Source organism: Streptomyces sp. YS415, from assembly GCF_023544665.1.
In the GTDB taxonomy this organism is placed as follows: domain Bacteria; phylum Actinomycetota; class Actinomycetes; order Streptomycetales; family Streptomycetaceae; genus Streptomyces.
Genome location: NZ_JAMJFL010000027.1, coordinates 1 through 106,846 on the forward strand (window position 1 = coordinate 1; position 106,846 = coordinate 106,846).

The following is a 106,846-nucleotide window of genomic DNA, read 5'->3' on the forward strand; positions in this document are numbered from 1 at the left end:
ATCTGGAAGAACATCCTGCCGACCGCGGTGGAGGTGTCGATGCCTGATCGAGGACAGCCAAGCCAACGCCCCGCTTGGAGCTCCCTGGACAGTTCGATCAGGTTTCCAGGGAGCGGCCGAGCCGGTCGAGTTTGGTGATCACGAGCCCTCGCGAGCGACCAACAGCGCCTTGCCAAGATCGGGTCGGCGGGCGAGCTTGCCGGAGGCCTTGCCAGTGAAGATCTTCTCGCAGCCGGCCGCGCGGAGCGCGTCTTCTTGGGCTTCGGGATGATGGTCGCGGGCCGATACACGGGCAACGCCGATTTTCATGATCGAAACGCATTGCGAAGGGGTCTTCGCTACATGGGCGCTTACGTGGGAAGCGTTACAGTCGCGACCTGCGGAAACGTCGTGTTGATCTTCGTGTATCACGAACGATCGTTTCCGTTGTGAGAACCAGCATGGGCGCTGAGCTTGTCCCGGAGAAAATCTTCGAGGAGCTGTCGATCTGAGCGTGTCCCGTTCGTTGTCATGGTGTACGGCGACCCGCCGCTCGAGGAAACCACAGGACCTGACAGGAGTCGGACCATGAAGTACATGCTGCTGATCAACGCTGGTGCGATCGACGAGGACGGCGGAGCCGCCGAGTGCACTTTCGAGGACTGGATGAGCTACGACAAGGAGGTGAAGGACGCCGGGATCTGGGTGTCCGGGGAGTCACTGGCGGATCTCGTCACCGCCACGACGGTGCGGGTCAGCCAGGACGGCAGGCGGACGGTCACCGACGGGCCGTTCGCCGAGACGCGCGAGGTCCTCGGCGGCTTCTATGTCATCGACGTACCAGACCTGGATGTCGCGCTCGACTGGGCCACCCGCTGTCCTGGCGCGCGCGGCAGCGGGTCGGTCGTGGTGCGTCCGATCGCCGAATTCGGGGCCTGACGTGAGGGACGAGGGAGCCTCAGGACTCGAGACGCCCATGGAGCCCCCCGGCCAGTGGCCCGGCCAGTCGGCGGTGGAGTCGGTGTTCCGCGAGGAACGCGGCCGGCTGCTGGCCTCCCTCGTCCGCCGTTTCGGCGATCTCGACCTGGCCGAGGAGGTCACCTCCGAGGCCGTGGAGGCGGCTCTGGTGCACTGGCCCGTGGAAGGCGTCCCGGCCAGGCCCGGCGCCTGGCTGCTGACCACGGCGCGGCGGAAGGCCGTCGACCGTCTGAGGCGGGACCAGGCATACGCCGCCCGTCTCGCCATCTTGCAGGCAGAGGCGGACCGCGCCGACCCCGCCCCGCCCGCGGACGCCGGCGGCGACTTGCCCGACGAACGGCTGCAGCTGTTCTTCACCTGCGCCCACCCCGCTCTCGCCGCGGAGGATCGCATGGCGCTGACCCTGCGCTGTCTGGCCGGTCTGACGACGCCCGAGGTCGCGCGGGCCCTGCTGGTCCCCACTGCGACGATGGCCCAGCGGATCGTTCGGGCGAAGAAGAAGATTCGCGAGGCGCGCATCCCGTTCCGCGTACCCGGCGCCGACGAGCTGCCGGAACGCCTGCCCGGGGTACTCCAGGTCATCTACTCGGTCTTCACCGAGGGCTACACGGCCAGCTCCGGCCCGCAGCTGCAACGGCTCGACCTCGCCGCGGAGGCCATCCGGATGGCGCGGATCCTGCACCGGCTGCTGCCCGCCGAGCGGGAGGTTGCCGGCCTGCTCGCGCTGATGCTGCTGATCCACGCGCGGCGCGACGCCCGGACCGGTCCGGACGGCGAGCTGGTGCTGCTCGATGACCAGGACCGCGGACGCTGGGACCGCCCGATGATCGAGGAGGGCCGTGGCTTGGTGGTCTACGCGCTGACGGGCGGGCCGCCCGGCCCGTACGGGGTGCAGGCCGCCATCGCTGCCCTGCACGACGAGGCCGCCGACCTCGCGACCACGGACTGGCCGCAGGTCGTAGCGCTCTATGACGTGCTGCTCGCGCTCACGCCGTCCCCCGTCGTCGAGCTGAACCGGGCGGTGGCGGTGGCGATGCGCGACGGCCCGGAGGCGGGCCTGGCGCTGCTCGACGAGCTGGTCGGCGAGCCGCGGCTGCGCGGTCACCACCCCTACCCGGCCGCCCGGGGAGACCTGCTGCACCGGCTCGGCCGATTGCCCGAGGCCGCGTCGGCCTACCGGGAAGCACTCGACCTGGCCGGCACCGAACCCGAACGGGCCCACCTGCGAAGCAAGCTGACCGAGATCGAACCGCCTGACCCAGCTGACCAGACCGGCACATGACGGCGGAACCCCAAACCCCCCTCCCACCCGAGGATCCTCATGCCGATTGTCAAGCTGCCAGGCAGTGGGAGGGACGGCCTCGTAGGGCCGTCCGTCGCGCAGGAACCCTTCACTTGGACCAAGACCGCCGACGAGATCCTCAAATCCCTCGCCGACTATCTCACCAAGGTCACTCCGCCAGCCATCAAAAACCAGCAAGAGACGTAAGCCCGCGATTGCCGGCGCACCACCCTAGCGTTTTGCCGAGTCAGCGAAGAACGACACCATGATCAGGTGTCGCCTCAGCACCGTGACCGGAAGAGAACTCGGCGAGCAGCAGGGCGATGTCGTCGGCTCGGTACAAGGAGCCTCGGGCGTTGTGCAGAAGCCGGTCGGCGAGTTGGTCCAACGAGGCCGCAGGGGCGTGGGCCAGGGATGCTCGCAGGCGGTCAATCCCCACGTTGATGTCGGCGCCGCGCTCCTCGACCAGTCCGTCGGTGTAGAGGGCGAGGACGGACCCTGGCGTCAGGTCGATCCGGGTTGCTGGATAGGCGCTTGTGTGGTCCACACCGAGGAGTGGGCCGACGTCCAGTTCCAGGGCGTTGGTCGTCGCGTTGGGACGGCGGAGCAGGGGCGGGGGGTGGCCGGCGGTGACGGCGTAGGCGTGATGGCCGGGGGGATCGAGGTGGATGTAACAGCAGCTGGCCAGCAGCCCGGGGTCGAGGTCGATGAGGGTCCGGTTGGCGCCCGCCATCACATCGCCAGGTGTATGGCCTACTGCGGCGAAGGCCCGTACGGCACTGCGCAGCTGGGCCATTGTGGCTGCGGCGGCGATGCTGTGCCCTTCCACGTCTCCGATGACGAGAGAGACCCCGCTACCGGTGGGGATTACGTCGTACCAGTCGCCGCCGATGTCCATTCCGCTGGTGCCGGGCAGATAGCGCGCGGCAGTGCGGATGCCCGGGACTACTGGCAGTCGGTGCGGCAGGAGCGCCTGCTGCAGGCCGCGCGCGAGGGCGAACTCCGAGTCGTAGAGCCGCGCTCGTTCCAGAGCCTGGGCGATCAGCCCGGCGAGTGCGGTGAGGACGCCGCGGTCCTTCTCCGTGAAGCGGCGGATGTCATCGAAGCCGAGGACACAGGTGCCGACAGGGTGGCTGGAGGCGATCAGTGGCAGGTACGCCCAAGAGCTCACTTCCCCCGTGGGGATGCCCGGGTAGCCCTGGGAGAGGTCCTGCTGCGACTCGATGAAGAGGGGAGCGCCGGAGGTCAGGGTCTCCGTACCGGGCAGGCAGGCATGCAGTGGTACGCCCTCCAGCCAGTCGAGGAAGTCTTCGTGGTGGCCGGTGTGGTAGAGCAGACGCATCGTTCCGTCGCGGACCACATAGATCGCCAGCTGCTGGCCTCCGAAGGCTGGGAGGAGCTGGTCGGAGATGACTTCGCAGACTTCGCGGGCGGTGACCGCCTCGGTCAGCGCGCTGCCCAGCTGCAGGACGTGGTGGATGACGCCCAGGCGCGCCGGTGTGGCAGCGGTTGCCGTCTCGGCCGAGGAGGCTGTTGGCGTTGAGGTGGGGGGCGGTTGCCCGGAGGCCACCACCCGGCCGGTTACTCCGTCCGCTTCCGGATGGAGGGAGAAGTCGAGCCACCGGTCGGGTGGCCGGCAGGCCAGGAAGTCGACCGGCGCCTGCGAGATCATCGCGGACCGGTGCCGGTGCTCGATATCGGGATCGGACAGCCACGGCAGCACGTCCCAGAGAACCTGACCCAGCACATCCTCGCCGCGCACGCCCAGCAGCTGCAGGGCGCTGTGGTTGGCGTAGGTCACCCGCCCGTCGGGGGCGAGGGAGAACACCCCGTCCCGCAGTCGTTCGACCGCGGCGACGGCCGCGCTGCCGGCCTGCGCGTCGACGACCGTGCCGACCAGGTGGGTGCGTGCCCGTACCTCGTTGGCCGGGGCGCGGCCCCACAACTCGACCGTGCGGTACCCCTCGCCGCCGTCCCCGCGATCCCGTACGCGCAGGCGCCGCGATGTGATCCGGCCCCCGGCGGCTGCCGCGCGGGCGGCCGCTCGAAGGGCGGCTCGGTCGCCGGGGTGCAAGCAGGAAGCCAGCGTTTCGGCTCGTCCGTCGAATACACGGGGGGCGAGACCGAAGATCGCGCAGAGCTCGTCGTCCACGGTGACGGTGCCGTTCACAAGATCCCAGTCGAACAGGCCGACCCTCACGGCCGGTGCAGAGGGAGCTGGGGTCTCGACGGGAATCGTCTGCGGGTCGCACTCAAGGGGATCGCCGGTACGGGCGCGGAGATCGGCGAGGGAGGCACCGAGCCGTTTGGCGATGGTCCGCACCCGGCGGCGCTGGGCCTTGGACAGCCCTTCGCTGCCGGGTGACGCTGCCCATACGATCGCCAGCGCCCCGAAGGTCTCCTCACCTGCGCCTACCGGCACGGAGCAAGAGCCAAAGGCATACGGCAGAGCTACCGCTAGCTGAGGAAACCGGCGCATCGTCTCGTCGGCGTCGGCCAGGTGGACCGTACGCCCAGATTTGTAGGCTGCGGCGACCGGGATGGGACTGCTCACCGGAATGAGGTACCAGCCACCGAGCAGAGAAGGTGGTATCCCGCAGGTCGCGGCGAGCACGATCGACCGACGGTCGCGGGAGCGGAGAAAGACACTCCCCGCGTACGCGCCGGTTCCTTCGACGGCTTCGACGACGGCTGCAGCGAGCAGATCCTCACGCTCCGCCATCCCGCCGACGAGTAGTTCGTGCACAGTTCCAGTGTGCGCAGGTCGGCCCACCGGCCCAAGGCGGCAACCCAGCGAGACGCATCGACCAGCCGTCCGGGGCGTTCAAGACCGTTCTGTGGTGAATGACCTGGACGCCCTGCTGACCGCACTGTACGTGGAGATCGACGACGAGATCGGATGCCCGATGGCTGGGCCACCACCGCGATTGACGGACTCCGAGCTCGTCTGCCTCGCCGTCGCCCAGGCCATGCCGGGCTTTGCCTCGGAGCCCAGATGACTGCGGTTCGTCCACTCCCGGCTGGGGTCCATGTTCCCGTACGTACGCCAGCAGCCGGGCTGAAACCAGTGGCTGCGGGCCGCCCCGCCACTGGTCAAGCGCGTGATACGACTCCTTGCGACGGACACCGGCTTCTGGTTCGACAACCACTGGATCATCGACTCCACTCCGGTGGAGTGCGGCCGCTCTCGGCCCACGGTGCAGCGCCCCGACCTGGCCGACTGGGCCGGATAGGGGTACTGGGCCAGCCACGCGGTTCTTCCGGGGACTGCGGCTGTACTTGGTGTGCACCCCGGCCGGCATGCCCGTCCTGTGGGCCCTGGCGAATCCGAAGCTGGACGAGCGCGAGGTGCTGATGGTCATGCTGGATCACGAGCCGGGCACGATCACTAAACGGCCCGGCCTGCAGCTCATCGCGGACAAGGCTTCACCTTCAAAGAGTTCGAGGCCGACGTGGCTTCACGCGGAGCGGACCTGCTGCGGCCGTCGTTCAAACGGGAGACACGCCGCAAGGGCGAGTCTCTGGTCAACTACTCGGCCCTGCGGCACTGTGCGCTCTCCGGCTACCTCAGGCCGGGCGAGCCTGGAGACGGTTCGCTCATAGCGTTCAGCCTGGTATCGCGGACCGACCTGCCGTCACTCCCCCGGTGACGCCTTCCGCGGTTCCGCCCGACCCGCCGCACCCCACGAGCACCTCTGCCCACCGGCTGGTCCCGCCGGAGTGCACTTGCACGCCGCACCGAACCGACAGCGTGGCGACGATGCCAAGACCTCGGCCGTGCTCGTCCGGGTCACAGGCAGCTGTCGGCACTTGTGCCGGAGGCGCAGGTCCGGTGTCGGTCACCTCGACGCGTACGACGCCGCGCTGGTCCACCGGGCCCCGCGTCAGCCTTAGCGTCGCCGGCGGCAGGGCGTGCACGATCGCATTGGTGAGCAGTTCCGAGACCACCAGGAGCACGTCTTCGAGGACGTCGCCCGTCAGCTTCCAGTCGGTGAGGACCGCGCGTACGTGCCGACGTAGCGATGAGACCGCCCCCGCGGCGTGCGGCACTGGAAGGATGTGTTCCACCTCCCCGCGAGGCGCGGTGCCGAGCTGCGCCATGGTCATGGGCCCTCCTCCTCAGGCAAGCGTCGTCCGGCCGGGAGCCGGGCGTCATGACACGCTAAGGAGGGGAATAGGGCCGGTCAACGAACAGGGGTCGGCATTACCGAACGCAGGTCTAAATCGGGGTGAACTCGGACTACTATCGCTTCATGACCGGCCCGGTCCAGTCCATAGAACGGGCAGCAGCGATCTTGCGTCTGCTCGCCGGCGGCTCCAAGCGGCTGGGTCTCGGTGAGGTGGCGTCGTCCCTCGGGCTGGCCAAGGGCACAGCCCACGGGATTCTGCGCACGCTGCAACACGTGGACTTCGTGGAGCAGGACCCGGCGACCGGTAAATACCAGCTCGGCGGGGCGCTGTTGCACCTCGGCACCAGTTACCTCGACGTCAACGAACTGCGTTCGCGCTCCCTCAACTGGGCCGACGCCCTGGCCGGCCGCAGCGGGGAGACCGTCCGCCTGGGCACGCCGCTGGAGGGCAGAGTGCTCGTCATCCACCACGTGTTCCGGCCGGACGACACCCTCCAGACCCTGGACGTGGGCGCGCTGCTGCCGCTGCACGCCTCCTCGCTCGGCAAGGTCCTGCTGGCCTTCGGCACCGCGCCCGTCGCCCCCCTGCTGGAGACCGAACTGGAGGCTTACACCCGGCACACCCTGGTCCACCGAGACGACCTCAACCGGGCGCTCGCCGAGATCCGGGACCTCGGCTGGGGCGCCGAGGTGCAGGAATTGACCATGGGCGAAGCCGGAATCGCCGCACCGATCCGGGGGCAGGGCGGTCTCGTGGTGGGCGCGATCGGCGTCTCTGGCCCCGTCGAGCGGATCTGCGACACCAAAGGCCGACCTCAACCGGCCCTGATCACCTTGCTACGGGAGGCGGCACGGGCGATCTCCAGAGATCTGGGCGCGGCCCGCTGGTAGGTCCCAGCGCCTGAGTGACCCATCGGAAAGCAGGCCCGATCATGGTTGAACGGTATGTGATGTCCATCGACCAGGGCACCACCTCCACACGATGCATGCTGTTCGACCACGGCGGACGGCTGGTGTCGGTCGCCCAGCGGGAGCATCAGCAGTACTTCCCCCGGCCCGGGTGGGTCGAGCACGACGCCGTCGAGATCTGGCGCAATCTCCAGCGCATCGTGCCCGAGGCACTGTCGAACGCCGGCCTGGACCCCGGACAGATCTCCGCCGTCGGCATCGCCAACCAGCGGGAGACGACCGTGCTGTGGGACCGGCGGACCGGCGTTCCGCTGGGCAGGGCGATCGTCTGGCAGGACACCCGCACCGCGCCGCTCGTGGAGGACCTGAGGATCCAGCCCGGGAACGAGTTCTTCCTCGAGCGCTGCTGCCTGCCTCCCTCGACCTACTTCTCCGCGCCCCGTATCCGCTGGCTGTTCGACCACGTCGCCGGGCTGGAGCAGCGCGCCCGGGACGGGGAGGTGCTGTTCGGCACGATGGAGAGCTGGCTGATCTGGAATCTCACCGGCGGTACGGACGGCGGACTGCACATCACCGACGCCACCAATGCCAGCCGTACGATGCTCATCGACATCCGCACGCTGACCTGGGATGACGTGTTGATGGAGTTCTTCGGGGTCCCGCGTGCGATGCTGCCGGAGATCCGCTCCTCGGCGGAGATCTACGGCGAGGCCCGCACTGTGCTGCCGGGCGTGCGCATCGCGGCGGCCCTGGGCGACCAGCAGGCGGCTCTGTTCGGACAGACCTGTTTCTCGCCCGGCGAGGCGAAATGCACGTACGGGACCGGCAGCTTCCTGATGATGAACACCGGTACCGACCTCGTACGGTCCCGGCACGGGCTGCTCACCACCGTCGCGTACAAGATTGCCAAGCAGCCCACGGTCTACGCCCTGGAGGGCCCGATCGCCGTCACCGGTTCGCTGGTCCAGTGGTTCCGTGACCGTCTGGGCCTGATCAGCAGCGCACCCGAGATCGAAACCCTGGCGCGCACCGTCGAGGACAACGGCGGCTGCTACATCGTCCCCGCCTTCTCCGGCCTGTTCGCACCCCACTGGCGCAGCGACGCCCGAGGCGTCATCGTCGGGCTCACCTCCTACATCACCAAGGGGCATTTGGCCCGAGCCGTCCTGGAGGCCACCGCCTGGCAGACACGAGAAGTCGTCGACGCCATGAACGCCGACTCCGCGCTCGCCCTGAACGAGCTCAAGGTGGACGGAGGCATGACGTCCGACCACTTGCTCATGCAGTTCCTCGCCGACGTGCTCGACGTGCCCGTGGTCCGGCCCCTCGTCGCCGAGACGGTGTCCCTGGGCGCGGCCTACGCCGCCGGCCTCGCCGTGGGCTACTGGCCGGATCTGGCCATCCTGCGCCGCAACTGGCACCGGGCCGCCCAGTGGCTGCCGGACATGGACCCCGAACGGCGGGAGTATGAGTACGACTGCTGGCAGCGAGCCGTCCAGCGGTCCCTAGGATGGATCCGACCGCCGAGACGCTCGTGACGTCTCCCCCTCCGCGGCTGGCCCCTGCTCATGCCCGGCCATGTGCCTCCTGCGAGCGTCGTGCCAGGGCGTCGATGACGATCGCCGCGAACAGCAACCCGCCCGTGGCCGAGCCGGATGGGCGAGAACGCAGGCGCGCTGGGCGCCGGCATCCTGGCCATCGAGCACGCCCTGTCCCCCGCGCAGGTCGACCGCCCTTGGCGGCGGACGCGACGGCGGTGTGAGCCCAACAGTGACGCTTCCCATGGGGCCAGTCGGCTCGCCAGCACCGCCCTGCCCGGCTCCCTCGATGAGGCCTGGGCACAAATCATCGCCGCCGCCGTCGGTGTCAGTAGACGATGGACACGATCTGGCAGGCGGCTTCGGCAATCTGGCGCTCCCCGCTGATGCGGGCCCGGGCGAGGGCGGTGCAGGGGTCAATGCCGCGGGTGCAAAGTCGCCAGGCGGTCTCTGGATCCAGCCGCACTGACGTGGCCGGCCGGCCGCTGGGTGCTTCGGCCAAGGACCAGCGGTCCGCGGTGGCGGTCACGGTCCAGGTGCCGACGGCTGGGGCATCGATGGCCACTTGGAGTTGTGTCCCGGCGGGTGCGGGTGTGTGACGCAGTGTGTGGGGCAAGGCCCGCATGAAGGTGTCCAGGACCGTGGACAGTGTGTTGGGCTCCAGGTCGGTGTCCCGGCCGGTGGCGTGGCGGATCTGCTGGCGGTGGGTCCAGTACTCGGTGAACTCCCGGGCGATATCGAGCCACTTGGGCGCCGGGTCGGCGCCTGCCCAGGACACGCCCAGGCCCATTGCGTCGAGGTCGTCACCCTCGAACTGGCGGGCAACCTGGGTCCCGGCCCGTTCCAGGGCCTCGATGAGCTCGGCGGCACTGTGATCGGCGTGGAGGCCGATCCATTCGCGGTTGACCCGGTGGATGAACGCTTCCAGCGTCTCCCCAGCCGCCCTGGCGCGCTGGTGGCTCTCTGCGCTCCAGCCGAGTCGGCCGTGGTAATCGCCGAGGATGTGGGCGGCAAGATCGTGCACGCTCCAGCCCGGAACCGCGGCCCTGCGCCACTCATTGCGCCGCAGACCGCCCAGCAGGTCAAGAAGCGACGCCAGTTCCGGCCCGAAGAGCGGGCGAGCATCGATCGGCTTGCCCAACCAGGAAAGGTCGGATTCGTCGTTGGGCTGGTGACTCATAGCCACAGCCTGTCAGCCAGGAGGTTCGGTCTTCCATCGAATACCCCCGCACCTCACGGAGGGCGTCATGTCGGTCTTCGCCCATCATTGGGCCAGCGCCAGCAGACAGCCGTCGACCAGGTCGGGCCGTTACTGGATCTGCTTGAGTCTTCGCACGCCGCAGCCCGGGTGATCTGGGCGAGGTCGGCTGGGGTGAGGTTTCCGAGGTCGCGTTTGACCAGCGACCGCATGCCCTCCTGGGGGTTCAGGTCGGATGTGGGGCGGGCAGCTGGGAGACGGTGGGCCAGGTGGCGTTCGCAGCGATGAACTCCCGCATAACGGCAGTGGGACGGAGGCGCACGTTGTCCCGGACGAGCACGATGGGCCCGCCGAGGTGAATGCGGGCGCAGGTCGCCACCAGCCGGAGCCCTTCGGCTGTCCCAGGCGGCCCCGGTACTCGCCTACCCGACGTCGAATCTGTCGCAGGCACAGATGAGGCACGCGCTCAAGACCCTGCCAGCGAAGCTCCCTAAGGCCGCCGAGCACCTCGACTTTCGCTGGCCGACGTGCTGGGAACACGCAGGCCGGCGAGAACCCGCTCCCTTGTCGAAAGCATCATCGAACACACCCGCGCCGTACTCTTGCGGGAACTGGACGACGACACCACCCATCCTCATCGAGGAATGGCGTGACCAGGCCTCCCGCGTCGCCTATCTGTTCCGCATACCGCATCTGGCCGGCGAAAGACGCCCGGCCGACCCTTCACCCAGGTCCTCCTGCCTTTGCCCGCCACACCGAAGCGGTGGTGACGCAATGTCAGGACAACGTTGCAGGGCGTTTGCTAACTGAATTTATTAATGAGTTAATGACCCCTCCGAACGGAGCGCCTGCGGAGCATCCTCCACAGCTGGCAACGGCATCGTTCCTGGCGCTGGTGGCGCCGGAGGGCGGCCGTACGCTATACCGTTAGTAATCGTTTACCGACACGGGGGACTGACATGCCGGCCACACGGCCCGGGGCCACGGCGAGCGACGGGAAGGCGCGACCTACAGCCAACGACGTCGCGAAGATCGCAGGCGTTTCACGGTCGGCGGTGTCCTTCGCGTTCAACAGCCCCGAGAAGCTCTCGACCGCGACCCGGGACCGCATCCTGGCGGCGGCCAAGGAGCTCGGCTACGCCCCGAACACTCTGGCCCGCATGCTCAAGGCCGGCCAGACCCAGTCCCTGGGGGTGCTGCTGCCCCAGAACCTCGCCCGGATCATGGAGAACCCGTACTACTCCCGATTCCTCACGGGCGTGGGACAGGTCTGCGACGAGCAGGGGTACACGCTGCTGCTCACTCCCCCGTTGCGGGACAGCATGCTCAAGGCGATTCCCTACGCGGCGGTCGACGGCTTCATCGTGTGCGGCCTGGAGCACGACCGGGGCGAGGTCGCCGAGCTGCGGCGGCGCGGTATCCCCTTCGTGCTCGTGGACAGCAGCCCTCATGAGGGCGTTTCCAGCGTGGACGTCGACGACGAGGGCGGCGCCTACGATGCCGTACGGCATGTCCTGGACCTCGACCACCGCCGGATCACGCTCCTGTCGATCGATCCGGGTCCCGAGCGGGCCGAGCGCGGTTACCGGGGGCCGCTCGAGCGCCGCATGGCCGGGGCGACCCGTGCCCTGGAGGAGGCCGGGTTGAGCCTGGCGGACATCGAGATCGTCGAGGTTCCCGCCACGCGCATGGACGGCTTCCGGGCCACCAAGGAGTTCATGGCGACCCGGCCCGCCACCGCGATCGTCGCGATGTCGGACATCCTCGCCTTCGGAGCGGTGGACGCTCTGCACGACCTGGGGCTGCAGGTCCCCAGGGATGTCTCCGTCACGGGCTACGACGACCTTCCGGACGCCTCCTGGATGAGGCCCCGTCTGACCACCGTGCGGCAGGCGATCACGACCAAGGGCCGCACCGCGGCAGATCTGCTGTGCTCGACGATCAGGGGAGAGGACCAGCATCCCCACCAGATGCTGGGCACGCACCTGATCGTGAGGGACTCAACGGCTCACGCTGCCTCCGGCACCTGACCGCCCCTTCCTCCCGCCCCGCCCCGTCCGCCCCGGCTGACGGGGCTCGTTGCTTTCCCGGTTTGCCCAGGCCAACGGCACTTTCGCTCATTCGCACCGGGCCGTGAGCGGCAGATAGCCGACGGACTTCCGCGTTACAAAAACGTTAACTAACTCCTGTTAATAACCTGCTAACGTCTGCGACACAAAGAGCTCGCGAAGGGCTCGCCCCAGCCGTAAGGAGCCGTGCTCCCCGCGGGCGGGGCGGCCCACCCGCGGCCCGGCCTCCCTGTGCGCCGATATGTGCGGGAGGTGCTTGATCGCCAGCTGCCGCCGGTTCCGTCCCGCTCCGGCGGCAGCGTCCGGGCCACCGTTCCGGTCAGACCTTTCCCCGAGGAGTTCCCCATGCGCCGTGGTCTTGCGGCAGCCGTCGTCGTAGCGGCTCTCACCATCTCTGCGACTGCCTGCTCCAGCGGCAGCTCCGACTCCGACAGCTCCGGCCCGGTGACGATCACCTGGTGGGACACCTCGGACGCCACCAACGAAGCCGGGACCTTCAAGGCACTGGTCAAGGACTTCGAGAAGGCCAACCCGGGCATCAAGGTCAAATACGTCAACGTGCCCTTCGGTGACGCCCAGACCAAGTTCCAGACCGCGGCGGGCAGCAAGGGCGCCCCCGACGTGCTGCGCGCCGACGTCGGCTGGACGCCCGGCTTCGCCCAGGCAGGTTTCCTCGCCCCGCTCGACGGCACGCCCGCGGCCGAAGAGAGCGCGAAGTTCAAGCCGAACCTGATCGAGCAGGCGAAGTACGACGGCAAGCTCTACGGCGTTCCGCAGGTCACCGACACGCTGGCCCTGATGTACAACAAGGCGCTGTTCGAGAAGGCGGGCATCACCGAGGCCCCGGCCACCTGGGACGAGCTCAAGGCGGACATGGCGAAGGTGGAGAAGAAGACCGGCGTCGACGGCTTTGCGTTCAACCCGCAGGCCTACTACGCCATGCCGTTCCTGTATGGCGAGGGCACCGACATGGTCGACGCGGAGAAGAAGCAGATCACCCTGAACTCGCCGGCCGCCGTCAAGGGCATCGACACCCTCAACTCCGTCCTCGCCGCCCCGGGCCTGCGCAAGCTCGACACCACCAGCAACGCCTACGCCAACATCATGGACGCGTTCAACAGCGGCAAGGTCGCTTCCATCATCCAGGGCCCCTGGGAGAACGCGAACGTCTTCAAGGGCTCCGCGTTCAAGGACCGCAACAACCTCGGCATCGCTGCCCTGCCCGCGGGCGGCGCCGGTCAGGGCGCGCCACTGGGCGGACACAACCTGGTCGCCTACGCCGGCTCGGACGCCGCCCACCAGGAGGCGTCGCAGAAGTTCATCGCCTTCATGACCTCCGCGGACGCTCAGCAGAAGGTCGCGCTCGCCAACGGCACCCTGCCCACCAGGGACGACGCCTACAGCGCAGAGGTGACCGCAAACCCCGGCATCGCCGGCTACGCGAAGCTGCTGGGTGCCGGGAAGCCGCGCCAGCCGCTGGCCGAGTACTCCTCGCTCTACACGCCGTTCGAGACTCAGCTGATCAAGATCGTCTCGAAGCAGGAGAGCACCGAGGCCGGCCTGGACAAGGCCGCCGCCGAGGCGAAGAAGCTCCTGCCGGAGTTCAGCACCCCGTAAGTCCCACCGAGGGCCGCCCTCTGCCGCACGGGGGGGCGGCCCGATCCGCTGACGCTCCCTTTCCTCCTTGTCCCCTGAGGTGCCGAGATGACCACCGTCGTCGAGGGCAAGCCTGCCCGCCAGAGCCACCGCGACCAGGGCTCCGGCCGCGGTCCGATGCGACGCATCAAGAACTCCTACCACCAGTACTGGTACGCCTGGGCCATGTGCGTGCCCGTCGTCCTGGTCCTGGGCGCTGTCGTCGCCTACCCCCTGATCCAGGGGATCTACCTGACGTTCACGGACGCCACCAGCCAGAACGTCGGACGCACCATCGGCGTCAACGAGATCCCGGATACCTTCTCCTGGGTCGGGCTGAAGAACTACACCGAAATCCTCACCGGCCCCAACAACCAGTTCTGGCCACACTTCACCTGGACCGTCGTGTGGACCATCGCCTGCGTGGTGCTCACCTACGGCATCGGGCTCGGCTTCGCCGTGGCCATCAACCGGGAGATCAAGGCCCGCGGCTTCTATCGGATGCTGCTCATCCTGCCCTGGGCCGTGCCGACCTTCGTGACGGTCTTCGCGTGGCGGCTGATCCTCGCCGACGACGGCGTCGCCAACCAACTCCTGCTCGGCATCGGCCTGGACGGACCGTCATGGCTGAGTGACCCGTTCGCGCAGAAGGTCGCCGCGATCGCGGTGAACATCTGGTGCGGAGTGCCGTTCATGATGGTCTCCATGCTCGGCGGGCTGCAGTCCATCCCCCGCGAACTCTACGAGGCCGCCGAGATGGACGGCGCCACCCCCTGGCAGCGCTTCGTCAACGTCACCCTGCCCGGTCTGCGCCCCGTCAGCAGCACCGTCATCCTGCTCGGCGTGATCTGGACCTTCAACCAGTTCAACGTGATCTTCCTGCTCTTCGGCGGCAACAGCGACAGCGTCCAGATCCTCGTGACCTACGCCTACCGGCTCTTCTTCGGCCAACAGCCCCAGGACTACGCCCGCTCCGCGACCGTCGGCATCCTGTGCCTGTCGCTCCTCGTGGTCTTCACGAGCGTCTACCGCCGCTGGCTCAAGCGCAACAACGAGGGGGTCCTCGCATGACCACCACGACCACCCCGCCGGCAGGGCGCCTCACGGCTGCGACCGATCCCCGCCGCCTGCGCAGCAGCCGGCGACGTCCTGCCTCCGTCTCCCTGCACGCTCTGCTTGCAGCGGGCTCCTTCATCGCCGTCTTCCCGGTCCTGTGGATCTGCTACATCTCCCTCGGCCCGGACAAGAACGACTACCAGCACCCCTCCCGCATCCTGGGCAGCGCGACGCTGGACAACTACACCCACGTCATCCGGAACACCGGCTTCGGCACCTGGATGTTCAACAGCCTCATCGTCGCCTTCGGCACCATGCTCATTGGTGTGCTCATCGCGGCCAGCGCCGCCTACGCCGTCTCCCGGATGAAGTTCCTCGGCCGCGGCTCGCTGATGTACACGTTCCTGCTCACGCAGATGTTCCCGGTCGCCGTCCTCATGGTCCCCCTGTACCGGATCATGGGCGGCCTCGGCCTGCTGGACACCTACGGCGGTCTGGTCCTCATCTACTGCTCGACCGCGGTGCCGTACTGCGCCTGGCTCCTGAAGGGCTACTTCGACACCATCCCCGTCGAGATCGACGAGGCCGGCCGCATCGACGGGCTCTCCCCCTTCGGCACCTTCTGGCGCCTGATCCTCCCCCTGGCCCGGCCCGGTCTCGCGGTCGCCGCCTTCTACACCTTCATCACCGCCTGGGGCGAGGTCGCCTTCGCCTCCAAGTTCATGCTCACCGAGGAGAGATACACCCTCGCGGTCGGCCTGCAGACCTACGTCAGCCAGTTCAACTCCCAGTGGAACTACCTGGCCGCCACCTCGGTACTCATCGCCGTACCCGCCGGCGTGGTGTTCTACGTCGCGCAGAAGCACCTCGTGGCCGGCCTGACGGCCGGCGGCACCAAGGGCTGAGCCCCGCCCCGGGCGCACCGCGCCCTTCGATGCACTCTGTTCACGCCGGCGTGCCGCTCCGCCGCGCCCTGACGTGAGGACTCGTCTTTATGACCCAGTTGCTCGCTGCCGCCCACCCGCCCGCCTCGTCGCGTCCCGCCACGGACTGGTGGCGGGAGGCGGTGATCTACCAGGTCTACCCACGCAGCTTCGCCGACGCCGACGGTGACGGCATGGGCGACCTGCCCGGGATCACCAGCCGCCTGCCCTACCTGCGCGACCTCGGCGTGGACGCCGTGTGGCTCTCGCCGTTCTACTCCTCGCCGCAGGCCGACGCCGGGTACGACGTCGCGGATTACCGGGTGGTCGACCCGATGTTCGGCACCCTGGACGACGCAGTCGTCCTCATCGGCGAAGCACACCGCCTGGGCCTCAGGATCCTCGTCGACCTGGTGCCCAACCACTGCTCCGACCAGCACGCCTGGTTCCAGCAGGCCCTGCGTGAAGGCCCCGGCTCCCGCATCCGCGAACGGTTCCACTTCCGCGACGGCAAGGGTGAGCACGGCGAACTGCCGCCCAACGACTGGGAGTCCGTCTTCGGCGGTCCGGCCTGGACGCGCTCGAAGAATCCCGACGGCACCCCGGGCCAGTGGTACCTGCATCTGTTCGCGCCCCAGCAGCCCGACTTCAACTGGGACCACCCGGCGGTCCGCGACGAGTTCCGCTCCATCCTGCGGTTCTGGCTCGACCTCGGGGTGGACGGCTTCCGCATCGACGTCGCGCACGGCCTGGTCAAGGCCGACGGACTGCCCGATCTCGGCGACCACGAGCGGATGCGGCTCCTGGGCAATGACGCCGGTCCCTGCTTCGACCAGGACGGCGTCCACGAGATCTACCGCGACTGGCACACCATCTTCGCGGAGTACGAAGGCGAGCGGATCGGCGTCGCCGAGGCATGGACCCCGACCCTGGAGCGGACCGCGAACTACGTCCGCCCCGACGAACTGCATCAGGCGTTCAACTTCCAGTACCTGGCCACCGCCTGGCAGGCGCAAGCGCTGCGTGACGTCATCGAGGACACCCTGCGCGCGATGCGGCCGGTCGGCGCACCGGCCACCTGGGTCCTGTCCAACCATGACGTCACCCGGCACGCCACCCGTTTCGCCAACCCGCCGGGCCTGGGCACCCAGATCCGCGAAGCCGGTGACCGCGAACTCGGCCTGCGCCGCGCACGGGCGGCGACCCTGCTCATGCTCGCCCTTCCCGGGTCGGCTTACATCTACCAGGGCGAGGAACTGGGCCTGCCCGACGTCACCGACCTGCCCGACGAGGTCCGCCAGGACCCCGCCTACTTCCGTGGGGCCGGCCAGGACGGCTTCCGCGACGGCTGCCGCGTCCCGCTCCCCTGGTCCGGAACCTGTGCCCCGTACGGCTTCAACGGCGTGGAAGACGGACCGAGTTGGCTTCCGCAGCCCGAGGCGTGGGCGGCCCTCAGCGTCCAGGCGCAGACCGGTGACCCCGACTCCACCCTGGAGATGTACCGCAGCGCGCTCGCCCTGCGGCGCAGCCACCCGGCGCTCGGCGGCGGCGACAACCTGCGCTGGCTCCCGAGCGCCGAGGGAGTCCTCAGCTTCGAGCGTACGAGCGATGAGGGCGCGGTGTTCCTCTGCAGCGTCAACGTCACCGGCGCCCCCATCACCCTCTCCACCCCCGGCCGGCTCCTCATGGCCAGTGACCGGGTCACGGCCGGTGACACCCACACCGTGCTGCCCGCGGACACCACCGCCTGGTGGACCACCGCCTGACCCGCCCCCGTCTTCTCCCGCCGATGGCCCCGCTCCCGCCTGCCCGCGGCGTCGTCGGCAGGCGTACCCGCACACCCCACCCCGCGACACAACGAGGTGTTCCATGACGTCACGTTCCACCTCCGTGCCCGGCCGAGGCCGGCTGACCACAAGGTCGGCGGCCCTGGCCCTCAGCCTCGTCGCCGGCACCGCCGTGATACCGGCCCTCGCCGCCGAGACCGACACCCCGCCCCCGCAGCCGGACACCGTCGCAGTCGCCTCCGACTTCGACACCCAGCTGGGCTGTGCCGGAGACTGGGCCCCCGACTGCGAGCAGGCCCAGATGCGGCTCCGCCCCGACGGCACCTGGGCACTGACGGCACGCCTGGCCGCCGGCACGTACAACTACAAGGCAGCCCTCGACCGTAGCTGGGCCGTCAACTACGGCCTGAACGCGACGCCGGGAGGCGCGAACATCCCGCTGACCGTGCCCGCCGGCGGCGCCGAGGTCACCTTCGTCTACGACCCGGTCACCCACTGGATCACCGACACCCTCAGCACCACGCTGGTCACCGCGCTCGGCAGCTTCCAGAGTGAACTCGGCTGTGCGACGGACGAGGCCGCCGACTGCCTGGCGTCCTGGCTGACCGACCCCGACGGCGACGGCATCGCCACCTTCACCACCACCGACCTCACGGCCGGCACCTACACCGCCCAGCCCGGCCTCGGCCTGCCCGCCCGACCCACGGGTGACAGGACCACGTTCACCGTGGCCGCCGACGGCGCGGAGACCACCTTCGCCTACAGCACCGCCTCCCAGACGCTGAGCGTCTATCCGGGCAGACCGAAGCCGAGCCTGGCACCCCGCTCCGGTTACTGGCTGGCCCCGGACCTCATCGCCTGGGACGCCGCGGACAGCCCCGCCGGCACCACGTACCAGCTGGCGAGCGCCCCCGACGGCGGCCTGGCAGCCGCGGGAAGCGGCATCACCGGCGGCACCACCATCCCCTTGCGGTACGACCCGGAGGGTCTGCCGAAGTCCATGAAGGCCAAGTACCCGCACCTGGCGAAGCTCGGCGCGCTGCGCCTCCCCGCCGCGTGGGCCGCCAAGGCACGCGATCTCGTCAAGGGCCAGAGCGCCGTCGCGGCCATCGGCCCCGACGGACAGCTCGCCGATGCCACCGGTCTGCAGACCGCCGGCGTCCTCGACGCCCTGTACGCGGCCGAAGCCGGCAAGGCCGCCCTCGGCCCCGTCTTCCGCGACAACCGCCCGACCCTGTCCCTGTGGGCGCCGACCGCCCAGTCCGTCAGCGTCGAGCTGTACGACTCCCCCGCCGCCACCAGGTCCCGGATCCTGCCGCTGACGCTCGACCGCACCACCGGCGTGTGGTCGGTGCGCGGCGAGCGGAGCTGGAAAGGCCTGTACTACCGCTACCAGGTCAAGGTGTGGTCGCCCGCGGCGCAGAAGACCGTCACCAACGCCGTCACCGACCCGTACTCGCTGTCGTTGTCGGCGAACTCGCAGCGCAGCCAGATCGTCGACCTCGACGACCGCGCCACCGCCCCCGAGGACTGGGACGCCACGCGCTCCCCGAAGGCGCTGCCCCTGGAGAAGCAGCAGATCCAGGAAGTCCACATCCGTGACTTCTCCGCCGCCGACCCGAGCGTGCCCACCGACAAGCGCGGCACCTACCTCGCCTTCACCGAGCCCGGCTCGCACGGCATGAAGCACCTGAAGGACCTCAAGGCCGCCGGCGTCACCACCGTCCAGCTCCTGCCCGCCTTCGACTTCGCCGGCACCCCCGAACTCCGCGCCGACCAGGCCACCCCATCCTGCGACATGGACGCCATGGCCCCCGACTCGCCCGAGCAGCAGGCATGCGTCGCCTCCACCCAGGCCCGCGACGCCTACAACTGGGGCTACAACCCCTTCCACTTCACCGTCCCCGAGGGCGCCTACGCCACCACGCCCGACGGAACCGACCGCATCGTCCAGTTCCGCCGGATGGTGAAGGCCCTCCACGACGCCGGCCTCAGCGTCGTCATGGACGTCGTCTACAACCACACCGCCGCCGCCGGACAGGACCCCGCCTCCGTCCTCGACAAGATCGTCCCCGGCTACTACCAGCGCCTGGACGACACCGGCACCGTCACCCGCGACAGCTGCTGCGCCGACACCGCCCCCGAGAACGCGATGATGAACAAGCTCGTCGTCGACTCCGTCACCACCTGGGCCAAGCACTACCGCATCGACGGATTCCGCTTCGACCTCATGGGACTCGACCCCAAGCAGACCATGCTCGACGTCAAGTCCTCCCTGGCCAAGCTCACCCCCGGCCGCGACGGCATCAACGGCAAGGCCAGCCTGCTGTACGGCGAAGGCTGGGACTACGGAATCGTCGCGGACGACGCCCGCTTCGTGCAGGCCACCCAGGAGAACATGGCCGGCACCGGCATCGGCACCTTCAACGACCGGCTCCGTGACGGCGCCCGCGGCGGCGGCATCTCCGACGCCGACCCCCGCCGGCAGGGCTTCGCCAGCGGCCTGTTCACCGCCCCCAACGGGGCCGAGATCAACGGCACACCCGAGCAGCAGAAGACCCGCCTGCTCCACGACATGGACCTCGTCAAGATCGGTCTGACCGGAAACCTCGCCGACTACGCCTTCACCACCAGCGACGGCACCCGCCGCACCGGCGCCCAGATCGATTACCACGGCCACCCGGCCGGCTACACCGCCGCCCCCGGCGAAGCCGTCAACTACGTCGAGGCCCACGACAACCTCGCCCTCTTCGACGCCCTGGCATACAAGCTGGCCCCCACCACCACCCCGGCGGCCCGAGCCCGCCTCCAGGCCCTCGCGCTCGCCACGAGCACCCTCTCCCAGAGCCCGTCCATGGCCCAGGGCGGCACCGACCTGCTCCGCTCGAAGTCCCTGGACCACAACTCCTACGACAGCGGCGACTGGTTCAACGCCATCCAGTGGAACTGCCAGGACGGCAACGGCTTCGGCCGCGGCCTGCCGCTCGCCGAGTCCAACAGTGCCCAGTGGCCGCTCGCGAGGCCGCTGCTGGCCGACCCGGCGCTGCGCCCCGGCTGCGCCGAGATCAGTGACACCACCGCCCAGTTCCAGCAGTACCTGAAGATCAAGCGCTCCACGCCGCTGTTCTCCCTCGGCACGGCCGACGCCGTCGGCAAGCGCCTCACCTTCCCGCTGTCGGGGACGAAGGCGGAGAAGCCCGGCGTCATCACCCAGCACCTCGACGGCCGCGGCCTGGACACCTACCGGTCCGTCACCGTCGTCTACAACGCCACACCCACCGCTCAGACGCAGACGGTCAAGAACCTCGCCGGGACCCGACAGGTGCTGCACCCCGTCCAGAGCAGCGGCACCGACACCGTCGTCAAGACGGCGGCCTTCGACCGGGCGACGGGCACGTTCACCATCCCCGCCCACACCGTCGCCGTATTCGTAGAGAAGTAGCACTCCAGCACCGACACAGCCCGGTGGGCGCGCGCAGGCGCTGCCCACCGGGCCGCCCGTGCTGAGGCGATCCGAGCTCCCCCGCCTGGCAGAGGCGTGTTCTCGTTACGGTCCCGCAGGTCCTGCCGGATCCATTGACGGCACACAACTATCAGGTTACTAAGTGGAGTTAGACGGCGAATTAGCAGTCGACCGGGCGACCCGGCGGCATGCCGATCCGTGACGGCGGGCGAACACCCGCCTCAGAGCCGCGCCGCTGGTCAGGACGCCAGCGCCGCCTTCCCTCAATCATCCGCACCGGCGGCATCCCGCCGCCCGGAACGGGTGATCCCCACCCCGAGGAGGCATCCCCTTGCACGGCACCACCACGCGCCGCCCCCGGCGCCACAGAGCACGAGCCGCGTCGGCGGTCCTCGCCGCGACCGCCATGGGACTGGCGCTCGTACCCGCCCTGTCCACCGCCGCCCAGGCCGAGACACCCACCACCGCCGTCTCCGTCCCCGGCACGTTCAACAGCGAGATCGGCTGCGCCGGTGACTGGGCTCCCAGCTGCGCCCAGGCCCAGCTCAGTGCCCGCACCGACGGCTCCGGAGCCTGGTCGAAGACCATCACCGTGCCCGGCGGCTCCCACGCCTACAAGGCGGCCCTCAACAACACCTGGACCGACAACTACGGCGCCCACGCCACGTACCACGGCGCCGACATCCCCCTGCAGATCCCGGCCGGCGGCAAGAACGTCACCTTCGTCTACGACCCGGTCACCCACTGGATCGCCGACGACATCAACAACAAGATCGTCACCGCCGCCGGCTCCTTCCAGTCCGAACTCGGCTGCGCGGCCGACTGGGCACCCAACTGCCTGACCCCCTGGCTCAAGGACATCGACGGCGACGGCACCTACACCTGGTCCACCACCGCCATCCCGGCCGGCACCTGGAAGGTCAAGGCCGCCATCGGCCAGTCCTGGACCGAGAGCTACGGCCAGGGCGGCAGCCCCACGGGCGCCGACATCAGCTTCACCGTCCCCACCAACGGCGCCACCACCGACTTCTCGTACGACAGCACCACCCACGTCCTGAGTGTGCGCACGCAGGAGCCGCCCGGCCCCGCCCCCGACGGCACCCTCGGCGCCCTCTACACCCCCGCCCGGACGACCTTCCGGATCTGGTCACCCGACAATTCACAGGTGAGCGTCACCGTCGGCGGACAGACGCACGCCCTGCGGCCCGCGGACGTCAGCGGCTACACGGACGTCTACCAGGCCATCGTCCCGGGCGACCTCAAGAACCAGCCCTACCAGTTCCGCGTCGGCAACAACCCGGTCCGCGACCCATACGCCCGCATGGTCAAGCCCGGCACCACCGAGGGCATCGTGATGGACGCCGAAGCCGTCCAGCCCACCGGCGGATGGGCCCCCAGACCCGCCATCACCAAGCGGGAGGACGCCGTCGTCTACGAGCTGAGCGTCCGCAACTTCACGATCGACCCCAGCTCCGGAGTCGACAGCGCCAAGCGCGGCAAGTTCCTCGGCCTCACCCAGACAGGCACCACGCACAACGGCGTCAAGACCGGCATCGACCACCTCAAGGAACTGGGTGTCACCCATGTCCAGTTGCTACCGGCCTTCGACTTCAACAGCACCGTGCCCAACTGGGGCTACGACCCGCTCAACTACAACGTTCCCGAGGAGCAGTTCTCCCAGTTCACCGCGCCCGAGGACCGGATGCGCGAGTTCAAGAACATGGTCAACGAGTTCCACAAGAACGGCATCCGCGTCCTGATGGACGTCGTCTACAACCACACCGCCAACAAAGACGTCCTGCAGAACATCACCGGCAAGTACTACACGCAGACCGACCTGTCCGCGACCGGCAACTCCATCGACGACGGCAACCCGATGGTCAGCCGCCTGATCCGCGACTCCCTGGAGTACTGGGTCAAGAACTACAACATCGACGGCTTCCGCTTCGACCTCCTGGGCATCCACCACGCCAAGAACGTCGACGCCTGGGCCAAGCACCTCAACGCCACGTTCCCCGACCGCGACCTGCAGATCCACGGCGAGCCCTGGAGCGGCGGAGTCAGCGACCCCCAGGAAGCCGTCAAGGTCCGCTACGGCACGACCCCCACGCTGGCCGGCGGCCACGTCGGAGTCTTCAACGGCGCATACCGTGACGCCATCAAGGGCGGCACCCGCGACCGCATCCTCGGCTACATGGGCGGCTCCTCCCCCAACACCTCCGCCATCGCCCTCGGCATGCGCGGCTCCCCGCTGGCCACCAAGAGCACCAACGCCCTGTCCAACCCCTGGGACCCGGCCTTCGCCTATGACCCCGAGCAGACCATCAACTACGTCTCCGCCCACGACGACCTCAACCTCTGGGACAAGATCACCTACTCCGGCGTGACCGGCGGCCCGGCCGGCCGTGCCGGGCAGATGAACCGCTTCGCCGTCGGCATGGTCCTCACCTCCCAGGGCATCCCCTTCTTCTACGAAGGCGACGAGTTCCTCCACTCCAAGGTCGTGGGCGGCGACTACGAGACCGCGAAGAACTCCTACGAGGCAGGTGACCACGTCAACGCCCTCCAGTGGGGCGAGAAGGCCCTCAACGCCGCCACCTTCCGCTACTACAGGGACGCCATCGCGCTCCGCAAAAACAGCCCCGCCCTGCGCCTGGGCACCTGGGACGCGGTGAAGGCCCAGATGTCCACCACCACCGACGGATCCGTCGTCACCTCGGCGATCAGCTCCAACGCCGGCGCGCCCGGCAGCCACGACACCGTCGTGGTCTACAACCCGACGAACAACGCCTACACCGTGTCCCTGCCCGCCGGAACCTGGAGGAAGGTCCTCGGCACCAACGGCGCCGTCGATTCCACGGGCACGACAGCCGACGGCCTCGCTGTCACCGTCTTCAAGAAGTCCTGACCCACGCTGGACTGTGTGCCGCCCAGGTGGCGGCACACAGTCCAGCGGCAGTCCATAAGCGAGTTGATGATCCATCAGGTCGGGATTACACGTTTTCTTAAGGTGAACGTAAACCCTTGACACCTCTCTTTTCCCGCAGCAGGCTCCCCCTCCAGAGAGCGCTCCCTGGCTTTCTCGCCCCACCTCATCGCTTTCGAGGAGCCGCCGTGAGTCTGATGCGCCGCCGCCTGGGCCTGCTCATAGCCCTCGCGGTCATCCTGCTGTCCTTCGCCGGCATACCGGGCCCCCCGCCCGCCCACGCCGCCGACCCCCTGCTCTCCCAGGGCAGACCAGTGACGGTCTCGTCCACGGAGAACCCGTTCGTCGGCGCCAACGCCGTGGACGGCGACCCAGGCACGCGCTGGTCCAGCGCCTTCGCCGACCCTCAGTGGATCCAGGTCGACCTGGGCTCCGCCGCCAAGATCAGCGAAGTCGCCCTGAACTGGGAGGCCGCCTACGCCAAGGCGTTCCAGATCCAGGTCTCCGCAGACGGCCGCACCTGGTCCACCGTCCACGAGACCGCCACCGCCACCGGCGGGAACCAGCGCCTGACCGTCTCGGGAACCGGCCGCTACGTCCGCATGCACGGCACCCAGCGAGCCACCCAATACGGCTACTCCCTGTGGGAGTTCCAGGTCTTCGGCACCAAGGACACCGGCGGCAATCCGGATCCCGACCCCGCCGAGAAGCTCCTGTCCTACGGCAAGACCGGCGCGGCCTCCAGCTCGCAGCACGACGGCCACTGCTGGGAGTGCAACCCGGCCCGCGCCTTCGACCGCGACCCCGCCACCCGCTGGGCGACCAGCCCCACCAACGGCTGGACCGACCCCGGCTGGATCTCCGTCGACCTGGGCGCGACGGCGCAGATCAGCAAGGTGGTGCTCCAGTGGGACCCGGCGTACGCCAAGTCGTTCCAGATCCAGGTCTCACCCGACAACACGAACTGGACCCCGATCTACTCGACCACCGCCGGCACCGGCCTCAAGCAGACCCTGACCGTCTCCGGCACCGGCCGGTACGTCCGCATGTACGGCACCCAGCGGGCCACCTCCTACGGCTACTCGCTGTGGGAGTTCCAGGTGTACGGCAGCGGGGGCGCCCCGATCACCCCGCCCCCGCTGCCGCGTGACCCCGCCGACCCGCCCCGGATCGTCTGGCAGGACGAGTTCAACTCCCCGGCGGGCACCAAGCCCGACCCGGCCAAGTGGTCCGCGGATCCCGGCACCGGCCCCAACAACGAGCTGGAGTACTACACCAACCACGACAACGTGAGCATGGACGGCGCGGGTCACCTCGTCCTCGAGGCACGCAAGCAGGCCACCCCCGGCACCTCGTGCCCGACCGATCCGCTCACGGGAAGCGGCACCTGCCAGTACACATCCGCCCGGATCAACACCGGCAACAAATTCGAGTTCACCTACGGCCGGGTCGAGGCGCGGATCAAGGTACCCAAGGGCAACGGTCTGTGGCCCGCCTTCTGGATGATGGGCGCCGACTTCCTCGACGGCCGCCCGTGGCCGTACAACGGCGAAATCGACATCATGGAGGTCCTCGGCAAGGACGTGAAGACCTCGTACTCGACCGTCCACGCCCCGGCGTACAACGGCGGCGGCGGGATCGGCGCTCCCTACAAGCTGCCGGGGGACGCCGACTACTCGGACGACTTCCATGTGTGGGCGGCCCACTGGGACAGCAAGGGCATCGTCTACAGCCTTGACGGCCGGACCGTCCTCACGCTCGACAAAGCACAGATCGAACAGACCCGCGGCCCATGGGTCTTCGACCACCCCTTCTACCTGATCCTCAACCTCGCTGTCGGCGGCGACTGGCCCGGACCGCCCGACGCCTCCACCCCGTTCCCGGCGAAGATGCTGGTGGACTACGTGCGGGTCTACCAGTGACACGCGCTTCACGACTGTCACCGCGCTGACGCCGGAAGGCCGGTGACCGAGTGGCCGGGGTCAAGCGATCCCGGCCACTTGCCCGTGCGACTCTTCGGCAACGCTCAGCTCACCATGGGGCCGATCACACCCGCCGAACCGGCGGACTTAACTCCCCGTCGCCGACTCCTGCCCCTCCAGCTCCTCCTGGTACGCGACGTCCCCGATTGCGGAGTGGGCTGTGCTCAGCCTGCCGTCGAGCGCGCCCGCGAAATCCTTCGCTTCGTCGTCGAGAGACTCGCCCCGGGGGGTGCTCCTCAGTAGTCGCTTTACGTGGGTCCCGAGGCGTGCCTGGACTACCGGTCGAACTACGGCGATACGTCACCGGGTGCAACGAGGGCTACTACCAGAAGGAGTACTACGATCCGTCGGTCATGACAGCACTTCGACAGAGGACGACCGATTTGTGTCTGACGGTGCGCAGCGGCCAGCCCGTGATCCGTTCATGCTGCGGTTAGCACACTGAGGTAGACCTCATGCAATCGAACGTCGCGGGATGGCGGTCGGATGGCTGAGCCGGAGGTCGCGTGAGGCTGGCTTTGGAGTCAAGCCAGTCCCCCGTGGCATCGGTGACGGTGATCTGGCGCACGGGGTGCTCGACCGAGTTGTGACTCACTGCGTGCAGTTGAACTGCTCCTGCGGTGAACTTCGGCGTGCAAGCGGGTGATTGCCGCGTTGGAAGCCCTTACTCCCTGGTCCGCTTCCCAGTACCCACGTCCGTCGGTGGAAGCGGACAACGCTACGTGCGGTCTTCCCGATGTGCAGCGACAAGCGCAGACTGTGCGGTGTGGCGACTTACAACAGCATCGGTGCGACCTACGCCGGCACCCGGCGACCGGACCCCCGCATCGCCGCCAGGATTCATCAGGCCCTCGGTGATGCCACCACGGTGATCAACGTAGGAGCCGGTACCGGATCCTACGAACCCTCACACACGGTGCTGGCTGTCGAACCCAGCTCGGTGATGATCGCCCAGCGTCCCGCCGGATCCGCACCGGCCGTGGAAGCATCCGCAGAGGCACTCCCTGTGGCCGAGAACTCGGTCGATGCGGCGATGGCCCTGCTGACCGTGCACCACTGGAGCAGCCTGGAAGCCGGCATCGGCGAACTGCGCCGCATCGCCCGGCGGCGGATCGTCATCCTCACCTTCGACCCCGACATCAACCACAGCTTCTGGCTGCTGCGCGAGTACCTGCCCGAGGCGGCCGCTTTCGACCGCACACGGGCTGTCGCGGTCGACCGCCTGGCCACGCTGCTGGGAGGCGCCCGCATCGAAACCGTTCCTATCCCCCACGACTGCACCGACGGGTTCCTCGCCGCCTTCTGGCGCCGGCCCCAGGCTTACCTCGACCCGCACGTACGGGCCGGTATCTCGCTGTTCGCCCAGATCAGCGACGACGTCCTCCAGCCGGGCCTGGCCCGCCTGGAGGACGACCTGTCCCGCGGCCGGTGGCATGAGCGCCATGCCGACCTGCTCGACCGCGAAGCCCTTGATGTCGGCTACCGGCTCCTCGTGGCCGACCTGCCGGCACCGGGCGAGCCGTCTGCCTGCACACTCAAGCCCGCGTAAGCGGGCCCGGCCACGGCGGTACGCCTCAAGCGATCAGCTCGCGGCAAGGTCCTGCCCCCTGGCTACCCCCTACTCGCGCGCCGGTCAGATTCGCGGACTAGAGCCGGGCTTGCAGGCAGCGGCCACGATGAGGCCGAGCCCTCGCTCCTGGCAATCAGCCGTCCACGTCAGGCGGCTTCCCTCCGTCGCAGAGCACCAGGTCACCGGCGAGCAGTATCACGGTCGCCGTCCGCCCGCTCAGCCGCACCGGCACCGAGCAGCCAGGAGTGCGGACAGGGTGCGGACACTGACCTGACGGAAGCGGTCCACGCGCAAGCGGAAACGGCCCTCCTGATGCCCAACGGTTCGCTGGGTGACGGCTGCAACAGCGGCCGTTCAACGAACATCCACCTACCGGCCCCGGCCGGGAGCTCATCCGTTGCCGCTCGTCTTCCCAGCCCACTGCCCGACCATGACGTTGAGCTCGGCGAGGGAGGCTACCAGGGGCAGGGCGCTGCACGGCACACAAGCCCCGTCGTCTGGGGTGCACCCTCGCAGCAGCGCCCCAGGGCCTGGTCGGGCCCACCACAGAGGCGGCCTGGGCGTTTGTGGACTCATCGTGACCGTGGTCGGGGCCTCCGGGTCGGTGGTGTGGTCGGGGCGAAAGGTTGCCTCAAGGCCCGGCAACGACCCGCCCCGTGTGGGGACGTTGACCATGGCCGCTGTCCAGAAGGGAGAGCCGTGCCTCCTGTGGCCCCCGGCGCACACACGCTTCGTTAGGTCGTGGCCATGGAGACCGGCGACGACGCCACGTCGGCGCGGCTCGCGCTCGAGGTGGAGCAGCTGCCGGGCGTCGCGGAACCGGTCGTCGTCCCCGTCGGCGCAGCACCAGGCGGCGCTCGCGGCGAAGGACATCGAGAGCGCGTACAGGCCGCCCTCGCGTCGCTCCAGGAAGCGGCGAAGAAGGTGAACAGGGCAGTGGCGGGGCGGGCAGTCGAAGCGCAGCCGGACGCAGCCGTCCCGCTCATCCAGGAGATCGGATCAGCCCTTCAGCAGCTCGACAGGGCGGTGGTCATCAAGCTTCCGACGGCGGACTAACCAGCGTCACTACGGACGGCCTCGCTAAAGGATCAGCGGCCCACCACCTTCCCGGGCGGTGGGGGCCCCGGGTTCCTCTGCAACCCGGTTCCCACACTGATTGAGGCAACACCCCTGTGTCTCGAACAGCAACGAAGTAGGCCTGGCGAGTCAAGATGTGAGGGGCGCAAGCACCTGGTTGTGAGTGTGCTGGTAGATCACAGACGTACGGAACCCGACGACTTCCCGGCGCTCGGTGAACTTGTCCATGAGGAACCCGTGGAGGTAGTCCACGCTGGGCACTGAGACGTGCACGATCATGTCGTCGCCTCCGGTGACGACATAGACCGTGCTGACCTCGGGCAAGCCAGCGGCGTAGGTCTTGAACGCCTCGATGACCGCCCGGCTGAGGGGGCGGATCTGGAAGTGGACGAGCGCTTGAACGTGGCGGTTCAGGGCGGCCGGATCGACCGCGGCGTGATAGCCGGTGATGACCCCGCGGCCGCGCAGGGCACGGATGCGTTCGAGGCAGGTCGACGGGGCTATGCCGAGGGTGCGGGCGAGATCGCGGTTGGTCTGCCGCGCATCGCGCTGCAGATGCCGGACGATCGCCGAATCAAGTTCATCCATACGGTGATTATGGCCCCTGCGCCGAATTCCGTTCGGTGCAGGGTCGATCCCTTTGCCGGAACGGCTAGTTTCACCCCATGACAGCCGCACTTGAGGAAGCTCTGTCCCCCAACCTTCCGAATCCTTCACACGAGTTGGTGCAGGTCGCGCGCGGCCGCCGCAGTGGCCTCGCGATCATTCTCGCGATCCACTCGACGGCTCTCGGCCCGGCCGCCGGGGGGTGCCGGATCACTCACTACCCCGACCCCGCCGCCGCAGTCGCGGACGCGCTGCGGCTCGCGGCGGCGATGACCGAGAAGAACGCGCTGGCAGGTCTGGAGCACGGAGGCGCGAAGGCGGTCGTCGCCCTCCCGCGCGCGGCCCGGCCGGTCGGCGCAGAGCGTACGGCGCTGCTCCACGACCTCGGCGACGCCATCGAATCGCTTGGCGGCCGCTACATCGCAGGCCCGGACATCGGGAGCGGCCCGGCCGACATGTCCGTGATCGGCGAACGTACCGTGCATGTCTGCTGCCGGCCCGTCGAGGAAGGCGGCAGCGGCGACTCCTCCCTCCACACCGCGCGCGGCACACTCGCGGCACTGGGCGCGGTGGCCGAGGAGGCCTTCGGCTCATCCGAGCTCGCCGGCCGGACCTTCGGAGTGATCGGCCTCGGTGCGGTCGGCGCCCACGTTGCCCGACTCCTGAACCGGGTCGGCGCACGGCTCATCGTGACCGACATCGACCCGGCCACCCGCAGCCTGGCCGAGGAGCTCGGTGCGACCTGGGTGGATCCGGGCGACGCCCTCGCGGCGGAGGTCGACATCCTCGTGCCGGCCGCGTTCGGCGGGCTGCTGACCGCCCGCACGGTGCCCCGGCTGCGGTGCGCCGCCGTCGCCGGCCCCGCCAACAACCAACTCGACGAACCGGCCACCGCACGCCTTCTCGCCGCACGCGGCATCCTCTGGGCGCCGGACGTGGTCGTCAGCGCGGGAGGAGTCATCCACGCCACCGGTGTCGAACTGCGCCGGGAATCCGCGGAACAGCTGACCAAGCGTCTCTCCCGCATCACCGCCACGCTCCGGCAGGTGTTCCACACCGCCCGGACCCGCGGGACCACACCCGCCGACGCGGCCACGGAACTCGCCGGGCAGCGAGTTCGCCAGGGAGTCCCGCACCCGACTCACGGTGCGATGCCGCCCCTAACCTCACGGGCAGCCCGGCCGGGGAACACCGAGCCGCCGACATTCAATCCGCCAACTAAGGAGAGCTGACGACATGACAAACCGCTGGGCCGGCGTGACCATCGACTGCGTCGACGTGGAACGCGTCGCGGGATTCTGGAGCGCCCTGCTGGACCGCCCTCGACTCCCGTCCCGTCCCGGCTGGGTCTACCTCGGCCGTCCCGGCGACCCGCAGCCCCGCCTCACCTTTCAGCCCGTGACCGAGCCGAAGCACGGCAAGCTACGGCTGCACCTCGACGTCATGGTCGACGATATAGACCACGGCATCGCCCAGGTGATCACCCTCGGCGGCCGGTTCACCGGCGAACGGCACGACTACGACGAAGGCGTGGTCGTCGTGATGGCCGACCCCGAAGACCACGAATTCTGTCTCGTCCAGTACTACTGACCCGTGCCCAGGTCCGTCAGGCGTCAAGTCCGCACCCTCCTGACGCGTGCCGTGTGGGCCGCGCTCATAGCCGGCTGTGAGCCACGATGCCGAGCGGATCATCGCCTGCATGGACGCACGCGATCCCATCCCTCACGGCCCTGACCCCGTTCACTGAGCGCCACCGTCTCACCTCACCGGGATCGAACGGGCCCGGACCGCGCGGGACACAGCTGATGCGTCGTACCTGCGGTCCAGCCCTGCCCGGCAAGGGCTCAGGCCATAAGCGGGGCCAGCGCCCGGGGGCACCGGCCGCCGGCCCCGCAGGCTGTCCGTCCTGCCGCCCCTGACGGTAGGAAAGGTGGCCGGGTCCTACAGACCGACAGGAACGGACGAGGCCAGCAAGTCAACCTTGCGCTTCCCTGTCGACACATCCGGCGATGACCCAATACAGCAATCCCCCATCCCGGCGTTCAGCCCAGGCCCTGTGCCGTCTGGTCGCCTGGCCGGGGGCCCGCATGGGCGTGGCGCCGTCCTTGACGACGGCCGGATGCAGACGCGCCAGCCCCGCCGACGCGCAACCGGCTGAGCGCGCTCCGATCATGGAGGCGGCGCAGTACCGGATGTGGGTCCGCGCGCCCACCATGTACGGCCGGTCGACGGCGTCGACTACGACCAGGTCGCCACCGAGCGGCTAGAGCCGTCACTGAAGTCGGCAGTCCGCGAGGTACTCGGGAACCGCCGGCCTACGAGGTGGGTGCTGGCGAAGGTGCGCAAGGGGCCGGGCCCTGCCCGGGGCGTGCTGCACGCGCAGGACTCGTCGGTGGCGTAGAGGGACGGGGGCGACCGAATGGATACATGTCCCCCATCCCATCGGGCACACTACCTGGGAGCACCGACTCCGCCAGAAGCGAGGGAGCAGCGAGTGCGGGCGAGGACTTTGTGACAGGCGACCGCGCCCCGGCACAGCGCGGCCAGCCGGCGGTCGACGGCATCGAGGTCGTGACCTTGAGCGGGGAGATCGACTACAGCATCCGCGACCATCTGCGGTATGCGCTGCTACCGCCCGACGGTGCCCGCCCGCCGCGGACCGTTGTCGACCTCAGCGGCGTCACGTTCATCGACTCCACCGGCATCAATGCCCTCATCGCCGCACACCGCGCCGCCACCAGCGCCGGCGGCTGGCTACGCCTGGCCAACCCGCAACAGGCCGTGCTGCGTCAGCTGCGGCTGCTCGGTGTCGACGCGGTCATCCCCTGCTACCCCGCCCTACGACAAGCCCTCAGCACCTGAACCAGTCTTGTGGCCTTTCGCGCGCTGTTCCCAGCGTCGCAGCCACTAGGTGAATACATGCGCAGGCCAGCCGATCATCCTCCCATGGGCACCTGACGGCAGCAGCGTGGTCACCTCGCGAACAGCCATGATCACTACAGCTGCCTGACATGAGCTGGTGACACCCGTCCCGTCCTGGCTGACGCCCATCCAGTGCCACCGCCGCGCCCAGTCACGGGCGGCTCACAGCCCGCCAGGCGCGGTGGCGGGGCGTGGCGTTGCCGAAGAGGACGCAGGCAGGGTTTTAGTGATAGCTGAAACGGCCTTGAGGAGCACCGGCGGCCCCGTGATCATCAGTACGGGCATCACGTGACGCCCTCGCCTCGGCGGCCAGGACCAGGAGGTCGCCGTCGGAGAATTCCGTGACAGTGTGCCCCAGCTGGACCAGCAGGCTCGATATCGCAGCCTGCACGATCGCCTGCATGCCCTCGCCCAGGGTTCCTCGCTGGTCCTTCGCCAAAGAGGTGAACCCGTCCGAGGCTGTCCACCTCACCAGCACCCCGGCCGGCACGTCCGTCACCGCAAGACCCGGCCTGCCGTCCTCCGCCTCCCCTGTCAGGTGGAAGCCCGCCTGCATCAAGGCATGCCGTATCTGCACCAGCAGGTCGGACGGCACAGAGGACACACTGTGCACCTTCCCCGATTCAGCATGATCAAGCCACCAGGCTTGAAACAGGCACGGTGTGTGAATCGACGAGGGGCTGCGCGCCGCTCGAATGACGGCTACCTCTGAGATTTAACCCTTGTCTTTATCTGGATGCATCCGAACCGCAAGGTCGGGCGGGGCTGTGAGGCTCCAAAGCGTCTAACGTGAGACATTTCCCGGCACCCGGCACCCGGCTGACCGGCTGGCCGCCCTGGCCGGGGTCATACGCGTCCAGGGCTCCCCGCCGCTTCGGCCCCGCACGGGCGTGCGGCTCACCATCCTTGAGGACCTTTGCGCAGGCAGGATGAGGTCATGGCAGACCGCCTCCGCTGTGCTGACGCCTGGCTCCTTGTTGGAGATCAGCAGAACGCCGTGGAGGCCGACCTGGGGCTGTTCCTCCCGGACACGGGGTCATGGGGCGGCTTCCTGCGCCATGACCCAGGATGGATGGCCGACACCATGTAAGAGACGGGTGCGCGGTTGCGCATGCCGACCGGCCAGGAGCGCCGGATCCGTCCTCTCGCCATCCCGGACGAGGAGACGCCGGTGCCCTTCATCGGTGAGGGAACACCACCGTTGTGAGCGGCTCCTCCGGCGCTCGGGCTGGCCACGCACGGCGTGCGGTTCGCCGAGTGAGGCTCACACCGACCAGCGCGACCATCACCATGACCGAGCCGAACGCGGCGCCAAAGGGCTGACTCCAGTCGGATGACGGTGCACGACGGAGGCGGCGCCAGCCGTGAGCACTATGCCGACGACGACCATGAGCAGCGCGACGAGCAGAGCGAGCGTGGACACGGACTCACTCCGCCTGGACGGCGCCAGTACCCGTGGCGACGTCATGCATGCCACAGAGGTGTCGTTCGGCACATCCAGTGGGGTGCGCCCCGACGACGCCGTGCGGCAGAATCGTGTGCCCAGGGGGCCGGGCCTGAGCGCAGTCGAGGAGACAGTGACCGACAACCAGAAGGCCGACCGGCCTGGCCGGCTCTCCGCCGAAACCCGAGTTGTCGACGGCGTCCGTGTCGTGACCGTGCGGGGAGAGATCGACCACGACGTCAGGGACGTCCTCAGCCAGGCCCTGCTGGGCACGAGCGACGCGGTGCCGCCGCGGATCGTGGTGGACCTCAGCGGTGTGACCTTCATGGACTCCAGCGGCATCAACGTCTTCGTCGCCGCCTACCAGCAAGTGAGCGCAGCGCAAGGGTGGCTGCGCATCGCCGGCGCCCAGGACTCGGTCCTGGGCGTCCTACAGCTGGTCGGCGTCGACGACGTCATCCCGTGCCACCCCACCCTCGAGCAAGCCCTGGACACCTGAGCCGCCCTACCCGGGCTGGCCTGAAGCTTCTCCTCGATGTAGGCGCCGCCGCACCGCCGCATCCAGCTTCTCGCCCACCGGCTTTGGCAAGGGCTGCCCCAGCGCCCACGAGATCACGTCGTTCGCGATCGTGTGCAGTTTGATGTTGGTGTGCTGGGACACCTCGCGCAGCACCTCGAACCCGTCCGCCGGCGGAAGCCGGTGGATTGCCACGAGGACGCCTATGGCCTGGTCGACAATCGCATGGGAGTCGACGGCTGCCGCAGTTGAGCGTTCTCCTGCTCAAGACCGGCCACCGTGGCATCACGCGCTTCGTCGGCCTCGGGCCGCCGTTCACGGGAGGTCGTCATCACCAGTCTCCACACGGGCAGGGTTTGCTGTACGCCTTCCCCGCACCGAAACGGTGATGCGCGCCCTCCACGGGACGCGAAGATCACATGCATGGTGAGTGGCTCTTCGCCGTCGTGGGACGGCGAAGAGCCTGAGAGGCTGTGTGCCCAACCCCTCGTTCTGCCGAGTCGCCCACCCGTCCCGGCTCACACCTGAACCAGCCAGCACGACCTGACGCCAAAGGCCGCAACGCCGGTGGACAGAACGATCCGGGTCCCAGAGACGCCACCTGAGTTCATATGGCCTGGTGGCCTGCGGCGTCTCCGCCTGGGTCGTCGGCGAGTACGACGGATGCAGTGATCCGCTTGCCCACCGGTTCGCGGTGGACGCAGAAGTCCTGACACACCGCCATCACGATCTCCAAGCCGTGCTGCCCTACCCGTTCTGGGTCGGCGGCCTGGACCGACGGCAGGTCGGTGCTCTGGTCCCACACGCTGATCTGGACCGCGCCCCCGGTGACCTCCAGGTCCAGCAGGCACGGCCCCGGGGCGTACTTGCGGGCGTTGGTCACCAACTCGCTCACCACCAGCTGCACCATGCCCGATGCCCGCGCCGACACCGGCAGCCCGTGGACGACCTGCACAGAGCTGAGGAAGTCACGGGCAACGGCACGGGCCTCCCCGATCCCCTGATCGCCCTCGAACGCGGCAGCCACCGCCATCGGACGGCCGGAGAGCGACTCCTGGCCCTCATTTTGGGCAGCCGTATCCATGGACCCGCCTCACTTCCGAAGCGCCGTGCAGGGCCCTGCCCGCTTACCCCCGAAACATCGCAGCACCCACACACCGGTGAGAACTGGTTCGGGAAAAATGTTGCGGATATCCCCCTCAAGGCAGAGTCGAAGCCGACAGGACCAGCCGTGCACGAGCAGAGGGGGATCAGAGAGCTTCCATCAAGCAAGACGCGCACGTCGCCCTCGGGGAGCTGCTGGACAGCATCGCCGCAGCACAGCCCTCACCGCACCAGGAAGCGTCTTGTCATGCCATGGACGAGAAGGCCGTCACAATGGTGGCTCCCGGCCCGCAGCGCGAGGGCTTCGTCATCTGCCCCCGCCGCTACAAAGTGGAACGCATCCCCGGCTGGATCATGAAAGTCGCGCGCCGTCCGCGCCTACGAACGCCTCACCCGCCGCTGCGAAGTCACCGGGCCGCAGAACGGTTGACGACCGTGCTGTGGCCGGACCGGTGTGGGTGTGCAGGCAGGCGAGGGCGTGGGTGCCGCGGTGGGTGGGGATGTATCTGCGGGGCCAGGCACTGGGCACGGTCGAGCGGACACACAGCCGTCCACCTCAAACGTCGACGGCTCCCGCCTGGCTTCCTAAGCGAGCCCCGGTTGCGAGGGACCGTCTCTGTTTCGACCAGAGCCTGCACCCGCTTGCCCACACTGTCATCACAGGCACCGCTTTGGCCAGCGTGGCTGGTCTACGGCTGCGCACACTTTCTCCACTGGCCCGGCACAAAATGGTCACCGGTGATTGCGGGCGGTGGAGTGGAGGTGTTCCAGGGCGTCGAGGACGACGGTGTGGCGGTGCCAGTTCAGCCACCGGCCCACGCTGGCCCCGGTGTTCTCCAGGGCGGTGAGCTGTGTCTGGCTGAGGCCGGCCAGGGGGTGTTCGTGGTGGGAGGAGATCATGCCGATCACCTGGCCACGGCTGGTCAGGGGGAGGCTGTGGGCGGCGCGGCTGCCGGCCTGGAGGATGGCGTGGCGGGAATCGTCATCGAAGATGTCGGCTGATTCGACGTCTTTCACGGTGATCTGCTGACGCTGCTGGGCGGCCTGCGCGCACGCGGTGGTCGAGTCCTCAACGAAGGCGAAGAAGTCAGTGAAGTACCGGTTCAGACCGGTGTGCTTCTCCAGCCGCAGCATCCCGCCTTCGGCGAGCTGGACGTTGCCCATGTCGGTTTCGGTCACGTGCAGGACCCGCCGCAGCGCCGCCCGAAGAACCACTGCCTGGCTTTCGGCCTCCGCCCCGTGCAGTGCCAGATCCGGCAGCGCGGGGGCGACGAAGCGGGCCCGGCGCGGAAACCACCGCCCGGCACCCGCGTCCGGGCCGGCGATACGCACCACGGCATCAGCAAGCGTGTGCAGCTTGATGTTGAAGCGCTGAGACGTCCGCTTCAGCAGTTCGAAACCTTCAGCGGGACAAGCCAGACGGTAGCGGTGAACCAGGATCCGCTGCGCCGCATCGACCGCGGCCCGCGCGAGCTGCCGGTTGCGCATCTCAAGCGCACCCGCCGAAGCGGCAGGTACGCCCCCAGAAGGCCCATCCGTATGAGGACCGGCAGGCAAGGGGCCGGACATCCCCTGGCTTCCGTCGATCACAACAGCACCTCCTGAGGGCACAAGGACACAAAAGGACCGCAGGAGCGCACGCCTGCTCGCGACGCGTCCCGCGGTGTGCCTGTGGCCTTAAGCACTCACCCTCACCCTAAACACACCACCGCCCCGCCCGAAACAGGGCCTCACCGGCTGCAGGTTCGGACAACGGGCGAGAGGCGGCCTGCCGTCTGAGGCCGATTCCCGCGTCGGCCTGCTTGGGGCCCCCAGCTTGCGACCCGGACTCAAGCAAGCCGGCAGCCTGCCCGTGCACTCGCCGTGTGTGCGCTGCCGTGTGTCAGGGGACGGGAGTGCCGGGAGCGGGGAGCAGGAAGCCCGGCGGCGAGTCTGGGGCTCGGGGAGCCGGGGGCTTGAGTCCGGCCCAGCCAGCTTGCGGCCCGGGAGCTAAAACAGGTAGGGGGCTGGGAAGCCGGGAGGTTGCCCGTGCACTTGCCGCTCGGCGGCCGGTGGCCTTTGGGCAGCAGCCGTAGGCCTGTGTGATCGCCGGAAGGACCGGGCAGGGCCGTATCACCCGCTCACCTGCGTTTTGCGTCCCGTGCGGCGGGCTACTCACCTGCACATGGAAAGATCTACCGCTGCGCCGCGCGGCGCAGCGCGCAGCGACCGTGACCTGTCTGCCATCCCTGCAGCCACGGCGTGGGGGTGGTCCGCTCTTCGGCGTTCGCGGCGGCCGGTCCCGGCGGCGCAGCCCGGGCGGCGCCGTGTGCGCGCTTGGGGTGAGGCGGGGGCTGTTGGGCGAGAGAGGGCCTGAGCGCATGGACACTTCCAGGTCCTCGGCATCCGGGCAGCCGGCGCGGCGCGGGCCGCAGCCCGGGGAGCGGGCAGCGGGGCAGAGCCTGCTCGATTCGGCTCTGTCGACGCGGCTGCTGTACTTCTTCATCCTCGGTGACGTCTTGGGCGCGGGCGTGTATGTGCTGGTGGGGCAGATCGTCGCCGCGTCCGGCGGAGCGGTGTGGGTGCCGTTGGGTGTGGCGTTGTGCCTGGCGATGCTGACCGCGGGGAGTTATGCCGAGCTGGCGACGAAGTACCCGCGCGCGGGTGGGGCCTCGCACTACACGACGCGGGCGTACGGGCCCTTCGCGGGGTTCCTAGCGGGCTACTGCATGCTGGCGGCCGGAATCGTCTCCGTCGCCGCGCTTGCCCGCGGCTTCGCCGGTGACTATCTGAGCGTGTTCGTGTCGTTGCCCGTGGCGGCGGTCGTCGTGGTGTTCCTTTTGGTGCTGGCGCTGCTCAACGCGCGTGGCATCAAGGAGTCGACCCGCGCCAACGTGGTTGCGACGGTCATCGAGGTCGGCGGCCTGCTGATCGTGGTCGTGCTCGGGGCGTGGATCGTGCTGCGCGGTGACGGACACCTCGGTGCGCTGACCGACCTCGGTACCCCGCAGAAGGGGGCGGCCGCAGCCGTGCTCAGCGGCGCCGTGCTCGCGTACTACTCCTTCGTCGGTTTCGAGACGTCCGTCAACGTGGCGGAGGAGACGCGCGACCCGGTGCGGTCCTATCCCCGGGCGCTGTTCGGCGCTCTGGCCACCGCCGGTCTCATCTACGTCCTCGTCGGGCTTGCGGCGACCGCCGCCGTTCCCGCCACCGTCCTCGCCAACTCCAGCGGTCCGTTGCTGGAAGTCGTCACAGTAGCGGGAGGGGTACCCGAGCGGCTCTTTGGTGCGATCGCCCTGGTCGCCGTGGCCAACGGAGCCCTGCTGACCGGCATCATGTCCTCCCGGCTGGCGTTCGGCATGGCCCGCGACGGACTCCTGCCCCGTCAGCTGACGGCCGTGCTGCCGCAGCGCCGCACCCCCTGGGTCGCCATCGCCGTCACCACCACACTGTCGCTGCTCCTGGCCCTCACCGGCGATGTCGCCACCAACGCCTCGACCCTGGTCCTTCTCCTCCTCGTGGTCTTCTTCATGGTCAACACCGCGGCTCTGGTACTGCGCAAGGACGCCCCCGACCGCACGTACTTCCGGGTTCCGGTCGTGGTGCCTGTCCTGGGCGCCGCGTCCTGCGTCCTCCTCGCCACCCGCGTCGAAGCCGAGGTATGGAAACGCGGACTCCTCGTCCTCGCGGTGGGCGTCGTCCCCGCTCTCATCGCGGCCCGCCAGCACCGGCGCAAGCACCAGACCGCCGCCGAGCCGCACTGAGCAAGCAGCACCGAGCGCGCCGGACTGAGCAGGCCGACTGGAGCGCGACGCTGTGTCCCCGCGGCGGCCACAGCGCTCGCAGGCTTCCCGGTCCCGGGGCGCACCGCCTGCCCGGAGGCTCCCTTCGGCGGCAGCATCCCGCACCAGAGCGCCGCAAGGCCGCAGCCAGAGCGCCTTGGTCCTTCGTTCGGGTACAGAACCGGTCAGGTGTCACCCGGTTGAGTGAGCGGGGACCAAGGCTGCCGCTACGGCGCCGATACGGTCACGCCGTGACCTCGAACTCAACACAGACACACCCCGTGCGCTCCGCCGAGGTGGGCACCTTCGTCGCCATGTCATGGAGCCGCCCCACACCGCAAGGCGCCATCCCCTACATCCTCGCCTTCTCCCTCGGAGACGGCACAGACGGTCCCGAAGGCTCCTGCGCCGCCGTCGAGCAGCTGATGCACAACTGCCAGCTCTCCCCCGACGAAGGCCTCATCGACGGCAGCTCCCGGCCGAGCATGCCCGTCGGCCTCCTCGTCGTCGACGGATCCGTGGTCCTGTCCATGCCGCAGATCAACACACCCATCGTCCCCTCCAGCCAGTGGCTCACGGATGTCGCCGAACGCGGATACGCCTGCCTCCTGATCACCACCCGCACCTGGCCGGGCGGGGAACTCACCGACACCGACAAACTCGCCGCCTTCGCCAACGACGAGGAGACACTCAACCGGTCCGCCAAAGTCCTCCTGCCCGCCCGCAGCCTCCGCGACCGCTAACCCAAGCCACCCGCCGCCAGCCGCAGCTACGGCTGCGGCCGCGGCCGCGGACCCACAACGGCACCCGCCAGCCTCCCCGCACAACGATGACACCCGACGCGTCCGACCGACCGAGGACGGCTACCCCACGCGCAGGCGAGAGCACGTACTGGCGGGCTGCCGGCATCACACAACGGGGGGATGCCGGCGGAGGAAGGGGATGGGCAGGGCTCGGCCGGGTAGAAGAAGCGGATGGCTGATCTCTCGCAGTTGCTCCAGCAGGGCATGCGCCGCCGTCACCTGAACGCACAAGCCCTCGCCGCCCGGACCGGTATCCGCACCCCACGCATCCGCGTCTTCGCCCAGGACGGGGCCCACGGCCCCGTCCACCCCACCCAAGAAGAACTCGCCGAACTCGCCGCAGCCCTGGCACTCCCCCTACAGGACGTCCTTGACGCCGCCCGCACTGCCCCGGCTGTGCCATCGGCCTGACCGCCACCCACACCGGCGCATGGGCATGTGGGGCGCGGGCAGGGCGGTGACGTCGGCAACGACGTCAGCGGGCCGTCTCACGGCGCGGCCGACCGCCCTGGGCCCCGCAGCGGACATGACCGTCGGTCCGAGCCAGGCCTTTCCCGGACCTCCTTCTACGCCACCTTCTCGCCCAGCCCAGAGGCATTCGAACTGGCATCGGCCAGCAGCCGAAGCGGTCGAGGCCGACGCGCAGAGCAGCCGTCGTTCCCGTGGTCGCCCTCACCCCTCTCCTGGACGCGCTGCGCAGGATTGAGGCGCGCCTGTGAACCAGCGTCTGGCCTTGCAGGCAAACGATCGTTGTGCGGACCCATTAACTACCTGCGGCTCTGGACGTCTGCGCCTGGAGCCGACACTGTGGTGCGCTGGTCGTCGCGCGGGGAGCTGGGAGGTTCAAGTGAACGAGGGACGAGGCCTGTTGAGGGGTGGCATCCTCGCCGCTACCGTGCTTGCTGTGGTGGTAGCCGCCGTACTCGGCTGGCGGGTGGTGGTCGACTCCGACCCCTCGGGCGCAGCCGCCGCACCCACACCCCCCGCTACCACGTCCGTCGGGAAGGCGGCCGACAACAGCCCCTACCCAGAATTAGAGTCGGAAGCGAAACCGGGGACCGACCCTTCACCGCCCGCAGACCCCACCGACGACCCCGCCCACCAGCCCGTCCGTGCCCTCTACCTGGGCGACTCCATCGCCTTGGAGAACCACACTGTTCTCGCCGACCTCCTCAAGGAATCCGGCACCGCGACCCTGCACAGCGCCCCGCACTCCGGCACCACGCTCTGCGACTACATGGAAGGCAAGACCGGGGACTCCCTCCTCGTCCCCCGCCACCACACGGCGGCCGCGCTGGTGCGCGCGCAGCGGCCCCAGGTCGTGGTGCTCCAGTTCTGGGGCAACTCCTGGATCTACACGCCGTGCATGGGCAAGATACTCGCGCCCCAGCGCGCCTACTACGAGCGGTACGCCGCCGACGCCCGCGCCCTGACCATTGAGATCGAACGCGCGGCGGCCGACGTGGGCATCGAGCGTCCCACACTCGTCTGGGTGCTCCAGGGCCCCGATCCGATAACCCCCGACCGCATCCGGCGCGTCAACGACATCTACAGGGCCCAGGCCGAATCCACCGGCGACCTCACAGCCGACGCCGGGGCCGCGGTGTCACCCGCGGGCGACCGCTACACCTGGGTACAGCAGCTGCCCTGCAATGCCTACGAGCGCGCCCACCCCGAGTACTGCACCAAAGGCACCACCACCGAACTCCACCACGACAACGACTACCTGCACTTCTGCCTGGAACCGATGACCAAGAACCCCAAACCGTGTACGAAACGGTCACCAGGCGTCATGCGCTACTGCCAGGCCATCGCAGCAGCGGTCGCACACCACGCACGCGGAATGCGACAAGACTGAGGGCTTACAGATCATTAACATGTTGTCTTGATCATGCTGCTGGAGTCGCTGCTCAGGGCTCGAACCCGAGCCTGGAGGCTGTGAGGGCCGTGGGCGGAGTGGCCGCTGGCGGGATGATGATGCTGCGCGCCTTGAGCAGCGTCCTGATCTTCAGCAGTGTGCGGTGCATGGCAGTCCTACTGCTGTCGAACAGCATGGCGAGGGGTTCCGCGGCCAGGGCGACCCGCAGGTAAAGGACGGCTGCCAGGACTTGGTCGGGGAAGGCCAGCCGGGACGGGCGGCCTCGCTTAACGCTGCCGTGGAGGGCCAAGGTGTCGGTGAGATCGCGCAGTTGCTGCCGGGACATGCCGGTCAGGGCGGGGTCGGACAGGAGAGCGTGGTCCCACTTCTGCGCCAGCAAGGCATCCGCTCCCGACTCCTTCGGGCTTACCGGCCTTCCGGTGGGCTTGAAGTGAGTTGCTTGCGGGGCGGCTTCAGGAACGCTAGTCCGCCGCGCCTCCGACGGTTGCCCGCTCGTTACTCGTTCAAGCTGCCGCTCGCGTCAGCTGGCGCAGGCAGTCTCAGAGAAGGTGGTCGATGAGATAAAGCACCATCCCTATGGCGATGAAGGCTGCTGCTACCCAGAGCAGCTTGCCGCTCCAGCTCGCACCAGGCCGACGCGCAGTCATCGATCATCCCCAACTCTTCCTCCGAAGCAGCCCAGTCTGGCGCCGATGGCACCCCAGGCCGCAGGGATACTGAGACCTCTGTGGCCGGTCTTGAGAGGGCACCAGCGACCGTGCTGATGGCGCTTCGACGCTGCGAAGTCTCCTCCGATGCAGGAGAACATGCCCAGGCCGGTCGGGTCTATGTTGTTGATCGGGGTTGGGTGAAGCGGCCGAGTTGGGGGTCGTAGTAGCAGTGGCCCATCTTGTACAGGCCGGTCGGGTCCAGGTAGGTGCCGACGTAGCGGTACGGCTGGGGGACGGCTTGGGTGGTGGTGCTGCGGGGCAGGCGGTGGGGCCGTAGGTGTGGGTGTGGGTGCGCTTGCCCGCGTCATCCACCAGGCCGAGCACGTTGCCGGTAGCGTCGGTGAACTACGGGTGATCCGCAAGCCCTTAACGTCAGGACGCGGCATGCACGGATATCGTTCGATAGTGCGTGTGTGAACAGTGCGAGTTCGAGGGTGGGGACCTGACGATGCGAAAGAGCGGACGAAGACTGGTGTCGGCGGTGGCACTCCTGTCGGCGATAGGACTGACTGCAGGGTGCGGAGACAGTGCCGAGCCCGTCGAAGCCGGGAGAAAACCGGGCCTGGCGAGCACGGCAGCCGGTAGGGCGGCGGAGCACTCCGAACCGCTGACCGCTGCCGAGCTGAAGGCCGCGCTGCTCACCGCGGACCAGGCCGTCGGTTTCAGGATCACGGGGAGCAGTTCCCGGGACGGGGCTGAACCGGAGTCCTCCCTCGACTTCAAGGAGACTGTCTCCCCGGAGGTCTGCCGGCATGTGAGGAAGGCTCACGGGGGTGATGGTGAGGAGGCTGCCGCAGCCTCGTCGATCATGTACCGGGCGGGGACCTCCGTGGCTCCCAGGAGCACCAACCTGAGGAGCTAAACGGAAAGGGCTGCACGGGCCCGCATGAAGCAGCTGCGCACGGCCGTCGGGGCATGCAGCCGGTTCAACTTCAGCAGCACGATCGGAAAGGCGTCCGTCACGACCGAGACGCTGGACGTCCCAGCCCTCGGGGAGGACGCACTGCGCTACCGGACCCTGTCCCGGCTGGACAACGGAGGCTTCGCCTGGACCCTGGTGACCGCCGTACGGGTCGAAGGCGTCATCGCGACGATGCACGTCCTGGACACCACCGGGCCGCTCCCACCTGAGAAGCTCGCCACGTTCAAGCCGGAGCCCGGTCCCGACGAGGCGGTCATCGCCACTCTCATCGAGAACGTCACCACAGCCCAGAGCACCTGAACTTGCACCCTTAGATGCAACCGGTCAAGCGACACACTCTCGGCTGGTGTGCGGAAGCCAGGCACGTGCGCGGGGCGGTTGTTGAGCTTCGTCCTGATGGCATCGAGATCGTCCTGGCTGAACGTCGACACGTTCGTTCCCTTGGGCAGGTACTGCCGGAACAGCTTGTTGGTGTTCTCGTTGGGGCCGCGCTGCCAGGGGCTCCGCGGAGCCGCGAATAACACGTCAACACCCGTGTCGGCGGTCAAGCGTTTGTGATCTGCCAGCTCCATGCCGCGGTCCAGTGCTGCCTTACCTCAGGGCCGGGGTGCGGGCGTTTAGGCTGGAGAGGATGAACCATCCTGTTTTTGGCTTCCCTGACGGGCCGCCTGGACGGTGCCTGGCTGCGGCCCGCCAGAGCGCGAGAACGTTCAGCGTTCCTCGTCCGGGTAACCCCACTCGATGACACCCTTCGCCGCCGGCGCAGCCTCGGCCACCGCAAACGCGAACGAGCTCTCGAACTGCGGCTGCCAGTGACCGAAGCGGGTGATACTGAGCGGGAACTGCGTTTCACCCGACACATAGTGGACACCGCTGTCACAGACCGCGCCGTAGCCGACCTGGTCCTCGATGCCCTCCTCGCGCAGCAGCTCACCGATCGATTCAGCGACCGCCTCGGCCTGCGCCGCGTCCGTGAGCTGCGAGACAGTGAAGTGAAGATTGATGTTGACCGACATGCCCGAAGGCTACCGCCCCGCCGGCACGGCAAGTTCAAGCAGACGGGCTCAGTAGCAGGACCAAGGCAACCTCGTGTCCGGCGATGCTCCCGACCAGAACGGATGGGCACGTCCGCCCCGTGTTGGACAGGCTCCGGATGATGCTGTTGCACACCGCTTCAGCACCGCCCGCACGCCGACTGCCTCGGGCGCTGACTATGTTCACCAGCCCTGGCGCTGGCACGCTTTCTGTGATGCGGCCATGTTGGTGTCGTTCGCTGACAAGGCGCATGCCCTGGCGCGCTCAGCGCTCTCGCATGCGGGTCCACCACCAGCCGAACACCGCCAGCTCAGGTTGTTGGGTTCCGGCAGGGTACGGCGCTCGAACTCCGCATCGAGACTCATGATCAGCCGCCCCACATCCCGCCTGGCCCCGCACGGAAGATGCAGCAGCACCTGCTCCAGGACATCACGGACATCCCCACCTCCATCCCTGGCGAACGCACCGCGGAGGCATTCAGATAACGCCCGGGCCGCCTGAACACCCACTCGAAACGGGCAAGCGCATCAGCGACCGCATTGGGCCACAACTCCTGATCCTCAACCCGGCGGATCGCCCCACGAGTCCGCGCAGACACACCCCGCACCCTCACCACCCGGTACTGCCATCGCGGCCGCCACCGCTGCGCACCGACAGCCTTCGGACGCCTACGCGGCATCGCCCTCTCGCATCAGCATGAAGCCATCCTGCACCACCGGACACCGAAGCGGGCCCCGTCCAGGTGCCCGCCCGCCGGCGACGGGCCAGAGCCCGCCGCCCACCCTCCGTCCACAGCCGAAAACCCCAACGGTGAGGAGGGGTATGCGCCCCGGTGGGATCATGAGTGGATGCGCGCACTCGAAGACCTGGTCAACGTGGAGGTTCCAGCATGGCCGGCACTGCAGGGGGCGTTGGACCGTGCTGCATCGGAGCTCGATGTGCAGCCCGGCGGTGATGGGGCTTCGCTTCTTCAGCTGCAGGTCAGTGCCGGCTCGGCACTCGGTGCAATGGTCCTCCACTGCGGGGGGCTGGTGCTGGACGGAGGCTGGCTGCGGATCTTCGGGGGCAGGTCCTCAAGTCCACGGCCCGCCCTGCCGAGTCTTGCTGCCGTGAACGGTTTCCCAACCGCTGTCGACCCGACCTGGCGCCCGCAGGACGCACTCGTGGTCGGACACGACGTGCTCGGGGGCGTCTTCGCACTCAACACGCATGATCCGGCCGCGGCCGGGCGGCCCGGAGTGCCCGGACAGATGACGTACTTCGCCCCGGACTCCCTGGAATGGGAAGCCATGGACATGGGCTACGGAACCTGGCTGACCTGGACCCTCACCAACCGGCTGGCCCACTTCTACGAAGGGCTGCGCTGGCCCGGCTGGCAACAGGAGACCGTCAACCTCACGGCCGCTGAGGGGATTACGGTCTATCCCTTCCTCTGGTCCAAGGAAGCCCAGGACGATCTCGCAGCAACCACCCGCGCACCCGCCCCCATGGCTGAACTCCACACCATGAACCAGGACTTCTGTCAGCAGATGGAACTGCCTGCACCAGGCTTCCTCGGAGCTGTCTGACGGATCCGCTTCACACGCGCCGCCGTATGGATCGTCATCGCAGCCGGCCCCGTCGCCCTCGGCGTTACTGTCACCTCTCCCCCACCGCGGCCGAGGCCACGCCCGCGCCCAAGCCGTCCACGGTGCGGGCACCACCACAATCGCCGCCGATGCAGCCGGTTATGCGCAATTGTTCGTCAACGCGTGGTTGCGCAGCATGCTCAGTGTCCGGAACTGCAGGCGGTCTCGTGAAGTGCATGTGGCCTCACGGAGCTGGGACGGTTACAGCGGGTGTACCGCCTACCTCTTGCCCAGATCGAACCTATTCGTCAGCAGGGAGATTCCTCCCAGGCCCAGCGCTGCGGCGGCCACGTACATCCAGACGCTTCCACCGGCTGCGATCAGCAGCAAGACACCCATGACGATGCGGGCCAGTGCGAGCATCACGATGGGTAAGGACCTATCGTTCCTGTCTGACATTGCAACTCCCGAGAGACCGGCTGCGGGCGCAACGCTGCATGGCACCCGCAGGAACATGCTGCTCCATAGTTGCGGAGGTCACGACACCGGCGGCGGCTCCTACAGCACTGCAGGCGCCACCGGCGGGAGTCGGCTCAGCAACTGCTACGCAGATACCGGCCCCTGCCTCAACTCCTGTCGTTCCCTTGTTGATCTTCTTCTTCACTTCCTTCGGTGCGCATACTGCTCCACCGACTGCCTTCCCCAAGGTGTTGTCGCAAAAGCCCAGTCCAGACGGATCAGCGTTGTAGAACAGGGTGCCGCCCGCGTAGAGGTAGGGGTTGCTCTCCTGCCCCGAAGGGGCCGCTGCGCAGAGCTGGCCATGCTCGACCTACTGGCAAAGGCCACCCACGACTTCGACCGACCAGGCCACCAGGGAACAGCACACCGCTCCCAGCTGACGCATCCACCGCCGGTCCCGACACCCACGCCCTGATGACTGCCCCTGGGCAGCTTCGCTTGGCAGAACTCGCCAGCGCCGCTCACTGAAAGGGCCCGCAACCACCCAACCACCCCTATCGAGCGAAGTGTTGATGATCGACCAGGCTCAAAACGCCGGTAGTGCAGCGGCCACCACCGCCGGGATGGGCGCGCCGGGGCAAGTGGCCGGAGCCAGCACGGCAGGCGAGCCAGCCAAGGCGGAGGCGCGCGGGCCGACTCGCCACGTGCTGCGGAACGCAGCCGGCAGGCAGCTCCTGCCATGCCTGTGCGATGTCGAAGAAGGTGTGGCGCGGGCGTTGCCGTCCTGGAGGCAGGACGACGCCAAGCGGCCCGAGGTGGGCAGGGCACAGTGCCGGCGGCGCGGTCGCCGGGCCGGTGGCGTGCAGCTGCCGTCCGTGCGCGGCCCGGCGTACGGGGACGGCCGTGCGGGTGGTGCACTACACGCCCCCATGGGGAGCGCGTGCGCATCCGGCACGGCAGGTGGCAGCTGGGTGCGGACGCCGACCAGCCCCTTTTAAGCACCTCGATCGGCGTGATCTGCCAAAGGTGGCCGCGGCGCTGGAGGCTGGGGCGGAGCTGGGAAGGGTGTTCGGCCTGGCGTACGCGGTAGTGGCCGATAGTGGGAGCAGCCATTGCGCGGGGAGCGGGAGACGGTGTGGCTGCGGCGGCTGCGGGTGGCAACGCAATGGGGTGATCTTCGGCGGTGGCGGATCGTCGGGCGGGACGTGGTCACCTTCCCCGAGGTGCTGGCCGTCGCCGACGCGCTGGTGGATTCGACCACGGCCGAGCTGGCGTGGCTGGACACGGCCCCGGCCCCGGCCGCGGGCGCTGCCCGCCGACGGGGCCGTTCGGCCGCCGACTCGGCGAGCGGGTCCCGCCCACTCTGGGGCCAGAGCGTGCAGAACAGCCCGCGCGATGGGACGTGGTCCGACCTCCCATAGCGGTGCTCCCTCGCCCCCGACAGCAACGCTGACGCCTACGACGGCGGACGGCAGCGACCGGACAGTGCCCCGGCCTTCGGCGGAAGTGCGCGCTCCGACCGCGCTGCAGCCCCATTGCCCGGTGTGGCGACACCTCAGCCGTTGACGAAGTCGCGCACCTGCCCGTAGACAGTCTGATCCGAGCCGATGGCGGTGTGACCGAGACAGGCGGTCTGGGTGTTCATCGCGCCGTTCAGGGAGACGCTGCTGTCCGGGTTGATGATGGTGTCGCAGGGCGACCACCAGGTGCTGTAGCGCGGGGTGCCTGGGGTCTCGTCGCCGGAGTTCAGCGAGGTGAGGAACGGGGACCCGATGCGCATCTCGAAGCAGGAGGCGTAGCCGCAGCCGTTGGCCCAGTCGGTGCCGTGGTTGGGGCCGGCCAGCGAGACCCAAGCGTCGATCTTTCCGCTGCCCGTCAGGTTCTTGGCATAGTAACGGCTGGACAGCCCGCCCATGGAGTGGGTGACGATGTCGACTTTGGATGCGCCGGTGGCCGCGAGCAGGCGGTCCACCTCGGCGCCCAACTGCTGGGCGGTGGTGGCATTTGACTGTCGCCAGTCGTAGCTCCACTGGTCCAGGTGGGACGACGGCCAGCCGTCGGCTCGGAAGTCGTCGGCCATGGCGTTCCAGTAGGAGCCGGACGAGCTGTACCCGTGGACGAACAGGACAGGGTGGCTGGACGGGCCGAAAGTCGATGTATCGGCGGCGTGGACCGGAGCCGCGAATGTGAACGCAAGCAGAGCGCTCACGAGGGCGGAAAGCACGTACTTCTTCAACGCGCACCTCGGGTGATTGGCTGTGCGGGGGGAGGCCGGGAGGAGGTTACTCCTTAGTAGGCCAGCAGAGTCAATAGCCGTGCGGGAATCAATCCAGGCCGATGACCTGCAGTTTCGCTCCAGGTCGTAGCGTTTGGGTGCATGGCCGTCGCCAACCGGCCCACGCGTCTCCGACCGCGCATGACACAGCCAGCGGGTGCTGCAAGTCAGGCTCCAACTCGCCCCATCTGGCGCCCAGAGCGGTGCTCAGAGGTCGCCTTCTCCCGTTGCTGCATCAAGCATTGGGTTTCATCCTGGGGTGCCGGATCACGCCAGGAGATGGCGGCCTCGCCGGTGAGGCGGCGGGCCATCAGATTGGTCATCGCGAGTGGATCTTGGCTTCGGAGCGGGTTGAAAGGGTTTCGTAGTCGCACGTGAGGCGGCGGCGAAACAACAGCCGGCCGTAGGTGCGACGACCTGGTCGACGAGCTGGGTACCGGCGATGGAGTCCTGCACGCTCGCGGCGGTGAGCAGCACCGCGAGCAGCAGTCCGAGGGTGTCGGTGACGATGCTGCGCTCGCGGCAGTCGGCTTCGCCGCCCGGCACGACCTGATTCTCCTGGAAGACCTAAAGTCGAAATTCGGCCACCGATTATCGAACTCCACTGCCGTAAAAGACACTTCCATAACTAGCCGCGTGCATGACATCTTGCGTCCATCACCTGTTTCGTACGCCCGGCCTGACCACCGGGTCTTCGGAGGAGGCATTGATACCCCACAGATCCGGCCGCTCTCGACGTACCCTCGTGCTGGCCGCCGGGCTCGGCGCGACGCTTGCCTTCGGGGCCCCCGTCGCGCTCGCCGACACCGCCCCCGTCTCCCCCTCCGGCACCGACGCCCCTGCTCCCGCGGCGGCGCCCCGGGCCGCGGCCCCCGCTTCCTCAAGTGCGGCATGGGTTGCCGGCACCCGCGCGTACCTCGTGATCACCGCCCCGGGTGACACCACGGCGGTCCGCAACGCGGTAACCGCCAACGGCGGAACGGTCTTCCAGTACTACGACGCGATCGGTGTCATCACCGCCCACTCCGCGTCCGCCTCCTTCGCCGCGACGATGCGCGGTGTGAGCGGGGTTCAGCAGGTCGGCGCCACCCGCACCTCCGACGTGCCGGCGGATGCCTACAACCCGGCGCTGCCCGCCAACCCGGCGCAGTCCACGACCCCTTCGGGCGAGCCGGTCCGCGCCGACATGACCCAGATCAAGGCCGACCAGGCCTGGGCCGTCACCACCGGCTCCGCCTCCGTCAAGGTCGGCATCCTCGACACCGGTGTGGACGACCAGCACCAGGACCTGGCGCCGAACTTCAACGCCGCCGACTCCGCGTCCTGCGCGTACGGCAAGCCGGACACCCGTACCGGCGCCTGGCGCGACATCGGCACCCACGGCACACACGTGGCCGGTACGGTCGCGGCTGCCAAGAACGGCAAGGGCGTCATCGGCGTGGCCCCGGGCGTGAAGATCTCCTCGGTGCGCATCGCCGAGCCCGGCACCTCGCTCTTCTTCGCCGAGAACACCGTCTGCGGCTTCATGTGGGCCGGCGACCACGGCTTCAAGGTCACCAACAACAGCTATTACACCGACCCGTGGCAGTTCAACTGCCCGGACAACGCCGACCAGGCCGCGATCATCGAGGGCGTCAAGCGCGCCCAGGAGTACGCGGAGGCCAAGGGCTCGCTCCAGGTCGCGGCGGCCGGCAACTCCAACATCGACCTGGCCAACAAGACGACCGACACCGAGAGCCCGAACGACTCGACGCCGGTCACTCGCACCATCACTAATGCCTGCCTGGACATCCCGACCGAGCTGCCGGGCGTCGTCACCGTCTCGGCCATGGGCACCACCGCGAAGGCCTCCTACTCCAACTACGGCCTGAACGTCGTCGACATCACAGCCCCGGGCGGAGACACCACCGGCATCTACAGCACCCTGCCGGGCGGCAAGTACGGATCCAAGAGCGGCACTTCGATGGCCTCGCCGCATGTCGCCGGCGTGGCGGCGCTGCTGGCCAGCACCAACCCGGCATCACCCCCGCGCAGCTGCGCGACAAGCTGGCCACCCAGGCCAACGACATCGCCTGCCCGTCGGACAGCCGCTGCAAGGGCACCACGGCCAAGAACGGCTTCTTCGGCGAGGGGCAGGTCGACGCGCTCAAGGCCGTCGGCAGCACCCCGCCGCCCGGCAAGTACTTCGAGAACACAGCCGACTTCGCCATCGGTGACAACACGACCGTGGAGAGCCCGATCACCGTCAGCGGCGTGACCGGCAACGCCCCGGCGACCCTCAAGGTAGGTGTGAACATCGTGCACACCTACATCGGGGACCTGAAGATCGACCTGATCGCTCCGGACGGCACCGTCTACACGGTCCACAACCGCTCGGGCGGCAGCACCGACAACATCAGCCAGGTCTACACCGTCAACGCCTCCGCCGAGGTCGCGAACGGCACCTGGAAGCTCCGGGTCAACGACAACGCCGGCGGCGACACGGGCAGGATCGACTCCTGGAACATCACATTCTAAAAGTCGTCCTCCCCCGACAGAACCCTGCTGGAACCGTCGCCAGGCTCAAGCCGTAGGCACGCCGACATCGAATGCGGCAGGGTACTGCCCGGCGCGCAGTCCACGGCCCGACGAGCCGACAACCCACTGTGCTCGGTGGCGGGTCGCGAGAAAGCGGCCCGCCACCGAGCTTGATTTCTAACGGGCAGAGGCTGTGTCCGGTGCTGTGCCAGCTCACGCGCCGGGGCACGCCGGGAGCGCACAGCGAGAGGTCCTTCTCCGCGACAGCCGGAGCGGAGGACTGCTCATCAAGGAGCCGGCTGGGCGGCCAGGGAGGCGTGCTGCAAGCCCAACTGCGAGCGGGGCGGCATCCGGTGGTGGGTGCCGCCCCGCTGGCCTCCTTTTTAGTCGTGGAACCCGTGGCGCAGGATCTGCCGTGCCACCCTGCCACGTGCGTCGGCAAGTTCGGTCGCGATCTTCAGTTCCCGCCCGGGGTTCGTCACGACAGATGCCAAGGCAGTTTCTCCCACGAGCAGGCAGGCCCGGCGCAGGTGTGTGGGCGGATGCGTGGCGTCAACGCTGTGGCCCCGCAGGGCACCGGCCCGCCGCTGACGCTCGTACTCGTGCTCCGGGATCGACGCCATGTACGCGGCAAGCCGCTGCCACAGTCCGGCCAGCCGGGCCTCCACGGCAGCGGCGCGCCCCCTCAGGCTGGCCTGGTTGGCCTCCCGGCGCAGCATCATGGCCGCGGAGTCGATGACCAGGAGCCGGTCCATCAGCTGGACGGTGGCCTGGGTGGACCCGGCACGAGCGGCCACGCGGTCGGCGAGGTATTCCGCGCGTTGAGTGGCGTGCAGTGTCAGCTGGTCGAGCAGGCGCAGCACACCGTGGACGAGCAGGTAGGGCACGAAGCTGACGACGTTGACGGCCATCTGCAGCATGGTCGGGTCGGCGGTCGGAGCGAAGAAGTAGCGCCACGTCGCGAGCGAACGCAAAGCGGTCCCGACGACCATGCCGTGGCGGGTGTCCCCATGGCCGTAGTGTCCGAACTCATGGCCCAGCAACGCGGTCCGCTGCTGCGGCGTGAGGATCTCCCACAGCGGCATCCCGAGGGTCAATACGCGGTGGCCGCGCACGCCGACCGTCCCCACGCTCGCGTTGAGCTCGGCATTCACCACGACCGCGTCCACACCGCGCGTGCCTGCGACCATGGCCACCTCATCGAGCAGCGCGAACAGCTCCGGCGCCTGGCCGCGGCGCAGTACCGGCGCGTCGTCCGGCAACCGCTTGACCCGGGGCCTGAGCGCCCAGGCCATAAGCAACAGGAACACACCCGGCACCAGCCCACCCCATCCCGAGGCGAGGAACCACGCTCCGGCAACCACCAGCACCATCGTCGTCGCATGGACGGCAAGGGCGATGGCGTAGGCAAGGAGCGCGGGCACATCCCGGCGCGCCTGCAAGGCTTGGCCGGCGGTGACCTCGGCCAGCAGCTTGTCGCCGTAGCGCCGGGCGAGGGCACGCTGCGCTCGCTCCAGCCGCCCCTCCGGTTCCTGGGGCCGCTGCGGATCGACGTTCCAATCGCACGAGGCGCACCAGAGGGTGAACCGTCCATCCGCCCGGATATCGGCTCCGCACTGCGGGCATGGCTGCGTCGTCTCTTCCGTGACGACACTCATCGGCGCTTTCCCCTCCCTCACGGTCCCTCCCCAGAGACCGCCCGTACATGACACTGCGAAGCTGATCATGCGGCGGCGCCCGCGTAAAGGCAGGAACGCCCAGCGCTCTGTCCCAGATGCGGCTCGGCAGCCCGACTTCGAGGACCCTCAGCACTGGCACTACCCGAAGGCTGATGGGAGGGGATGCCCTCAGGGCAGCCAGCATCTCGACGCAGGAACCTCATGGCAGCGGCCTGGTCACCCCATGACAGCCATGAGCACTACCGCCGTGCACCATGAGCAGATAGAGCCTGCACATTGATGAGGCGGTGGTCATCGACGATAGGCGCCGAGGTCGAGCTTCGATACGACGGGCTTGGGGTTGAGGTCCGCGTCCCAAAGTCCGCCGAATCCGCCAGGCGGTGAACTGTGGGTGGCGAAGTAGGCGTCGAAGGCGAAGCTGTAGACGAACTGCTCGCCGGATTCGATCAGCTTCTCGAAGAAGACCGCCTGGGCGGCCGGGGTTGCGCCGGGCGCAGATTCGGGAGGGATAGCGGCGCTGGGGAAGGCCGCTTCCTGAATCAGGATCACGCGGTCGCTTGGCATGCCCGGGGTGTCGCGGATCACCTGGATGGCTGCGGTGACCCATTTCGCGGCGGTCTCAGGGTCGTTGCGCAGTTGCACCCACCAGGGTTGGAGGTTGGCGAAGGTGAAGTCGCCGAACTCTGTGGCGATCTCCGGGTGCGCCGACCAGTCGTCACGGTGCAGGCCGGTTGTGACAGGCTTGCCGTATCGGCGTTGGAGCAGTTCCATCTCCTGGCCGAGCCGGTCCACTGCCGCCTGGGCCGCTTGGCCGCGGACTACGGCCTTGTGCACGGTCTCGTTCCCGACGACGACCGCATCGATCGCTTCGATCTCGGCATCCAGGTTGCGCTTCTCGATCTCGAGCGTCGCGTCGTCGGTCCACCACAGCTTGGCGATCACGTGCTCGAAGCCGACTTCTTTGGCGATGCGTGGGATGGCCTCGCAGCCGTAGGTCATCGTGTTCGTCACCAGCCCACGGAAGCCGTGATCGTAAAGGTGCTGCAGTTCCCGCTGCAACTGGGCGGTGGTGGCCGGGTGCTTGCCCAGCATCATGTCGAAGGGCTTGGCCGGAGCGTAATTAATCCAGGCCCGGCTGGTCTGCAGTGACGTCAGGACATCGGTGCTCTTGCGACCATTGCCTTTTCTGCTGTGTCCGCCATCAGAGGAGAAAGCCGACATGCACGCGGCAGCTGCGAAGGCGAGAAAACTTGGTCGACGCATAGGGCTCCTTCGAATGTTCAGCTGCCGCGGTGAACGCCGAGCGTGAAGAAAAAGCGGTGAAAAATTCACTATGCAGAATACCGGTACCTTCCATCATCGGCTTATTGGTGCACCATGAGCGCTTCGACCTGGGGCGCTGACGAACGGCAGGTGATGCTCTCGAACGGGCGAAGGCTTTCAGGCTGGCTGGCGGTGTTGCGCGCGTCATGTCGGGGCCGACGGTGACGACGCCCGCAGCCGTTGCCACCGCCGATTCCGCGTTCCACATGACGCTGTCGTACCCACGTGACCCGTTCTGGGGTCGGCGCCCCCGCCGCGCCCCGCCTGAGGTTCCGTCACCCCTATGGACACGATTCCCGGGTAACCGGTGGGCGTGCAGGCACAGGCATCGGTCGCTCGAGGTCAACCTGGTGGGGCCGTGGGTGGCGAGCCGATCCAGGAGCGAGCCGTGGGTAAGCGAGCACAGCGCGCGGCCAACCTGCCTCCTGTGCTGCTGCAGGGTGGGCGAGCACCGCACGGTAACGCTGCGGAGCTGAAGACGAGGGAGATCGCGATGGAAGCAGCCAAGTGGTCGGTGGACCGCGAACGCTTGACCCAATGGGTTCCTGAGGGCGAGCGGATGACAGCCGGCTGTGCGGTGACGTACGGACGCACCCTGTGGGGCCTGCTCCCGCGACGCGCCTCTCTTTTGTTGACTGACCGCCGGGTACGCGTACTGCGCCACCGCGGCAATGACCTGAGGTACGCCATACGCGGCGTCTGGTTCGAGATAATGCGCGGCGAGGCTGAGGCGGTCTGCACGAACCCGCAGGTACGGGTGGAGCTCGACAAAGGACAGGAAATCGAACTGCGCCGCCACGACGGCGAGGCGGAGCGCCTGCTGATCAGCCAATGGGACGCGGTACATGCCGAAGCCCTCTTCACCGCATTCCCTCCCAAGAGCAGCGATCCGCAGTAACGCGACAGCCCCAGGACCTGGCATCCGAGCTACCTCGAGCGACGACGGCCCCTCACCAGACAGATTCGTCAGGTCCTCGAGTGCGGCGTAGCGGATAGTGAATCCCACAGGGTCACGGGCGGTCGCGGCCGAGGTGAGGCACGGGGTGACATCCATCGTGCCCCAGGGCACCGCGGACGTGCACAGGATCCGCTGGCACCAGTGAGCCGGTCTCCCACCTGCGAGCGGTCACGACCAGGCAGCGCGGTGCAGCCAGACAGGGCCAAGGCATCACGCAAGGCATGCGCCTGGTCAGGAGTGCCGTCCCAGAGCAGGCCGAGGTCCGCAGCCAGTTCGGTGGAGCCGTGCCGAATGTCCGCGGCCAGGAGGGCGATTGGGCTACAGGTCGCGCAGGCGACCGCGTTGGAGCCGTCCGGCACAAGGACACCTGGCCAGGGCAGGCGGGCATTAGGGTCCTCAGCTATGACCGAACCGACCTACCTGCATGCCACCCGCCTGGCCTACGACACCGTTGCCGAAAACTACGCCAAGCTCGTGCCCCCTCTGTTCGAGGACGATCTGTACGGCCGCGCGATGATCAGCACGTTCGCCGAGCTCACGCGAGCCCTGGACGCCGGGCCCGTCGCTGACCTCGGCTGCGGGCCCGGCCACGTAACAGCACACCTTCAGTCCCTCGGGGTGACTGCGTTCGGCATAGACCTCTCCCCGCAAACCGTCGCGGTTGCCCGGCGCAGGCATCCGGAACTGCGCTTCGACGAAGGGTCGATGACCGACCTGGACCTGGCCGACGGCAGTCTTGGCGGTGTCATCGCCTGGTACTCGATCGTGCATACGCCTCCGGAGCTGCTGCCGGTTGTGTTCGCGGAGTTTCACCGCGTGCTGGCTCCAGGCGGCCATCTGCTGATCGCCTTCAAGGCTGGTGACAGGCTCCGACACGTGGAGAACGCATACGGGCATGAGCTGTCCCTCGACGTGTACTGGATTTCTCCTGACCGCATCGCCGAACTGCTGAGTCAGACAGGGCTGATGGTCGATGCCCGGCTGATCCGTGAGCCGAACGAGCAGGAGAGGCCCCGGCAAGGCCAGCAGGCGTACCTCCTGGCCCGAAAGCCAGCGAAGCCTGAACCAAAGGTTGCCAACACCATCGTGTAAACGACCCAGCGGGTTTTCTTCAACAGTGGTCAGTCCAAGCGGCATCGACCCTCAGGCTGATTCCGTGTCAGCCCTCGATCTCCAGCGCATCGTGGCCTTCCGCGCGTCCTTCGCCCGGCGCCAGGCCGCGGTGGTGACCGAGGTTCCTGGCGGGGCGGCTGTCTTGGACCCGGGTTACTCGGCCTCTCACGAGCACAACCAGCTCGTCATCGACGGGACGCCAACTCCCTCCGCACTCGCTGCCCTGGCCGACACCACTCTCGGGCACCTGCCATTCCGTCGGATCACGGTCCTGGACGACGCCGTGGGCAACGCTTGCGCGCCGGCCCTCACCGCAGCCGGCTATGGACACGAGACCGAGCTCGTCATGACGTACAACGGAACTGCGGCACCCCCCGAAGCGCCCGCTCAGACGGTTGCTCTCTCCGAGCTGCGCGCTGCACTGATCCGGCAGTTTCGCGTCTGGATGCCGCATGCCGAGGACGTGGTGGTCAACCAGCTCGCTGACCGCCGATCAGCGCGGCTCCGCGGTGCCGAGCAAGTCCACTTCTTGGCCGTCCGTGATGAGAACGGCATCGTCGGTTCTTGGGCTGACCTCTACATCGATGCAACTCAGGGGATTGCCCAGATCGAGGACGTCGTCACCGCCGACACTCACGTCCGGCGCGGTTACGCGGACACCATCCTCGCGACCGCCCTGCAGCACGGGTCGGGCTACGGCCTGGTCTTCCTTCTCGCCGACCCCGATGGCTGGCCGCACGCGTGGTACACCCGCCGGGGCTTCACCCCGCTCGGACGCTCACACGTCTTCACCCAAACCACGACTCCGGGTCCTCGCTCGACGGAATGAAGGCAGGGGCGCCATCAGCATCCGCGACGTGCCCCTGGGCATCAACCGTGATAGCCGTCGCCCGCCCCTGCGACGGGATGAGCCAGGCCAGCACCTACTCCGTCAGCGGCATTCCCGCTGAGCTCTCGTCCCTCCAGTGCACCCGGCCCGCTCCATGTGGGAGAAGTCCTCGTAGTCCCTCACCCCACGCAGGGCATCACCTGCGGGATCGCCGACAAGAGCCGTCCCGCTCGCCTAATCCCAGCCCTCTACACGCACCACGCGGCCGATCTCGGCATCCGTGCCGTTGAACCTCGCGGTCCAGCCCGTCTGATTGACATAGCGAAGAGACACCGCCCCATCATCTCGAACAACGACACCGGCGCTTCAGAGGTCTCCTTGCTCTGCACGTTCATCTGTACGTGGCTCTGCATGTAGGCGGGCCCGGCAGGATTTCCGTGTAGCAGGCGCTTGCCACCGTGCGGCCGGTGACGCTCCGCCGCAGATGGCGACACTGTCAGCGAGTGTGATGACCTCATACGGATCATGTCCCCGCACCTGGATGCGGTGCGGCTGGAACGCGTGTCGGTGGCGGGTGGCGTAGTCCGCATCGCGGCCGGCACCCGCAAGTTGACAGTGGCGTGCCCGGACTGCGGGCGCGGTTCTGCGCGGGTGCGCAGTCGCTATGACCGCACGCTGAGCGATGTCGCTGCTGGTGGGCGCCCGGTGTTAATCGGGCTGACGGAGCGCCAGTTGTTCTGTCACAGCCCGGGCTGCGGTCGGCGGACGTTTGCCGAGCAGGTCGAGGGCTTGAGGCGTCACAGCCCCTTGCTGCAGCATCTGGTGGACACGGCCGGGTGCTGCTGGCCGGCCGTGGCGGCGCCCGGCGGCTGCAGATCCTGAAGGTACCGCTGTCGCGGACCAGCATGCTGTCCCACTTGATGCGCTTGCCGCTTCCGCCTGCAGCAACCCCGCGGGTGCTGGGCGTCGGCGACTTCGCTCTGTATGCGGACGCCTACGGAACCCTGCTGGTCGATGCCGACACCCGGCTGACGATCGAGCTGTGGGCCGAGCGCGACGCCGAGCAGCCGGCCGCCTGGCTGCGGACCCACCCCGGTGTTGAAGTGGTCGGCCGGGACGGCCCGCTGGTCTACCGCCAGGGCATCACCGACGGCACCCCGAGCGCGGTGCAGGTCAGCGACCGCTTTCACCTGAGGCAGGGGCTAACGAAACGGATCAGGGATATCGCCGCCACGGTTGCCCCCGCACGAGCCTTGTGCCGGCCGCCTGCCCGCTCACGGGCCCGGATCCTCCTGCGCAGCGCCGGTCTCCGTAGCCACGATGCCTTGCCCGCGGATAGATTCCGCGACTTCGTACGCCCGATCCGGGTCGTAGACCGTCACCGTCTTGTCCGGTGAATGCATCGCCATGGCCGAGGGCGTGTACTGGTAGCAGCGAACGCCGTGGCGGACAACCAGCTCGTCGACCGCGCCGACGGGCACGTGCCACAGGGCAGCCAGGTGTGCTCGCGTCCACCATTCATCCGGGCATACGAAGTTCCGGTCGACCGTCGCCCGGTACTCCACCGCTACACCGGCCGAACCGAGTTGGCTGGTCAACCAGGCAAGCAGTGCCTCTGCGCCGACCTGGGACATCGGGGCATTAAACCCCGGCTCGCACTCCACGGTCCCGCCGCGCGTATGCAACACCACTTTGAGCGACTTGCGTTGGCCCAGCCTGAGCCTTTCGACAACGAAGACGCTTCGCAGATCAGCCACAGCGACGATCGACGAACGCTGCAAGCGTACGACCACGAGTTGTTTCGCATTCCCGTGAGGGCGGAACTCGATCCACCGCACCATCGTGGCCGCCACCGTAAACGTCAAGGCCAGGGCGAGCCCGATCACGGCCAGGGCTGTCAGCCCGATACTGACCCAGAGGATGGCCCAGACCACCCCGGACTCCGTGAGCACGGCGATCACCAGCATCGGCAGCAGCAGGGGAGCCGCCACCCACAGCGGGACCACGACGCTCCCGCCAAGCGTGACACCGAACTCCCGGACCCGACTTGGCACGAACACCAGCCGACCACCCGCTGCCGTCGCCGACACAACTCCCGCCAGCGGGTTCGTGCTTCGAGTTGCCATGGGAAAAATATAGGTATCTGTCGAGACATGCGTAAGAGGTCTGAACAACGGCAGTTCCACGTCCGCGAGGGAGTATGCGGCAACTCTCACCATCGATGACCTCGCTGGGCTGGCCCAAACCCGCCTCAAACGGATGCAGTACCGGTCGGACCTACTCGCCGGGTTCAGCGCGGAAACCGGACTGATCACGACACCACACCGTTCGGCCCGGGATTCGCCGACTTGCTGTTCCTCGGGGAAGGAGCCCGCCCGGTCAGAAACCGTGAGACCGGCTCCTGACCGGGCGGGCTCCCTCAAGCGGCCGAGCCGCACCCCTTTTGTGACGGCAACGGTGCATCAGAGCGCCGGCCGAGGGTCATTCCTACCGCTCGGATGGTCCTTCGCCGTGACTGCCGTAGCCGGAGGCGCCGCGTGAGCGGCGGCCCGACGGCATATTCGCGCCGGCGGCGGCTGCAAGGGCCAGCAGGCAGGCGATAGCACCCACGATCACGTTGTTGGTGATGGTGCGGGTGGTATCCACGTCTCCGGCGACCACCCACGGCGCGACGATCGTCCACGCGCCGAGGGCGGCAGCGGCCCAGGCCATGCTGTGCGTGCGCTCGTAAGCGTGGCCGAACCCAGCCATGAGCATTGCGTAGGCGATGCCTGCGATCAGGTTGGTGACAGCCAGGGTCGACAAACCGTTGAAGCCGACTATCCAGGGCGAGGCCGCCAGATACAGTCCGGTGATCACACCCAGGGCCTCGATGCCCTGCGCGCGGGGAGTGATCGCTGCCCGCTCGTGCTGGGCGCGCATTTCGAGGATGTCGGGGTGGGATTCCATGGGGGGTCGGGTGTAGCTCATGATCGCCTCCAGCGTGAGGGCCCTACTGGCACTTCGCGTACCCATAGAAAACGGTCGAAACCGTCGCAACTGTGGATTCCTGCTAGGGTCCGCTTTCAAAGATCATCTGGGTGGTGGATCAAGATGACGCGGCACCTCGTCATGAACTCACTGATCGGCAGCGGTAGTCACTCGCTCCGCTCATACCCGGGCCGCGGCCGTGGGAGGACCGGCAGGTCATCACCCTCGAGTCGGACTGACCACCAAAGTCCACCTCCGCTGCGACGGCAAGGGCCACCCGCTCGCGTTCCTGGCGACGTGACGCCAGGCCAACGCCACGACAGTGTCCGCGCATGTCCCCTGCCGGAAAGGATCCACGGTCCCCGCACCGGCCCGGCCTGCCTTGGTGCAGGCCCGGCCAGGTCATCACAGACAAGGCCTACAGATCCCGCGGCCTACGCGCCTACCTGCGGAAACGCGGCATAGCGCACAAAATCCCGAGAAGATCGCCCAGGAATGGCACCGGGAGGCGCGGTGGCCACGGCGACCGACCGCCAGGATTGGGCCGGGAGACCTACCGGCGCCGCAACCTGATCGAGATCGCCTCTGTTCGTCCTGATCAGCTGTCCTTGCCCATCGCCTTGCGGACGGCGTCAGAGATGCGGTCGATCAGGGCTGCGACGGGTCCGACGACGGCATTTTTCGCTGCCGTCTCCACTCCGGGATGCGGGCGGGTGGGTGCCATGGCCTCGGCAGCACGGACAGCCGCGGCCAGCATGGCAGGCTGCTGCCTTCCGGTCTTCTCGCGCAGCCCGGGGAACTCCTACTGTTCCTCCGACGCCGCGTGCTGAAGCACGTCCGCGCAGCTCCCGCAGGGCGGGCATGAACCCGGGGTCGTCGGGGTTCATGTCATCGATGCGGCTCAGCTTATCCTTCGAGGCCTTCTCCTCTGCGAGACGTCGTCGACTACCCGCTCACCGTCCTGCAGCAGACAGCGGGCTGAGGGGTGGACCACCTCATCCTCGGCGGTCTCATGGACGGCCAGCAGACGGACGAGCCTGCGGGAACCTCCGCCCGGTTGTAGGCAGTGGCGGTCTCGACCTCGGCGAAGAGATCTCGGATGTGGTTGTGCTGCTGCATCAGCAGTGCCACGACATCGTCGTTCTCGCCGGCGTCGTCGAAGTGGGGCATGGCGTCGGCCAAGAGAGTCAGCGGTTCAGGAGCATGAAAAGGACGGCGGTCACCACCGCGCTGATGAGCAAGGAACCGAGGCAGCCGACGCGGTTGCTGAAGAACAACATGGCCACCGGTTACCCCTCTTCTTGCGATTCGATCGAATCCTCAAGGCAGGAACTGCAGAATCCTTCGGGCCGTGGCGTCGGGCCGGCTGAAGTGCACCGCGTGGGCTGCGCCGGGCACTACGGCGAGTCGGCCATGAGGCAGATCGGCGGTCACCCGCTCGGCCCAACACTGAGGGGCCACCCGGTCGTGGGAACCTCTCAGCACCAGGGTCGGCGCCTCAATTCGACGCAGGCGCGCCTCAAACGGGCCGGATGCGTCCTGTCGTGCGTAATGGAACTCCGCAACGAACCGGGCCGCTCCGGTGAGGAGATAGTCTGCCGCGGCCACGGCAAGAAGGGACAGCGGTTCCTTAGGAACGTCAGCCAACAGGCGCAGCAATTGCCGGACCGGTGACAACGCCGTCACGTCCAGGGCAGGGCCGATGAGCACCATCCGCTCCACCAGACGAGGGTGTTCGGCTGCGAACGCCGCGGTCACCTGGCAGCCGACCGAGTTGGCCACCAGGACACAAGGACCGATCGCTGCGGCGGTTCGCCAGCGCAGCAACGCTTCCACCGATTCCTCGACGTCGAGGGCGCGCCGGACCGCCCGCCGCGAGCGTACGTTTCCTGGCAGGTCTGGCACCAGCACGGTGCACCCTGCGGCCGCCAGCAAGCGGGCGAGAGGGATGAAGTAGCGTCCAGACAGGCCGAGTCCGTGGACCATGACGACTACGGCATTGCTCGGGGGCCAGGGACCCAAGCGCAGGGTGTACATACCCGCAAAGCGCCCCTCACGCCGCACGGCCTGCTCAGCCACACCGAGCGAGGGGACGCCAGTTTCGTACCCGGGTCGAACACCAGCAGACCGGCGCATATCGACATGCGGGCGAGCAATCGCGAGGCGATGCCTATTCATGGCACCTTCCACAGGTGCGACGCGGTAGGCATTGCCGGCTCCATCCGCCGAAGACGGGCCCGCGGCACAAGCGGACCTGGCCGACGGGGCCACCGGTCCCCGCGCGCCGGCGGCTCTGCGGCCTGACCGTCGCCCGATTCACTGCGGGGAGCGCTTGACGCAGCGGCGCGGGAGCAGCGTTAACCATTGCCGTCATGATGTGGCAAGTCGGCTCTCGTCATCCTTGGGCGTCTCGTTAGCCTCCGTGGAGGGCCGGGCCTCGTAACGACGGTTGTCGTGCTCCTCCGGATGAGCGTTCCTTTCCCCGGTGACCTCTTCCAGCGGGCTCTGACGCCTTCAGCCGCGTGAAGAATGTGCATGATCAGCCCCTTTTCCGTTCAGCTGCTGCATACTCCCTCGTCGAGTCACCGTGATCGAACGTCCCAATCAGCCCGTCCGCGCTTCATGACCCACGGAATGCGCGCACGCACACGACGTACGCAGTGTCCGTACCCATGAGTCGAGTCGTGATTGGACAGTCCTGCCTGGGAAGTACACGGGCCCCCTGCACCTCGCTCCGAGCCGACCGGACGGTTCGCGCGTACGTATAGATCTGGTCACGTTGGCGTCGCAGGTGTCGGGTATCACGGTCCGGCAGACCGGCACCTGCCCGTTGCCCCCCGTACGCGGATGGCTCCGGCTGGCTGGAGGTCGGTTCTCGGACTGGATACGCCCGACGATCCCCTCCGCCATCCCGTCCTCTTCGACCGTGACCGGGCCATCCTCGGCGCGCGATGTGCTGGGCGAGATGACAGCGTGGTCAGTAGGAGCACCGTGACGACGGGCAGAGGAGTGGTCGGTCCATGGCGTGCGCACTGGGGCCGGTGTGACCACCTCGGGGCTGGTCAGCGCAGGTGTGCCTGGCATCGCGATCGACGGCGAGATCACCGTAAGAGCCCCCGATCCGGGCTGGCGGCATCGGGCGGAGCACCCCGGCGCAGTCATCAAGGTGGCCTGTTCGTCGCAACAGATCACCGAGGCTTCCCATGGGCCGACCGCGTCCACGGTGCCGCAGAACGCCTCCTCAGAGGCCCGCCAACCAGGAGCCGCCACGTGCCCACCTTCCCCCGTTCTGCCGACGGGTCTTCGACGGCCCGTGTCGCATCCGCCGACCCGGCCTCGTCGGGACTGGCCGCTCGCAGGCATCTCCCCCTGTCCGCGCACGGCGCATGGACCCCTTCGCCGCACCGGCCCGACCTCGTGGGCATCCTGGAGAAGGAGGCCCAACCGCGCATCCCCCAACTGATGCCGATCCGCTACACACGCATGACCGGTTCCCAGTCCGCCTTCTACCGCGGTACTCCCGCGGTCATGGCAGCCGACCTGTCCACCATGCCGGACACCGGGCTGACTGTTCAGCTCTCCGGAGACGCACACCTGTCCAACTTCGGGCTGTTCGCCTCCCCGGAGCGCCGCCTCGTCTTCGATCTCGACGACTTCGACGAAACACTGCCGGGCCCCTTCGAGTGGGACATCAAACGCCTGGCCACCAGCCTTGCCGTTGCCGCATACGACAACGACGCCCCGTCGGAGACGGCTGGCGCCATCGCCGCCGAGGCTGCCCGGAGTTACCGCAACCACATGAGCGAACTGTCCGCCTCCACAGAACTCGCCGTCTGGTACGAGTACATCGCGGCCGACGACGTGCTCCAGGAGATCGGCAACTCGCTGCAACGCGCGCGGGTCCACCGCACCCTGGACCGGGCACGGCAGACCGACAGCAGCAAGGCGATCGCGAAACTCACCGAACCCGGCCCCGACGGAACGCCCCGGTTCCTGCACTCCCCGCCACTGATCGAACCGGTCGACGACCAGGACCACGCCGTTGTCGAGCGGGTTTTCGAGGACTACCGTGCCAGCCTGGCGCCAGCCCAGGCCCAGCTACTGGACCGATTTCGGATCGTGGACGCGGCCCGCAAGGTCGTCGGCATCGGCAGCGTCGGTACACGCTGCTACGTCCTGCTGCTGCAGGGACGCGCCGCAGGCGAGCTCCTGCTGCTACAGGCCAAGGAGGCTGAGCCCTCGGTCCTCGCTCCGTACGTGCGCGGATCCGTTACGCATGAGGGACAGCGAGTCGTTGAGGGACAAAGGCTGCTGCAGGCCTGCGGCGACATCTTCCTGGGCTGGTCCACCGGACCCACCGGACGTCACTTCTACTGGCGGCAACTGCTCGACATGAAAGGCTCCGCGTCAATCCAGGGCATGTCCGCCAGTCTGCTGCACCAGTACGCCGGGCTCTGCGGCCGGGCGCTCGCCCGCGGTCACGCCCGCTCGGGCAACCGCGTCGCCATCGCCGCCTACCTCGGAGACGACACGGACTTCGACCAGGCCATCGCCGCGTTCGCCCTCGCCTACGCCCAACAGACTCGAGACGACTACATCACCTTTACCCAGGCCATCAGCGACGGCCGCCTGCCCGTCACACCCTCCTGACACCACCAGCACCGCCCAGCAGGCACGCCGAGAACATGACCTGTCGAACCCGGCGTTCTCAGCCTCCCAGCGTTGAAAGACGGCTGCACCTGGCCGGACAGTTCTGTGCCTGCGGATCAGCCAGCATCCAGGCCCTTCGCATAGTGACCACCGACCTTCCCTGGCCCGCCTCCATGCTTTGATCCCGGCACGGGTCCGCCGTCGAAAGACCCGGGACGGCCGGCCGGAGCACCTTCGGTCGTGCGATGTGGACTCCGAAGAGCAGGCTGCCCGTCCCGCCGGGTGGGTGCACCGCCGCGACCACGACCGCGGACCGTCGAACTCGTACACGCCGAACTCGACGGCGCTGGCTGGGCCCTGACCTCACCGGCCGCCGCAGAATTGAGGTCCCCGGACGCGTCGTGCTGCGGTGCAGCCAGTGCCGCAACGGCGTCCTGTGGCTCCGCACCGGCGATACCTGGCTGCGCCTCGCGGCGCCATGACGCGGCGTCGTGGACCCCATCCACCCTGGACAACACCGGCTCGACGCGGCGGGAGCGCGGTGTCACCTGGGCAGCGTGCGACTGCCGCGTGCGCTCAGTGCGCGGATCGGACCGATCAGCGTCCGGTAGACGGGCCGCACCACGCGGCCGGGGAGATGGCGGTGACGCTCCTCCTTCCATACCCGCGCCCTGTCGTGCCCCGCCAGAGGAGACCACCGGTCGGTGACAGGGGGTTCGGACGCGTGGAACTCGATGCGGCAGAGGTGCTTGATGTTGACGTACCCGTACTGGCTGGGGCTGACCAGCCGCACCGGAGCGCCGTGGTCGCTGTCGAGCGGCCGCCCGTCGAGACGGTCGGCGATGAGCACGTCGTCGGCCAGGGCGTCCTCGAGCAACACGACCGCCCGGTAACCGTCGAGACCCTCGAAGCTGACATGGCTGACCGGCGCGTCCGGCCCGAGCAGCGGCTCGACCCGCGTGCGGTAGAGGGTCTGGAACGAGACCCCTTCCCACAGCAGGTCGGTGGCCGACCACCCGGCGACGCAGTGGAAGTCGGCTCGTACCTCTTGCCGTGGCAGCTTCGCGATGTCGTCCAGGGCCAGGGTGACGCTCTCGGCGAGCGCTCCGCGGAGCTCGATCACCGGGTCGGCGGGCACAGGCGGAGGCGGGTGATGGAGGTGCGTGCCGAAACGAGGGAATCCGTCCACGGCACGTTGGCCGGGGGGAAGTGTCATGTCGCTGCTCCGTTGCGTGTGAAGCGAATCGGTAGGCCGTGCGTCGATGACCTTGTGCAACCGTCGGAGAACTCCTCTTGGGCGCTCGGGAGCCGGCGGCGGAGGGCCGTCCGGCTGCTCCGTCGCGTCACCTCCCGACGCGTTGTACGGTGGCGTACATATCGAGCGTATGTCGTTATACGGCCCCGCACAACGCGGCGGGGAGTGAGGTGAGGCACAGGATGGGTGCGCTGCGCACACCGCGTGAGCGGTGGGTCGAAGAGGGACTGCGGGCGCTGGCCACGGGCGGTGTGGACGCCGTGCGCGTCGAGGCGTTGGCCAAGTCGCTCGGCGTGACCAAGGGCGGGTTCTACGGGTACTTCGCCGACCGCGGCGCGCTGCTGACCGAGATGCTGGACGCCTGGGAGCGCGAGTGCGTCGACGACGTCTTCGACCGGATCGAGAGGGAGGGGGGCGACGTGCTGGACAAGGTCCGGCTGGCCGGGCAGCTCACCTTCTCCGGCAACCGCCTGCTCCCCATCGACCTGGCCGTCCGCGACTGGGCCCGCCGCGACCCGGTGGTCGCCGACCGCCTGCGCCGGGTGGACAACCGGCGCATGCAGCTGCTGCGCGACGCGATCAGCACCTTCTGCTCCGACCCCGACGAGGTCGAGGCCCGCAGCCTGCTCGCCTTCTGCATGGCCATCGGGAACCACTTCCTCGCCGCCGACCACCCCGGCCGCACCCGCGACCAGGTCAAGGCCCGCGCCGGCGACCTCCTCCTCAACCGGTCACCCGGCAGCGCCGCCAAGCCCGAAGCGGCCGACGGCGGGCTCGGCACGCAGGAGTAAGTGCGCCTCTGCTGACGGGAGTTCCGTGGGCAGGCCGACGAAACGCCGGCCCGGCTGGAGCACGGCTGCCAGGGGGTCACAAGCCCGCAGCTGACGGGGCCTTGGTCGGCCAGGTCACCAGCGCACTGTCAGTGGGCCTGCCGCTGAAGCAGAGGCCGACTCCGCCCTGAGAAGGCGCGCCAGGGCCGCACGCCAGCCCCGCCCAGGGCGAGAGCCACAGATCCCTCAACCCGATGTCACCACGGCGGGCTGGTCGGGTCGACTTGGCCCACGGCTGATTCTCCGGCCGAGTTCACCCGACCGTCGCCACCGCGGGCTCCGCCAGAGCGCGTGCCGTAGCCCGGGCCAGGGCGGTGGCAGCGTCCGGACGCAGGTGACCGACGACGGTGAGGGTGTAGGCGTCGCCGGTCTGGACGAGGCAGAGGTTGGCCGTGCCCGGGGGAGACAGCTTCGGTACCGCGATGATCCGCGTCAGCGGGCGGCCGCACAACGATGCCGTCACATCGCGCCACTTGAAGGTGGTGCATCCGCTCGCGGTGACGTCGGCGCGTACGCCGTGCCGGGCCATGGCGTGCGTCAGCCAGGGCAGGAGACGGCCGGCGCTCTCCAGCACGGGAAGTGCGGCTCGGTGCACATCAGCGCGGCTCGGCAGGGCTGCCATCTGGTTCTGGACGGTGCGCAGGCGGTCGTCCGGGCACTCAGTGTCCACGGGCAGCGGTACGCGGACGGTGGTGGCGGCGTTGCCGAGCCGGTGTGCGGTGTGGCCGTCACGGAGGTCGACCGGGACGGTGACGTGGAACGGAATGGGGCCTTCGGGCCAGCCGTGAAGGGGGCCGTAACAGGCCCGCAATGCTCCGGCGAAGGAACTCACGAGCAGTTCGTTGAGCGTCGCACCGCGGCCTTCGGCGAGTCGGCGGCGCGCCGCGCGCACCACCTGCGGGTCGATCCCGAGCACGGCGAGGGAGGGCTCGACGTCGCCGTGCGTGCCCGGTGGCAGGGACTGTGCCCGGGCGCAGCTTTTGCGCAGTTCCCGCCACAGGGCGGCGGGAGGGACGGCAGGCCGCGTCGGGGTGGCCCCCCGGCGGCGTCGCGGTGGGGGATTGTCCATGAGCAGACGGAAGACGCTTTCGAGGGACCTGCCGTCCAGCAGGGCGTGGTGGGCGAGCAGGACGACGGCGTGTTCGCCTCCGGGCACGGCGTTCGGCGCCACGACCAGACGCCACAAGGGCCGGCCGACGGGGAGCCGGTGTTCGACGGCAGTGGCCAGGAGGGGTTCCAATGCCTGGTCGCCGACGGTGACGTGCGCGGCCGGATCGAAGGCGCGCAGGCGCTCCCAGCGGTGTCCCGTCAGCGCCGCCGGCCCGGCCGGTGGTCTCAGGACCAGGTTCATGCGCTCGAGACCGCTCCAGCGATCGGCGACCCGGCACTGCATCTCGGCCGGCGCCGGCGGTGGCCCGGAGAACAGTGCGGCCAGGCCGATCGTTTCCGGCAGTCCGGTCCGCACGTGCCCCTCATCCAGGACGGACAGCCTGGTCCCCATCAGTACGGCTCCCGCTCGGGTGCGTCGAAGACGAGACAGGCGTTCTGCCCGCCCACGGCGAAGCTGTTGCTGAGCACAGGGCCGCTCGGGAGCTTACGGGCTTCCATGGTGACCACGTCGAGCGCGAGGCGGGGGTCCAACCGGGCGAGGCGGGCGGTGGGCGGCGCAAGTCCCCGGCTCACGGACAGCACGGCGGTCACGGCTTCCAGCGCGCCCGTCGCGCCGAACCCGTTCCCGGTCACCGACTTGGGGGCCGTGACCGGCACCCCGGCGGGCCCGAACACGGCGGCAATGGCCCGGCCTTCGGCCAGGTCGTTCAGATCGGTCCCCGTGCCGTGGGCATTGACATGGACGACGGCGTCGGGGGTCGTCCCGGCGTCGGCCAGCGCCTGTTCGACGCACGCCCGGGCCCCGGAGCCATCAGGCCGAGGAGCCGTGAGGTGGTAGGCGTCGGTCGTACGGCCGTATCCGGTCAGGACGGCGTGGATCCGGGCCCCGCGGGATCGGGCCGCCTCGAGGGACTCCAGCACCAGGAAGGCCGCGCCCTCCGCGAGTACGAAGCCCTGCCGGTCGGCGTCGAACGGCCGGCAGCCGGCGTGCGGGTCACCGCAGTCTGTGACCATGACCCCGGAGCGTGCGGAGGCCAGCGCGATGGTCGGGGTAAGGGGGCTGTCATGTCCTCCTGCCACCACGACGTCGGCCGCGCCGGTGCGGATCATCTGGAGCCCTTCGCCCACCGCGTGGGCTCCCGAGGCACACGTCGTGGACACGGTGAGGCTCGGCCCGGTGACGCCGAGCCGGGCACTGATCCAATGGGCGCCTGCGTTGTACATCGCCCGGTTGGGCCAGAGCACGTCGGGCTGCCCGATGCCGCGCTCCTGGCTGATGCCACCGCCGAACCCGGTGCCGGTGACCACCGCGCGGCGTGCGGCCGAGGCGTGGATGCCACCCGCGTCCTCCACCGCGTCCAGTGCCGCGCACACCGCCAACTGGACCGACCGGTCCGACCGTAGCTGTTCCTTGCGCGTCAGATACCCGGCGGCGTCGAAGCCGGGCATCGGGCAGGCGGGGTACACCAACCGACCCTCGTCGTCGAAGGCGTGCGGTACCACCACGGAGCGGGCCTGGAGCAGGCTGTCCCACAGGTCCCCAGGCGTGGCCCCGGCCGCACAGCGCACCCCCAGTCCCGTGACCGCGGCGACGTTGTCGCGGATCACCCGGCGGCCCGGTCCGCGCTACCCAGGTGGCGGAGCCGCACGACCAGGCCGGCCACATCGCCTACGGTCGCCGCTTCTGTGGTGTCGACATCCTTCAGGGACACTCCGAACCGTTCCTCCAGCGCCGCCGTCAACTCCGCGATGTCCAGGCTGTCGGCCTCCAGGTCGGCGACCAGCCGGGCCTCCGGGACCACGGCCTGGGGCGCGACGGACAGCACCTGCGCGCACAACGGGACCAGACGGTCCCAGACCTCCCGCTCCTCGACGTCCATACGGCCTCGACTCCTTTCCGCCCCTCGGGGGCCGCGGATGACCGGCAGGGCCTGGAAGGTGCGCAGGCTCATGCCGGGCGCACGCACGGGCGGTCCGGCCGTGCGCAGCGTGGGAAACCGCCGGAACAACTCCGGCAGGAACTCGACGGCCTCCAGCCGGGCCAGGCCCGCACCGAGGCAGTAGTGGGCGCCCGCGCCGAAGCTGAGGTCGCGCTGTGGCGAGCGCCGGAAGTCCAGGGTGTGCGGGTGGGGGAAGCGGTCGGGGTCGCGGTTGGCGGCCGCGGTCAGGACGTACACGAGGGTCCCGGCGGGAACCTCGATCCCGGCCAGTTCGGTGTCGTCGACCGGAACGCGGATGACCATCTGTACGGCAGGGTCCCAGCGCATGATCTCCTCGACCGCCGCCGGGAGGGCTTGTGGGTGCCCGCGGAGCCAGTCGGCCTGCTCGGGGTGGCTTTCCAGGGCCAGCAGGCTGGTGGCCAGCAGCGCGGAGGTGGTCTCGGAGCCCGCCGCCACGAGGAAGACGATGTTGGACGCGAGGTCGTCCAGGCAGATGCTTCCGTCGGCCACATGCTCGTGCGCGACCCACTGTGACAGTGGACCCGTGCCGGGCTCGTCCAGTGCGGCCCGCACGAACGCGTGGAAGTCGGCAGCCACCGCCTCGGCGGTGGCGATGTCCTCGGCATCGGCGAAGGGCTCGGTCAGCGGGCCGCTGAGCGCGCTGAAGCGGGCGGCACGGGCGCGCTCGTGGAGGGGCAACCCGAGGACGTCGCACATGACGGCTGCGGGCAGCGCACGAGCGACGGTGTCGACGAAGTCCGCCGTACCGTCACGGTCGAGCCGGTCCTCGAGCGTGTCGAGACACTCAGCCACGAGCCGCCGGACGATGGGGCGCAGGGCTCGCAGCCCCCGGGGGGTGAAGGGGCCACGGGTCAACTCCCGCAGCCGGCCGTGCTGAGGGTCGTTGACGCGCAGGACGGTCGCCGACATCGAGAACCCAGGAGGGTCGGGGGCGATGTTGCGCCGGGAACGCCACTGCTGATCGGGAGCGATCCAGGTGCGGCTGGTGAGGATGTACTCGCACAGGGAGTAACTCGTCACCAGCAGGGCGTACGGGCCGTGTGCGACGACCGGCCCGGCGCGGCGCAACTCCTCCAGGAGGGGAAACGGGTTCTCGCGGCCCCGGCGGGAGTTGAGCCGGCTGATGATCCCGCGGGGCGCCGGCGGTGCAGCAGGCCGCGGCGGAGTGGTGGTCATGGGGGCCCTCGACGGGAACGAGTCGGTCATACGGCGCGGAAGGCGAGGACGACGTTGTAGCCGCCGAATCCGAACGAATTCGACAACGCGGCCCGCACCGGCTGGTGCAGTGCCGTCTTGGTGACGAAGTTGAGGTCCACGGCGGGGTCGGGAGAGTCGAGGTTGGCGGTGGGCGGGATCGTGGAGTGCTCGATCGCCAGCACCGTCAGCGCGGCCTCCACGGCCCCGGTGGCCCCCAGAGAATGCCCCAAGACGCCCTTGGTGGACGTGACGGGCGGGCCGTCGGGCAGCACGGCGCTGATCGCCTTTGCCTCCATCGTGTCGTTAAGGAGTGTGGCCGTGCCGTGGGCGTTGACGTGGTCCACGTCCCCGGCGGCGAATCCGGCGTCGTCCAGGGCCTTGTGCAGGGCCTCGCGGGCGCCCCGTGCCTCGGGGTGGGGCGCGGTGGGGTGATGGGCGTCGTTGGACGAGCCGCAGCCGACGAGCAGCGCCCGCGGCCGCCGACGGCGTGCCGCGGCATCGGCGGCCCGTTCCAGTACGAGGATCCCGGCGGCCTCGGCCATGACGAAGCCGTCCCGGTCGGCGTCGAAGGGCCGCGAGGCTCCGGCCGGATCGCCACAACGGGTCGACAGGGCACCCAGATTGGCGAAACCGGTCACGATCAACGGGGTGTTCAGCGACTCGGTGCCGCCCGCGATCACGACGTCGCACTGGTGCGAGGTGAGCAGATCACGCGCGACGGAGATCGCCGTGGCGCCCGAGGCGCACGCGGTGGAGGTCACACAGCCCGGCCCTCGCGCACCGAAGGCCAGCGCGACCTCCCCCGCGACCATGTTGGGCAGCATCATCGGCAGCAGCAGCGGAGACACCGCGGCCGGGCCGCGCTCCAGCAGCCTGGCGTGCTGCTTCTCCCAGGTGGCCGCTCCGCCCAGGCCACAGCCCATGACGACGCCGACGCGGGCACCGTCCCAGGAGGCGGCGTCCAGACCCGAGTCGGCCAGGGCCTCCCGCGCGGCCAACAGCGCCAGCCGGGTGAAGCGGTCCAAGCGGTAGACGGTCCGACGCCCGAGGCCGCTCATATCCAGCTCCGGGATCGCGCAGCAGAAGTCGACGCGGAGCCCGGCCAGATCCGCGTGGGTGGCCGCCACGGTGGAGCCGCCTTCGCACACCCGCCGCCAGGTCGCGTCCACGCCCGCCCCTGCCGGAGTGAGCAGCCCCAGACCGGTGACGGCGATCTCCGCCACGTTCAGTTCCCGCCTGCGACAGCGGCCATCTGTCCTTCGACAGCTGCGACGACCTCGGCGAAGGTGGATGCCTTGCCCACCTGCTCCCCCGCGACCTTGACCCCGAACTGGTCGTGCACGGCCGCACCCAGCTCGGCCAGAGCCAGCGAGTCGAGCTCCAGAGCGGCCATGGTGACGTCGGGCCGGAGCTCCTCCGGCTCCACTCCGAGTGTGTGCGTCAGGATGTCGGCCAACTTCCTTGCGACCGTGGGCATGTGTGGGCGCTCTCCTTCTGCAACAGAGGTATGGGCCATCGCACCGCTGGCTGAATCAGCAGCTCAGCGCCGACACGATCAACGGCGAACGCGCGCTGAAGACACGCCGTTTGCGTCACGGGTTTCCTCCCGGCATCCGCTCGGCGGAGCGCATCGGCGTGCCGGTTGGGGTGCGGGCATGCGCCGGGAGAGGGCCGTAACCTCGGCTGACGCACGCAGTTCCTCAGGCTGCGCACCGCCGCCAGGTGGTCGCGCCTCGCACCGAGCCCCGCCCAAGCACACCGAGGAACTACCATGGCGCCCCACCACGAGAAGCTGTCCTTCGCCGACGAGGTACTGCTCCGCAACGGCTGCCCAGGCGTGGTCGGCATGGCCGCGGTCTTCGCGGGAGACCCGCCCGCCCTGTCCGACGTACGGGATCGGGTCGTCGAGCGGTGGGGTGTGCTGGAGCGCATGCACCAGGTGCTCGAACATCGCAGCGCCGATGCCCCCTTCGCACGCCGAGGGCTGCGCGGGGCCGCGCGGTGGACGGTGACCGGCCCGTTCGATCCGGACGTTCACGTGCTGGACTCTCCGGCCAAACTGGAAGACCTGTGGGCAGCCAGCACCGACCGGCCGCTTCCGGGGGGAGTGCCCCCCTGGCGCCTCTATCTCGTGCCGGGCGTGCCCGGCGAGGGCTTCGCCCTGTCCCTCATCGCCCAGCACACCCTCATCGACGGCCGCTCCCTGCAGACGCTGCTGTGCACCTTGATGGACGGCACCGCGTCGGCTCAGTTGTCCGGACGGCCCACGCGCCTGCCGCGGGTGGGCCTGCGTGACGTGCGCGGCGAGATCCGTGCCCTGACCGCTCCCGGTCAGGCGCTTCCCATGGACGAGCCGACCGAGGCATGTCCCTCCGTGGCGGTGCTCCCCCTCCCCCCGCACCTGGTGAGCGCCGCACGCCGGCCGCGAGCCGACGGCCGCCGTGCCAGTCTCAATGAGCTGCTGCTGAGCGCGGTGGCCGGTGCCCTGCGCACCACGTTCGGCCCGCCCGAGCAGTGGCCCGGAAAGGTCGGCGCGGTCTACTCGGCCGTTCCCTGCGATCTCCGCACGCAGGAGAACCTCAGCGAACTGGGCAACATCGTCACCGCTGTCCGCGTCCGGGTCCCGGTCGACACAGATTCGCCCGAGGCTCGCCTGAGGCAGTCGCAGCTCATGCTTCAGGGCGTGCCCGCCCGGGCCGCCGCGCACGCCCTGATGTTCTCCCTCACGAGCGCGGTGCGCAGGATGTGCCCCTGGGCGACCAGGCTGGCCACCGGGCGCGGGTACCGGCCCTCATACATGGCCACGTCCACCACCGTCCTCAGATGGCACGACGCGCCCAGCGCCTTCTACGGCCGGGACTTCCGCCAGGGCATCGCGCTACCGCCCATGCACCGCCCGGGCAACGCCAGTTTCGCCGCGGTGAAGACCAGAGACGCCCTCGCCATGACGGTGGTCTGCAACATGCGCCCCGATGAGGCCCAGCTGCTTGGCGAGGCCGTCATCGCGGAGCTCCAGGTCCTGGCGGGATGACGGCCCGAACGCGCCGACGATCCTCCGGCAGTCGGCGCAGCCGACTGGCCGGAACGGCTGGTCCGCCGGGAAACTGGACCGGCTCATCGCCGACGACCGCGACGCGGGCGAAAGCTGAAACGACAGTCTGAAAGAGCACGAGGAAACGCCAAAGGACACTTCGCTCGACCGTGCAGGCCCTCAGCTCGTTCTGCCGCAGGATCGGTGCGGGGTCGGCAGGTCAGCGGCATCCAGGCGATCCGGACTGAGGGCTCTGCGATCCGGGGTTGGAGCGGTGTGCAGCTGAGCATGGAAGAGGGGTGGAATTGGTCGGACTCCTCAACACCGCACTTGGTGCGCTGATTGCGCTCGGTGCGTCCACGCTCGTTGAGCGGCGTCGCTGGCTGCAGGAGAGCCGACAACGTGCTCGGGACGACCGCCGTGCCGTCTACCTTGGGTTTCTCGAAGCGACGGCCGCGGCGAGCGAGACGCTCGTCAGCATCGCACGCGGTCATGATGCGGACGACACTGCGTGCGCCCGTGCCGGGACCGTGCTTCGGGACAGCAGTGTGCTCTCCCGACGGCTGGAGCTGTCGCTGATCGGCGACGACGCCATCGTCGAGGAGGCAGGTCGGATGGTTGTGCTGCTGCGTGCTTACCGGGACGTCGTGGTGCAGGGATTGACGTTCGACACCGAAGAGGTCCAGCGGACACGGGCGGCTGTCCACCAACAGCGAGACCGGTTGACGAGGTTGATGCGCGAGACCCTGTAACTCACCGCGATGTTCCGGCGGAATGGGCGGGTAAGCCTCCTGCGCTTCCTGCCAGTGGGTCGGAAGAAGGACAGCCCGCAGTCCATGAGCCCGGAGCAAGCCCCTCACTTCCCGCGGAAGAACCACACGCCAAGCACGGGCCCGTAGTCGCCGATCCCCGCCCGGCTCGGGCGGCAGAGCAACTCGCACGCCCACGCCACCACCGACGCCATACCGACCCGGCCCGACTGTGACAGATCAGCCGCGCGCCCGACGGCTTTGAGCTCATCCGGGCACCGGACGGCCGCATCGTCCCGTCCTGCTGCCCGTGCTGGGTCTCGGCACTCATGCCGAGGCCGGCTGAGAGCAGCCCCTGACGCGTGCACGGATCCGCCCCGCTTACGATGATCTTCGCTCACACGGCCGGGGGGCCGAGCGGACGGCGGCCGACACCAAGGGTGTTGGCGCACAGCGGGTCTTAGGTCGTATGCACCGTTTTTGGGGGGCACATCATGGCGGGAAGAAGAAGACTTGTGAAGGCCCTGGCGGCCCTGGCCCTCGTGCTGGGCGGGGTCGGGTCTCTCGTGGCCTGGTTCCTGTCGAGCGAGGGCTATCTGCCGGGGGACGCGATGCTGCGGTCCTGGGAGGCTCCGGAGGACCGGGAAGCGGCGGTCGGGGCGGGCGACGACAACTGGGTCGTCGGTGATGTGGCCATCCGGAGCCGCTACGACGCGGTGAGCGGTTTCGGGCTCACCGACGGGCGCGAGGGCAAAAAGCTCTGGGAGTACGTACCACCGGGCCGCAGCGAGATCTGCGCCACCGCGGAGCACGCGGGCACTCGGGCCGTGCTCGTCGTCCAGGGGGCGAGCGGCAGCAACACCGCCGACGGACTGTCTGCAGCTGGCTGCACGACGGTCATAGCCCTGGACGCCAGGGACGGCCGGGAGCTGTGGAAGGAAGAACAAAAGCCGGTTAAGGACCAGTTCGGCGAAGTGGTCACCCTGAGCGCCCCGGCCCTGGACGCGCGCGGTGACCTGGCCGTCGTGGCCCAGGACCGGCGCGGCGTCCAGTACGACGCGCAGGGCCGTCAGGTGAAGAAGGACGGCAAGCGCGGCGAGGCGGCCCTGCGCGGCATCGAACTGCACACCGGCAAGCCCCGCTGGACAGCCGAACTGCCCGACCGGTGCGGGCCAAACGAGGTCGTGGTCGGCGAGAAGCGCATCGTCGCGGTCCTCGCCTGCGGCGCGGGCGGACACGACAAGCGCGAGATCTCCGAGCTGACCGTGGCCACGTTCGACCGCGCCACAGGCGCCCTTCAGTGGAACGTCCCCATCGACGCGCGGCGTCCCCTCGACCCGACGACCCACGTCTCCATCGAAGCAGCCGACCCCATCGTGCTCACGGTCGGGCCGTCCGGCGAGAACCAGGGTGCAACAGGAATGTTCGTCTCGTTCGACGACAAGGGGCGCCCGCGCCCTGCCATCGACTTCGACCGGGGGGACGACGGTGTGATCGACGCGGACAGCCTGATGCAGACGGCTGTCGCCGGCGACCGCCTGTACGCGCTGGCCGGCTACTGGCAGAAAGGCAACCACCACACCGTCATCGCCTTCGACCTCACCACCGGCGAAGAGGCCTGGTCCAAGGAGATGGACGATCCCGCGGCCGCGATGACAGCTTACGGCTACACAGTCACCGTCCTGTGTGAATGGTCCACCCAGGCCGACGCCATCACCACTCTCATCGAACTCGACCCGAGCAACGGGAACGAAACCGACGAACGCCACTTCCGCGACCCCGTACCCAGCCCGGTCACCGCCATGTATGACACCCACGGCCTGCTCGTCACCGCAGGCCTCGGCAGCGGCGCACCCTTCAGCGCCTGGGAACGCTGGTAACCACCAACCAGAGAGCGTCGAACCCGTTCCGGCCTTCTCACCGGCCTCGATCTACCCGACGGCGCGCCGCAGCTCGTCCCGCGGCTGGAACGCCGAGGCAAATATTGAGGCAGGCGGGGTCATCATTGGTCGTCTTCGCCCAATGCGCTGTCAGTGACGTCACCGTCGGCCGCGATACCGTCGCGGCCGGCCAGGTGGTGCCCGGCGCGGTGGGCGGGCTGGTGACTTTCGAGTTCCTGCCCAGTGCGGAACCGGTGATGCTGCCGCCGACCGAGCGGCCCGGCGGCCCGCACGTACCCGGCGGCCTCCGCGCCCGCGCTCCCGCCGCCACCTGGCAGGGGCTTCTTGGACTGCGAGTTCGTCGTGGAGACCGAGATAGTCAAGGGCAGCTTCCCCATCAACATGACGTCCGATGACCTCGATGACTTGGAAGAGGCTCTGGGAGAGCTCGGGGGATCGATGATCAGCGTGCGCGTCTCGGGAAGGTGCGGCGATTGTTCTCTGACTGACCGTCCTGTGCGGTGCTGCTCGGCGTGTTCGAGTTCGGTCTTGATGTTCACGCCGTGGTGCGCGTCTTCGTGCAACTTGCAGCGACCGCGTCGGCGAAGCTTCGGGCGAGCGGGGAGAGGGCGTCCCAGCGGCGTACGGCCCAGCCGACCGACAGCGGCGGCAGCGCCGGAATGGGGATGAGACGCAGGCTGCCGTCACCAGGCGGGGGCAGAGCCGGTAGGGCGGGGACGACCGCGTGGCCCAGGCCGAGTTCGGCAAGGAGCAGGGCGGTGTCCCAGTCGGCGACGCTGGTGTCCGAGCCGGTCCGGATGCCCAGTTCGGCGAAGGCGGTGTCCAAGTGGGCGCCGGAGGTGGAGTTCGGCGGCAGCCGGATGAGGCGGATGCCCGTGAGGTCGGGGGCGTCGATGCGTGCCCGGGCCGCGAGCGGATCGTCGGACCGCATGGCGAGCACCCAGGGCAGTTCGGCGACGGGGCGCTGCTCGATGCCGCGCACGGGGCCGGAGACGGTGATCCAGGCAAGGTCGAGGTTGCCGGCCAGGAGGGCGTCGAAGCATCCGCGGCTGGAGGTCTCGGTCTGGAACTCCAGGCTCACCTTCGGGTAGCGCCGGCGGAAGGAGACGATCGCTTCGGCCATGAAGTGCCTGACGGTCGTGCCGCCGGTCGTGATCCGCACGGAACCGCCTTCGCCGTTCGCGAGGTCCCCCAGGCGGCGCAGCGCACCATCGAGCCCGGCGATCCCGTCGGCGGCGGCATCGCACAGGATGCGCCCCGCCGTTGTGGGAACAACTCCGCGCGGCTGGCGTTCCAACAGGCTCATGCCCGTTTCCCGCTCCAGGCGCCTGACGTGCTGGCTCACCGCGGACTGGGTACAGGACAGCTCACGAGCCACGGCGCTGAGGCTTCCTGCCCGGCACACGGCTACGAACACGCGCAGGTCATCCAGAGTCACAGCATCCAAGCTACACCTGGGGTCAGTGGAGCAATCCCCAGGATTGACTGGGGTGTTGCGGTGTCGGAGGATCGTTGCAGGGCCCAGGCGGCAACCCGTCCGGTGCCTTCGTACGGATCCGGACCGGCGAAGGCGGCTGTGGCGGGTGCCGACCAACCCCATTCCGAAGGGACACAGGCGCCGTGCCTGCTCTTTCTGCCACCACTGACCGGGCTGTCACCCTGCTGCGCGAGTTCGGTGCTCAAAGCATCGCCCACCCCGGCGGCACTCTCCTCACCCACCTCCAGCGCGTACAGGCGCGGCTGGCGACATGGAAGGCCCGCCCGGCCCTCCAACTCGCCGGTCTGTGTCACGCGTTCTACGGCACGGACGGCTTCCCCACAGCACTGCTGCCACTGGACCGCCGCAACAACCTTGCAGCGGTGATCGGCGCCGAGGCCGAGGCAATTGTGTACCTGTACGCCTCATGCGACCGCACAGCAACCTACCCAGCCCTCAGCCAGGCCGACGCCGCCTTCCACGACAGGTTCACCGGCCGCCCCCACGTGCCAGCGCCACAGGCGCGCCGGGACTTCACCGAACTCTCGGCAGCCAACGAACTCGACCTCGCCATCACCGATTCCGCCTTCCGCGGCAGGTGGGGCCCACAGCTGCTCGCCCTGTTCAGCAGACTCCAGGATTCACTGAGTGCTGACGCCTGGCTGGAATGTCGCACAGTGCTTGCTCCTCCTGCCTCGCAGCCAACAAACCGATGAGGGCCCCTTCCCGCGGCTCGCCAGCAGCCGCACTGTCTTGCTGAGCGACTGTGCCGATAATTGACTACAAGATCGCCCCGCTGGGGGTCCCAACGGGACGTCTTGCCGGCAAGACGCCGAGCGCAGTCAGTCGAACTTCATGCCGAAGTACGGATCGGGTTCGCCTGTGTATGGGTCGATGCCGGACTCCCAGCGCCGTTGTTCCTCCCGCCAGTGGACGAATTTCGGAGAGGGCTCCCCCCAGAGGGAGGCATCGCTGAGGGGGCACGCGTCGAATCCCCTGGTGAACAGACGCCGGAGGAACTCCGCCATTCCACAGTCGTACGTCTTCCAGTGGGGCCATTCGTGACGCTCCCATACGATCACGGGCCAGCTGTCGGGGTTGTCGTCAACGGTGAGCCAGCCGAGGATGTCAGCTCCTCAGCTGACACCCCAGGCGACGACAGCGTCAGGGCCCGCGTCGATCCCGTCCGGTCCTCCTGCGGACTCCCACATGTGCCGCAGGTTGGCCGTTTCGGCCGCCATGCCCCCAAGTCCAGGGCCGTCCAGTGGCTTTGGGCTCGCTTCCGGTGTGAGCACGTCCAGTACGTCGTCGATGCCTCCGGCCCCGTACAGGCCCATGAAAGCGATGTAGTCGTACGGGAAGCCGACCCCCCAAGCTCTGCGCATCGCCTCCCAGTCCACCTGCTCATCGGCACCGTCATGCGGCGGCATCACAGCCATGAGTGCGGCGGGAACGGCTTCTGCAGACGGCATGTCCCCTCCAATGGTGTGCTACCCGATGCAACGTACCCGGCGTCACGGACAACGGGCCTGGAAGGAAGGGCGGCAGGCTCAGCCGATGACTTCGGTGACGGCAGGCTGGGCGGCCTCCCCCGTCGACGACCATGCCGGCCTCGAACATGGCGAGGAGTAACTGCAGGCAGAGGGTTGCTGACCGCGCGCGGCGAGCCCCGTGATGTGGTGTAAAGCAATGCGACGGCGTCGTCGATGAATCGCTGGCCGATCGTGCGTCTGGATCGGCAAGGGCAGCTGCGCCCGGGAGCTCGATGCGTCGGTGGACCTCGCCGGGGTCTCCTTGGAGGCAGGGCCCGCCAGTCCCAGGGGCCGGACCGCGTGGTCGCGGCGCCTGGGGCGGCCAGCGCGATAGAGGCCAGGTAGTCGTCGGCTGCGCCGGCTGTGGTGAGACGGTGGCGCGGGTCGTCGCCGCCCCTCCCCCCAGGTTTCTGGGATGGGATGTGCCGCTCCGCGGCAGCAGTCTTTGTCTCGCGGGCGACGGCAGCCGGCCGGCGCCCGCGACGAAGCACCGCGGAAACGACAACGAGGGAGAGAGAAGATGTCCATACGCATGAGAACCGTAGGCCTGCTGACCGCGGGCGCCGCCGGGCTGGCGGCGACGCTGGGAGCGGCCCCGTCGGCCTCCGCAGCCCCACCCGTGGCGGAGGCGGGCGCCGCGACGGCCTCGATGTGGCGGAACGTCGCCCTGACGGGGACGTTCACCATCCGCGACGACGAGGGCATCTTCTCCGCCGGTACGTACTGCAACGGCAGCGTCGCCTCCGAAGGCTGGGTGAACGAGGTCAGGTCGCCGTCGCTGTGGTGGGAGACCACGTGCGGCGGCGAGATCCGGCTGGAGAAGCACGTGTCCGCCCAGACGGACGCCTCCGGCGGCGTCATGATCTATGTGACGCTGCGGCTGTACGAGGGCACGAACGACACCAACACCGACCTCGACGCGGAGTTGGACTTCAACCGCTACGTCCCGGCCGGCCAGATCTCCACGCTCAGTGAGATCACCCTGCGCAGCGGTGAGAACGGCGGCAAGGACTGGGCGAAGCTCAACCTCACCCTGCACAACAACCGCTGACGGCAGGCCTGGGCGGGTCACCTGGTCCACCGGCCCGCCCGGGTCCGCCGCCGCTCCCGGCTCCCCCGGGCGCAGCAACCGGAGCCATGGCTCCCACCTGCGCGAACAGCGCCCGGTGACGATATCGGGCGCTAGCCTGGGGCCATGAAGCGCAACGGGGGAGATTTACGCGCGGGTCGTGTCACGGACGCCGCGTTACGGGTGGCACGGTCCGCGCGGACCGTGGAGGAGTTCTTCGAGAAGGTCAAACGGGCCACGCGTCCGGCGCTGCGGTTCGACATCTGCGCCGGTGTGACCGTGGACCCGCAGACCCTGATGAACACCGGCGGCGACTACCGCGACGCACTGCCGCCGTCCATGATGCCGCGCATGCTCGACATCGAGTACCGGGAGGGCGACGCCAACGACCTGTCCCAGCTGGCGACCAGGGCGACGCCCGTGGGCCTGCTGAGCCGCGAGACGGGCGGCTGCCTCGAACGCAGCCCGCGCTACCGGGACATCATGCGGCCGCTGGGGTTCCGGGACGAACTGCGGGTGCTGCTGCGTGACCGGCACGGAGCATGGGGCGCGCTGATCATGGGGCGCGCGCAGGACGCGCCCGCCTTCACTCCGTCCGACCTGGCCGTGGCGGCCTCGCTGGCTCAGCCGCTCGGCTCCGTACTGCGCCGGTTGCACCTGACCCGGCTCGCCGAGGCCTGCGCGTCAGCGGCGGCACCGGGTCTGGTGCTGCTGGACGGGGAGTACCGGGTGGTGCACCGCACCCCGACCGTGGACATGTGGTTCGACGACCTGGCCGACGAACCGGCCGACGCCGCGAGCCCGTCCGGGGATGATCGGTTACCTCCTGCCGTCTACGCCGTGGCGGCCGCGGTCCAGGCGCCGGACGCGCCGGGGACTCACACCTCCTGGATGCACAGCCGTGCGCACGGCCGCGTGCGGTTGCACGCCTGGTGTCTCGGCCGCTCCGACACGACGGGGGCCCGCACCGCCGTTGTCGTCGACAAGGCGGGCTCAGGCGAGCACTTCGAGCTGATTGCCGCGGCCTACGGGCTGACACCGCGCGAGAGGGACGTCACCGGGCTGGTCCTGCGCGGGCACTCCACCGCGGACATCGCACGCCGCGCCGGGCTGTCCCCGCACACGGTCCAGGACCACCTCAAGTCGGTGTTCGACAAGACCGGCCTGCACAGTCGGCGCGAGTTGGTAGCCGGCGTCTTCGACCGCCACTACCTGTGACGTACGCGCAGCGTGTCGGCCGTCGAGGCGGTGCGGGCTGAGCCGGCGACCATGTTCGGGTCGCGGTGGTCGAAGAAGACGGCGAGGGCTGCGATCCGCCGCATGTGGACGGTGTCCTACGTGGTGAGGGCTGCTTGAGCCATGTATGGGGCGGGGTACGTGAGTTGGATTGTTCCGGACCGGCTTGTGGGAGATCGCGAGGCCGCCGATTCCACCGTCGACGGTACGGCCGCAGGGCGGCGGAACGTAGGACACGCCTGATGAGATGCTGTTCGCGGCGATCCTCTACGTGCTGGTCAGCGGCTGCGCCTGGCGGGCTCTGCCGCCGTGCTTCGGCATATCGAAGCCGACGGCCCACCGCCTCCGCCTCTCCAGGAAACCGTCCGAACCACCGCACCGAACGGGCAGACTGGCAGTCGGCCGAGGAGCCGAGCGGAAGCCGTTGAAGGGAGTTGAATGAAGTACGCGATGCTGGTGGGACCGGGCGCCGCGCCGGACGGCGCGGTCCGGCTCGAGGTGCCGGACGGCGCCACTTTGGACGACACTGCCGGCGCGCTGGACCTGCTGTTTGCGACCCAGCCGGCATCGGACCGTGTGGTCCTCGTCGTGGCCGGCACGGTCGTCGGGGTCACCACCCTGGCCCACCTGAGGACCGTGCGCGCGCTCGGGGTTGTGCGGGGCGCGGGCGAGGAAGACCGTGGCCGTCAGCCGGTCGAATCCACCCAGTACACGCTGCTGACCTTCCGCTGCCCGTCCTGCGAGCGGACGGCCTGGACCGCCTTTTACGACGAGCGGTACCGGCCGACGTGCGAGACGGACGGCCACGGGCCGATGGAGCTGCGGTGAGCCGTCGATGAGCCAGGCCGGCCTCGCCACCGTCGCCACGGCACCCGCGGGCCTCGCCTCAGGCAACTCCGGACGGTTCTTCCTCGTCTCCTATCTCCCCACCTACGCGGGGGCGTTGAGCATCCTGTGGCTGGTCTGGGCGGGCGCCCCCGGCGGCGCCCTCTCCATGCGCCGCGCCTGGCGCACCGCTGCCGGACTCGGCGTCGGCGAGATCGTGCTCATCGCCGCCGGCATCACCGTCGTCGCCGTCGTCTTCCAGCCCCTGCAACTGGCCATGGTGCGGCTGCTCCAGGGCGGCTGGCCCGACGCCCTCGGCGCGGGGCTGTGCCGTGCCCGGCAGCGCCGCCGCAAGGCCCGGCTCGAACGCCGTACGGTCCTGCCCCCGGCCACGGGCGGCGCGACGCCGGCGGAGGTGACGGCGGCCGCCGTGCAGCAGGCCGGTGCGGCCGCCGCGCGACTGCGCCGACGGTACCCACTGCCCGACCACCTCGTCCGACCCACCGCCCTGGGCAACGTCCTGACCGCCGCCTTCGACACCGCCGGCCGCGACCACGGCTGGGACGCGGCGGTGGCCTGGCCCCGGCTCTACCTGGTCCTCGGCGACCGGTCGCGTGCCCTCGTCGACGACTGTCGCGACTCCCTCGACGGCGCCGTGCGGCTCGCCGTCACCGGGGGAGCCACCGCGCTCGCCGCCGCCGTACTGCTGTGCTCCAGCGGGTGGTGGCTCGCCCTCGCCCTGATCCCGCTGGCCGTCGCCGGCCTCGCCTACCACGGAGCCGTCCAGGCGGCCGTCGCCTACGGAGACGCCGTACACACCGCGTTCGACCTGCACCGCTTCGACCTGCTGCGGGCGCTGCACCTTCCGCTGCCGGCCGGCCTCGCCGAGGAGCGCACCCGGGCCTCGGCCTTGTGCGCGTCCTGGCGGCAGGGACTGCCCCCGCCGGACACCTACGAGCACCCCGAAGTGCCGCCCCCTGTCTGACCCGTTGGGGCGCCGTCCCGCGCCGAAGCGCCCTACCGTGGCCCCATGTCAGCGATGGGGGACCGCCGCCGCAACGACCGCGTCCAGGCTCTGCACGAGCGCGGACTGCGGGAACTCGACGACTACATCCGCTCCCGTGACCCCGCCGCCCTGGAGCGGGCCCGGCTCGTGTTCCATACGACCGTGGCTTCCCTCGGCCCGCACACCCCCGACCGGCACGTCCATTTCCGCAACCTCGCCTACACCGAGGAACTGACCTACGAGGAGAGCGGCGCATACGGCCCGCTGCAGGACGCCGTCGCCTTTTACCGCCAGGCCCTCACCGAGGCTCCCGCCGACCACCCCTACCGGCCCGCCTACGCCTACGGGCTCGGTCGCGCCCTGCGCCGGCTGTACGGAGCGACCGGTGACCCCGCTCACCTCGACGAGTCCGTGCAGTGGCAGCGGCGGGCACTGTCCGGCGGACCGGGGGCCCGGCTGGAGGCCGCCGGCCAGCTGGCCGGCCTCGCCGAGACGCTCTTCGACCGCAACCTTCTGGCCGGCGACCGGGGGGACTTGGAGGAGTGCGTGGCGCTGTACCGCCAGGCCGTACGGCTCACGCCCGAGGCCGAACCGGAGGACCTCGCGATCCGGCTGGTCAACTTCGGCTCCGCGCTCGGCGCGCTGCACCAGGCGACCGGGGACCCCGGCCATCGCGACGAGTGCATCGACGCCCACTCCCGGGCCCTCGCCCTGCTGCCCGAGGACCGCCCGCAGCAGCGGCAGGCCCTTCTCGACGCCCTCGCACAGGCAGTACAGGACCGCTACGACACCACCGGCCGGCTGGAGGACCTCGACACGGTGATCGCCCTGCGCCTGCGCGCCGTCGCGCACACCGACCCCGGCACCACCGACCATGGCGAAGCGGCCCTGCAGGCCGCCGACGCGCTGCTGGACCGGGCCGTCAGGACCGGCCGGCCTCACTTCGCCGACCAGGCGATCACCGTACTCCGGCGCGCCGTTGCCGGCCTGCCCGCCGACAGCGCCGAACGCGCCGTGCTGAGCGGCATACTCGGATCGGCGTACGGCACCCGGTACGACCTGACCGGGGAGGCCGCCTGCCTGGACCAGGCCGTCGCCCTGCTCCGAGCGGCCGCGGACACGCCCGGTATCGGGCACCACAACGCCTGCGGCATGCGCACCAAACTCTCCACCGCCCTGCGGACCCGGCACTCGGCGCGCGGAGACCTCGCCGACCTCGACGAGGCGATCGCCGTGCACCGCGACGCACTGGCCGGCGGGGCCGGCCTGGACGCGGCACGCCGGGCCCTGCACCAGGTGAGCCTCGCCGCGGGCCTGAACCAGCGCTTCGGCGTCCACGGCGACATCACGGATCTCGACCAGTGCGCCGAACTGTGCCGCCAGGCCCTGCTGGTACTGCCCGAGGGGGACGCGAACCGTCCGGCCGTCCTGGTGCTGCTCGGCGACACCCACCTCGCCCGGTTCTTCCACACCGCCCGTGCGGAGGCGCTGGACCCGGCGCTCGGCGCCTTCCGGCAGGCCCTCGCCGCCGCCGACCCCAAGCTGCGGGCGGCCGCGATGAGCAACCTCGCCCGCGCCCTCCTCGCCCGCTTCGACCACGCCGGCGGCACACCGGCCGACCTGGACGAGGCGATCGGCCTGCAACGCCACGCCATGACCCTGCTGCCCACCCAGCGGGAGGTGACCGGGTACAACCTCGCCCAGTCCCTGCGCAGCCGCTACGAGATCAGCCACGACCTCACCGACCTCGAGGAGGCCGTCGCCCTCCTGCGGACCGTCGTACGAGAGCGCCCCCGCGACGACCCCGACCGGAGCAAGCCCGGCACGGCCCTCGCCGAGGGCCTGTACAGCCTGCACCTGCGGACCGGCGACCGTGACCTGCTCACCGAGGCCCTCACCGTCGCCCGCGACATCACCACGGTCACCTCAGCCCCGGTGCGCGAACGGCTCGCCGCCCACGTCACCTGGGGCCAGGTGTCCGGCGTACTGGAGGACTGGGAGACGGCGTGGCGCGCCCTGCGCACGGCCACGTCGCTGCTGCCCGAACTGGCGACGCGCAGCCTCACCCGCAGCGACCAGCAGTACGCTCTGGCCCGCCTGCCGGGCATCGCGGCCGAGGCCGCCGCCTACGCCCTCCAGGCCGGACGGCCCCGGGAAGCCCTGGAAGTCCTCGAACACGGCAGAGGCGTACTCCTGGGCCGGCTGCTGCGCACCCGCGACCTCGACCTCGACCGGCTGCGCCGACAGGCACCCGCCCTGGCCGACGAGTTCCTGCGGCTGCGCGAGGAGGAAACCGGCGAGCCGGCCGGCCCCTCCCTACCGACGGCCACCGCCGAACAGGCCGCCGAACGGCGTCGCGCCCACGCCGCCGCGTGGCAGCGCCTGCTGGGCCGGATCCGGGCACTGCCGGACTTCGACGGCTTCCTGCGCCCGCCCCCGGCCGAGGAGATCCTCCACCAGGCGGGCGACGGACCCGTCGTACTCCTCAACATCAGCATCCGCTGCGACGCCCTCATCGTGGCCGACGGCACGATCGACGTCCTGCCGCTGAAGGTCAGCTCCGCCACCGTGGCCGAGCAGGTAGCCGTCTTCCTCCACGCCACCCGCGCCGCCTTGCGGCCCGGAGCCTCCCTGGAGGACATCTGGTCCGCGCAGGAGACCCTCTTCGGCGTACTGGAATGGCTGTGGGACACCATCACCGGACCCGTGCTCGAGCGTCTTGGCCACACCCGACCGCACGCCCCCGGGCAGTCGCCCCGGCGGGTGTGGTGGTGCCCGCAGGGCACGCTCGCCTTCCTGCCGCTGCACGCCGCCGGCTACCACGGCGCCCGGGCCGATCGGGACCGGCCGCGCTGCGCACTCGACCTCGCCGTGTCCTCCTATACCCCGACGATCGGCGCACTGCACCACGCGCGCCGACGTCCGGAAGGCGCCCCGTCAGACGGACGGCCGCCGCTGGTCGTGGCCATCCGCGACACGCCGGGGGCAGCGCCCCTGCCGAACGCCTCGCACGAAGCGGAAGCGGTGCGGACGCTGCTGCCCGGAACCACCCCGGCACAGCTGCTGACCGGCGCCGCGGCCACCCGCGACCGGGTCCGGGAGGCCCTGCGCTCAAGCCCGTACGTCCATCTCGTCTGCCACGCCGTCACCGACCCGCACGACCCCTCCGCCTCGCGCATCCTCACCCACGACCACATCGAAAGGGCGCTGAGCGTCGCCGACATCTCCGCCCTGCGGCCGCCGGGAGCCGGCCTGGCGTACCTCTCCAGCTGCTCCACCTCCGGAACCCGCCCCGAGCTCGCGGACGAGGCGATCCACATCACCAGCGCCTTCCAACTCGCCGGCTACCGCCATGTCGTGGGCACGCTGTGGCCCGTGACGGACGAGATCGCCCCGCGCATCGCCCAGTCCTTCTACGGCCGGCTCCCGCACGGCGCCGCACACGCGCTGCACGCGGCCGTCCAACAGGCGCACACGGAGTATCCGCTGCTCCCGTCGCTGTGGGGAGCGCACATCCACATCGGTCCCTGAGGGACGCCCGCCCGCGCCGGCCTCGTGTCTCAGCCGCGAGCGGCGCGGACCATGCGCAGGTTCTCCCGCGCCTGCGCCGTGCGGGGGTCGGCCGTGCCGTAGAGCCGTTCATAGCCGGCGACGGCGAGGCGGCACTCCTCCTCGGCCTGGGCGTGCCGGCCCGCGTTGAAGAAGGTGGCGGCCAGGCTGGTGCGGTACTCCAGGACGTCCGGATGGTCGGGGCCGTGCAACCGCTCCATGCCCACGACGGCCGCCCGCAGCTCCGCCGCGGCCTCCTCGACCTCGCCGAGCGCCTGGAGCATGGCACCCAGGCTGGCCTGTGCGGAGAGCGTGTCCGGGTGGCCGGCGCCCTTGATGGTCACCGACTGCCGCACCGCATCGCGCATCGACCGTGCGGCCTGGGCGACATGCCCCAGGTGGTGCTGGACGGCGGCGTGGTTGATCCGGGCCGTCAGGGTCAGCTCCGACTTCCGGCCCAACAGCCGCTCGGCGTCGCGCAGCACCGAGAGGTAGAGCTCCCCGGCCTCCTCCAGCGCGCCCCGGGCTCGAAACACCCCGGCCAGGGTGTTCCTGCTGCCGAGCGTGTCCTCATGCTCGGGCCCCAGCACCCGCCTCCGGCGTTCGAGCGCAGTACGCGCCAGTCGCTCCGCCTCCTCGTGCCGCCCCAGGGCAAGCACGACGAGGGCCAGATCCGCGAGGGCAGTGAGCGTGTCCGGGTGGTCCGGACCCAATGCCGCCTCGCGCTGGACGAAAACAGAACGGCGCAGCCGCTCCGCGTCCTGCGGCCGTCCACGATCACGTAACAGGGAAGCAAGAGCGGTCTGCGCCGCGAGGGTATCCGGGTGGGCGGGCCCCAGGTCCGCCCCGCGCTCCGCCACGACCCAGCGCAAGACCTCCTCAGCCTCGTCGAACTCACCTTCCTGGCGGAGTTGCCCGGCCAGCTCGAACGACAGCCGTACGACCTCCGGATGGTGCGGGCCGTGTTCGGTCGCAAGATGCCCCAGCTTGAGGCGCGTCATCCCGGACGGCGTCAGGGACAGCTTCATCTTCATCACGGGGATGCCGTCCTCACCCTCGTGATGAGTGATCCGGTACGAGCCCAGGCCCTCCAGCTCACCCTCGTCGGCCGCCGCCCCGTCCGATGCCGGTGACGGCCCGGGCACCGGGGCCACGGAGGGCTCACTCCCTGCGGCCGGGCTCTGTGTCCCCGAGGGCGCGCCCCGTCCGCGCCGGCGGAACGGCCACCTGCCCCGACCCGCCCTGTCCGTATCGGTCATCCCCACTCCTTCATCGACCGAAGGAGTCGTTCCCCCTCCACCGGCGGTCCACCCTCCTCTCACCACACGCCCAACCGGAAGTTCATGTCGTCACCCAAACCGCCGGACACAAGTGAGGTGCATGACCAGATGCTCGCGTAGTAGCCCTGTGGAACGGTCGGTGGGGCCTGCCGTGCTCCCTTGGGCCGGGCGTCTTCGAGCCCCGGAATCGTGGGAACTGCAGACAAGGCCAGCAGGAAGCAGAGCCCTGGGGAGCACCCTTCGCCGTGCAGGAAGACCAAGAAAACCCCGTGCCGTCGCAACCCCGCGGGACCTCATGGCCACCGAGGAGGGATTCGTCGCCTCGGCCGGGGTCCACAACACGATCGTGATCCACCCCGATGACGCGCCCGCGCTGCGGACCGAACGGAACCGAGGGCCCCAACCGGGCCTGCGTCTGCGGAGCCCGGGTCGCCACACTTGCCGCGGACTGCTTCGGGCCCTACGAACTGCACCTCGACCCGGTCCGTACTTACGCGTTCTCGCTTGATAGCGGGGAGGACTGACACCACATGGGCCGGGGACCGCTCATCTATGCGGGCACCATCCCGATGCCGGAGTAAACCCCCGGATCAGGTCGAACCCGTACACCATCTCCATGGACGCAACCGTCATCGCCCGCGCGGTCGGCCCCGCAACTGCCGGACCATCCGGCTCACACGACAAGCGGCAAGGCTGCTCCACCGGCGAACTCACCGGTAATCCCCGCCCAGACCGACGGTCAGCAGGACTCCACACCGACGGGCGAGACGTAGATCGCGGACAGCACCCCATCTCCGTCCACCTCGACCGGGAGGGGGGCTGTCGCATCGATCAGCTTCAAGTTGTACGGCAGGGATTCCAGCGGAATGTCTTTGCCGAGGTAGACCACCGATACCGTGCCCCGGCAGACGGTGCTCTCAGGCGGCGCGGTATCGGGGACTCTGCCGTCCTGCGGGCCGGTCTTGTGGGAGGTGACGCTGATCAGCGTGTACTCGTACTCGTAGCGGGCTGGACTGACGGCACTCGCCTCTCTGGTTTCCTCGACATCGACCGCGTAGTGGGCGAGCTTTACCTTGACTGCTTCGCACGGTCTCTGGCTCGCTTCCGGGGTGAAGTTCAGGCCGGAGGAGTCCAGGCTCAAGCCTCTGGACTGGTATGCGCCGCTGCTGCTGCGCAGCTTCTTCAGATAGCCGGTCAGCTGCTCGACGCTCATGCCAGCGGTCTTCACGCACTCCGCGGGCGCGGTTGCCGTCGGGCTCTGCGTCGGAGTGGCCGGGTCGGGAGCGGCCGTGTATTGAGCGAGTTCAGACGGGGAAGCCTGGGCGGCTGGCTCATCCTCCGAACACCCCGAGATTGTAAGCAGCGCTGCTACGGCGGCGGTTGGCATGATGAACTTGCCTGCAATTCCCACGAGTTACCCCTGCCTGCGTCGAGACCGCTTCCCTTGACTGGCGGCCCCACAGTACGGGCTGGATGAACAGGTCCACAGCCCGGCGCGGGCCGGCCGGGCCCACGCGCCTCCCGGCGGTGCCCCTCTCACAGGGCGGTACGCGAGTTGATGCCCTTGCGCACTTTCGGGACGGCGAGCACCACGACCGCGATCACCAGGCCCAACACGTCAACCGCCAGGCTGCGCTTGGGGCCCGGTACGTTTTCGCCGCGTCACGGGCCCATCGGCTCTGCAAGCGCCCCGGCCGCCGCGTGCTGGGGGTCGAGCACCACCAGGCTCGGGTCCACCTTCCGCAACGCCTTCTCCCTCACCTGCCAGCGCTCCAGGTCGGACATCACCGCACCGCGCGGCGGCAGGTCGTGCGGAGGCAGGTCCCACTGGCCGCCGGAGCGGCCCTGGCGGAGCGCGTTGACGAACTCCCGCATCACGTACCGGCCCTGGTGGCCGCTGACCGATGGGTGCGCGTGTCTTCCACGCGGCGATCACCGGCTCGACCAGCGCCAGTACGCCACATCATTCCGTCGCTCATTTGACATCCTCTCCGCCCTAAAGGACGGAGATTCCCGCCTGCCTGTCGGTGGTCACCGGCTGAGGCTTCGGGTGGGTTCCTGTTTCGCTGCGCGGTGCCGGGACGAGTCCCGGTCTTACCTGCGCTCCACAGGCTGACACCGCCAGTCCGGCGGCCTTGGCGACGTTGACCGCCGCGTTGATGTCCCGGTCCAGGACCGCCCCGCACGCCTGGCACGTCCACACGCGGACGCTCAGCGGCTTCGGGCCGTCCTTGACACCGCACTGCGAGCACACCTGAGACGTGGGCTCGAAGCGGCCGATGCGGACGAAGGTGCGCCCGTACCGGGCGGCCTTGTACTCCAGCATGCTCACGAACGCCGACCATCCGGCGTCGTGGACGGACTTGGCCAGGCGTGTACGCGCGAGTCCTTTCACCGCCAGGTCCTCCACGGCGACCGCTTGGTTCTCGCGGATCAGCTGGGTGGAGAGCTGGTGGTGGAACTCGCGGCGTGCGTCCGCGACACGGGCGTGTGCCCGTGCGACGCGAATCCTGGCCTTGTCCCTGTTCTTGCTGCCCTTCTCCTTGCGGGAGAGGGCGCGTTGTGTCTTCTTGAGGCGCTTCTCGGCCCGGCGCAGGAAGCGCGGGGAGTCGACCTTCGTGCCGTCCGAGAGGACCGCGAAGTGCCCGAGCCCAAGGTCGATGCCCACCTCGGGCGCGACCTCGGGAAGGACTTCCTCCGGACCGGTCTCCACGACGAAGCTCGCGAAGTACCGGCCCGCACTGTCCTTGACCACCGTCACCGTGGACGTCGTCGACGGCAGGGAGCGGGACCACTTGACCTTGAGGTCGCCGATCTTCGGCAGGCGCAGCTTCCCGCCGGTCGTGATCGACCAGCGGGCGTTCGCCGTGAACCGGACCGACTGCCGGGTGTCCTTCCGCGACTTATACCGGGGCGCGCCCATGCGCGGGCGCTTGCCCTTCAGGCCGTCGAAGAAGTTCTTGTACGCGGTGTCCAGGTCGCGGAGGGACTGCTGGAGGACGACCGCTGAGACCTCGCCGAGCCAGGCGCGTTCCGGGGTGTTCTTCGCCTCGGTGATCAGATGCTTCGACAGGTCCCCGGTCTTCGGGAACGGCATGCCTTCGCTGCGGGCGGTCTCCCGAGCACGGAGCGCGTCGTTGTAGACCACCCGCGCACACCCGAACGCCCTCGCCAACGCCGTGCGCTGACCGGCGCTCGGGTACAAGCGGAAGCTGTACCGAAGCTGCACGCAGATCATGCTAAACAGTTGGTTTATGGGTATCGACGAGAACGTTCGTACTGGTCGTCACTGCGTCTTCCGTATGCATGTCCACTTGGTTTTCGTGACGAAGTACCGGCACAAGGTCTTCGCCGACCGGCACCTGACGCGGTGCGAGGAGATCATGCGGGCCGTGTGCGAGGACTTCGAGGCCGAGCTGGTCGAGTTCAACGGCGAGAACAACCACGTCCACCTGCTCGTGAACTTCCCGCCGAAGGTCGCCGTGTCCAAGCTGGTGAACTCCCTCAAGGGCGTCTCTTCCCGGCGGCTGCGCCAAGAGTTCCCCGACCTCGTCCGCCACTACTGGCGGGCACAACGGCTCTGGTCCGGCTCGTACTTCGCCGGTTCCGTCGGCGGCGCACCGCTCAGCATCGTGAAGCAGTACATCGAGCAGCAGAACCGGCCGCTCTGACCTGCGCTGAGGTGAACAGTGCAGATCCATGCACACAGCTAAGGTCAGAGCAGCTCTCAGATTCGCTTCACCACCGGGCTGAAGCCCGGTGCACTGCGAATAGTTCCGGTAGCTCCTCTGCAGTGCCTTGACTGCTGGGAGATGGCGTGCGCCGGCCGCTGCCCGGTCCCCTCAGGTCACCGGTCCCGTGGTCGGCGGCGCCGGGTCGTAGGCGGCGTCCCGGGTGAGGTCGCGCAGGCGCAGCGCGGCTGTGAGGAGGTCACCGTGGGTGGTGAAGAGGGCGTTGACGCCGAAGCGCAGCAGGTCGGGTGCGCGCATGTCGGCGATCACGCCCCGTTCGGCGAGAGCGACGGCCAGGCCGTGGGCGTGCGGGTGGCGCAGGGTGACCTGGCTGCCGCGGCGGGCGGGGTCGGCCGGGGTGACGGAGGTGAAGCCGAGGGGGGTGAGGAGGGTGTCCGCGCAGTCGAGGAGGAATCCCGTCAGCGAGAGGCTCTTGGCGCGGACATCGGCCAGGTCGACGCCGTCGAAGGCGGTGAGGGCCGCTTCGAGGGCGAGCAGCGACAGCACCGGCGGGGTGCCGATGCGGGCACGGGCGATGCCGGGGGCGGGCGTGTACTCCTGCGCCAGGCCGAACGGGTCGGCGTGGCCGGTCCAGCCGGGCAGCGGCGTCTCCAGGACGGCGTGGTGGCGGCGCGCCACGTACAGGAAGGCGGGGGCGCCGGGGCCGCCGGAAAGGAACTTGTAGCCGCAGCCGACGGCCAGGTCCACGCCGATCGCGTCGACGTCGAGGGGCAGGGCGCCGGCTGCGTGGCACAGGTCCCACAGCGTGAGGGCGCCGGCGTCGTGGGCGGCGCCGGTCAGTGCCCGCATGTCGTACAGCTCCCCGGTGCGGAAGTCGACGGGCGAGTAGCTGACGACGGCGACCCGGTGGCCCTCGGCGGCGAGGAAGCGCGGGAGGTCCGCGGGCTTGACCCGCCGTACCTCCAACTCCCGGCGGCGGGCGACCGCGTCGGCGAGGTAGCGGTCGGTGGGGAAGTGCCCGGGGTCGGTGACCAGCAGCGGGCGGTCCGGGCGGAGCGCGGCGGCGGCGTCGAGCGCGGTGAACAGCTGCACGCTGGTGGAGTCGCCCGCGACCGTCTGGCCGGGCGCGGCCCCGATGAGCGCGCCGATGGTGTTCCCGACCCGCAGGGGGGCTTCCCACCAGCCGTTCGCGTTCCAGGAGCCGATGAGGCCGGTGGCCCATTGGTGTTGCACGACGTCGTCCAGGGCTGCGGGGACGGCGGCGGGCAGCGGGCCGAGGGAGTTGCCGTCGAGGTAGACGACGTCCGGCGGGAGGAGGAAGCGGGCGCGGAGGGGGGCCAGGGGGTCGTCGGTGTCGAGCCGTGCGGCGCGCTCGCGCAGGTCGGCGGGGGCGGACAGGGCGGTGGTCATCGGTGTGCGGCCTCCTGGCCCGCGCGGCCGGAGTCCTTCGGGGGGAAGGCGGCGGCCATGTCGCGGAGGGTGTCGGCGACCGCGCGGGCGCCGGGCGCTTCCGGTTCGATGAGGGTGTAGTGGCCGGTGCCGGGCAGGACGACCGTCCTGAGGTCCCGGTGCACGGCCGCGTAGTCGCCGAACTGGGTGAGGGGGACCTCCTCGTCGGCGGCGCCGTGCAGCAGCACGGTGGGGACGCCGGTGGTGCCGGTGTCGCGCAGCAGGGTGAGGGGGTCGACCTCGGGCAGCCGCTCCGCGAAGCGCTCCTCGCCGCCGAGGAGTTGGAGGGCGGCGTCGTTGCTGAGGCGGTCGCGGCGGGTGGCGGTGAGGTCGGTGATCGGCGCGAGGGCGAGGACGCTCGTCGGCAAGGTACGGGTGTGCCAGCGGGAGCTGGGCGGCAGCAGTCCCCGGGCGGCGCACCACAGTGCCAGGTGGCCGCCGGAGCAGTGGCCCGCCAGGACGTGGGGCCGCCCCTGGGGCAGCGTGTCCAGGATGCGGGTCACGTCGTCGAAGGTCTCGGGGTAGCCGCCCGCGCCGCCGGAGCGGCGGAAGCCGGGAAGCAGTACCTCGAAGCCCTGCTGGGACAGCCAGGCCGCGAACGGGGTGAGGTGCATGCGGTCGTAGCGCCAGTAGCCGCCGTGCAGCAGGATCACCAGCGGGGCGTCGGGGTCGTCGGACGGCCAGGCGTCGTAGGACTGGTGGGGGTGGTCGCCGTAGCGGCCGTGTACCTCTGCCAGGACCGGCTTCAGGCTCAGGACCCGCTGCTCCTCTGCGGCGGCGAAGGCGGAGATGGTCCTAGATGTCACCGCGCACCTCCCACAGTTCGGGGAAGACCGGGCGGGTGGCCCGCTGCTCCAGCCAGGCGAGCCCGGCGGAGCCCGCGCTGCCGGGTTTGGCTCCCATGGCGCGGCGCACCACCAGGACGTGGTCGTGGCGCCAGCGGGTGACGAGTTCGGCGATGTCGGTGAGCAGTTCGCCCAGCGCGAGGTGGGGGTGGTGCTGTGGCCCGGCGTAGATCTGCCGCCACGCCTGGGTCACCCCGGGGTCACTGGTGTACGGGCTGGTCATGTCGCGTTCGCGGACGTGGCGCGGGACGGGCAGGCCCTGCCGGTGGAGGTAGGCCAGTACCTCGTCGTACAGGGACGGTTCGCGGTAGGTCTCGGCGAGGGCCTCGTGGACGGCCGGGTCGCCGCGGTGGGCGCGCAGCAGCCGGGCGGACTTGTCGCCGAGGAGGAACTCCACGTGCCGGTACATCGCCGACTGGAACCCCGACGCCCGGCCGAAGGCGGCCCTGAAACCGTTGAACTGGGCGGGCGTCAGGGCGGCGATGGGCGCCCAGGCGCCGGCCAGAGCGGTGAGCGCGCGGCGGCTGCGCGTGAGGGCGTCCATGGCCGCGTGCAGGTCGTCCTTGGCGAAGGCCACCCGTGCCGTGCGCCACTCGTGCACGATCAGGGTGAACCACAGTTCCATCACCTGGGTGGTGACGAGGAAGCCCATCTCGTCCGGGGCCTCGGTGAGGGGGTGCTGGAGGGAGTTGAGGACGGACGCGTGGACGTATGTGTCGTAGGGGCTGGCGCCCGCGAAGGGCCGGGTCAGGGCGTCGTCCGTCACCGGCTCGTCGAGGGCTGACGTGCGGTCGTTCATCGCATCTCCTAGAAGGCGGCCGGGTCACACACCGAGGTGGGCGCCGCCGGAGGCGTCGATCCACTGGCCGGTCACCCAGCGGGCGTCGTCGCTCGCGACGAAGGAGACGACGTCGGCGATGTCCACCGGGTCGCCGAGCCGGCCGAACGTGGAGGCCTCGGAGTAGCGGCGGCGGATCTCCGGGACGGCGAGGGTGGGGTTGATCTCCGTCTCGGTGTAGCCGGGTGCGACGGCGTTGACGGTGATGCCCCGGGGTCCCAGTTCCTGGGCCAGGGAGAGGGTGAGGTAGTCGAGGGCGGCCTTGGTCATGGTGTACGAGACGATCGCCGGGAAGGCGACGCGGGTCGCGACGGAGGAGATGTTGACGATCCGGCCGCCGTCGCGCAGGCGGTCCAGGCCGCGCTGGATGATGAAGAACGGCGCCTTGGTGTTGATCGCGAAGACGCGGTCGTAGTCGGCCTCGGTCACCTGGGCGAGGGGGCGGGGGACGGTGATGCCCGCGTTGTTGACGAGGATGTCCAGGCCCGCCGGGGCGTCCTGCTCCGCCAGGGCCGCGTCGAAGGCGGACCAGAGGGTGTCGGCGTCGCCGGGGACGCCGAGCTCGGCGTGCACGGGGAAGGCGCGTCCGCCGTCGGCCTCGATCTCCTTGACGGTCCGCTCGGCGGCCGTCCCGTCGTGGCCGTAGTGGACGGCCACCAGGGCGCCCTCGCGGGCGAGGCGGCGGCTGATGGCTCTGCCGATGCCCCGGCTGCCTCCGGTGACCAGGGCGGTCTTTCCCTCGTGGCGGGCGGTGGCGGTCATCGTGGGTCTCCTTGGCTTCAGGGGCGTACGGGTCAGGTGTCGAAGTCGAGGGTGATCTCGGGGGTGAGCGGCCGGGCGCGGCAGACGAGGGTGTAGCCGGCGGCGTGGTCCCGTTCGTCCAGGGCGGGCTGGCCGTCGGCCGTCACCTGCCCGGACCGGACCTTGGCGCGGCAACTGCCGCACACCCCCTCGCGGCAGGCGTACGGCACGTCGGGGTGGGCGCGCAGCAGGGCGTCGAGGAGGACCGGGTCGTGCGGCTGGACGGTGGCCACACGGCGGCGGCCGTCGAGCAGGGCGGTGACCCGGACCTGTCCCGCCGCGGGTGCGGGTGTGGCCGGTTCCGGTGGCCGCTGTGCCTCTCCCCCGGCCGTGAACAACTCCCAGCGCACGAGCGCCGGATCGGCGCCCTCTTCGGCCAGGACCCGCCGCGCGGTGTCGACGAGGCCGGGCGGTCCGCACAGGGCGTAGGCGGTGTCCGGGCCGGGGCAGGCGTCCACGGCCGCCAGCAGGCGGCGCAGCCCGGCCGCGTCGAGCCGTCCAGCCAGTAGGGCGCCCCCGCTCCCCCGGTCCTCGCGGGTCAGTACGTGCAGGACGGTGCACCGGTCGACGAACTCGTCCTTCACCTCGGCCAGTTCGTCGGCCAGCAGGGCGTCGGCGGCGGTACGGACCGAGTGGACGAGGGTGACGCGGCAGGCCGGGTCCCGGCGCAGCGCGTGGGCGGCCATCGGGGCCAGCGGGGTGATGCCGGTGCCGCCCGCGAGAAGGACGTGGTGGGCGTCGGGCAGCTCCGGCAGGGCGAAGGCGCCGGTGGGCGGGGAGAGTTCGAGGTGGTCGCCGGGTGCGAGGCGGGTGGCGGCGTGGGTTCCGAAGCCGTCGGGGGCGCCCTGTTTGATCACCAGGCGGAGGGCGCCGGGGGCGTGCGGGGGCGGGCAGAGCGAGTAGCTGCGGCGCAATTCGCCGTCGCCGTGGCGGTGCCGGACGATGACGTGCCGGCCGGGGTGGTGGGCGTAGACCTCGCGCAGGGCGGTGGGCACGTCGAAGGTGACGGCCACCGTGTCGGCGGTCGGGTGGCGGACGTCGGTGACGCGGAGCCGGTGCCAGCGGGTGCGGGGTGAGGCGGCGGGCGGGGCGGGGGCGGCGGTGTTCACGGTGGGTGCCTTACAGCGCGGTCAGGTGGGGGAAGGGCTCGCGGCAGGCCGTGCACCACAGCACCGACTGGCAGCGGGAGGGCCCGAAGGGGCTGTGCGGCCGGGTGGCCCGTGAGCCGCAGTGCGGGCAGGGCACCTCGCCGAGACCGACGAGGACCGGGCCGGGGCCGCCGGGGGCCGGGGTGGCGGGCGGGGCGATGCCGTGCGCGGCGAGTCGGCGCCGGCCCTCGGGGGTGATGCGGTCCGTCGTCCAGGGCGGCGCGAGGACGTGCCGGACCCGGCCGTCGGGGTGGCCGCAGGCGGTCAGGACCTCCCGTACGGCGGCGGTGATCTCGCCCAGTGCGGGGCAGCCCAGGTAGGTGGGGGTGATCTCCACCTCCAGTACGCCGTCGGCGGCCGGGGCGACGCAGCCCACCACGCCGAGATCGCCGAGGCCGATCACCGGCAGTTCCGGGTCCGGGAGCGCCGCCACCCGTTCGCGCACCTCCTGGGCGGAGCGGCGGTGGGTGTCCGGTACGGTCGCGCTCACCAGGTGCCTCCGGGGAACTGCCGCCGCACTGACTGCAGTTCGGCGATGAGCGGCCCGAACTCCTCGGTGTGCAGCCCCGAGCGGCCTCCCGTGGCCGACCAGGCGGGCCGGGGCACGGTGAGCCCGGCCCCGGTGACGACCTCGGTGACCTGCCCGAGCCACGTCTCGCGCAGCGATGCCGGGGAGGGCACCGTGCCGGAGGCGGCCAGGCGGCGCAGCACCTCGTCCTCCTCGAAGAGTTCGGCGGTGTACGGCCACACCCGTTCCAGGCCGTCCCGCATACGGCGGGCGCTCACCTCGGTGCCGCGCCCCAGCGTCACCGTCCAGCGGTCGGCGTGCAGCCGGTGGTAGGCGACCTCCTTGGCGGCGCGGGCGCCGAACGCGGCGAGGTCGGGGTCGGCGCAGTGCGCGAGGGCCTCGTAGTACAGGACGGCGTAGTGCGTGTAGGCGAGCTGCCGGGCCACGGTCATCGCGAAGTCGCCGTTGGGGAGTTCGGTCAGCAGGGCGTTGGTGAACTCACGGTCCGGGCGGCCGTAGGCGAGGTCGTCCTCGGTGCGGCCGGTGCCGTCGAGCCGTCCGGCGCGGGTGAGCAGGGCGCGGGCGTGGCCGATCAGGTCGAGGGCGATGTTGGACAGGGCGAGGTCCTCGTCGATGGTCGGCGCGCGGGTGATCCACTGGCACAGCCGCTGGCCGAGGACGAGCGCGTCGTCGCCGAGGCGCAGCAGGTGCCGGGCCAGGTCGGGTGCGGTGGACGGTCCGTTCGGCCGGGGGTCCGGGCGCGCCGCCGGGGCGTCACTCGTGATGCTCACCTTCGGGGCCTTTCTCGGTCAGCGGCGCGAAGTGCTCGGGGTAGCGGTAGGGCTTGTGGCGGGCGCCCGCGAAGTACGGGTCGCGTTCGTCCGGGGAGGCCGTGTGGACGGCGTCGGAGCGGACCACCCACACCGACAGCGGGTCGCCCCGGCGCGTGTACAGGTCGCGGGCCGCGGCCAGTGCCGCGTCCGGTCCGGCCGCGCGCACCGAGCCCACGTGCTGGTGGGCCAGGCCCCGGCGGGCCCGCACGAAGACCTCCCAGGACGCCGGTGCGCCCTCCCGCATCCCGCTCATCCGTCCTCTCCTGCCCGCGCGTCTTCGACGGCGGCGTACGCGGCGGCGGCCTCGCGGACCCAGGCGCCGTCCTCGTGCGCGGCCCGGCGGTGCGCGATGCGCTGCCGCGCCCAGTGGGTGTCGTCGCCCAGTGCCTCGCGGTAGGTGTCCCAGTCGATCGGGGTGAAGTCGTAGTGGCCGCGCTCCTCGTTCCAGCGGATCGCCGGGTCGGGCAGCGTCAGGCCGAGGCGTTCGGCCTGCGGGACGCAGGAGTCGACGAAGCGCTGGCGCAACTCGTCGTTGGTGTGGCGCTTGATTCCCCAGTCCCTCGCGCGGCGGGAGACCGCGGCGCCCAGCGCGGCACTCGACGCGTCGGCGCCGCCCGCCTCGGTGTCGGGCGGCCCGAACATCAGCGCCACGGCCGGCAGCCACCAGCGGTCGACCGCGTCCTGCGCCATCTCCTTCTGCTCCGGCGTCCCCTCGCACAGGGCGCGCATCAGGTCGTAGCCCTGCCGCACATGGAACGCCTCCTCCTGGCAGACGCGGCGCATCGCCCGGGCGTACGGCCCGTAGGAGGTGCGGCACAGGGGTGCCTGGTTGATGACGGCGGCGCCGTCCGTCAGCCACGCGATGGCCCCGGTGTCCGCCCACGTGAGCGCGGGGTGGTTGAAGGTGGCGGAGGCGCGCTGCTGCCCGCGGTGCAGGGCGTCCAGCAGGTCGGCGCGGTCCACGCCGAGCGTCTCGGCGGCGGAGTACAGGTACAGGCCGTGACCGGCCTCGTCCTGGACCTTGGCGATGAGGACCGACTTGCGGTGCAGGGACGGGGCGCGGGTGAGCCAGGCGCCCTCCGGCTGCATGCCGATGATCTCGGAGTGGGCGTGCTGGGCGATCTGGCGGACCAGCATGCGGCGGTATCCGTCGGGCATCCAGTCGCGCGGTTCGATCGTCTCGCCGGCGGCGACGAGCGCGTCGAAGTGCGCGAGCAGGTCGCCCTCGGCCACGGCGGGGGCGGTGGCCGGCGCGGTCACCGGGCACCGCCCGGGCGTCCGGTGAGCGCCGCGGCGGTGCCGTAGCGCGGGCACCGTCCGGGGGTGCGGGCCCGTACCGGCTGCCTGGGCACGCGCATCACTCCTTCGGTTCGGGACCGCCCGGGCGGGGCCGGGCGGAGCGGGTGGCTTCGTAGCGGTAAGAGGCCCCGGGCGCGGCCCGGCTATCCCCGCGGCGCCCGGTTCGGGCGCGTGACAAAGCTCACGGGCCGGTCCGGGGAGTGCGGCCCGGGCCCGGCGCCTCTTCAGGGGGTGACAGTCGTACATCGCGCGGCGGCCGGCACGCCGAGGCGGAAGGGGAAACCATGAGCACCATCAGGCAGTTGCTGGTCGAACTCACCGGTACGGCCGAGTACGCCGACCAGGTCGGTGACGACGTCAACCTGGTCGACACCGGCATCGACTCCGGGGATCTGGTGCGTCTCGTGCTGCTCGTGGAGCGGCGCCTCGGCGTGGAGATCACCGCCGAGGACGTGCAGGAGCTGCGCACCATCGCCGACTACGAACGTTTCGTGGCCGAGCGCACGGTCGCCGGCGCGAGCGGCGGTGCGTGATGTGGCTGACGCAGCTGCTGGAACGCAACCGCCAGTGCTGGCCCGACCGGACCGCGCTGGTCGACGAGGAACGCAGCGTCACCTGGGCCCAGTTCCACGACCGCACGCTGCAACTGGCGTACGGGTTGGCCCAGCTGGGCATCGAGCGGGGTGACCGGGTCGCCGTGCTCGCCAAGGACCGGATCGAGGTCCTGGAGAGCTACTTCGCGCTGGCCCGGCTCGGCGCGCTGTTCGTGCCGCTGAACCACAGCCTGGCCGAGCCCGAGGTCGCTGGGATCGTGGAACGCGTCGGCGCGGTGGCCGTCATCGGGGAGACGGAACTGCTGGACCGGCACCCCGAGCTGCCCGCGTCGGTGCGGATCCGGCTGGCACTGGACAAGCCCGCCTTCGCGGCGCTTGGCACCCTGGCCGGGGCGCGGGAGCTGCCGCGGGTCGCCGACACCGACCCGATCGCCGTCCTGCACACCTCGGCGACCACCGGGCAGGCCAAGGGGGTGACCGTCGACAGCGGGTCGTTCCGGGCGATCGCCCTCGGCTGGCTGGTGATGGCCCGCCCCACCGACGGCATCGTCATGGTCAACTGCTGCCCGCTGTACCACGGCAGCATGGTCGTGTCCCTGACCTACCTGGCGGCCGGTGCCACGGTCGTGCTGATGCCCGGCTTCACTCCGCAGCGGGCGCTGGCCGCGGTGGAGCGGCACCGGGCCACGCACATGTGGCTGGTGCCGCAGATGCTGCGCTTCATGCTCCAGGCCAAGGGCTCCCACCGGACCGACCTGTCCTCCCTGCGGGAGATCCTGTACGGCGCCGCCCCCATGCCGCTCGACGTCTACGCCGACGCGGTCGGGCGGCTCGACTGCGGCTTCCGGCAGGTGTACGGCATGACCGAGGTGGGCGGCCCGTTCGTCACGCTCGGTCCCGAGGAGCACCCCGCCCCCGGGGAGGTCACCGCGCGGATCCCCTGCGGCCGGGTCGTGCCGGGCATGTCCGCCCGCGCGGTGGACGAGGGCGGCCGCCAGGTGCCGCGCGGCGAGATCGGCGAGATCGTGGTGCGCGGGCCGGGCGTCATGCAGGGCTACTGGAACGACCCGGAGGCCACCGCAGAGATCACCCTCGACGGGTGGATCAGGACGGGTGACCTCGGCTTCGTCGACGACGCGGGCCGCATCAGCCTGGTGGACCGCACGAAGGACGTCATCATCCGCGCGGGCCAGAACGTGTACCCCTCGGAGATCGAGCGCGCCCTGATGACCCATCCGGCGGTCCGGGACGCGGCGGTCGTCGGGATGCCCGACGAGGACTACGGCGAGGTGCCGCTCGCGTACGTCGCCCTGGAACCGGGCGCTGAGGCGGGCGCGGCGGCGCTGCTCGCGCATGTCGCGGGGCTGCTCGCCCCGTACAAGCGCCCGCGGCGGGTGGAGTTCATCGAGCAGGTGCCGCGCAATCCCGCCGGGAAGATCGTCAAGAAGCTCCTGCGGGTGTGACGCGTGCAGCGGGCGCCGATGACCGCACGCCCCGCGCTGACCGGGCCGGCCGGGACGGAGACGTCCTGCCCGGCCCGGAACGGTCGGGAGTCCTTGGGCGGGGCGGGCGGTGAGGCCGGGCAGGCGCCAGGCAATGCCCCAGGGCGGACGGCGGGACGACGGCCGGTCCGGGCCGCGGATGACGAGTACGCGGGGGCGGCGGGCCGTGAGGTGACGGCGCTGCGTCCGCTGCTGGCCGCCGCCGGGCTCGGGCTGGGCGTCGCGGCCGTCTGCGAGCCGGGGCCGGAACCGGCCGGACCCTCCGAGGCGGCCGCAACGACGTCGATGCCGCCGAAGCGCCGGCTGGAGTTCCTGGCCGGACGCCGGGCCGCCCGGCGGGCGCTGCGCGCGGTAGGACTGGAGTGCGGGGAGATCCCCAGGTCGGGGCGGCTTCCGGTGTTCCCGCCGGGCCGGGCGGCGTCGATCTCGCACAGTGCCGGCATCGCCGTCGCAGTGGCCCGCGCCCCGGGCCGGGACCTGCCGCTCGGCTGCGACCTGGAACTGCGTCCCCTCCCCCGCGACGCGGCCCGCCTGGTGCTGCACGCGGACGAGGAGGCGCTGCTCGGTACGGGCGCGCAGGCCTGGTCGGTGACGGATCTCTTCTCCGCGAAGGAGGCCGCCTGGAAGGCCCTCGTCGGGCCGGACGGCGAGCACCCGGCCGGACCGGTGGGAAGCCTGCGCGGCCTGCGGGCCCGACCCGACGGGGACGGCCTGCGCGTCTGCCTGCGCGCGGCACCCGCACACGCGGTGCGGGTGCGGGTGGTGCGCATCGGGGCGGGCGTGTTCAGCTACGTCGCCGGCCGGGCCGACGCCCACGGCTGAGCGGGGTTTCCTCGCCTCCGGTGCGCCGGGGGCGAGGAAACCCCGCTACCGGGTCAGCGCTGCGTGCCGCCGCCGTCCCGGTAGGAGCGCCGTGCCGCGTCGGCGGCCTTGTCGGTCCTGGCGTCGTACTTGTTGCCGGTCCGCTCGTCGACCATGCGCTCGGCGCCCGAGACACCCTTGTCGGCCTGGTCGGGGTGGCCCTTGGCCATCTGCTTGGCCTTGTTCATCATGTCGCCCAGCTTGCCCATGGGAAGTACCTCCGGCGGGGTTGGCGTGTGCGTCGTACCCCGCCGCAGGTACCCCTCTGAACCGGGGCGAATCACCCCCGGTCGCCCACGCGGGCGGCCATGTTCCCCGCCGGGTGGCGGTTGTCGTGGATGAGCTGGTGGGCGAGGCCGATCTCCTCGAAATCGAAGGTCCGGGACAAACACGGGTCGATGACACCCTGGTCGATCAGCCGGGTGATCTCCCGTGCCTCGCGGGCGGTGGCGACGTGCGAGCCCTGCAAGCGCTTCTGCCGCATCCACATGAAGCGCAGGTCGACGTCGCCGTTGTAGCCGGTGGTGCCGCCGCACAGGACGACCATGCCGCCGTTGTCACACAGGTACAGGGACGTGGGGATGGTGTCGGCGCCGGAGTGCTCCAGCACGATGCGCGGGCTGCGGCGCTCGCCGATCACGTCCCAGAAGGCCCGTCCGAAGGCGCGGGCCCCCGACAGCCAGCGGCCCATCGCCTTGTCGTCGGCGGTGTCCGGCAGCCGCCCCCAGTGGTCGAACCGGCGCCGGTCGATCCAGCCCTCGGCGCCCAGCTTGAGGCAGAACTCGCCGCGCTCCTCGCTGGAGACGACCGCGACGGGGATGCCGCCGACGTGCCGCACGAGCTGGATGGCGATGCAGCCGAGGCCGCCCGCGCCGCCCCAGATCAGCACCGGGTCGCCGGGGCGCACGGTGTGCGGGGGCCAGCCGAACAGCTGGCGGTAGGCGGTGGCGGCGGTCGCCATGTAGCAGGCGGCCTGCGCCCAGGACAGCCGGACGGGCTTGGGGTGGAGCATGTAGTCGTCGACGACGGCGAACTGGGCGAAGGACCCGTAGTTCTCCTCGTAGCCCCACACCCGCTGGCTGGTGGACCAGGTGGGGTCGCCGCCGAGGCGGATGTCCTCGGCCCTCTCGTCCCAGCGGTTGGCGAGGACGACCACCTCGTCGCCGAGCTTCACCCCGCGGACGTCCTCGCCGACCGCCCACACGATCCCGGACAGGTCGGAGCCGCCGATGTGGAAGTCCTCGGTGGCGCCCGCCTTCTGCCGGGCGGCGATCACGTCGAGCGGCTCGCCCAGCGCCGCCCAGACGTTGTTGTAGTTGATGCCGGCGGCCATCACCTTCACCAGGACCTGGCCGCGGCCCACGGGCGGGACGTCGACCACCTCGGTACGGAAGGCGTCGACGGGTTCTCCGTAGCGCTCACGGCGGATGAGCGAGGCGTACATCTTCGTCGGGACGGTGCCGATCTCGGGCGCGTCCCCGAGTTCGTAGAGGTCCTGGGTCGCTCTCACGCTGGCTCTCCTCAGCACTCAGCACGGGTTCACGGGGAAGGTGTGGCGGACCGGTCACCGGGGCCGCGCAGGGCCTTGGCGACCGCCTCACCGATGCGGGCGATCGGTTCGGGTTCGGTCATCTCGTAGTGGCCGCAGGGCACGTGGTGGTCGTGGAGGGTGCCGTCGACGTAGGGCCGCCAGCTGTCGGCCTTGCCGGGCAGCACCGCCAGGTCCGCCGGGAAGTCGGTGGGCTGCTCCTCGGCGGCGCTGAAGAACAGCACGTCACCGCGGTAGACGCCGGGGGCGAACTGGGGCGCGATGCGCAAGTTGTTGCGCATGACGGCGGCGATGGCGGCGGCCTCGGCGCGGGTGACGGGCACGCTCGCCGGATCGGCGAGGACGCGGGCGTCGATCCGCTCCAGGACGCTCTCCACGGCTGCCTCCGCGTCGACGGGGAGACCGGCCACCCGCGACAGCAGGGCCGCCACCTGGCGTTCGGCCGCGTCGGGGTCGTGGGCGGTGCCGTGCGGCTGGGGGGCGTCGAGCAGGGCGAGGAGTTCGACGCGCTCGCCGTCGCGCTGGAGGGCGCAGGCCATGGCGTGGGCGACGAATCCGCCGTAGGACCAGCCCAGCAGCCGGTACGGACCGTGCGGCTGCACCTGGCGCACCAGGTCGAGGTAGTGGGCGACCATGGCGGCGGCGTCCGGCGCGGGCGGCCGGGTGCCGTCGAGGCCGGCCGCCTGGATGCCGTAGACGGGCTGGTCGCCGCCGAGGTGGGGCAGCAGACCGGTGTAGCGCCAGGAGACGCCGGCGCCGGGGTGGACGCAGAACAGGGGCGTGGCGGTGCCCTCGGCGCGCAGCGGCAGCAGCGGTCCGAGCGCGGTGGGTGCGGTCCGCTGCGCCTGCCCGTCCTGCTCGTCGGCGGCGGCGAGGACTCCGGCCACGGTGGGCGCGGCCAGCAGGGCCGCCGCCGGGATGTCGACGCCCGCCTGGCGCAGCCGGCCCGCGAGCAGCACGGCGCGCATCGAGTCGCCGCCGAGGTCGAAGAAGTTGTCGTGCAGGCCGATGCCGTCGATGCCGAGGGTGTCCTCCCACAGCCGGGTGACCTCCCGTTCGCGTTCGGTGCGGGGCGGTACGTGCTCCGTAGCCAGCCGGGGTCGCGGGGCGAGGCCGAGGGCGTTCTCTTGCGCGGCCGCAGTGTCGTCCGGGGTGGTGCGGGTGCCGGGGGCGTCGATCCAGTGGCGCCGGCGTTCGAAGGCATAGGGGGGCAGCGGGGCCCGCCGGGGCGTGCCCGGCACCGCGGGCAGGGCGCTGTCCACGCCGACGCTCCACAGCCGTCCCAGAGCCTCGGCGAGCACGAAACCGTCGGACGCCTCGGCCTTGGCGTGCCGCATGGTGGTCACCGTCACCGGTGCCGCGTCGGCGAGCCGGCCGGTGGCGAGCCTGGTCAGGGTGTCGCCCGGCCCGATCTCCACGAGGACGGGGTGCAGGCGGTCCCACAAGGCGGCGATGCCGTCGGCGAACCGCACGGTGTGGCGGGTGTGGTCGAGCCAGTGGCGTACGGAAGTGGCCTGGGCGTCGGTGACCCAGGTGCCGGTGACGTTGGTGACGTAGGGGATGCGCGGCGGGCGCAGGGTGACCTGGCGCAGGTGGGTCTCGTAGGCGGGCAGGAGCGGGTCCAGGACGTGGGAGTGGGCGGCGGCGGGGATGCGCAGGCGGCGGAACGGGACGTTGCGGCGGGTCAGTTCGGCCTCGAAGCGTTCGACGGCGTCGAGGTGTCCGGCGACGGTGCAGGCGCCGGGTGCGTTGACGGCGGCCAGGGACAGGCCGTCGTCGAGCAGCGGGCGGATCTCCTCGGCCGGGGCGGCGACGCCGACGGTGGCGCCGCCGGCCGTGCTGATGAGGCGGATGCGTTCGGTGACCAGGGGCAGCATGTCCGCCAGGTCGATGACCCCGGCCAGGCAGGCGGCCGTGTACTCGCCGAGCGAGTGGCCGATCAGCGCGTCGGGGCGGACGCCCGACTCGATGAGTGTGCGGGCCATGGCGTACTCGGTGACCACGAGCCCGAGGAACGCGGCGGTGTCGTCGGGCCGCCGCTCCTCGAAGAGGGCGGTGCGCACGTCGGCGCCGAGGACGGGCCGCAGGATGCGGGCGCACTCGTCGACGGTCTCGCGGTAGACGGTGTGGTCGCGGTACAGCTCCGCGCCCATGCCCGGGTACTGGGTGCCGCCGCCCGGCAGCAGGAACGCCACGCGGGCCGGGTCGTCGCAGAGCGGCGGGGTGGCGGGGGCCGCGGAGCGCAGCGCGTCGAGGGCCTCGTCGCGGGAGGCCGCGGTGACGGTGAGGCGGTGGCGCAGTGCGGGCCGGTCGGTGCGCAGGGAGTGCGCCACGTCGTCCAGGCGCAGGTCCGGGCGGCGTTCGAGGTGCCGGGCGAGTGCCTGGGCCTGGCCGCGCAGGGCGCCCGCGGTGC

The 106,846-nt window shown here is 69.8% G+C and carries 92 protein-coding genes and 6 pseudogenes; 52 read left to right on the forward strand and 46 right to left on the reverse strand.

What is annotated here, in order from left to right; translation table 11 throughout:
• Nucleotides 1–138: 138 nt before the first annotated feature.
• Nucleotides 139–309 (reverse strand): recombinase family protein, encoded by a 171-nt coding sequence (locus M8H82_RS27815; protein ID WP_250077813.1) that lies wholly within the window; start codon nt 307–309, stop codon nt 139–141.
• A gap of 258 nt (nt 310–567) precedes the next feature.
• Between M8H82_RS27815 and M8H82_RS27820 the strand changes: the two genes are divergently transcribed.
• Genes M8H82_RS27820 through M8H82_RS27830 form a run of 3 tightly spaced genes read left to right on the forward strand, consistent with a single transcriptional unit; the run spans nt 568 to nt 2,446 of the window.
• On the forward strand, nt 568–918 hold the full coding sequence (locus M8H82_RS27820) for a YciI family protein (protein WP_250077814.1): 351 nt from the start codon (nt 568–570) through the stop codon (nt 916–918).
• Between the two features lie 37 nt (nt 919–955).
• Complete coding sequence (locus M8H82_RS27825) at nt 956–2,239, forward strand: RNA polymerase sigma factor (RefSeq protein WP_250077815.1); 1,284 nt, start codon at nt 956–958, stop codon at nt 2,237–2,239.
• A 39-nt stretch (nt 2,240–2,278) separates the two neighbouring features.
• On the forward strand, nt 2,279–2,446 hold the full coding sequence (locus M8H82_RS27830) for a hypothetical protein (RefSeq protein ID WP_250077816.1): 168 nt from the start codon (nt 2,279–2,281) through the stop codon (nt 2,444–2,446).
• Between the two features lie 40 nt (nt 2,447–2,486).
• Here M8H82_RS27830 and M8H82_RS27835 read toward each other — a convergent pair whose 3' ends face one another.
• Nucleotides 2,487–4,961, reverse strand: coding sequence for a SpoIIE family protein phosphatase (locus M8H82_RS27835; RefSeq protein ID WP_284049430.1), 2,475 nt, complete (start codon nt 4,959–4,961; stop codon nt 2,487–2,489).
• Between the two features lie 118 nt (nt 4,962–5,079).
• Between M8H82_RS27835 and M8H82_RS27840 the strand changes: the two genes are divergently transcribed.
• Together M8H82_RS27840 and M8H82_RS36490 are read left to right on the forward strand one after the other, a co-directional pair.
• Nucleotides 5,080–5,238, forward strand: a complete 159-nt coding sequence (locus M8H82_RS27840; protein ID WP_250077818.1) for a hypothetical protein — start codon at nt 5,080–5,082, stop codon at nt 5,236–5,238.
• 102 nt (nt 5,239–5,340) lie between these two features.
• Entirely contained in the window at nt 5,341–5,472 is a 132-nt protein-coding gene (locus M8H82_RS36490) for a hypothetical protein (protein ID WP_284049424.1), read from the forward strand.
• Nucleotides 5,473–5,845: 373 nt separating this feature from the next.
• Here the strand turns inward: M8H82_RS36490 and M8H82_RS27845 are convergent, their stop codons facing one another.
• Nucleotides 5,846–6,346, reverse strand: a complete 501-nt coding sequence (locus M8H82_RS27845) for an ATP-binding protein (RefSeq protein WP_250077819.1) — start codon at nt 6,344–6,346, stop codon at nt 5,846–5,848.
• 146 nt (nt 6,347–6,492) lie between these two features.
• On the opposite strand from M8H82_RS27845, the gene M8H82_RS27850 reads away from it, so the two are divergent.
• Together M8H82_RS27850 and glpK are read left to right on the forward strand one after the other, a co-directional pair.
• Nucleotides 6,493–7,260 (forward strand): IclR family transcriptional regulator, encoded by a 768-nt coding sequence (locus M8H82_RS27850; protein WP_250077820.1) that lies wholly within the window; start codon nt 6,493–6,495, stop codon nt 7,258–7,260.
• 41 nt (nt 7,261–7,301) lie between these two features.
• Nucleotides 7,302–8,816: a glycerol kinase GlpK gene (gene glpK / locus M8H82_RS27855; RefSeq protein WP_250077821.1), complete on the forward strand. Its 1,515-nt coding sequence runs from the start codon at nt 7,302–7,304 to the stop codon at nt 8,814–8,816.
• A gap of 328 nt (nt 8,817–9,144) precedes the next feature.
• Here the strand turns inward: glpK and M8H82_RS27860 are convergent, their stop codons facing one another.
• The gene (locus M8H82_RS27860; protein ID WP_250077822.1) at nt 9,145–9,996 is read right to left on the reverse strand and encodes a maleylpyruvate isomerase family mycothiol-dependent enzyme; all 852 of its coding nucleotides are present in this window, start codon (nt 9,994–9,996) and stop codon (nt 9,145–9,147) included.
• Nucleotides 9,997–10,973: 977 nt separating this feature from the next.
• On the opposite strand from M8H82_RS27860, the gene M8H82_RS27865 reads away from it, so the two are divergent.
• The 10 genes from M8H82_RS27865 to M8H82_RS27915 all read left to right on the forward strand — a co-directional run bounded on the left by M8H82_RS27865 (nt 10,974) and on the right by M8H82_RS27915 (nt 28,481).
• Nucleotides 10,974–12,044: a LacI family DNA-binding transcriptional regulator gene (locus tag M8H82_RS27865; RefSeq protein WP_250077823.1), complete on the forward strand. Its 1,071-nt coding sequence runs from the start codon at nt 10,974–10,976 to the stop codon at nt 12,042–12,044.
• Between the two features lie 384 nt (nt 12,045–12,428).
• Complete coding sequence (locus tag M8H82_RS27870) at nt 12,429–13,700, forward strand: extracellular solute-binding protein (RefSeq protein ID WP_250077824.1); 1,272 nt, start codon at nt 12,429–12,431, stop codon at nt 13,698–13,700.
• An 87-nt stretch (nt 13,701–13,787) separates the two neighbouring features.
• Nucleotides 13,788–14,789, forward strand: coding sequence for a carbohydrate ABC transporter permease (locus M8H82_RS27875; RefSeq protein WP_250077825.1), 1,002 nt, complete (start codon nt 13,788–13,790; stop codon nt 14,787–14,789).
• Nucleotides 14,786–15,679 (forward strand): sugar ABC transporter permease, encoded by an 894-nt coding sequence (locus M8H82_RS27880; RefSeq protein WP_250077826.1) that lies wholly within the window; start codon nt 14,786–14,788, stop codon nt 15,677–15,679. Before M8H82_RS27875 ends, M8H82_RS27880 begins: the two co-directional genes overlap by 4 nt.
• 89 nt (nt 15,680–15,768) lie before the next feature.
• Nucleotides 15,769–17,463 (forward strand): glycoside hydrolase family 13 protein, encoded by a 1,695-nt coding sequence (locus tag M8H82_RS27885; protein WP_250077827.1) that lies wholly within the window; start codon nt 15,769–15,771, stop codon nt 17,461–17,463.
• A gap of 103 nt (nt 17,464–17,566) precedes the next feature.
• Entirely contained in the window at nt 17,567–20,926 is a 3,360-nt protein-coding gene (pulA, locus tag M8H82_RS27890) for a pullulanase-type alpha-1,6-glucosidase (protein ID WP_250077828.1), read from the forward strand.
• Between the two features lie 352 nt (nt 20,927–21,278).
• The gene (locus M8H82_RS36495) at nt 21,279–23,855 is read left to right on the forward strand and encodes an alpha-amylase family glycosyl hydrolase (protein WP_284049425.1); all 2,577 of its coding nucleotides are present in this window, start codon (nt 21,279–21,281) and stop codon (nt 23,853–23,855) included.
• 215 nt (nt 23,856–24,070) lie between these two features.
• The gene (locus M8H82_RS27905; RefSeq protein WP_250077901.1) at nt 24,071–25,795 is read left to right on the forward strand and encodes a discoidin domain-containing protein; all 1,725 of its coding nucleotides are present in this window, start codon (nt 24,071–24,073) and stop codon (nt 25,793–25,795) included.
• A gap of 826 nt (nt 25,796–26,621) precedes the next feature.
• Nucleotides 26,622–27,404: a methyltransferase domain-containing protein gene (locus M8H82_RS27910; protein WP_250077829.1), complete on the forward strand. Its 783-nt coding sequence runs from the start codon at nt 26,622–26,624 to the stop codon at nt 27,402–27,404.
• Between the two features lie 762 nt (nt 27,405–28,166).
• A complete protein-coding gene (locus M8H82_RS27915; RefSeq protein WP_250077830.1) occupies nt 28,167–28,481 on the forward strand; it encodes a hypothetical protein in 315 nt (104 codons plus the stop codon).
• 150 nt (nt 28,482–28,631) lie between these two features.
• Here the strand turns inward: M8H82_RS27915 and M8H82_RS27920 are convergent, their stop codons facing one another.
• Nucleotides 28,632–29,090 carry an Lrp/AsnC family transcriptional regulator gene (locus tag M8H82_RS27920; RefSeq protein WP_250077831.1) on the reverse strand — a complete coding sequence of 153 codons (459 nt, stop codon included), beginning with the start codon at nt 29,088–29,090 and terminating at the stop codon, nt 28,632–28,634.
• Between the two features lie 77 nt (nt 29,091–29,167).
• Here M8H82_RS27920 and M8H82_RS27925 point away from each other — a divergent pair, with 77 nt between their 5' ends.
• The 3 genes from M8H82_RS27925 (at nt 29,168) to M8H82_RS27935 (ending at nt 31,970) form a co-directional block, all read left to right on the forward strand.
• Entirely contained in the window at nt 29,168–30,340 is a 1,173-nt protein-coding gene (locus M8H82_RS27925; RefSeq protein WP_250077832.1) for a Glu/Leu/Phe/Val dehydrogenase dimerization domain-containing protein, read from the forward strand.
• Nucleotides 30,341–30,344: 4 nt separating this feature from the next.
• Nucleotides 30,345–30,698 carry a VOC family protein gene (locus M8H82_RS27930; protein WP_250077833.1) on the forward strand — a complete coding sequence of 118 codons (354 nt, stop codon included), beginning with the start codon at nt 30,345–30,347 and terminating at the stop codon, nt 30,696–30,698.
• 921 nt (nt 30,699–31,619) lie between these two features.
• A complete protein-coding gene (locus tag M8H82_RS27935) occupies nt 31,620–31,970 on the forward strand; it encodes an STAS domain-containing protein (RefSeq protein ID WP_250077834.1) in 351 nt (116 codons plus the stop codon).
• A gap of 283 nt (nt 31,971–32,253) precedes the next feature.
• Here the strand turns inward: M8H82_RS27935 and M8H82_RS27940 are convergent, their stop codons facing one another.
• Nucleotides 32,254–32,634 (reverse strand): hypothetical protein, encoded by a 381-nt coding sequence (locus M8H82_RS27940; protein ID WP_250077835.1) that lies wholly within the window; start codon nt 32,632–32,634, stop codon nt 32,254–32,256.
• A 333-nt stretch (nt 32,635–32,967) separates the two neighbouring features.
• On the opposite strand from M8H82_RS27940, the gene M8H82_RS27945 reads away from it, so the two are divergent.
• The gene (locus M8H82_RS27945; protein ID WP_250077836.1) at nt 32,968–33,120 is read left to right on the forward strand and encodes a hypothetical protein; all 153 of its coding nucleotides are present in this window, start codon (nt 32,968–32,970) and stop codon (nt 33,118–33,120) included.
• Nucleotides 33,121–33,607: 487 nt separating this feature from the next.
• Nucleotides 33,608–33,973 carry an STAS domain-containing protein gene (locus M8H82_RS27950; protein WP_250077837.1) on the forward strand — a complete coding sequence of 122 codons (366 nt, stop codon included), beginning with the start codon at nt 33,608–33,610 and terminating at the stop codon, nt 33,971–33,973.
• Nucleotides 33,974–33,979: 6 nt separating this feature from the next.
• Here the strand turns inward: M8H82_RS27950 and M8H82_RS27955 are convergent, their stop codons facing one another.
• The 3 genes from M8H82_RS27955 to M8H82_RS27965 all read right to left on the reverse strand — a co-directional run bounded on the left by M8H82_RS27955 (nt 33,980) and on the right by M8H82_RS27965 (nt 36,583).
• Complete coding sequence (locus M8H82_RS27955) at nt 33,980–34,186, reverse strand: ANTAR domain-containing protein (protein WP_250077838.1); 207 nt, start codon at nt 34,184–34,186, stop codon at nt 33,980–33,982.
• Nucleotides 34,187–34,598: 412 nt separating this feature from the next.
• Nucleotides 34,599–35,075 carry an ATP-binding protein gene (locus M8H82_RS27960; RefSeq protein WP_250077839.1) on the reverse strand — a complete coding sequence of 159 codons (477 nt, stop codon included), beginning with the start codon at nt 35,073–35,075 and terminating at the stop codon, nt 34,599–34,601.
• Between the two features lie 752 nt (nt 35,076–35,827).
• Entirely contained in the window at nt 35,828–36,583 is a 756-nt protein-coding gene (locus M8H82_RS27965) for an ANTAR domain-containing protein (RefSeq protein WP_250077840.1), read from the reverse strand.
• A gap of 872 nt (nt 36,584–37,455) precedes the next feature.
• Between M8H82_RS27965 and M8H82_RS27970 the strand changes: the two genes are divergently transcribed.
• The 4 genes from M8H82_RS27970 (at nt 37,456) to M8H82_RS27985 (ending at nt 41,517) form a co-directional block, all read left to right on the forward strand.
• Nucleotides 37,456–38,838, forward strand: coding sequence for an APC family permease (locus M8H82_RS27970; protein WP_250077841.1), 1,383 nt, complete (start codon nt 37,456–37,458; stop codon nt 38,836–38,838).
• A 269-nt stretch (nt 38,839–39,107) separates the two neighbouring features.
• Nucleotides 39,108–39,599, forward strand: coding sequence for a DUF5949 family protein (locus M8H82_RS36645; protein WP_250077842.1), 492 nt, complete (start codon nt 39,108–39,110; stop codon nt 39,597–39,599).
• A 231-nt stretch (nt 39,600–39,830) separates the two neighbouring features.
• Nucleotides 39,831–40,070, forward strand: a complete 240-nt coding sequence (locus M8H82_RS27980; protein ID WP_250077843.1) for an XRE family transcriptional regulator — start codon at nt 39,831–39,833, stop codon at nt 40,068–40,070.
• Nucleotides 40,071–40,563: 493 nt separating this feature from the next.
• Nucleotides 40,564–41,517, forward strand: a complete 954-nt coding sequence (locus M8H82_RS27985; protein WP_250077844.1) for an SGNH/GDSL hydrolase family protein — start codon at nt 40,564–40,566, stop codon at nt 41,515–41,517.
• Nucleotides 41,518–41,531: 14 nt separating this feature from the next.
• Here M8H82_RS27985 and M8H82_RS27990 read toward each other — a convergent pair.
• Together M8H82_RS27990 and M8H82_RS36650 are read right to left on the reverse strand one after the other, a co-directional pair.
• Nucleotides 41,532–41,905, reverse strand: a pseudogene (locus tag M8H82_RS27990) (ISAzo13 family transposase); the annotation flags it as partial.
• Between the two features lie 458 nt (nt 41,906–42,363).
• Nucleotides 42,364–42,510 (reverse strand): RHS repeat-associated core domain-containing protein, encoded by a 147-nt coding sequence (locus tag M8H82_RS36650; protein WP_308293286.1) that lies wholly within the window; start codon nt 42,508–42,510, stop codon nt 42,364–42,366.
• 186 nt (nt 42,511–42,696) lie between these two features.
• Between M8H82_RS36650 and M8H82_RS28000 the strand changes: the two genes are divergently transcribed.
• The gene (locus M8H82_RS28000) at nt 42,697–43,110 is read left to right on the forward strand and encodes a hypothetical protein (RefSeq protein ID WP_250077845.1); all 414 of its coding nucleotides are present in this window, start codon (nt 42,697–42,699) and stop codon (nt 43,108–43,110) included.
• Between the two features lie 24 nt (nt 43,111–43,134).
• Nucleotides 43,135–43,470, forward strand: a complete 336-nt coding sequence (locus tag M8H82_RS28005) for a hypothetical protein (protein WP_250077846.1) — start codon at nt 43,135–43,137, stop codon at nt 43,468–43,470.
• 83 nt (nt 43,471–43,553) lie between these two features.
• On the opposite strand, the pseudogene M8H82_RS28010 reads toward M8H82_RS28005, so the two are convergent.
• Both M8H82_RS28010 and M8H82_RS28015 read right to left on the reverse strand, forming a co-directional pair.
• Nucleotides 43,554–43,742: pseudogene (locus M8H82_RS28010) on the reverse strand (transposase); the annotation flags it as partial.
• 138 nt (nt 43,743–43,880) lie between these two features.
• Nucleotides 43,881–44,186: a hypothetical protein gene (locus M8H82_RS28015; protein ID WP_250077847.1), complete on the reverse strand. Its 306-nt coding sequence runs from the start codon at nt 44,184–44,186 to the stop codon at nt 43,881–43,883.
• An 867-nt stretch (nt 44,187–45,053) separates the two neighbouring features.
• Here M8H82_RS28015 and M8H82_RS28020 point away from each other — a divergent pair.
• Entirely contained in the window at nt 45,054–45,773 is a 720-nt protein-coding gene (locus M8H82_RS28020; RefSeq protein WP_250077848.1) for a DUF2625 family protein, read from the forward strand.
• Between the two features lie 1,571 nt (nt 45,774–47,344).
• The gene (locus M8H82_RS28025; RefSeq protein WP_250077849.1) at nt 47,345–47,653 is read left to right on the forward strand and encodes a hypothetical protein; all 309 of its coding nucleotides are present in this window, start codon (nt 47,345–47,347) and stop codon (nt 47,651–47,653) included.
• 134 nt (nt 47,654–47,787) lie between these two features.
• Here the strand turns inward: M8H82_RS28025 and M8H82_RS28030 are convergent, their stop codons facing one another.
• Nucleotides 47,788–48,468, reverse strand: a complete 681-nt coding sequence (locus M8H82_RS28030; RefSeq protein ID WP_250077850.1) for a triacylglycerol lipase — start codon at nt 48,466–48,468, stop codon at nt 47,788–47,790.
• Between the two features lie 293 nt (nt 48,469–48,761).
• Nucleotides 48,762–49,029 (reverse strand): annotated as a pseudogene (locus tag M8H82_RS36835) (IS5/IS1182 family transposase); the annotation flags it as partial.
• A 223-nt stretch (nt 49,030–49,252) separates the two neighbouring features.
• Between M8H82_RS36835 and M8H82_RS28040 the strand changes: the two are divergent.
• A pseudogene (locus M8H82_RS28040) lies at nt 49,253–51,024 on the forward strand (S8 family serine peptidase).
• A 383-nt stretch (nt 51,025–51,407) separates the two neighbouring features.
• On the opposite strand, the gene M8H82_RS28045 reads toward M8H82_RS28040, so the two are convergent.
• The 3 genes from M8H82_RS28045 to M8H82_RS28055 all read right to left on the reverse strand — a co-directional run bounded on the left by M8H82_RS28045 (nt 51,408) and on the right by M8H82_RS28055 (nt 54,234).
• Nucleotides 51,408–52,682, reverse strand: coding sequence for a M48 family metallopeptidase (locus M8H82_RS28045; RefSeq protein ID WP_250077851.1), 1,275 nt, complete (start codon nt 52,680–52,682; stop codon nt 51,408–51,410).
• Nucleotides 52,683–52,994: 312 nt separating this feature from the next.
• Nucleotides 52,995–53,924, reverse strand: coding sequence for a hypothetical protein (locus M8H82_RS28050; RefSeq protein ID WP_250077852.1), 930 nt, complete (start codon nt 53,922–53,924; stop codon nt 52,995–52,997).
• A complete protein-coding gene (locus M8H82_RS28055) occupies nt 53,905–54,234 on the reverse strand; it encodes a hypothetical protein (protein WP_250077853.1) in 330 nt (109 codons plus the stop codon). Before M8H82_RS28055 ends, M8H82_RS28050 begins: the two co-directional genes overlap by 20 nt.
• A 180-nt stretch (nt 54,235–54,414) precedes the next feature.
• Here M8H82_RS28055 and M8H82_RS28060 point away from each other — a divergent pair, with 180 nt between their 5' ends.
• The 4 genes from M8H82_RS28060 (at nt 54,415) to M8H82_RS28075 (ending at nt 57,808) form a co-directional block, all read left to right on the forward strand.
• Nucleotides 54,415–54,924 carry a hypothetical protein gene (locus M8H82_RS28060; protein WP_250077854.1) on the forward strand — a complete coding sequence of 170 codons (510 nt, stop codon included), beginning with the start codon at nt 54,415–54,417 and terminating at the stop codon, nt 54,922–54,924.
• A gap of 462 nt (nt 54,925–55,386) precedes the next feature.
• On the forward strand, nt 55,387–56,076 hold the full coding sequence (locus M8H82_RS28065) for a class I SAM-dependent methyltransferase (protein WP_250077855.1): 690 nt from the start codon (nt 55,387–55,389) through the stop codon (nt 56,074–56,076).
• 64 nt (nt 56,077–56,140) lie between these two features.
• Nucleotides 56,141–56,926: a GNAT family N-acetyltransferase gene (locus tag M8H82_RS28070; protein WP_250077856.1), complete on the forward strand. Its 786-nt coding sequence runs from the start codon at nt 56,141–56,143 to the stop codon at nt 56,924–56,926.
• 525 nt (nt 56,927–57,451) lie between these two features.
• On the forward strand, nt 57,452–57,808 hold the full coding sequence (locus tag M8H82_RS28075; RefSeq protein ID WP_250077857.1) for a transposase family protein: 357 nt from the start codon (nt 57,452–57,454) through the stop codon (nt 57,806–57,808).
• A 392-nt stretch (nt 57,809–58,200) separates the two neighbouring features.
• Here the strand turns inward: M8H82_RS28075 and M8H82_RS28080 are convergent, their stop codons facing one another.
• The 4 genes from M8H82_RS28080 to M8H82_RS28095 all read right to left on the reverse strand — a co-directional run bounded on the left by M8H82_RS28080 (nt 58,201) and on the right by M8H82_RS28095 (nt 61,933).
• Nucleotides 58,201–59,052, reverse strand: a complete 852-nt coding sequence (locus tag M8H82_RS28080; RefSeq protein WP_250077858.1) for a hypothetical protein — start codon at nt 59,050–59,052, stop codon at nt 58,201–58,203.
• A 361-nt stretch (nt 59,053–59,413) separates the two neighbouring features.
• Nucleotides 59,414–59,896 carry an SPW repeat protein gene (locus tag M8H82_RS28085; RefSeq protein WP_250077859.1) on the reverse strand — a complete coding sequence of 161 codons (483 nt, stop codon included), beginning with the start codon at nt 59,894–59,896 and terminating at the stop codon, nt 59,414–59,416.
• A gap of 598 nt (nt 59,897–60,494) precedes the next feature.
• Nucleotides 60,495–60,653: a hypothetical protein gene (locus M8H82_RS36655; RefSeq protein WP_308293284.1), complete on the reverse strand. Its 159-nt coding sequence runs from the start codon at nt 60,651–60,653 to the stop codon at nt 60,495–60,497.
• Nucleotides 60,654–61,216: 563 nt separating this feature from the next.
• Nucleotides 61,217–61,933, reverse strand: a complete 717-nt coding sequence (locus tag M8H82_RS28095) for an alpha/beta fold hydrolase (RefSeq protein ID WP_284049435.1) — start codon at nt 61,931–61,933, stop codon at nt 61,217–61,219.
• A 1,380-nt stretch (nt 61,934–63,313) separates the two neighbouring features.
• On the opposite strand from M8H82_RS28095, the gene M8H82_RS28100 reads away from it, so the two are divergent.
• Complete coding sequence (locus tag M8H82_RS28100; RefSeq protein WP_250077861.1) at nt 63,314–64,546, forward strand: DUF2252 domain-containing protein; 1,233 nt, start codon at nt 63,314–63,316, stop codon at nt 64,544–64,546.
• Nucleotides 64,547–65,090: 544 nt separating this feature from the next.
• Here M8H82_RS28100 and M8H82_RS28105 read toward each other — a convergent pair.
• Entirely contained in the window at nt 65,091–65,684 is a 594-nt protein-coding gene (locus M8H82_RS28105; RefSeq protein ID WP_250077862.1) for a molybdopterin-dependent oxidoreductase, read from the reverse strand.
• Between the two features lie 299 nt (nt 65,685–65,983).
• Here M8H82_RS28105 and M8H82_RS28110 point away from each other — a divergent pair, with 299 nt between their 5' ends.
• A complete protein-coding gene (locus tag M8H82_RS28110; RefSeq protein ID WP_250077863.1) occupies nt 65,984–66,592 on the forward strand; it encodes a TetR/AcrR family transcriptional regulator in 609 nt (202 codons plus the stop codon).
• Nucleotides 66,593–66,884: 292 nt separating this feature from the next.
• On the opposite strand, the gene M8H82_RS28115 is transcribed toward M8H82_RS28110, so the two are convergent.
• The 5 genes from M8H82_RS28115 to M8H82_RS28135 are packed head-to-tail and all read right to left on the reverse strand — an operon-like array spanning nt 66,885 to nt 72,376.
• Nucleotides 66,885–68,132, reverse strand: coding sequence for a wax ester/triacylglycerol synthase domain-containing protein (locus tag M8H82_RS28115; RefSeq protein WP_250077864.1), 1,248 nt, complete (start codon nt 68,130–68,132; stop codon nt 66,885–66,887).
• Nucleotides 68,132–69,349, reverse strand: coding sequence for a beta-ketoacyl-[acyl-carrier-protein] synthase family protein (locus M8H82_RS28120; RefSeq protein WP_250077865.1), 1,218 nt, complete (start codon nt 69,347–69,349; stop codon nt 68,132–68,134). The genes M8H82_RS28115 and M8H82_RS28120 overlap by 1 nt, the downstream gene beginning before the upstream one ends.
• Nucleotides 69,346–70,878: a cytochrome P450 gene (locus tag M8H82_RS28125; RefSeq protein WP_250077866.1), complete on the reverse strand. Its 1,533-nt coding sequence runs from the start codon at nt 70,876–70,878 to the stop codon at nt 69,346–69,348. The genes M8H82_RS28120 and M8H82_RS28125 overlap by 4 nt, the downstream gene beginning before the upstream one ends.
• A gap of 26 nt (nt 70,879–70,904) precedes the next feature.
• Nucleotides 70,905–72,122, reverse strand: coding sequence for a beta-ketoacyl-[acyl-carrier-protein] synthase family protein (locus M8H82_RS28130; protein ID WP_250077867.1), 1,218 nt, complete (start codon nt 72,120–72,122; stop codon nt 70,905–70,907).
• A gap of 2 nt (nt 72,123–72,124) precedes the next feature.
• Complete coding sequence (locus tag M8H82_RS28135) at nt 72,125–72,376, reverse strand: acyl carrier protein (protein WP_250077868.1); 252 nt, start codon at nt 72,374–72,376, stop codon at nt 72,125–72,127.
• 294 nt (nt 72,377–72,670) lie between these two features.
• Between M8H82_RS28135 and M8H82_RS28140 the strand changes: the two genes are divergently transcribed.
• From M8H82_RS28140 to M8H82_RS28155, 4 genes and pseudogenes are all read left to right on the forward strand, one after another.
• Nucleotides 72,671–73,930, forward strand: coding sequence for a wax ester/triacylglycerol synthase family O-acyltransferase (locus M8H82_RS28140; protein ID WP_250077869.1), 1,260 nt, complete (start codon nt 72,671–72,673; stop codon nt 73,928–73,930).
• Nucleotides 73,931–74,084: 154 nt separating this feature from the next.
• Nucleotides 74,085–74,272: pseudogene (locus M8H82_RS28145) on the forward strand (hypothetical protein); the annotation flags it as partial.
• On the forward strand, nt 74,230–74,682 hold the full coding sequence (locus M8H82_RS28150; protein WP_250077870.1) for a hypothetical protein: 453 nt from the start codon (nt 74,230–74,232) through the stop codon (nt 74,680–74,682). The pseudogene M8H82_RS28145 and the gene M8H82_RS28150, both read left to right, overlap by 43 nt.
• A 512-nt stretch (nt 74,683–75,194) precedes the next feature.
• Nucleotides 75,195–76,559, forward strand: a complete 1,365-nt coding sequence (locus M8H82_RS28155) for a PQQ-binding-like beta-propeller repeat protein (RefSeq protein WP_250077871.1) — start codon at nt 75,195–75,197, stop codon at nt 76,557–76,559.
• 556 nt (nt 76,560–77,115) lie between these two features.
• On the opposite strand, the gene M8H82_RS28165 is transcribed toward M8H82_RS28155, so the two are convergent.
• Nucleotides 77,116–78,018, reverse strand: a complete 903-nt coding sequence (locus M8H82_RS28165) for a LysR family transcriptional regulator (RefSeq protein ID WP_250077873.1) — start codon at nt 78,016–78,018, stop codon at nt 77,116–77,118.
• A gap of 182 nt (nt 78,019–78,200) precedes the next feature.
• Between M8H82_RS28165 and M8H82_RS28170 the strand changes: the two genes are divergently transcribed.
• Entirely contained in the window at nt 78,201–78,773 is a 573-nt protein-coding gene (locus M8H82_RS28170; RefSeq protein WP_250077874.1) for a DUF6817 domain-containing protein, read from the forward strand.
• Between the two features lie 420 nt (nt 78,774–79,193).
• Here M8H82_RS28170 and M8H82_RS28175 read toward each other — a convergent pair whose 3' ends face one another.
• Nucleotides 79,194–79,529 carry a hypothetical protein gene (locus M8H82_RS28175; RefSeq protein ID WP_250077875.1) on the reverse strand — a complete coding sequence of 112 codons (336 nt, stop codon included), beginning with the start codon at nt 79,527–79,529 and terminating at the stop codon, nt 79,194–79,196.
• A gap of 592 nt (nt 79,530–80,121) precedes the next feature.
• On the opposite strand from M8H82_RS28175, the gene M8H82_RS28180 reads away from it, so the two are divergent.
• The 6 genes and pseudogenes from M8H82_RS28180 (at nt 80,122) to M8H82_RS28205 (ending at nt 87,256) form a co-directional block, all read left to right on the forward strand.
• Nucleotides 80,122–80,640 (forward strand): hypothetical protein, encoded by a 519-nt coding sequence (locus M8H82_RS28180; protein WP_250077876.1) that lies wholly within the window; start codon nt 80,122–80,124, stop codon nt 80,638–80,640.
• 144 nt (nt 80,641–80,784) lie between these two features.
• Nucleotides 80,785–81,876 carry a helix-turn-helix transcriptional regulator gene (locus M8H82_RS28185; RefSeq protein ID WP_250077877.1) on the forward strand — a complete coding sequence of 364 codons (1,092 nt, stop codon included), beginning with the start codon at nt 80,785–80,787 and terminating at the stop codon, nt 81,874–81,876.
• Between the two features lie 141 nt (nt 81,877–82,017).
• Nucleotides 82,018–82,237 (forward strand): annotated as a pseudogene (locus M8H82_RS28190) (transposase); the annotation flags it as partial.
• Between the two features lie 95 nt (nt 82,238–82,332).
• Nucleotides 82,333–82,722, forward strand: a complete 390-nt coding sequence (locus M8H82_RS28195; protein ID WP_250077878.1) for a hypothetical protein — start codon at nt 82,333–82,335, stop codon at nt 82,720–82,722.
• A gap of 7 nt (nt 82,723–82,729) precedes the next feature.
• The gene (locus tag M8H82_RS28200) at nt 82,730–83,704 is read left to right on the forward strand and encodes a hypothetical protein (protein ID WP_250077879.1); all 975 of its coding nucleotides are present in this window, start codon (nt 82,730–82,732) and stop codon (nt 83,702–83,704) included.
• Between the two features lie 45 nt (nt 83,705–83,749).
• The gene (locus M8H82_RS28205) at nt 83,750–87,256 is read left to right on the forward strand and encodes a CHAT domain-containing protein (protein WP_250077880.1); all 3,507 of its coding nucleotides are present in this window, start codon (nt 83,750–83,752) and stop codon (nt 87,254–87,256) included.
• Between the two features lie 29 nt (nt 87,257–87,285).
• Here M8H82_RS28205 and M8H82_RS28215 read toward each other — a convergent pair whose 3' ends face one another.
• The 4 genes from M8H82_RS28215 to M8H82_RS28230 all read right to left on the reverse strand — a co-directional run bounded on the left by M8H82_RS28215 (nt 87,286) and on the right by M8H82_RS28230 (nt 91,783).
• Complete coding sequence (locus tag M8H82_RS28215; RefSeq protein ID WP_308293285.1) at nt 87,286–88,428, reverse strand: tetratricopeptide repeat protein; 1,143 nt, start codon at nt 88,426–88,428, stop codon at nt 87,286–87,288.
• A gap of 865 nt (nt 88,429–89,293) precedes the next feature.
• Nucleotides 89,294–89,767, reverse strand: coding sequence for a hypothetical protein (locus M8H82_RS28220; protein ID WP_250077881.1), 474 nt, complete (start codon nt 89,765–89,767; stop codon nt 89,294–89,296).
• 449 nt (nt 89,768–90,216) lie between these two features.
• Complete coding sequence (locus M8H82_RS28225; RefSeq protein ID WP_250077882.1) at nt 90,217–90,429, reverse strand: hypothetical protein; 213 nt, start codon at nt 90,427–90,429, stop codon at nt 90,217–90,219.
• 121 nt (nt 90,430–90,550) lie between these two features.
• A complete protein-coding gene (locus M8H82_RS28230) occupies nt 90,551–91,783 on the reverse strand; it encodes a transposase (RefSeq protein WP_250077883.1) in 1,233 nt (410 codons plus the stop codon).
• Nucleotides 91,784–91,808: 25 nt separating this feature from the next.
• On the opposite strand from M8H82_RS28230, the gene tnpA reads away from it, so the two are divergent.
• A complete protein-coding gene (gene tnpA, locus M8H82_RS28235) occupies nt 91,809–92,225 on the forward strand; it encodes an IS200/IS605 family transposase (RefSeq protein WP_250077884.1) in 417 nt (138 codons plus the stop codon).
• A gap of 171 nt (nt 92,226–92,396) precedes the next feature.
• On the opposite strand, the gene M8H82_RS28240 is transcribed toward tnpA, so the two are convergent.
• Genes M8H82_RS28240 through paaA form a run of 9 tightly spaced genes read right to left on the reverse strand, consistent with a single transcriptional unit; the run spans nt 92,397 to nt 99,928 of the window.
• On the reverse strand, nt 92,397–93,656 hold the full coding sequence (locus M8H82_RS28240) for a kynureninase (RefSeq protein WP_250077885.1): 1,260 nt from the start codon (nt 93,654–93,656) through the stop codon (nt 92,397–92,399).
• Entirely contained in the window at nt 93,653–94,501 is an 849-nt protein-coding gene (locus tag M8H82_RS28245; protein WP_250077886.1) for an alpha/beta fold hydrolase, read from the reverse strand. The genes M8H82_RS28240 and M8H82_RS28245 overlap by 4 nt, the downstream gene beginning before the upstream one ends.
• The gene (locus tag M8H82_RS28250) at nt 94,491–95,339 is read right to left on the reverse strand and encodes a tryptophan 2,3-dioxygenase (protein WP_250077887.1); all 849 of its coding nucleotides are present in this window, start codon (nt 95,337–95,339) and stop codon (nt 94,491–94,493) included. Before M8H82_RS28250 ends, M8H82_RS28245 begins: the two co-directional genes overlap by 11 nt.
• A 24-nt stretch (nt 95,340–95,363) precedes the next feature.
• Nucleotides 95,364–96,140 carry an SDR family oxidoreductase gene (locus M8H82_RS28255; RefSeq protein ID WP_250077888.1) on the reverse strand — a complete coding sequence of 259 codons (777 nt, stop codon included), beginning with the start codon at nt 96,138–96,140 and terminating at the stop codon, nt 95,364–95,366.
• 32 nt (nt 96,141–96,172) lie between these two features.
• Nucleotides 96,173–97,288: a ferredoxin--NADP reductase gene (locus M8H82_RS36660; RefSeq protein WP_250077889.1), complete on the reverse strand. Its 1,116-nt coding sequence runs from the start codon at nt 97,286–97,288 to the stop codon at nt 96,173–96,175.
• A gap of 10 nt (nt 97,289–97,298) precedes the next feature.
• Nucleotides 97,299–97,817 carry a 1,2-phenylacetyl-CoA epoxidase subunit PaaD gene (gene paaD, locus M8H82_RS28265; protein ID WP_250077890.1) on the reverse strand — a complete coding sequence of 173 codons (519 nt, stop codon included), beginning with the start codon at nt 97,815–97,817 and terminating at the stop codon, nt 97,299–97,301.
• Nucleotides 97,814–98,620 carry a 1,2-phenylacetyl-CoA epoxidase subunit PaaC gene (gene paaC / locus M8H82_RS28270; RefSeq protein ID WP_374211704.1) on the reverse strand — a complete coding sequence of 269 codons (807 nt, stop codon included), beginning with the start codon at nt 98,618–98,620 and terminating at the stop codon, nt 97,814–97,816. The genes paaD and paaC overlap by 4 nt, the downstream gene beginning before the upstream one ends.
• Nucleotides 98,610–98,921, reverse strand: a complete 312-nt coding sequence (gene paaB, locus M8H82_RS28275) for a 1,2-phenylacetyl-CoA epoxidase subunit PaaB (protein WP_250077892.1) — start codon at nt 98,919–98,921, stop codon at nt 98,610–98,612. The genes paaC and paaB overlap by 11 nt, the downstream gene beginning before the upstream one ends.
• Entirely contained in the window at nt 98,918–99,928 is a 1,011-nt protein-coding gene (gene paaA, locus M8H82_RS28280; protein ID WP_250077893.1) for a 1,2-phenylacetyl-CoA epoxidase subunit PaaA, read from the reverse strand. The genes paaB and paaA overlap by 4 nt, the downstream gene beginning before the upstream one ends.
• Before the next feature lie 323 nt (nt 99,929–100,251).
• Here paaA and M8H82_RS28285 point away from each other — a divergent pair, with 323 nt between their 5' ends.
• Genes M8H82_RS28285 through M8H82_RS28295 form a run of 3 tightly spaced genes read left to right on the forward strand, consistent with a single transcriptional unit; the run spans nt 100,252 to nt 102,845 of the window.
• Nucleotides 100,252–100,500, forward strand: coding sequence for an acyl carrier protein (locus tag M8H82_RS28285; RefSeq protein ID WP_250077894.1), 249 nt, complete (start codon nt 100,252–100,254; stop codon nt 100,498–100,500).
• Nucleotides 100,500–101,984 (forward strand): class I adenylate-forming enzyme family protein, encoded by a 1,485-nt coding sequence (locus M8H82_RS28290; protein ID WP_250077895.1) that lies wholly within the window; start codon nt 100,500–100,502, stop codon nt 101,982–101,984. Before M8H82_RS28285 ends, M8H82_RS28290 begins: the two co-directional genes overlap by 1 nt.
• A gap of 18 nt (nt 101,985–102,002) precedes the next feature.
• Nucleotides 102,003–102,845, forward strand: coding sequence for a 4'-phosphopantetheinyl transferase superfamily protein (locus M8H82_RS28295; protein WP_250077896.1), 843 nt, complete (start codon nt 102,003–102,005; stop codon nt 102,843–102,845).
• A gap of 53 nt (nt 102,846–102,898) precedes the next feature.
• On the opposite strand, the gene M8H82_RS28300 is transcribed toward M8H82_RS28295, so the two are convergent.
• From M8H82_RS28300 to M8H82_RS28310, 3 genes are all read right to left on the reverse strand, one after another.
• On the reverse strand, nt 102,899–103,093 hold the full coding sequence (locus tag M8H82_RS28300) for an antitoxin (protein ID WP_250077897.1): 195 nt from the start codon (nt 103,091–103,093) through the stop codon (nt 102,899–102,901).
• 71 nt (nt 103,094–103,164) lie between these two features.
• Nucleotides 103,165–104,394 carry a crotonyl-CoA carboxylase/reductase gene (gene ccrA, locus M8H82_RS28305; RefSeq protein WP_250077898.1) on the reverse strand — a complete coding sequence of 410 codons (1,230 nt, stop codon included), beginning with the start codon at nt 104,392–104,394 and terminating at the stop codon, nt 103,165–103,167.
• Between the two features lie 29 nt (nt 104,395–104,423).
• Nucleotides 104,424–106,846: alpha/beta fold hydrolase (locus M8H82_RS28310; protein WP_250077899.1), on the reverse strand; the 2,423-nt coding region annotated here is incomplete at its 5' end.

Bases quoted from the DNA above. Each gene is read 5' to 3' on its own strand.
- M8H82_RS27815 (WP_250077813.1), bottom strand. From the start codon at position 309: ATGAAAATCGGCGTTGCCCGTGTATCGGCCCGCGACCATCATCCCGAA.
- M8H82_RS27820 (WP_250077814.1), top strand. From the start codon at position 568: ATGAAGTACATGCTGCTGATCAACGCTGGTGCGATCGACGAGGACGGC.
- M8H82_RS27825 (WP_250077815.1), top strand. From the start codon at position 956: ATGGAGCCCCCCGGCCAGTGGCCCGGCCAGTCGGCGGTGGAGTCGGTG.
- M8H82_RS27830 (WP_250077816.1), top strand. From the start codon at position 2,279: ATGCCGATTGTCAAGCTGCCAGGCAGTGGGAGGGACGGCCTCGTAGGG.
- M8H82_RS27835 (WP_284049430.1), bottom strand. From the start codon at position 4,961: ATGGCGGAGCGTGAGGATCTGCTCGCTGCAGCCGTCGTCGAAGCCGTC.
- M8H82_RS27845 (WP_250077819.1), bottom strand. From the start codon at position 6,346: ATGACCATGGCGCAGCTCGGCACCGCGCCTCGCGGGGAGGTGGAACAC.
- M8H82_RS27850 (WP_250077820.1), top strand. From the start codon at position 6,493: ATGACCGGCCCGGTCCAGTCCATAGAACGGGCAGCAGCGATCTTGCGT.
- glpK (WP_250077821.1), top strand. From the start codon at position 7,302: ATGGTTGAACGGTATGTGATGTCCATCGACCAGGGCACCACCTCCACA.
- M8H82_RS27860 (WP_250077822.1), bottom strand. From the start codon at position 9,996: ATGAGTCACCAGCCCAACGACGAATCCGACCTTTCCTGGTTGGGCAAG.
- M8H82_RS27865 (WP_250077823.1), top strand. From the start codon at position 10,974: ATGCCGGCCACACGGCCCGGGGCCACGGCGAGCGACGGGAAGGCGCGA.
- M8H82_RS27870 (WP_250077824.1), top strand. From the start codon at position 12,429: ATGCGCCGTGGTCTTGCGGCAGCCGTCGTCGTAGCGGCTCTCACCATC.
- M8H82_RS27875 (WP_250077825.1), top strand. From the start codon at position 13,788: ATGACCACCGTCGTCGAGGGCAAGCCTGCCCGCCAGAGCCACCGCGAC.
- M8H82_RS27880 (WP_250077826.1), top strand. From the start codon at position 14,786: ATGACCACCACGACCACCCCGCCGGCAGGGCGCCTCACGGCTGCGACC.
- M8H82_RS27885 (WP_250077827.1), top strand. From the start codon at position 15,769: ATGACCCAGTTGCTCGCTGCCGCCCACCCGCCCGCCTCGTCGCGTCCC.
- pulA (WP_250077828.1), top strand. From the start codon at position 17,567: ATGACGTCACGTTCCACCTCCGTGCCCGGCCGAGGCCGGCTGACCACA.
- M8H82_RS27905 (WP_250077901.1), top strand. From the start codon at position 24,071: ATGCGCCGCCGCCTGGGCCTGCTCATAGCCCTCGCGGTCATCCTGCTG.
- M8H82_RS27920 (WP_250077831.1), bottom strand. From the start codon at position 29,090: ATGGATGAACTTGATTCGGCGATCGTCCGGCATCTGCAGCGCGATGCG.
- M8H82_RS27925 (WP_250077832.1), top strand. From the start codon at position 29,168: ATGACAGCCGCACTTGAGGAAGCTCTGTCCCCCAACCTTCCGAATCCT.
- M8H82_RS27930 (WP_250077833.1), top strand. From the start codon at position 30,345: ATGACAAACCGCTGGGCCGGCGTGACCATCGACTGCGTCGACGTGGAA.
- M8H82_RS27945 (WP_250077836.1), top strand. From the start codon at position 32,968: ATGGCAGACCGCCTCCGCTGTGCTGACGCCTGGCTCCTTGTTGGAGAT.
- M8H82_RS27960 (WP_250077839.1), bottom strand. From the start codon at position 35,075: ATGGATACGGCTGCCCAAAATGAGGGCCAGGAGTCGCTCTCCGGCCGT.
- M8H82_RS27965 (WP_250077840.1), bottom strand. From the start codon at position 36,583: ATGCGCAACCGGCAGCTCGCGCGGGCCGCGGTCGATGCGGCGCAGCGG.
- M8H82_RS27970 (WP_250077841.1), top strand. From the start codon at position 37,456: ATGGACACTTCCAGGTCCTCGGCATCCGGGCAGCCGGCGCGGCGCGGG.
- M8H82_RS27980 (WP_250077843.1), top strand. From the start codon at position 39,831: ATGGCTGATCTCTCGCAGTTGCTCCAGCAGGGCATGCGCCGCCGTCAC.
- M8H82_RS28000 (WP_250077845.1), top strand. From the start codon at position 42,697: ATGCGAAAGAGCGGACGAAGACTGGTGTCGGCGGTGGCACTCCTGTCG.
- M8H82_RS28005 (WP_250077846.1), top strand. From the start codon at position 43,135: ATGAAGCAGCTGCGCACGGCCGTCGGGGCATGCAGCCGGTTCAACTTC.
- M8H82_RS28015 (WP_250077847.1), bottom strand. From the start codon at position 44,186: ATGTCGGTCAACATCAATCTTCACTTCACTGTCTCGCAGCTCACGGAC.
- M8H82_RS28020 (WP_250077848.1), top strand. From the start codon at position 45,054: ATGCGCGCACTCGAAGACCTGGTCAACGTGGAGGTTCCAGCATGGCCG.
- M8H82_RS28045 (WP_250077851.1), bottom strand. From the start codon at position 52,682: ATGAGTGTCGTCACGGAAGAGACGACGCAGCCATGCCCGCAGTGCGGA.
- M8H82_RS28050 (WP_250077852.1), bottom strand. From the start codon at position 53,924: ATGTCGGCTTTCTCCTCTGATGGCGGACACAGCAGAAAAGGCAATGGT.
- M8H82_RS28055 (WP_250077853.1), bottom strand. From the start codon at position 54,234: ATGTGGAACGCGGAATCGGCGGTGGCAACGGCTGCGGGCGTCGTCACC.
- M8H82_RS28065 (WP_250077855.1), top strand. From the start codon at position 55,387: ATGACCGAACCGACCTACCTGCATGCCACCCGCCTGGCCTACGACACC.
- M8H82_RS28075 (WP_250077857.1), top strand. From the start codon at position 57,452: ATGTCCCCGCACCTGGATGCGGTGCGGCTGGAACGCGTGTCGGTGGCG.
- M8H82_RS28080 (WP_250077858.1), bottom strand. From the start codon at position 59,052: ATGGCAACTCGAAGCACGAACCCGCTGGCGGGAGTTGTGTCGGCGACG.
- M8H82_RS28085 (WP_250077859.1), bottom strand. From the start codon at position 59,896: ATGAGCTACACCCGACCCCCCATGGAATCCCACCCCGACATCCTCGAA.
- M8H82_RS36655 (WP_308293284.1), bottom strand. From the start codon at position 60,653: ATGCTGGCCGCGGCTGTCCGTGCTGCCGAGGCCATGGCACCCACCCGC.
- M8H82_RS28095 (WP_284049435.1), bottom strand. From the start codon at position 61,933: ATGTACACCCTGCGCTTGGGTCCCTGGCCCCCGAGCAATGCCGTAGTC.
- M8H82_RS28110 (WP_250077863.1), top strand. From the start codon at position 65,984: ATGGGTGCGCTGCGCACACCGCGTGAGCGGTGGGTCGAAGAGGGACTG.
- M8H82_RS28115 (WP_250077864.1), bottom strand. From the start codon at position 68,132: ATGGGGACCAGGCTGTCCGTCCTGGATGAGGGGCACGTGCGGACCGGA.
- M8H82_RS28125 (WP_250077866.1), bottom strand. From the start codon at position 70,878: ATGACCACCACTCCGCCGCGGCCTGCTGCACCGCCGGCGCCCCGCGGG.
- M8H82_RS28135 (WP_250077868.1), bottom strand. From the start codon at position 72,376: ATGCCCACGGTCGCAAGGAAGTTGGCCGACATCCTGACGCACACACTC.
- M8H82_RS28140 (WP_250077869.1), top strand. From the start codon at position 72,671: ATGGCGCCCCACCACGAGAAGCTGTCCTTCGCCGACGAGGTACTGCTC.
- M8H82_RS28175 (WP_250077875.1), bottom strand. From the start codon at position 79,529: ATGCCGTCTGCAGAAGCCGTTCCCGCCGCACTCATGGCTGTGATGCCG.
- M8H82_RS28180 (WP_250077876.1), top strand. From the start codon at position 80,122: ATGAGAACCGTAGGCCTGCTGACCGCGGGCGCCGCCGGGCTGGCGGCG.
- M8H82_RS28185 (WP_250077877.1), top strand. From the start codon at position 80,785: ATGAAGCGCAACGGGGGAGATTTACGCGCGGGTCGTGTCACGGACGCC.
- M8H82_RS28195 (WP_250077878.1), top strand. From the start codon at position 82,333: ATGAAGTACGCGATGCTGGTGGGACCGGGCGCCGCGCCGGACGGCGCG.
- M8H82_RS28200 (WP_250077879.1), top strand. From the start codon at position 82,730: ATGAGCCAGGCCGGCCTCGCCACCGTCGCCACGGCACCCGCGGGCCTC.
- M8H82_RS28205 (WP_250077880.1), top strand. From the start codon at position 83,750: ATGTCAGCGATGGGGGACCGCCGCCGCAACGACCGCGTCCAGGCTCTG.
- M8H82_RS28220 (WP_250077881.1), bottom strand. From the start codon at position 89,767: ATGAGCGTCGAGCAGCTGACCGGCTATCTGAAGAAGCTGCGCAGCAGC.
- M8H82_RS28225 (WP_250077882.1), bottom strand. From the start codon at position 90,429: ATGCGGGAGTTCGTCAACGCGCTCCGCCAGGGCCGCTCCGGCGGCCAG.
- tnpA (WP_250077884.1), top strand. From the start codon at position 91,809: ATGGGTATCGACGAGAACGTTCGTACTGGTCGTCACTGCGTCTTCCGT.
- M8H82_RS28240 (WP_250077885.1), bottom strand. From the start codon at position 93,656: ATGACCACCGCCCTGTCCGCCCCCGCCGACCTGCGCGAGCGCGCCGCA.
- M8H82_RS28250 (WP_250077887.1), bottom strand. From the start codon at position 95,339: ATGAACGACCGCACGTCAGCCCTCGACGAGCCGGTGACGGACGACGCC.
- M8H82_RS28255 (WP_250077888.1), bottom strand. From the start codon at position 96,140: ATGACCGCCACCGCCCGCCACGAGGGAAAGACCGCCCTGGTCACCGGA.
- paaB (WP_250077892.1), bottom strand. From the start codon at position 98,921: ATGAGCGGGATGCGGGAGGGCGCACCGGCGTCCTGGGAGGTCTTCGTG.
- M8H82_RS28285 (WP_250077894.1), top strand. From the start codon at position 100,252: ATGAGCACCATCAGGCAGTTGCTGGTCGAACTCACCGGTACGGCCGAG.
- M8H82_RS28290 (WP_250077895.1), top strand. From the start codon at position 100,500: ATGTGGCTGACGCAGCTGCTGGAACGCAACCGCCAGTGCTGGCCCGAC.
- M8H82_RS28295 (WP_250077896.1), top strand. From the start codon at position 102,003: ATGACCGCACGCCCCGCGCTGACCGGGCCGGCCGGGACGGAGACGTCC.
- M8H82_RS28300 (WP_250077897.1), bottom strand. From the start codon at position 103,093: ATGGGCAAGCTGGGCGACATGATGAACAAGGCCAAGCAGATGGCCAAG.